Source organism: Mycobacterium sp. Root265, assembly GCF_001428895.1.
Lineage (GTDB): Bacteria > Actinomycetota > Actinomycetes > Mycobacteriales > Mycobacteriaceae > Mycobacterium.
The window spans coordinates 56174-170078 of sequence record NZ_LMJA01000008.1 but is presented as its reverse complement, the minus strand read 5'-3'; the positions used below and the strand labels follow the sequence as shown (position 1 = coordinate 170078).

The following is a 113905-nucleotide window of genomic DNA, read 5'->3' as shown; positions in this document are numbered from 1 at the left end:
GGGCAACATTGCAAGCAATTCGGGCAAAAACGGGCAGCCAATTCTGTGGTTTTGTGACCGTATTGGCGTTACAGTTCGGACAGCGAGGTCGGGCGACAGCTCCCGGGAACCGGCCGACGACCGAAAGGACCGCCCATGAAAGCCCTGCGTTTCTACGCCCCCGAGGATGTCCGGCTGGAGGATGTCCCGGAGCCACAATGCGGCCCCGACGAGGTGAAACTGCGGGTGCGCAACTGCTCCACCTGCGGCACCGACGTCAAGATCTTCCACAACGGGCATCAGAACCTGACCCCTCCGCGCACCATCGGCCACGAGATCGCGGGTGAGGTCGTCGAGGTGGGTGCGGACGTCAACGCCACCTACGGCAGTGACTGGTCGGTGGGCGACCGCGTCCAGGTGATCGCGGCGGTGCCGTGCGGCGAGTGTCATGAGTGCCGGAAGGGTTGGATGGCGGTCTGCCAGAACCAGACCTCGATGGGCTACCAGTACGACGGTGGCTTCGCGGAGTTCATGATCGTGCCCAAGCAGGTGCTCAAGGTCGACGGCCTGAACAAGATTCCGGACAACGTCGGTTTCGACGAGGCCTCGGCCGCGGAACCGTTCGCCTGCGCGATCAACGCCCAGGAACTGCTGGGCATCGAGGAGGGCGACACCGTCGTGGTCTTCGGTGCCGGCCCCATCGGCTGCATGCACATCCGCATCGCGCGTGGTGTGCACAAGTGTGGCCCGATCTACCTCGTCGACGTCAATGACGCCCGGCTCAAGATGTCCGCCGACGCCGTCAACCCCGACGGCGTCATCAACGCCGCCGATGTGGACGTGGTGGAGAAGGTCATGGAACTCACCGGCGGCCGGGGCGCGGATATCGTCATCACCGCCACCGCGGCCAACATCGCCCAGGAGCAGGCCATCGCGATGGCCGCCCGCAACGGGCGGATCTCCTTCTTCGGCGGGCTGCCCAAGACCGACCCGACGATCACCTGCGACTCCAACGTGGTGCACTACCGCCAGCTGCACATCCACGGTGCCAACGGATCTGCGCCCGAGCACAACAAGCGTGCCCTGCAGTACATCTCCACCGGGCAGGTTCCGGTCAATGACCTCATCACCCGCCGTATCCCGCTGGAGAACGTGCTCGACGCCTTCGACATCGTCAAGAAGGGCGAGGCCATCAAGGTCACCGTCGAGCCCTGACGCCTGCCGGCGCACTAGCCTGGCCGGTATCGAACTCGTCGCACCCGCAGTGAACATCGCGTCCCGGCAACGCATCGGACATTTCGTCAGCCGGGACGCTTTCACGCGCTACCTGAACGCGTATCGCGCCGCCGCACCCGCGTTCGACGCCCAGCTCGATGTGCCCACCAGCCTCGGCACCGTCCGCGTCTACCGCTACGACGGCCCGGGTGGCGCGACCCCGGCGCTGTTGCTGCCCGGCCGCAGCTCGGGCAGCCCGATGTGGCGCACCAATCTCGCCGCACTGGTCGCGCAGCGAACCGTGTTCAGCCTCGACCTGCTCGGCGATGCCGGGCTCTCGGTGCAGTCCGCGACCATCGCCGATGCCGGAGACCAGGCCCGCTGGCTGGATGAGGCGATCACGGGACTGGATCTGGCGCGGGTCCATCTGCTCGGGGTGTCGATGGGCGGGTGGCTGGCCACCAATGCCGCGATACGCAGGCCGGACCGAATTGCCTCGATCATGCTGTTGGACCCCGCGATGACCTTCGGGCGCATCCCCGCGAAAGCGATGGCCGCGTCGATCGCACTCGTGGTGCCGAGGTTTCCGGCCGGTTTGCGCCGCCGCGTGATGAGCTGGCTGGCGGGCGGCGCCCCGGTCGACGAGACGCTGCCCGAGGCCGAACTGTTGGACGCCGCGTCAACGGGATTCGTCGTACGCCAGCCGGCGCCGCGGATATTCGGCGATGACGAACTGCGCTCGCTGCCGGTGCCGGTGCTGGCGATCATCGCCGGCCGCAGCGTGATTCACCACCCCGCACGGGCGGCCGCCCGGGCCCGCCGGCTGCTGACCACGGGTGAGGTCGAACTCTGGCCGGACGCATCGCATGCGGTCAGTGGCGAATTCCCGGAACGGATCGCCGAGCGCTCACACCGGTTCTTCGGCGACGTGGACCGCTGACAGGTGCCGCTCTAGGAACGGCCGGATCAGTGCCACGACGTCGTCCAGGCGGCTCTCCAGGAGGAAGTGGCCGCCGTCGAGCAGGTTGATATCGGCCCTGGGCAGGTCGCGACCGAACGCGAGCGCGCCGGCGGGACCGAAGATCTGGTCGTTGCGGCCCCAGACGGCCAGCAGCGGCACCCCGCTGGCCCGGAAATACTCGTGCACGGTGGGATACAGCTCGACATTGCTCAGGTAGTCGGCGAACAACTCCAACTGGGCGGCGATGCGGTCTTCGGATGAGGCCACCGCGGTGTGCGCGTTCACCCAGGCATCGGGATCGACCACGCTCGGGTCCGAAACCCCGTGGGTGTACTGCCATTTGAGTCCGTCGAGGGTGAGTAGTTCACGGAGCACGGCCGCGTTGGCCTCCGAACGGTCCCGGCCGTAGGCGAACAGCGGTTCCATCGCGTCGCCCACGAAACCCTCGACGTAGGCGTTGCCGTTCTGGGTGATGACCGCAGCGACCCGCTCCGGATGGCGTAAGGCGAGCCGCCAGCCCACCGGGGCGCCGTAGTCCTGGACGTAGATGGCGTAGCGGTCCACGCCGAGATGGTCGAGCAGGGCGTCGACGTGGTCGGCGAGCGTGTCGAAGGTGTAATCGAACGCGCTGACCGCGGGCACCTCGGAGTGGCCGAAGCCGGGATAGTCGGGGGCGATGACGCGGTAGCGGTCGGCGAGCGCCGGGATGAGATTGCGGTACATGTGCGAACTGGCCGGGGTGCCGTGCAACAGCACCACGGCCGGAGCGTCGGATTGTCCGGCTTCGCGGTAGAACAGCTGTCGTCCGGCGATCTCGGCGTAGCGGTGGTGCGTGACCATGTCTAACCTCTCTTGACCTGTTCGGCAGTTAGGGGGAGTAAACTCCCGAAAGGCTAACCTGTCAAGCCGTCTAGAGCGGTTAGTTGGATACTGTCACCAGCGATCGACCCCATGGATCTGCGGGAACGCGTAACCTGTTGGCGCGCGCGCACATCGAATCGGAACGGGAGCTCATGCGGCACTACCACACCGCCGACGCGATCCGTGCCGCCGAAGCCCCCCTGCTGGCGTCACAACCAGAAGGGGCGCTGATGCGCCGGGCCGCCTACGGCCTCGCCACCGTCATCGCCCGCGAACTCGGCGCCGTCGCCGGACGGCGTATCTGCGCGGTGGTCGGCTCCGGAGACAACGGCGGTGACGCCCTGTGGGCGGCGACCTTTCTGCGCCGGCGCGGCGTGCACGCCACCGCGGTGCTGCTCGCACCGGAGCGCACCCATGCCGCGGCGCTGGCCGCGTTCGGAAAAGCCGGTGGCCGGGTCGTGCAGAACGTGCCGGCGGCAACGGATCTGGTCATCGACGGTGTCGTCGGCATCTCCGGCCGGGGCGGGCTGCGTCCCGATGCCGCGGCGGTCTTCGAAGGAAACACCGCACCCGTCGTCGCCGTCGACATTCCCAGCGGCATCGACGTCCACACCGGTGCCCAGAACGGCCCGCATGTGCGGGCGGCCGTCACCGTCACCTTCGGCGGGCTGAAACCCGTACACGCACTGGCCGATTGCGGGCGGGTCGAACTCATCGACATCGGGCTGGACCTGCCGCCGGCCGGCCTCCTGGGGTTCGAGGCCGCCGATGTCGCGGCCCACTGGCCCATCCCCGGACCGCACGACGACAAGTACACCCAGGGGGTCACCGGGGTGCTGGCCGGATCGGCGACCTATCCCGGGGCCGCCATCCTCAGCACCGGAGCGGCGGTGGCCGCCACCTCGGGCATGGTCCGCTACGCCGGCAGCGCCGCACATGACGTGGTGAACCACTGGCCCGAAGTCATCGCCACCCCGGACACCGAATCGGTGGGCCGGGTGCAGGCCTGGGTGGTCGGACCAGGCCTCGGGACCGACGAGAATGCCGCTGCCACACTGCGGTTCGCGCTGTCCTCGGATCTCCCGGTGATCGTCGACGCCGACGCCCTGACACTGCTGGCCGCCGCGCCCGACCTGGTCGCCGGCCGGTCCGCGCCGACGGTGCTGACCCCGCACGCGGGGGAGTACAAACGGCTGGCCGGCGCCGACGTGGGCCCCGACCGGGTCGGTGCCGCCCGCACCCTGGCCCGAACCCTCGGTGCCACCGTGCTGCTCAAGGGCAACGTCACCGTCGTTGCCGGACCCGAAGCCACCTATCTCAACCCCGCCGGGCAATCCTGGGCCGCCACTGCCGGATCCGGTGACATTTTGTCCGGTGTCATCGGGTCTCTGCTGGCGGCCGGCATCCCCGCCGCCGAGGCCGCCGCGATGGCTGCCTTCGTGCATGCCCGGGCGGCCGCACTGGCCGCCGCCGACCCCGGTCCGCATGCCGCCCCGACTTCAGCAGGAGGCATCCTCGCCCACCTGCGCGCCGCCATCGCATCGACGAACGAAAAGGGATAACCACATGAGCCGCAGGCACCATCCCCGTCCGCCGCACATCGCCCCCGCCTACACCGGACGCCTGTCGACGGACCCGGTGCCGGCGCTGCGGTTGCCGGGCGAATCGATGGACCCGCAGGCGGCCTACCGCTACATCCACGACGAGCTGATGCTCGACGGCAGCTCACGGCTGAACCTCGCCACCTTCGTCACGACGTGGATGGACCCCGAGGCCGAGAAGCTGATGGCCGAGACCTTCGACAAGAACATGATCGACAAGGACGAATACCCAGCCACCGCGGCCATCGAGGCGCGCTGCGTGGCCATGGTGGCCGACCTGTTCCACGCCGAGAACCTGCTCGATGATGACGCCGCCACCGCCATCGGGGTGTCCACCATCGGATCCAGCGAGGCGGTCATGCTGGCCGGGCTGGCGCTGAAATGGCGGTGGCGTGCCAAGGTGGGCAAAGACTGGCGCCAGCGCACCCCCAACCTCGTGATGGGTTCCAACGTCCAGGTGGTGTGGGAGAAGTTCTGCCGCTACTTCGACGTCGAACCGAAGTACCTGCCGATGGCCGAGGGCCGCTACGTCATCACCCCCGATCAGGTGCTCGACGCCGTCGACGAGGACACCATCGGCGTCGTCGGCATCCTGGGCACCACCTTCACCGGGGAACTGGAACCGATCGCGGAGATCTGCGCCGCCCTGGACAAGCTCGCGGCCGACGGCGGCGTCGATGTCCCGGTGCATGTGGACGCGGCCAGCGGCGGATTCGTCGTCCCGTTCCTGCATCCGGACCTGCAGTGGGATTTCCGGCTGCCGCGGGTGGTGTCCATCAACGTCAGCGGCCACAAATACGGGTTGACCTACCCGGGCATCGGGTTCGTGGTGTGGCGCAGCGCCGAGCACCTGCCCGAGGACCTGGTGTTCCGGGTCAACTACCTCGGCGGCGACATGCCGACCTTCACGCTCAACTTCTCCCGGCCGGGCAACCAGGTCATCGGGCAGTACTACAACTTCCTGCGACTAGGCCGGGCCGGGTACTCCCAGGTCATGCACTGTCTGTCCGATACCGCGCGGTGGTTCGGCGACCAGCTGCGCGACAGCGAACACTTCGAGCTGATCTCCGATGGCTCCGCCATCCCGGTGGTCAGCTTCCGGCTCAAGGGTGATCCCGGCTACACCGAATTCGACGTTTCCCAGGCCCTGCGCGCCTCCGGCTGGCAGGTACCCGCCTACACGATGCCCGAGGGCGCCGAGGACGTGACGGTGCTGCGGGTGGTGGTCCGGGAAGGATTCTCGGCCGATCTGGCCCGGGCCTTACGGGATGACACCGTCACCGCGCTCGAGCATCTCGACCAGCTCAAACCGGGCGGCCACTTCGACTCGGTGCAGCCCTTCGCGCACTGATCGACGACTCGTCGGGGACGGGTCCGTGGCACCGGCATGACAAAATCGAGTCAATGCACCCCACCGACCTGACCGCGCCGCCCGGCCCCACGGCCGAGGTGGATCTCGACGCCATCGCGCACAACGTGCGCGTCCTGCGCGAACACGCGGGCTCCGCGGCGGTCATGGTGGTGGTCAAGGCCGACGGGTACGGCCACGGCGCCACCCCGGTCGCGCGCACCGCGCTGGCCGCCGGCGCCGCCGAACTGGGTGTGGCCACCCTGGATGAGGCACTGGCCCTGCGCAGGGACGGCATCACCGCCCCGGTGCTGGCGTGGCTGCACACGCCGGGCACCGACTTCGGGCCGGCGCTGACCGCCGACGTGCAGATCGCGGTGTCCTCGCTGGCGCAGCTCAACGACCTGATCGATGCGGCCCGGCGCACCGGGACCACGGCCGTCACGACCCTGAAGGTCGACACCGGGATGAGCCGCAACGGGGTGGCCGCCGCCGATCTGGCCGAGGTGCTCACCGCCCTGGCGCACGCGGTCACCGAGGGCACGGTCCGCACCCGCGGGATCATGAGCCACCTCGCCAACAGCGATGACCCGGCCAACCCGGCCGCCACCGATCTGCAGGCGCAGCGCTTCGATGCCATGCGCGCCCAGGCCGACGCCGCCGGCGTGCAGTTCGAGATCGCGCACCTGTGCAGCTCACCCGGTGCCATGACCCGGCCCGACCTCGTCTACGACCTGATCCGTCCCGGTATCGCGATCTACGGCCAGACCCCGATTCCCGCGCTCGGAAACATGGGCCTGCGCCCGGCGATGACGCTCAAGGCGCCGGTGTCGATGGTGCGCTCGATCAAGGCCGGCGACGGAGTGTCCTACGGGCACACCTGGATCGCCGACCGCGACACCACACTGGCGCTCATACCGGTCGGCTACGCGGACGGGATCTTCCGCACGCTGAGCAACCGCCTCGAGGTGTCCGTCAACGGCCGCCGCCGCCCCGGAGTCGGCCGCGTCTGCATGGACCAGTTCGTGGTCGACCTCGGGCCCGGGCCGGCCGACGTCAGCGTCGGCGACGAGGCAATCCTGTTCGGCCCCGGCGATTCCGGCGAACCGACCACCCAGGACTGGGCCGACCTGATCGGCACGATCAACTACGAGGTGGTCACCGCCCCGCGGGGCCGGATCACCCGCGTCTACCGCGGCGAGACGGGCTGAGAACGGTGGCAATAGACGATTGGGCCGTGGCCCGCTGGCTGGCCGGGGTGGCCGGGCTGACCGCCGTCGGGTCGGTGGCCGGGGTCTCGGTCGCGCGGTCACTCGCCCGCCGGGTCAGCACGGACGATCCGTACGCGGGTGAGGATTTCGAGCTGCTGCACGATGACCGCAGCGTGGTCGTCACCGCCAACGACGGGGTGCCTCTGGCGGTCCGCGAGTGCGGGCCGGAGAACGCCCCGCTGACGGTGGTCTTCGCGCACGGGTTCTGTCTGCGGATGGGCGCCTTCTACTTTCAGCGTGACCGGCTGGCCCAGCAGTGGGGCGATCAGGTCCGGATGGTGTTCTACGACCAGCGCGGGCACGGCCTGTCCGGGGACGCGTCACCGGACACCTTCACCGTGCCCCAACTCGGCCAGGACCTGGAGTCGGTGCTCGCGGTGATGGCGCCGCGCGGCCCGGTGGTGCTGGTCGGACACTCCATGGGCGGGATGACGGTCTTGTCGCACGCCCGGCAGTACCCGCAGCGCTATCCCACCCGGATCGTCGGTGCCGCGCTGGTCTCCTCTGCCGCTGAGGGTATTTCACGCTCCCCGCTGGGCGAGATCCTGCGAAACCCGGCGCTGGAGGCGGCCCGGTTCGTGGTCCGGTATGCGCCCGGGCTGGTGCACCGCGGCCGTGGGGTGGCCCGCTCGATCATCGGGCCGGTGCTGCGCGCAGCGTCCTACGGCGACGAGAGCATCAGCCCCAGCGTGGTCGCCTTCAGCGAGAGCATGATGCACGACACCAAGGTGCACACCCTGGTCGGTTTCCTGCATGCGCTGGAGGTGCACGACGAAACCGAGGGGCTCACCGCCCTTGCCAAGGTGCCGACGCTGATCGCCTGCGGTGACCGTGACCTGCTCACGCCGCTCGAGTACTCGCAGGACATGGCGGTGGCGTTGCCGAAGTCCGAGTTGGTGATCGCCGAGGGGGCAGGCCATCTCGTCCAGTTGGAGCAGCCGGACCTGATCGACGACGCGCTGGTGCGACTGGTCGAACGGGCCACGCCATCCAAGCTGGTCGCGCTCACCCGGAGGCTCAAGGAACGCGCGCGCATCCATGGCTGAGCGCACCGGTGGCTCCGCACAGCTGCCCACCCCGCAGGACACCGTCGCGCTCGGTGCCCGCCTCGGTGGCGAGCTGCGCGCCGGTGACGTGGTGGTGCTGTCCGGCCCGCTCGGCGCAGGTAAGACCATGTTCACCAAGGGGATCGCGGTGGCCATGGACGTCGATGGGCCGATCACCTCGCCCACCTACGTGTTGGCGCGGGTGCATCCTGCCCGCCGCGCCGGCGCACCGGCCCTGGTGCACGTGGACATCTACCGGCTGCTCGATCACGGCGGCGACCTGCTCGGCGAACTCGACTCGCTGGACCTCGACACCGACCTCGATGACGCCGTCGTCGTCGTGGAGTGGGGTGAGGGCCTTGCCGAGCGGCTCTCGGAGCACCATCTGGACATTCACCTCGACCGCGACGCCGACTCCGAGATGCGCACCGCGACATGGCAATGGAGCAGTTCATGATTGTGTTGGCCCTCGACACCGCCACCCCGGCGGTCACCGCCGGGATCGTCGAGATCGATGATGCGATCTCCACCCTCGCCGAGCGGACCATCGTCGACGCCCGCGCCCACGCCGAGCGCCTGACGCCGAATGTGGTTGCCGCACTTGCTGACTGTGGGAAGACAATGACAGACCTGAATGCCGTCGTGGTGGGCTGCGGGCCCGGCCCGTTCACCGGGCTGCGGGTCGGGATGGCGACCGCCGCCGCCTACGGGCAGGCGCTGGGCATCCCGGTGCACGGGGTGTGCACGCTCGACGCGATCGGCGGCGCCACGCGTGGTGAGGTCCTCGTGGTCACCGATGCGCGCCGTCGCGAGGTGTACTGGGCGCGCTACCGCGACGGGGTGCGGGTCGCCGGCCCGGAGGTCAACGCCCCGGCAGAGGTGAACGCAGAGGGCGTGCAATGGGTGGCCGGATCTCCCGCGCTTGCCGCCACGTTCGGTCTTCCCGTGATCGGACCGGAGTATCCGACGGCGGCAGAACTCGTTGCTGCCGTGCCGGATTGGACTGCAGAGCCGGATCCTCTGGTGCCGCTGTATCTGCGCCGCCCGGATGCCAAGACACTGGCCGAACGAGGTCTGGCGTGACCGGTCCTGACCAAACGCCCATCGACGCGCTGACCCGGGCTGACGCGGCCCGTTGCGCCGAGTTGGAATCCCAGTTGTTCGCCGGCGACGACCCCTGGCCGCCGGCGGCGTTCCTGCACGCCCTGGACGGCAAGCACAACCACTATGTGGCGGCCCGCGATGAGGGCCGGCTGATCGGCTACGCCGGCATCTCGCGGCTGGGCCGGATCCCACCGTACGAGTACGAGGTGCACACCATCGGCGTCGACCCGGCCTACCAGGGCCGCGGTATCGGGCGCCGGCTACTCGATGACCTGCTGAGTTTCGCCGCCCGCGGTGAGGTGTTCCTGGAGGTCCGCACCGACAACGAGGCGGCCATCAACCTGTACAAGAGCGTCGGCTTCGCCACGGTGGGCGTGCGCAAGCGGTATTACAAGGTCAGCGGCGCCGACGCCTACACCATGAAGCGAGACCCGGCATGATCATCCTGGCCATCGAAAGTTCCTGTGACGAAACCGGAGTCGGTATCGCACGGCTCGACGACGACGGGACCGTCACCCTGCTGGCCGACGAGGTGGCCTCCAGCGTCGATGAGCATGCGCGCTTCGGTGGCGTGGTGCCCGAGATCGCGTCCCGCGCCCACCTGGAGGCACTCGGCCCTACCATGCGCCGCGCCCTGGACATCGCCGGCATCGCGCGGCCCGATGTCGTCGCCGCCACCATCGGCCCGGGGCTGGCCGGTGCCCTGCTGGTGGGAGTCGCTGCCGCCAAGGCGTATTCGGCCGCCTGGGAGGTGCCGTTCTACGCGGTCAACCATCTCGGCGGGCACCTGGCCGCCGATGTGTACGACCACGGCCCGCTGCCCGAATGTGTCGGGCTGCTCGTCTCGGGCGGGCACACCAACCTGCTGCACGTGCGCTCACTCGGCGAACCGATCATCGAACTGGGCAGCACCGTCGATGACGCGGCGGGGGAGGCCTATGACAAGGTCGCCCGGCTCCTCGGCCTCGGCTACCCCGGCGGTAAGCCGCTGGACGACCTGGCCCGCACCGGGAACCGCGACGCGATCGTGTTCCCGCGTGGGATGACCGGGCCCCGCGATGCGCCGTATGTCTTCAGCTTCTCCGGCCTCAAGACCGCCGTCGCCCGTCATCTGGAGAAACACCCGGACGCACCGCGCGCCGATGTGGCCGCCGGGTTCCAGGAGGCCGTCGCCGACGTGCTGACCGCCAAGGCGGTGCGCGCCGCGACCGATCTCGGGGTGTCGACCCTGCTGATCGCCGGCGGGGTGGCCGCCAACTCGCGGGTGCGGGAACTCGCCGAGCAGCGTTGCGCGGCGGCCGGGTTGACGCTGCGGGTGCCTCGGCCCCGGCTGTGTACCGACAACGGCGCGATGATCGCGTCGTTCGCGGCGCACCTCATCGCCGCGGGGGCGCCGGCATCGGGGCTGGATGCGGCCAGTGATCCGGGGCTGCCGGTGGTCAAGGGACAGGTGGCGTGACGTACGACGTTCTCGGATTGCTTTGCCGGGACGCCGAACTCATCGACGCCGGTGACCTCGACGGTGTCGGCGCCGTGCTGGGTCGCCAGGCCGACACGTTCGCCCGCGAGGAGCAGGGCTCACTGCGGTAGCGCGCAGTCGTTGCGCGCCTCGTTGATCTGGTGCACGCGCACACTGACCTCCAGCTGGAAGCGGTCGGCGGGGTTCTTCAGCGACAGCCCGGTGAACTCCTCGATCAGCTTGATCCGGTACAGCAACGAATGCCGATTGAGGTACAGCGCTCGCGCGGCCGCGCTGGTGTTGGTGGCCTCGTTGAGCAGGATCTCCAGGGTGTGCACCAGCTGGCCGCGGCGAGTCTTGTCGTAATCCACCAGTGGCTGCAGCGTTTTCAGGATGGTCGCCATGCTCCGGGGGTGCTGGCGCAGCACCTCGGCGAACTGCCGGGGACCGACGGGGCCGTCGGGTACCGCGGCTGCGGCCACGGTGACGGAGTGGCCGTGCCCCGGCGGCAGCAGCACCCAGCTGATGAGGCTTTCCGGGAGACCGCTGGACTGCCAGGCCGATTCGACCAGTTCGGAGCCGGCCGACGCGGACAGCGGCGCCGAGAAGTGACTCATCACCAGGTCTTCGGTGATCGATATCTTCGGGGTGATACCAGCGCCGAGTGCCAACCGTGCCAACCTCGCGGCAAACGCGTGCGCGTGCTCGGCCCAGTGCGGGTCGTCGTCCTCTCGCCTGCCGATGACCATCTGGATCGGCGGGTCGTCGGGGGCGGCGCTGACCAGTGGGAGCAGCTGGCGCTGGATATCGGCAAAGGGCACCTCCCACGGCAGCATCACCAGCGGGAATTCATGCCGATCGGCCAGCGGGACCAGCGTCGACAGCAGTTCGCGGGTGTCGATATCGGGTGGCCCACCCAGCGCCACCCCGGCCGCGGGCGACGACATCAGGAAGGTGAGGAACTCGCGGACGCCGGGCTGGCGGATGTCGGTACCGGTGGTCAGGACGAAGTCACCGGGCCGGACGAAGTCTTCGGCGGGCGCGTGCATGATGTCCACCCACAGCACCTCGCGGTTCAGCCCGCGGTGCCCGCCGAGCACCGACCCCTGATCCAGCGGCGGGACCGTCAGGGCCGTCGCCACCGTCAGTGGCGCGCGCTGAGACATGTCGCCCGTTTCCTCTCGAACCCGGCGGGTCGCCGACACCGCCGCAATGCGACGGTATCAGCGACCCGCGAGGTGCCGAGGGCGCTCTTCGCGATCAGGGTGCGGGGGCCGACAGGTCGTCCGGTGCCCGGCCGCTCAAGGCGGCGCCGATCGCCAGGAACACCACCGGCGCGATGCCGAAGATGATGGCCAGCGTGGTGGAGCCGCCGACGACCAGCGTCAGGTTCGCGATGATCAACGCCACCGCCAGCGCCAGGACGATCGTCGCCACGACGGCCAGCACGATGATGTTGGCCGGCCCGCCGCGCCGCTTGAAGAAGAGCCCGACCGAGATCGTGGTCAGCAGCCACAGGATCGACAGCCCCCAGATACCCAGCCCGCCCAGCGGACCGAAGATCTGCAGCACCGGGTCGAGGCCGATCGCGGCGAACGTCCCCATGAGCACGATCGACAGCACGGTGATCAGGACCGAGGCGTTGGCCGGCGAACCCAGTTTGGGGTGCACCTCGCCCAACTTCTTCGGCAGCACGTTGTCCCGGCCCAGCACGAAGGTGTACCGCGCGCAGATGTTGTGGAAGGCGAGCGCGCACGCGAACACGCTGACGAACCAGAACAGGGTGGTGAGGTCCTTGCCGAGGATGCCGAGGTACTTCTCGGCGGTGTTGACCATGAAGTTGTCCGGGTCGTCCTTGGCGACCTGGATGGCGTCGTTGCCGCCGTTGCCCTCGACGAGAGCCCAGCTGGAGAAGGCGTAGAAGCTGGCCACGATGCCCACTGCCCAGTACGTGGCGCGCGGGACGGTCCGGTCGGGATCCCTTGCCTCGTCCCGGAACACGGCCGTGGCCTCCACGCCGACGAAACCCCACAGGGCGTAGAGCAGCGCGATGCCGAAGGCGCCCGAGATGCCGGACGGGGTGAATGAGTCGCCGGTGATGCCCTTGTCGCCGCCCTGCACCACGATGACGAAGTCGAGCACCACGAGGATGGCGACCTCCGAAACCAGGAAGACGCCCAGCACCTTCGCGCTGAGATCGATGTCGCGGTAGCCGAGGAACGCGATGATCAGCAGCACCAGACCGGTCAGCACCCACCACGGCACGGCCGGACCGCCGACGATCTCCAGCAGACTGGACAGGATGACGCCGTCGTAGGCGGCGACCGCCAGCAGCGTCGCCATGTAGGCGGGCAGCGCCAGCACCGCCGCACCGGTACCGACGGCTTTGCCGAGGCCCTTCTGGATGTAGGCGTAGAAGGCGCCGGTGTCGCTCACGTACTTCGACATGGCCACGAAGCTCGCGGCGAACAGCAGGAAGATCACGCCGGCCACCAGGAACGCCACCGGGATGCCGGTGGAGTCGCCGAGCGCCATGGCGATCGGGACGTTGCCGCCGACGGTCGACAGCGGTGCCGCCGCGGCCACCACCATCAGCACGATCGCCGGCACGCCCAGGTTGCCGCGCAGGTGGCCGCGGGTACCCGGTGGCTTTGCGCCGCTGCGCGTGTCGCCCGTGTTGACAGTTTCGGACATGGTGAACCTCCTCTGGGCGCGGAGCCACGGTTCGTCGGCTCCGAGTTCGGGGAAAGTCTGCGAGACGGTCGGGACGTCTGCCAGAGGTCTGCGTCACTTTCCAACATCTTGTTGTAATCGGCTCACACCATCGGCGGGTGAAGATGTGTCGTTCTCACACATGTTGTTGGAAGGTCGCGGCATACCGTTGTCCGTTGCACCGCCCGGGCTGATGCTGTGTCCACGCGACGAGATGTCCACCAGCGATGTAGAGAGGCCACCCGTGAACAGCCCCGAACCCGAACCGGATCGCCGGCTCGGCCGCATTCGTCTGCTCGACGAGCAACGCGTCAACCTCGACGGCTTCGCCGAACCGAACCCCGCGCTGGGCATGATCTCTCATCTCTCCCCGCACGACCCGGAACCGTCCTGGGTGGTGGACGACGACGGCACGGTGCTGGAGATGGACTCCACCCCGGCCGCGGATTTCGACACCATCGACGAGTTCGTGGTGCGTTACGCCGTCGATCACACCCAGGCGCGTGAGTCGATGGCGATGTCGGAGGTCGACGTGGCTCGGCTCATCGTCGACTCGAACGTGCCGCGCGCGGACGTGCTGAAGGTGTGCTCGGGGCTGACCCCGGCCAAGATGGCCCGGGTGGTGGCGGGCCTGCACCCCGTCGAGATCCAGATGGCGATGATGAAGATGCGGGCGCGGCGCACCCCGGCCAACCAGGCGCACGTCACCAACCGCCTCGACGACCCGCTGCTCATCGCGGCCGACGCCGCCACCGCCGTCGTGTACGGCTTCCGGGAGCTCGAGGCGACCGTGCCGGTGCTCGACGACGCGCCCGCGGTGGCGATCGGGTTGCTGATCGGTTCGCAGGTGCCGGCGCCGGGGGCGTTGACGCAGTGCTCGGTCGAGGAAGCGCGCGAGCTGGAACTCGGTGTGCGCGGGCTGGTCTCGTACGCCGAGACGGTATCGGTCTACGGCACCGAGCAGGTCTTCACCGACGGCGACGACACCCCGTGGTCCAAGGCGTTCCTGACATCGTCCTATGCGTCGCGCGGCATCAAGATGCGGCTGTCCAGCGGCGCCGGGTCGGAGGTGCTGATGGGCGCCGCCGAGGGCAAGTCGATGAACTACCTGGAGGCCCGCTGTGTCGCGCTGGCCAAGGGCATCGGCGCCCAGGGGGTGCAGAATGGCGGGGTCGACGGGGCGGCGATCACCGCCTCGGTGCCCGGCGGCGTCAAGGAACTCCATGCCGAGAACCTGATGGTCATGTTGCGTGGGCTCGAATCCTGCAGCGGGAACGACTCGTTGATGAGCGAGTCGACCATGCGCCGCACCAGTCGCACGCTGCCGACGTTGCTGTCGGGATCGGACTTCATCTTCTCCGGCTTCGGTTCGGTGGTCTCCTACGACAACATGTTCGGGCCGTCCAACTTCAATGCCGACGACCTGGACGACTACCTGGTGATGCAGCGGGACTGGGGGGTCGACGGCGGGCTGCGGTCCTGTGATCCGACGACGCTGGAGGCGATGCGCCGACAGGCCGCCGAGGCCACCCGTGCGGTGTTCGAGTACCTGGGGTTGGCCGACTTCGACGACGACCACGTGGAAGCCGTTGTCGGGGCGGCGGGTTCGAAGGATCTGCCCGAGAACGACGGCGTGAAGATCCTCAGCGCCGCCCGAATGATCGACCAGTCGGGGCTGACGGTACTCGACGTCGTCACCGCGCTCGCCGAGACCGGATTCACCGACCTGGCCGACCGGGTGCTGGGCATGTCGCGGGCCCGCGTGATCGGCGACTACCTGCAGACGGCCGCCATCTTCGACGAGGAGATGAACGTGCTGTCCGCGCTGGAGGATCCGAATGACTATCGCGGTCCCGGAACCGGGTACCGGCCCACCCCCGAGCGGCAGGCCCAGATCGACGCGGTGCGACAGGCCCGTTCGGTGACCGACCTCGTCCGCGAGCAGGCGAGGTTCGCCGAGCCGGAACGGCTGCGGGTACTCGGTCCGTCCCACGTGGGCACGGACCCGCGCGAGGTCGTCGTCGGGCTGTCACCCGCGTTCGGCGCCAGCCTGTTTCGCACGCTGTCGGGGATGACGGTCTATGACGCCCTCGAGCAGATCCTGGCCGGCCTGGAGGAGGAGAAGTGTGTGCCACGGCTGGTCCGGATCGCCGACAGCATCGATCTCGGCGCGATCGGCAAATCGGCCGCCGGGCTGTCCGGGTCCGGCATCGGGGTGGGCCTACAGGCCAAGGGCACCACGTTGATCCACCGACGTGACCTGCCGCCGTTGGCCAACCTGGAACTGCTCAGTGTGGCACCGCTCATCACCCCGGAGATGTACCGCATCATCGGGATCAACGCCGGCCGGCACGCCAAGGGCACCACACCATCGCCCATGCGCAACGCCTACAGCGACGAGGCGATCACGGCGCGCTATCACACACGGGTCGTGTCGATGGTTGCCATCGAGCGGGCCGAATGCCAGTCCCTGCATGGCAACGAACGCCCCCAGCACATGGACATGGAGTTCACGCGATGAGCACGCTTTCGCACTCGGGACGCAGCGTCACCGAGGTCACCGTCGAGGCCGCCTGTAACGGCGACCTCGTCCTGGACGACATCCGCATCAGTCGCGAGACCCTGCTGAAGCAGGCGGAGAACGCCGAGCGCAGCGGGTCGCTCCAGCTGGGCCTGAACCTGCGTCGCGCCGCCGAGATGACGGCGCTGAGCGCCGAGGACATGCTGGCGGCCTACGAAGCGCTGCGTCCCGGTCGTTCGACGTTCGACGACCTGGAGGAGTTGGCCGGGCGTCTCGACGCGCACGAGGCACCCACCTGCGCCGCGCTGGTACGCGAGGCTGCGGTCGTGTATCGGCGGCGCGGCCTGCTGCGATGACCGTGTGGGCCGGTGTGGACATCGGCAATGCGACCACCGAGGTGGTGTTGTGCCGTGATCTGGAAGTCCTGGCGAATGCGCGCACCCCGACGCGGGGCGGCAAGGGCTCCGTGCGGGCGGTCCATGGGGCCGCGCAACTGGTCCGGCGGCTGGCGGACAAGCACGGACTGACCATCGAGCGGGCGGCTTTCGCGCCGACCCGTCCCGTGCACTCCAGCGTCGAGCGTGTCCAGGTGCAGGCGCAGCGCACCGGCCGACTCGCCATCGTCACCCGGTCGGCGGCGACCACGGCCGGTGACGCCGCGGGATTCGGCGTTCCGGTGCCGGTCGAACGTCTCGGCGGAGCGGACCCGGACCGCCCCGTCATCGCCTGCGCGGGAACCGAACACGGCTACGCCGCGGTGGCCGAGATGGTGAACGCCGCTGTCGCGGCAGGCCGCACCGTCGCTGCTGTCCTCACCGCCAATGACGAGGCCGTGCTGGTGTCCAACCGGCTGGCGACCGCCGTGCCGGTCGTCGATGACGTCGATGTGGAGGTGGTGCTGTCGGCCGAGCTGGTGGCCGTCGAAGTGCGGGAGGGTGTGTCGCCGCTGCATCAGCTCACCGATGCGTTCTGGCTGGCTGATGTGTTCGGTCTGGGCGACGACGAGCGCACCGACGCCCGTGTCGTCGCCGATCAGTTGTTCGACAGTGTGTGTGCCGTGGTGATACTGCGCAGCTCGCCCACCGCGGCCGAGCCGGCGCCGGCACCCGAACTGCCTTCCGGGACAGCACATGTAGTCAACTTGGCTGAAATTGCCGCACAAGCGAATTCGCGCCGCGGAGCGGTTTCCGTCGACAGTCTGGTGATGGCGGTGATGGGCGGCGACGGCGGACCGCCCGCGGATGCCGACGTGCTCGCCGAGGCACTGGGCGTGCCCGTCACGCGCATCGACTCCGAGGCCGAGGCGGCGCGGGCAGGTGCACTCACCACCCCGGGTCTGCCGGCGGATGTCGTGGTCGTGGACGTCGGAGGCGGCACCGTCGACGTCGTGGTCGACCGTGACCGGGTGGTGCTGCCGGGCGCCGGGCAACTTCTCACGACGGCGACGGCGGCGGCGCTGGACATCTCGACGAGCGCCGCTGAGTACGCCAAACGCACGGAAGCGGTCACCGCGGTCACGGTGCAACTGGTCGAGGACGAACACGGCCGGCGCCGGTTCCTGGACACCCCGATCGACGGCCGCTGCACGGGCTGGCTGCTGACGACCGCGCCCAGCGGGCTGCTGCCGTTCACGTCCGCGCTCACCGGTGCGGAGTGGCGTAGCTGGCGGCTGGCGGCCAAGCGCCTGGTGATCGGCGGCAATGTGACCCGCGGTGTGCAGCAGGTGGCCCCCGGTGCGACCGCGGTGCTGCTCGTCGGCGGGGGAGCGGGCGATGACGAACTCGTCCGGGCACTGGCCGAGCGGTTCGGTCGCGACGTCACGGTGGGACGCGGGAACGTCGGCGGTGGGTTGGGTCACCGCTTCGCCGTGGCATACGGGCTCGTCGTGCTGGCAGCCGCGGACGATCCTCCTGCACAACCCAACCTTGAGTGCTAGCACTCTCATGTATAGAGTGCTAGGTGGCAAGCGACCAACCGCAGCACCGGCACCCGCGACGACGGAGCGTAGGTACGGACGCATGCCGAACACCTGAAAACCATTGAGGACCCGGATCCGATCCGGATTCCTATACCCAACAAAGTGGAGGGCTCCCATCGTGGCAGTCAACATCAAGCCACTCGAGGACAAGATCCTCGTACAGGCCAACGAGGCCGAGACCACGACCGCATCCGGTCTGGTCATCCCCGACACCGCCAAGGAAAAGCCGCAGGAAGGCACCGTCGTCGCAGTTGGCCCCGGCCGCTGGGACGAGGATGGCGAGAAGCGGATCCCCCTGGACGTTGCCGAAGGTGACACCGTCATCTACAGCAAGTACGGCGGCACCGAGATCAAGTACGGCGGCGAGGAGTACCTGATCCTCTCCGCGCGTGACGTGCTGGCTGTCGTCAACAAGTAAGCACCCGTGTACCGCCCCGGATGTCCCCGCGTTTGAGCGGGTGACGTCCGGGGCGGTATGCATTGCCCCCGGTGCACCGGGGGTTCGGCACATCAAAGGACATTTATGAGCAAGCAGATCGAATTCAATGAAACTGCGCGTCGCGCCCTGGAGGCCGGCGTCGACAAGCTCGCCGATGCCGTCCGCGTCACGCTCGGCCCGCGTGGCCGCCACGTGGTGCTGGCCAAGGCCTTCGGCGGACCCGTGGTGACCAATGACGGTGTCACCATCGCCCGCGAGATCGACCTGGAAGACCCGTTCGAGAACCTGGGTGCCCAGCTGGTCAAGTCGGTGGCCACCAAGACCAACGACGTTGCCGGTGACGGCACCACCACTGCCACCGTGCTCGCCCAGGCCATCGTGAAGGCCGGCCTGCGCAACGTTGCGGCCGGTGCCAACCCGATCGCCCTGGGCGCGGGCATCAGCAAGGCCGCCGACACCGTGTCGGAGGCGCTGCTGGCCGCCGCCACGCCGGTCAGCGACAAGAAGGCCATCGCTCAGGTTGCCACCGTGTCCTCTCGCGACGAGGTCGTCGGCGATCTGGTCGGCGAGGCCATGACCCAGGTCGGCGCAGACGGCGTCGTCACGGTCGAGGAGTCCTCGACGCTGGAGACCGCGCTCGAGGTCACCGAGGGTGTCGGCTTCGACAAGGGCTTCACCTCGGCGTACTTCATCACCGACTTCGATTCGCAGGAAGCGGTGCTCGAGGACGCCCTGGTGCTGCTGCACCGCGACAAGATCAGCTCCCTGCCGGACCTGCTGCCGCTGCTGGAGAAGGTCGCCGAGTCGGGCAAGCCGCTGCTGATCATCGCCGAGGACGTCGAGGGTGAAGCGCTGTCGACGCTGGTCGTCAACGCCATCCGCAAGACGCTCAAGGCCGTCGCCGTGAAGGCGCCGTTCTTCGGTGATCGTCGCAAAGCGTTCCTGGACGACCTGGCGGTTGTCACCGCCGCACAGGTGGTGAACCCGGATGTGGGTCTGGTGCTGCGCGAGGCCGGACTCGACGTGCTGGGCTCGGCGCGACGGGTGGTGGTGTCCAAGGACAGCACCGTCATCGTCGACGGCGCGGGCACCCAGGAGGCCATCGAAGGCCGCAAGTCGCAGCTGCGCTCGGAGATCGAGGCCACCGATTCGGATTGGGACCGCGAGAAGCTCGAAGAGCGCCTCGCCAAGCTGTCCGGCGGCGTCGCGGTCATCAAGGTCGGCGCGGCCACCGAGACTGACCTGAAGAAGCGCAAGGAAGCCGTCGAGGACGCCGTCGCGGCGGCGAAGGCTGCGGTCGAAGAGGGCATCGTCACCGGTGGTGGCGCGGCACTCGTGCAGGCCCGCAAGGAACTGGACGCGCTGCGCGGATCGCTGACCGGCGACGAGCTGCTCGGCCTCGAGGTGTTCTCCTCGGCGCTGTCGGCACCGCTGTTCTGGATCGCCACCAACGCCGGGCTCGACGGCGCTGTCGTGGTGAACAAGGTCGGCGAGCTGCCCAACGGGCAGGGCTTCAACGCCGCCACCCTGACCTACGGCGATCTGCTCGCCGAGGGCATCGTGGACCCGGTCAAGGTCACCCGCTCGGCGGTTCTGAACGCCGCGTCGGTGGCGCGCATGATTCTCACCACCGAGACGGCTGTCGTCGAGAAGCCGGTCGAGGAAGAGGATCACGGCCACGGCCATCACGGCCACGCTCACTAGGTAGTAGCTACGAGACACCCCCGGTCCTGTTGGGCCGGGGGTGTTTTCGTTCACCGGACTGGGTCAGGAGACGAGTTTGAGGTGCTGACCCCAGCGCGGATGGTCGCCGGGAGCGGAACGCGAGTGGAGGGAAACCGAAGCGCCCTCACGTACGATCCCGATCGGTCCGGCGCGGACGAATTGCGCCAATGCCGTTGTGCGCAAGGCCATCCGCGCATGTGCCTGGCGGTAGCCGATCCGCATGCCGGTCGCTGCGAATGCCAAAAGGCCGCCGAGCCCGGGCATCGCGGCAGCGAGCAGCGCCCACAGCGATATCGCTGCCATGGCAGTGATCACTCCCCGAATCGGGCCGGGCTGCGCGCAGTCGGACCGCGGGTCGGTGAATGCCGCGGTGGCGGGTTGCAACAGCGTCATCCATGACATCAGCCCGACACCGGCCGCGAGGGCACGGTCCAGAGCCGAAGATGCCATCGTCGGCGACCACGAATGCGACAGGATCTTCTTCAGGAGTACCGCTATCGAATCGTGCAGCAGGACTGCGTTCGACGGGTAGGCGTGGCCCTGCTGCCCTTGGCCCGTCGATGGGATGCCCAGCGTGGCACGCAGGTCCGCGACCAGTTGGAAGATGGCGTTGACGACGTCGAGTGCCGCGGTCGCCAGCGTCTGCACGAGATAGGCGACGGCTTCGCCGATGTTCATGGCCGCGATCGATGGAACCGGGGCCGGCGGCGCCGCGGCCGCGGCTGCCGGCGGCGCTGGGGCGGCCACGGCGTCGGGAGGCGGCGTCGGATCGGCCTGTATCGCGGGGTCCGGCTCGCTGCCGATCGAGACGTGCGACGTCGATTCGCTCGCGTTCTGCGAAGTCGCTGATGATGCGGGTTCGGCGGACTCCGAGCTGTGGGTCTCGGCCACGGTCGTCTCCTGGCCGCTCCCGAAGTCGGCGGCAGCTGGGATATCGACGACCGGATCGGCGCTCGCGTTCTCTGTTGTCTCGGCGGGTTCTGTGTCAGCGGCTGTCGCGCCATCCGATAGATCGGCGAAAGCGGAGATGAGTGAGCGAGTCCGACCATCCTCGTGATCGTCAGCCGATGGGGTGGAAGCGTCATCGTTCGGGTCGTCGGTGCCGGCGCCGTCGGCAGACTGCGACTCGGTCTGTGCATCGGTCGATGGGGTCTGGTCGGCCTCGCCGTCGCGGCTGGTGCTCTGGCCCGCATCCGACGGAGACGGGTCGCCGGACTCCGCCAGTGCGACCGCACCGTTGATGCTGCCCAGCACGAGTCCGGCGGACAGAAGGCAGGCACCCGCAGCCAGGTGGATACGCGTAACCATCCCAGTCTCCTCGCGGTAACGCCGTCTGCCCGCTGCCATCGACGAAGATCAACGGCGCCTACCTCACAGCAGGGCTCAATCTTGCGGCCGGTTTACGGATCCGTCAATGGATCTAAGGGATCGATCGTGTGTCCACGGCGTTGCAGTACCGATTGGGGGCTGCGCTGGCGGCGTCGAGGTCACTGACCTGCCCGTTGATGGTGTCCCAGTTCCGGACCGTCGCCGGGGCGGAGGTGCCGAATCACATCAACGCGGTGGCCAGCCGGCAGCCCGCGTGCACATCACGCCAGGCGGCCGTCACCGGGTCTGACGCATCGAGAGCGTGTCGGCTGCTCGCCATCAGGCGGTCCGCCGCGGCACGCGCTCTGGCGATGGCCTGTGCGTACGGCGCCACCCCGGACAAACCCGCGGTCGAAATCTGCAGTCGCGACGCATCGAGGTCTGATGCGGTACGGGCGATCTGGGCGGCGGCCTCATCGGTGATCTCGTCACCGCCGTAGGAGATCGCCAGCCGGGCGCGCACCTGCTCGACGTGCCGGCGCCATCCGCCCAGAGCGGAACCGACCACGACCGAGGCGGCCGTTGCCGCGGCCATCACAGGGTCGGCCACGGCGGTGTCGCGGTCGTCGATCGCGAAGTCGCTGACCGTCACGTCGCCGATCCCCGCACCGGAAAGGTCGGCGGGTCGGAGGTGGGCGTCGACGTCGACGTGGATCCTCGGAACCAACAGCAGCCGGCCGTCGCAGCTGAGGAGAAACCAATCGGCGCGTTCCGCGCCGACGACGGACCCCCAGCGCCCGGTCAGCCGGCCCCTCTCCACCATGGCCGACCCGTGGTGGGCGATGGCCACCAGCGCGTCCGGACGGGTACCCCACACCCTGTCAACCGCCTCGGGCGCCAGCGCCACCGCGGCGACGCCGTAACTGCCTGCCAGCCAGCCGAGCGATCCATCGGTGGCCGCGATGTCACCTACCGCCCCGATGAATTCGTCTCGGGAAAGCCCGAGGCCGTCGTGCGCCGGCGGCTGCATCAAGCGGTATGCGTGCGAACCGTCGACGCCGTCGTGGACGGCCGATTGCGGCATATCCACCTCCAGCGCTGTCGGGGACTGATATACACACGATCGTTGCACGCCGAACCCGAGGGCGAGGGAGAGTACGTCGCAGTCTGTCCTCAGTTCGGTCCGTGACCTGCTGCCCGAGGTCGCCGCGGCCGCCGCCGATGTCGACCGCACGGGTGCGGTCGACCGTGTGGTGATCGCCAGGCTGCACGACGCCGGATACTTTGCACTGCTGCAACCCCCGGACTTCGGTGGCCTGGATGCCGACCCCGACATCTACCTGACGGCCACCCGCGAGCTGTCCTCGGCGTGCATGTCGACGGGCTGGCTGGCGGGCTGGTTGGCGGTGAACAACTGGGGATTGTCGGTCCGCGACGCGCGGGTGCTGCAAGAGCTCTGGGATGACGATCCGCGGACCCTGCTGTGCTCGTCCTATGCACCCACCGGACGGCTGGAACGGGTACCCGGCGGCTACCGGCTCAGCGGCCGCTGGGCCCGGTGCACGGGAGCGCCCTACGCGTCCTGGCTGAGTGTGGCCGCGCTGAAGGTGGGCGCCGACGGCGCGGCGCAGGACTTCATGGCGGTACTGGTCCCGCGCAGCGACTACACGGTACAACCGACGTGGAATGGATTGGGGCTGCGCGGAATCGGCGCCGACGACGTCATCGTCACCGATGTCTTCGTCCCGGAGTACCGGGCGTTCAGCTGGCTCGACATGGTGGCCGATCCTGCAGTGCCCGCATTACAGCGGCTGCCCCAGCCGACGCTCTATACCCTGGCCGGGACGATGCCGTTGCTCGGTGCGGCCCAACGCATACTCGACAGTGAGGGGACACCCGCCACGCCGGGTCGTGCGGACATCGAACTGTCGATGATGCAGATCCGGCGCAATGTGGCCGAGCAGCTCGATTGCGTTCGCGCCGAACGATATCCGGATGCCGAGTTGATGCTGCGGACCAGGCGCGATCAGGTGATGGCATCCGATCGTGCGCTGCGCGCCGTCGGTGCGGTCATCGACGACCCCGGCCCCGGCGCGGATGAGTCACTGCTGGAGAGGATCTGGCGGGACGTCCAGACCGCGCGCATGCACGTGGCCAGCAATGTCGAGCAGGTGCTGACGGTGGTGGGCCGGCACTCGGTGGGCATCGCCGTCGACGATCTGATGTGGTGAGCGCCGCTCAGACCCACGCGTCGGAGGCCAGCGTGCGCAGCACCCGCGACAACATGTCGTCGGTGACGGCCTCCATATCGCTGTGCTCGGTGGCGGCGCTGCCCAGCCGCTCGGAGATGCCGTTGGCGGAACGGGACAGAAACGGCGCGACCCGGGCCAGATGCTGCGCGGGCACCGCCCCGGTGAGCGACAGTCCGGCGACCTCGGTGCCCGACATGGTGATCGGGGCGGCGACGCTGGACAGGCCGACCGCGAGTTCCTGGTCGTCGTAGGCGATTCCACGCCTGGACCGGATCCTGGCCAGTTCCTGGTGCAGGGTGGGCAGGTCGGCGATCGTCGACGGGGTGCACTTGCGCAGCTGCTTGTCCAGGGTCTTGTCGACGTCTTCGGCGCGCAGGCGCGCGAGCATCGTCTTGCCCAGTGCGCTGGCGTGCGCGGGGGTCCGGCCACCCACCCGGGTGGGCACCGCGGCACCACCGCCACCGGCCACCTTGTCGAGATAGACCACGTCGGCGGCGGCCAGCACTCCGAGGTGCACGACGAGCGCGGTGTCGGCGTGCAGCCGTTCCAGCACCGGAGAGGCGATGCTGCGGAGCTGCGAATGGTCGATGGCGCCCGCAGCCGGCAGCGCGGATGCGGCCAAGGAGTATCCGTCCGGGGTGTGCTGCAACAGGCCGGCATCGTGCAGCTGGTTGAGGATGCGGTGCGTCGAGGAGCGCGGAAGTCCGGTGCGGTCGACGACCTGGTCCAGACGGAGCACCGTGCCGGCCCGGTCGAACGCGTTCACGATCAGCGCCACCCGCGCGACCATCGATGCCGGAGGGCTGGTCGTACTGTCACCCCGCGGCACGGTCTCACTGTATCGAGGCGTGTCCTTGCCTCACAGAGATTCCCTGCCATCGAAGTCGATGACAGGGAATCTCTTCTCGGGTTGGTCAGCCGGCGCTGCTCGCGCCTGCCTTGGCCCGCGGGCTACCCGCGGAAGCCTTCTTGGCGGTGGTCGCACCGCTCAATGCCGACTTGGCCGTCCGCGGGGCCTTGGCCGGCTTGGCCGTCGTGGGCACCTCGACCGCTTCGGCCTCCGAGGCCTCCGGGGTCTCCGAAGCGGCGGTCTCGGTGGGGGTCTCCGACTCGACGACGGGCGCGGCCTCCTCGGTCACCGTCTCCGCGATGGCGACCGCTGCCTTGGGGGCGGAACCTTCGGTGACGGAGTTGCTCACCACAGCAGTCGTTTTCGGTGCCTGACGTGCTGCGGTGGTTGTCTCGTCCTCCACCGTAGGGGCGCTTTCCTCGATGGACGCCGTCGCGACGCTCTGCACCGTGACGCTCGGCTCGGTCTTCTTGGCCCACTCGGTGGCCAGCTTGTTGTTCACCGCGCCGGCGAACTTGGCGATCGAGACCACGGTGTCCGAGAAGCTGTCGGCGATCGCGGCGAGCACCTTTGCCGGGTTCAACGTCGCGAACGACGCCATCACCTGGGTGACGGCACCGGACAGCTGGCGCTGCAGGGTGCGCAGCTGCAGACGCACCTCGGCGGCCAGCGTGGCGTCGGGGGCGAATTTCTGGCCGTTCCAGTCCACCAGCTTCCATCCGTCTACCGGATTACCTTCGATGACAACGTAATTCGTGTTGCTCAGCGGCGCGTAGCGCAGCAGGTCGAGCTTCTGTTCCATCGTGAGGTTGGTCGCGTTCATCATGGTCCAGAACATGATCGCCCCGCCGTGGGAGAACACCACGGCATTGCGGTCGCCGTTGTCGAAGATCTCCTGCAGCGAACCGTCCATGCGTGCGTCGAACTCGTTGCCGTCGATGGAACCGGGGATGCGCAGGTCGCGGTTGCCCTGCAGCGCCCATGCCAGCGGATACCGGCCGTAGCCGTTGGCGGCCTCGCTCTCCGGGGTGCCCTCGAAGATGCCGGCCTCGATCTCGTGGACGCCGGGCAGCACCCGGATCGGCAGGTGCAGGTACTTCGAGAGCGGCGTGGCGGTGAGCTGGGTGCGCTGCATGGTCGAGGCGTAGACGCCGTCGTAGTTGTTCACGCCGAGCTTGCCCACCACGGCCTCGGACTGGGTCTGTCCCGTCGGAGTCAGTACGGGGCCGGGGGTGGAGGTGTCGATCAGCCCGGAGGCGTTACCCGCGGACTGGCCGTGGCGCACGAACGTCACCCGCATCAGCTCGGCCGCCGCGGCCGGGATCGCGGCGCCGATGAGCATGGCCGACGAGAGCAGGGCGATGCCGAGCAGCGTGCCCAGGCGTGACCAATACCTGACTGGTCCGGACGCATCCTTCATGGAGTACTTCTTCCTGCCGATGGAGTAGACAGCACACGGTGGCTCTCGGGGTGGACGGCCAACAAGGTGTGATCTCACTCACTGAGACCTGTGGGAAGCGCCGGGGGAGTGCGCTGCGTCAAAACACCCTCGGCCCGGTCGCCGGGGGTGTTTCGTTGTTCGGCATGGATCGCATCTGGCGATGGACCTGGGACCGGTACGGCGCCAGGTATTCGTGGGCGTGTTGGGTGGTCACGTTGCCGCTCGCGCTGCCGGTCTATCTGGCCTGGTCGTTGTGCATCGTCGCGTTCGAACAGTCGGATCGCTACCTGGCGGCGGCGGCCCTGACCGTGGTCGCGGTACCGGTGTACCTGTTGGCCGTGATCCGTCCCGGCAACGAACCGGCACGCCTCGTCGAGCGGTGGGCCGCGGGCGCCGACGTCGATCGGGTGACCGCACTGCACGCCAGCTACCGGTACGGGCGCGGCCTGATCGCGCGGGCGGTGATCGGCACCGCCGTGTGGGCCGGGGCGCTGTTCGTCGGCGTCGCGGCGATCGCCGGAGCGAGCGAGTCGCGGCTCATCCAGTACGCGGCGCTGGGAGCCATCGCCGGCACCGCAGGCCAGCTGATCACGGTGCACAGCTACGTGGAGGGAGCGTTGCGACCGGCCCGGGTGGCCATCATCGCGGGTACCGATATCGGCGACCGGTTCCCGCGTTCCCGGGTGACCTTCGCGACGTGGACCAACGCGACCATGTTGGCGGTGGGTTTTGCGTTCGCGGTTCTCGGTGCGCTGTTGGGTGACCTCCTCGACGTCGGCACACACGGCCCGGCGCTTGCGGTCATGCTCGGCGCTGCAATGGTGCTCGTCGTCGGGCCGGCGTTGTGGGCGTCCTATTCGCCACTGCTGGAACCCATCCGCGATCTGGGGAAGGGAACCCAACGCGTCGCGTCCGGAGACTACGGTCAGCGCCTGCCGGTGGTTCAAGACGACGACCTCGGCGCGCTGGCAGCGTCATTCAATCGCATGCAGGCGGGACTGAAAGAGCGGCAACGGCTTCAGGTCGCATTCGGTACCTACGTCGATCCGGTCCTGGCCGCGCGGCTGCTGTCACAGGGCGATGACGTGTTCAGCGGTGAGCGTCGTGAAGTGACCGTGCTGTTCCTCGATATCCGTGACTTCACCCCGTTCGCCGAGGCCAACACCGCCGAAGACACGGTGGCCCGGCTCAATGCCCTGTTCGAGATCGTGGTGCCGACCGTTGTGGGCGCGGGTGGCCATGTCAACAAGTTTCTGGGCGACGGAGCGATGATCGTGTTCGGCGCCCCGAACGACCTCGACGGCCATGCGGATGCCGCGGTGAGTTGCGCGCTGAGGATTCAGGATCTGGTCGCCGCACGGTTCGATGGCGCGCTGCGGATCGGGATCGGTATCAACACCGGTGAGGTGATCGCCGGAACCGTCGGCTGTTCCGGGCATCTGGAATTCGCGTTGATCGGCGACACCGTCAACGTCGCTGCGCGCGTCGAACAGCTGACAAAAGTCACCGGCGATTCGATCCTGCTGACACAAAAGGTAATTCGCGCCATGGATACACCTGTCACCGACCTACTCGACCGGGGATCGCATGGGCTGAAAGGTAAGTCGACCGCTGTCCGTGTCTACGGACTGGGCCGGCCGTCGGGCCCCCAGGGCAGCGTCGGCTGAATGGACACCAGCTGGAACACGCCCGGTTGTGCCTCGTCGGCGGTGAACCGGACGCGCAGGCTGTCCGGCGGGAAATGGGTGGCCAGGTCGTTGAGGGTTCTCGGCAGGAACACCCTGGCCTTGGCGTTGCCGTACCAGTTGGGATCGGCGGGGGAGACGTCCAGGCCGCTCACCTGCTCGATCGTGGTGTCCCAGTTCTGGACGGCCTCCGGCGGGCTATCGCCGAATCCGTCGGACTTCAGGTACGCGACACCCTGTCCGGCGAGGGTGATCGGCTCGTCACCGCCGACCGGTGTCCCGGTGATCGTCCCGTCGACGACATCGGTTGTCACCGAGGTCAACCTCGTGCTGCAGACACCGTCGACGACAACATCCGGCCCGCAGAAGCTGGGCAGCGGCGCGGCGTGGGCCGGTGCGGCGCTCACAAGGGCGCCGGCTGCCAGCGCGGTGGCGCCCACGAGCCTGAAAGAGTTCACAAGAGTTGATCGGCGCCGGGGGTGCCGGAGTTACACGAGCGGTCACGGATGGCCCCTCCGGCGGGTGTCTGAGAGGCCATTCGCGACTGCTCGCGCAGAGTTGGAGGTCAGGCGCTGCGGCGCATCCCGCGCTTGAGCAGCAGTTCGCGTTCGGACTCGGACAGACCGCCCCAGATGCCGTAGGGCTCGCCGACCGACAGGGCGTGTGAGCGGCACTGGGTGATCACCGGGCAGGCCCGGCACAGCTCCTTGGCGCGCATCTCGCGCTGGGCCCGAGCGCGGCCGCGCTCGCCATCGGGATGGAAGAACATCGACGAATCGACTCCCCGGCAATGACCCGCCATTTGCCAATCCCAGATGTCGGCGTTGGGTCCGGGCAGTTGCTGCGGCTGTGGCATGTGAAAACCCCTCTCGTCGCACCCATTTCGCGAAACGCGTGAAGTGCGTGAGTCGCGGAACTGAACCGAGCACATGTCGCCGATGACATCTCGTGCACACAACGTAGAAGGGCTACCGAAATACCGTCAATACCCAGGCTCACCGGGAAAAGGCATATCCGCAGGGTGTGAATTTACGTCACGTTCATCGTGTTCATGTGCGGGCAACGCGACAGGTGGTTTATGTCCGGTCGCGGGTGCTCGTAGAAGTGCATTTCCCCTGCTCGCGTCAATTCGGCAACTTTGCCGATCGGCAGCCCGTTGACCTGTTGGTAACGTCCCGACCATCAATTGTTAACCAAGGTCGAATTGGTCACTTTTTTCAGGCCGACACCCCGCGATTGATAGCGTCCGGTGCGATGGCCAGCCCGAAATCCACCGTGACCGCCCTCCTGGCCGAAGCCGCATTCGGCACCCAACCGCAGCTCTGGCCCCTGCCGACCGCCGACACCCCGCGTGAGCGCTGGCTCCGGGCCGTCGCCGCCGGTGGTCAGGGGCACTACGGCAGCGCGCTGCACGAACTCGACCAGATCATCCGCGCATCGCAGCGCGGCCCGACCCTCTCGCTGGCCCACAGCACCCGGGCCTCGTTCCTGCGACAGCTCGGCGGCCACGATCTGGCGCGCGGCTGGGACGGGCGGGCCTGGGTGCTCGCCGGAGATTCCGAAGCCGGCGTCGACGCGCTCGTGGGTCTCGCCGCCGACGCCCTCGGGGTGGGGCGACTGGCGGCGTCGGGCCGGCTGCTGCAGCGGGCGGGCGAACTGCTCGACTCCGCGGCCCCGCCGCGGCTGCCGGTCCGGCTGGGCTGGGTGGCCGCGGAACTCGCGATGGCCGACGGTGACGGCGCCGCAGCCGTCGCGCACGCCGAACGTGCCGTCGAATCGGCCGACACGCTCGGCTCGGCACGCCACACCGTCAAATCTCAGGTGGTGCTGTCGGCCGCCCTGTGTTGTGCGGGTCGGCTGGCTGCTGCCCGCGAGGTCGCCGACGCGGCGTTCGCTGAGACGGAACGGTTCGGCCTGATTCCGCTGCGCTGGGCGCTGGGCTGCCTGCTCGCGGATATTGGCAGTACCACGCATTCTGCCCCGCAGGTCGCGGCGATCCGCGACGCCGCCGCCGATACAGTGCGACGCGGAGGCGGCGTGTGGTCGCGTCGCTGAGCCGATTCACCCCATCTCGATCGTTAGTGTTTATCTGACGCAAACGTCCGCGCAAGCCCCATCCGTAACGCTGGAGAGATCAACCACGATGACAATTTCGGGAGAACGTCTCGATGCTGTCGTCGCCGATGCTGTGGCGGGGGATCGCGAAGCTCTCCGGGTGGTCTTGGAGACCATCCGCCCGATCATCGTCCGGTACTGCCGGGCACGGATCGGGTCAGCTGAACGAAGTGGTCTGTCCGCAGACGACATTGCGCAGGAGGTGTGCTTGGCCGCCATCACGGCGTTGCCGCGCTACAAGGATCAGGGACGTCCGTTCCTGGCCTTCGTGTACGGCATTGCTGCGCACAAGCTTGCCGATGCCCACCGGGCGTCGGCGCGCAACCGTGCCGAGCCCACCGACAACGTGCCGGAGCGGTTCTCCGGCGAGGCCGGCCCTGAACAGCTGGCCATCGACGCCGACGCGTCGGCCCGGATGGAACGACTGCTGTCGATCCTTCCGGACAAACAGCGCGAAATTCTCATCCTGCGCGTCGTCGTCGGGATGAGTGCAGAGGAAACCGCGGAAGCGGTCGGAAGTACCCCAGGCGCGGTGCGGGTCGCCCAGCACCGAGCACTGGCTCGACTCAAGTCGGAGATCACAACGGGAGGTGAACATGCCTGATTTCGGTCGCTGGACCGCCAACGGCGGTGACCCCTCCCTCAACGACATCAACCGCGCGGACAAGTTCCTGGACGCGCTGGCCTCCGAACAGCCGGTGTTCTCCACCGACCGCGGCGACGCCGACCTCGCGTTCCTGCTCTCGGGCTGGCGCGACGAGGTCCGCCAGGTCCCGATGGAACATGTCGTCACCCCCGCGGAGGCCACCGCCGCACTGGTCGACGCCACCGCCGGGCCGTCGCGGCGGCCCAACCGGCTGTCGCTGGCGGTCGTCGGATCGGCCGCCGCGGCCGTGCTCTGCCTCGGCGGCTTCGGCACGGCGGTCTTCGCGGCCGCACCCGGTGACGGGCTCTACGGCGTACGCAGCATGCTCTTCGGCGACGAGAAGGCCACCCGCGATGACGCGGTGGTGCTGGCCGCTCAGACCGAACTCGCCCAGGTGCAGCAACTCGTGGATCAGGGTCAGTGGGGTCAGGCGCAGGACAAACTGGCCGCCCTGTCGGCGACCGTGCAGAGCGTTGATCAGGTCGAGCAGAAGCAGGACCTGATTCAGCAGTGGAATGCGTTGACCTACAAGGTCGTTGAGCAGAATCCCGCCGCGACGCTACCCCCTGCGGGTGAGCCGCTGCCGGAGCTGCCTGCCTCGCCGCTGACCCTGCTGCCGGTGCCGGTGATCGAGGACCCCGTCACGGTCACCACCACCCCGGGGCCCGAGGTGCTCTCGACGACGGGATCCTCGGAGACCACCACGTCCGAGACCACCACGACATCCGAGACCTCCGGCTCGGAGACCACCACGTCGACCAGTCCGGCCACCGAGACCTCGACATCGCCGACGTCGACATCGCCGACGTCGACATCGCCGACCTCGACCACCGAGACGACGACGACCACTGCGCCGGCGACCACCACGACGGCCCCGTCGAGCAGCACCACGACCACGGCACCGACGACCACCACCACAACGGTGACCACCACCACCGCGCCGACCACAACGACCACGACCACCACCACGACGGTGACACAGTCGACATCAGTGGCTCCGCCGCCGCGTGCCGGTGTGCCGCCGTCCTCGGCACCGGCCGCGTCGCCGAGCGTTCAGGCGCCGGTCGTGCAGGAGGCTCCGGTGGTGGAACAGCCGGCCGTCGAAGAACCGGTGCTGACCGAAGACGAGCCGGCACCGACCGTCGTCACCACGACGACACTGCCGTCAAGCGGAGAATAAACGCAGTTCAGCGGTAGCCGTCGGGCTCCGTGGCGGCCTCATTGAGCGAGGCGTCGGCGTAGCCGCGGCAGTAATCCCAGGTCACGTAGGCATCGGGCTCGGGATCGTAGGCCGGCTCATGCGGGCGGACCGTACCGTCGACCAACAGCTGCAGCAGGTTCGCGCGCAGCATGTCCCAGTCGTGATAGTGGTCCTGCTGGCATTCATCGCAGCACACCACCAGCCCGCGAATTCCCCGGTGCGCCAGCAACGCCTCGTATACCGCCAGGTCAGCCAGGTCCGCTTCCACGGCACTGCGTTCCTGCGCATCGAGTGGCAGGCCAGGCTCGATCGCGTCGAGAGCCGCCGAGGGATCGGACGGGTCATCGGCGAAGGGGTCGGGTGGCAGGCCAGGCGGGAGGTCATCTCGCACGGATCTAGCCTACGCAGCCCCGCTGGTTTCGCGCCACCGGTTCACCCCGCGTGCCGCCCGCATCTGGATAACGGGACCCCGCCCGGCGGCGTGGCGGCGAGCGTCGAGGTCAGTGCCGATAGAATGGCCTCTTAGATTCGCGACTGTTGCTAGTGGAGGCTCCACCCATGTCGATCGCTGAAAGCAGCGTCCCGCTCGCCATCCCGGTTCCCACCGGCGGTGATGATCCCACCAAGATCGCGATGCTCGGGCTGACCTTCGACGATGTCCTGCTGTTGCCGGCCGCGTCGGACGTGGTGCCCGCCAACGTCGACACGTCCAGCCAGCTCACCAAACGGATCCGGCTGCGGGTGCCGCTGGTCAGTTCGGCGATGGACACCGTCACCGAGTCGCGGATGGCCATCGCGATGGCCCGTGCCGGCGGCATGGGCGTGCTGCACCGCAACCTGTCGGTGGCCGAGCAGGCCGGTCAGGTCGAGACCGTGAAGCGGTCCGAGGCCGGGATGGTCACAGACCCGGTGACCTGCTCGCCGGAGAACACGCTGGCCGAGGTCGACGCCATGTGCGCGCGGTTCCGGATCTCCGGTCTGCCGGTGGTGGACGCGGCCGGCGCGCTGGTGGGCATCATCACCAACCGCGACATGCGCTTCGAGGTGGACCAGTCCCGGCCGGTCTCCGAGGTGATGACCAAGGCCCCGCTGATCACCGCGCAGGCCGGCGTCTCGGCCGAGGCCGCGCTGGGCCTGCTGCGCAGGCACAAGATCGAGAAGTTGCCCATCGTCGATGGTCACGGCAAGCTCACCGGGCTGATCACCGTCAAGGACTTCGTGAAGACCGAGCAGTTCCCGTTGTCCACCAAGGACAGCGACGGACGCCTGCTGGTCGGTGCCGCCGTCGGTATCGGCGATGACGCCTGGACCCGGGCGATGACGCTGGCGGACGCCGGAGTCGACGTCCTCATCGTCGACACCGCACATGCCCACAACCGGCTGGTGCTCGACATGGTGAGCCGCCTGAAGGCGGCCGTCGGCGATCGCGTCGACGTGGTCGGCGGCAACGTCGCCACCCGGGCGGCCGCCGCAGCGCTGGTCGACGCCGGGGCCGACGCCGTCAAGGTCGGTGTGGGCCCCGGTTCCATCTGCACCACCCGCGTGGTCGCCGGTGTCGGCGCCCCGCAGATCACCGCCATCCTGGAGGCCGTCGCCGCCTGTTCGCGCAAGGGCGTCCCGGTGATCGCCGATGGTGGTCTGCAGTACTCCGGCGATATCGCCAAGGCGCTGGCCGCCGGCGCCTCGACCGCCATGCTCGGCTCGCTGCTGGCAGGCACCGCCGAGTCGCCCGGCGAGCTGATCTTCGTCAACGGCAAGCAGTTCAAGAGCTACCGCGGGATGGGATCGCTGGGTGCCATGCAGGGCCGCGGCGCCGCCAAGAGCTACTCCAAGGACCGCTACTTCCAGGACGATGTGCTCTCCGAGGACAAGCTGGTGCCCGAGGGCATCGAGGGCCGGGTGCCGTTCCGCGGGCCGCTGTCCACGGTGATCCACCAGCTGACCGGCGGTCTGCGCGCGGCCATGGGGTACACCGGCTCGGACACCATCGAGCATCTGCAGCAGGCGCAGTTCGTGCAGATCACCGCCGCGGGCCTGAAGGAAAGCCACCCGCACGACGTCGCGATGACCGTCGAAGCCCCGAACTACTACGCCCGTTAAAGCCCGAAAGGGGCTGCATCACACATGCGTGACATGGTTGAAATCGGCATGGGCAGAACAGCTCGCCGGACCTATGAGCTCGATGACATCAACATCGTCCCGGCCCGCCGGACCCGGTCGTCGAAGGACGTCTCGACGGCCTGGCAGCTGGACGCCTACCGCTTCGAGATCCCGGTGCTCGCGCATCCGACCGACGCGCTGGTGTCGGTGGAGTTCGCCATCGAGATGGGCAGGCTGGGCGGACTCGGTGTGCTCAACGGTGAGGGACTGATCGGCAGGCACGCCGACGTCGAAGCCAGGATCGCCCAGGTCATCGATACCGCGGCCACCTCGGAGGACGAGTCGGCGCCGATCCGGCTGCTGCAGCAGCTGCACGCCGCGCCGCTGGACCCCGAACTGCTGGGTGCCGCCGTCGCGCGCATCCGGGAAGCCGGCGTCACCACCGCGGTGCGGGTCAGCCCGCAGAACGCCGCCGCGCTCACCCCGGCACTGGTGGCAGCCGGGATCGACCTGCTGGTCATCCAGGGCACGCTGATCTCCGCTGAGCGGGTCGCCAACGACGGTGAACCGCTGAACCTGAAGACCTTCATCTCCGAGTTGGACGTGCCCGTGGTGGCCGGCGGTGTGCTCGATCACCGCACCGCCCTGCACCTGATGCGCACCGGGGCGGCCGGCGTCATCGTCGGCTACGGCTCCACCTCCGGGGTGACGACCTCCGATGAGGTGCTGGGCATCAGCGTCCCGATGGCCACCGCCATCGCCGACGCGGCCGCGGCCCGGCGCGAATACCTCGACGAAACCGGCGGCCGGTACGTGCACGTGCTCGCCGACGGCGACATCCAGACCTCCGGCGACCTGGCCAAGGCGATCGCCTGCGGCGCCGACGCCGTGGTGCTCGGCCCCCCGCTGTCGGTGGCCGCCGAGGCCCAGGGCGATGGCTGGTTCTGGCCCTCGGCTGCGGCGCACCCGTCGTTGCCGCGCGGCGCCCTGCTGCAGGTGGCGCTCGGGGAACGCCCGGCGCTGGAGCAGGTGCTCAACGGCCCGTCGGACGACCCGTTCGGCTCGCTGAACCTGGTGGGTGGCCTGCGCCGTTCGATGGCCAAGGCCGGCTACTGCGACCTCAAGGAATTCCAGAAGGTCGGCCTGACCGTCGGGTCGTGATCAGCTGATCTTTACAAGTTAGGCCCTCCTGTCTAGAAAGTTACCTGCCGGTAGGGCCATACTGTTCTGATGCAGCCTGACTATGACGTCTTGATCATCGGCTCGGGATTCGGCGGCAGCGTCAGCGCCCTGCGGCTCACCGAAAAGGGCTACCGCGTAGGGGTGCTGGAGGCCGGCCGAAGGTTTGCCGACGAGGACTTCGCGAAGACCTCCTGGAACCTGCGCAAGTTCCTCTGGGCCCCGCAGTTCGGGATGTACGGCATCCAGCGCATCCATCTGCTGCGCAACTGCATGATCCTGGCCGGCGCCGGGGTCGGCGGCGGCTCGCTGAACTACGCCAACACCCTCTACGTGCCGCCGGAGCCGTTCTTCGCCGACGCGCAGTGGAAGGACATCACCGACTGGCGCGAAGAGCTCATGCCGCACTACGACCAGGCCAAGCGCATGCTCGGTGTCGTCACCAACCCCACGTTCACCGATGCCGACCGGATCATGAAAGAGGTCGCCGACGACATGGGCGTGGGGCACACCTTCGTGCCCACACCGGTCGGCGTGTTCTTCGGCGAAGACGGCCAGAAGACGCCCGGCAAGACCGTCCCCGATCCGTACTTCGGCGGGGCGGGCCCGGCGCGCACCGGCTGCATCGAATGCGGCGAGTGCATGACGGGCTGCCGGCACGGCGCCAAGAACACCCTGTTGAAGAACTACCTCGGTCTCGCGGAATCAGCTGGTGCACACGTGCATCCGCTCACCTCGGTCCGGGAGTTCGCGCAGCGTCCCGACGGTGTGTGGGAAGTGCACACGGTGCGCACCGGCGGGAAACTGCGCCGCCGCAAGAAGACCTTCACGGCCAACCACCTGATCCTGGCCGCCGGCACCTACGGGACCCAGAAGCTGCTGTTCCGGATGCGGGACAAGGGCAAGCTGCCCGGTCTGTCCGACCGCCTCGGCGTGTTGACCCGCACCAACTCCGAGTCCATCGTCGGCGCGGGACGGCTCACCGTCGGGGATGACCTCAACCTCACCCAGGGCGTCGCGATCACCTCGTCGATCCACCCGACCAGCGACACCCACGTCGAACCGTGCCGCTACGGCAAGGGATCCAACGCGATGGGTCTGCTGCAGACCCTGATGACCGACGGCACCGGGCCGGAAGGCACCGACGTGCCGCGCTGGAAGCAACTCATCCAGACCGCCAAGGCCGACCGGCGCGGAACGCTACGACTGCTCAACCCGCGCCGGTGGAGTGAGCGGACGATGATCGCGCTCGTCATGCAGCACCTGGACAACTCGATCACCACCTTCACCCGCAAGACCTGGTTCGGCTACCGGATGCTGGACAGCAAGCAGGGCCACGGCCTGCCCAACCCGTCCTGGATCCCGGCCGGCAACGAGGTCACCCGCCGCATCGCCGAGAAGATCGACGGCGTGGCCGGCGGCACCTGGGGCGAACTGTTCAACATCCCGCTCACCGCGCACTTCCTGGGTGGCGCGGCCATCGGGGACAGCGTGCAGACCGGCGTCATCGACGCCTACCAGCGGGTGTACCGCTACCCGACGCTGTATGTGGCTGACGGAGCGGCGATTTCGGCCAACCTCGGGGTGAACCCGTCGCTGTCGATCACGGCGCAGGCGGAGCGGGCCGCGGCGCTGTGGCCGAACAAGGGAGAGGCGGACCTGCGTCCGGCCCAGGGCGAGCCCTACCGCCGGCTGGACCCGATCGCGCCGGTACGCCCGGTGGTGCCCGCCGAAGCGCCCGCCGCACTGCGCAGGCTGCCCATCGAACCGGTCAATTCGGGGCTGTCCCGCTCGCCGCAGGCGGGCTGAACTCGGTAGCGCGCCGACGGCGCGCCCGGATCGCGAAAACGGCAGAAACCGCGATCCGGGCGCACCGTCGCGTCGCTAGGTGACCTCGGCTTCAATCCTGTCGCCGAGCTCCTTGTCCACATTGCGCCAGTATTCGAAGGCCCGCTGCAGCACGGCATCGGACACCCCCTTGGAGAGGTGGCCGGCGATGTTGGTGACCAGCCGGTCGCGCGCCGCGTCATCGAGCACCTCGCGTACCAACGTGCCCGCCTGACCCCAGTCGTCGTCCTCGGCGTGCAGCGAATACGCCGACCGCACCATGTCCCCGTCGGCGTGCCACAGCGGCTCACCGGTGCGCGCCGGGTCGGCCTTCGGCCCGCCGTAGGAGTTCGGTGCGTACACCGGATCCGAGACGTTGTTGACCCGCATCGCCCCGTCCTTCGAGTAGCTGTTCACCTCGGTCTTCGGGGTGTTCACCGGGATCTGGCGGTAGTTCACCCCGAGCCGGGCGCGGTGCGCGTCGGAGTAGGAGAAGTCCCGTGCCAGCAGCATTTTGTCCGGGCTCAACCCGGTACCCGGGACCGCATTGTTCGGTTCGAACGCGGCCTGCTCCATCTCGGTGTGATAGTCGGTGACGTTGCGGTCGAGGGTCAGCCTGCCGACATCGATGAGCGGGTAGTCGCCGTGCGGCCACACCTTCGTCAGGTCGAACGGGTTGAACCGGTAATTCTTGGCGTCCTCGAACGGCATGATCTGCATCTTCAACGTCCAGCTCGGGAACTCGCCGCGCTCGATGCTGTCGAACAGGTCGCGCTGGTGCGCGTCACCGTCGGTGCCCGCCATCTCATCGCCCTCGTCCTGGGTGAGGAATTCGATGCCCTGGTCGGACTTGAAGTGGTACTTCACCCAGAAGATGTCGCCGGCGGCGTTGATCCAGCTGTAGGTATGGCTGGAGTAGCCGTTCATGTGGCGCCAGGTGCGCGGTATTCCCCGATCACCCATCAGCCAGGTCACCTGGTGAGCGGACTCCGGGGACAACGTCCAGAAATCCCACTGCATATCGTGATCGCGCAGGTTGTTCGCGGACCGGCGTTTCTGGGACCGGATGAAATGCTGGAACTTCATCGGGTCGCGGATGAAGAACACCGGGGTGTTGTTGCCGACCATGTCGAAGTTGCCGTCGGCGGTATAGAACTTGGTGGCGAACCCCCGCGGATCGCGCCAGGTGTCTGGACTGCCGCGCTCACCGGCCACGGTCGAGAACCGGGTGAGCGTCTCGGTTTTGGCTCCGGGCTGCAGGAAGGCGGCCTTGGTGTAGGCGCTGACATCGTGGGTCACCTCGAAATGACCGAACGCGCCGCCGCCCTTGGCGTGCGGTTGCCGCTCCGGGATCCGCTCCCGGTTGAAGTTGGCCATCTGCTCGATCAGGTAGTGATCCTGCAGCAGGATGGGGCCGTCGGGGCCGATGGTCAGGGAATGCTCGTCGCTGTAGACCGGGATACCGGCATCGGTGGTGGTCGGTTTGGGCTGTGTGTTCGTCACGCTGTGCTCCTTTCGAGCCTGCGGGCAGGCTGCAGCGCGCGTATACCCCGGGTCGCCAGTTTCGACACCTGTGGACGAATAATGTTCTGAGACTGCGACATTCGTATGCCCGGTGGGGCACCGGCGGCGCTGATACGATGCAGGTGACAAAGCTGTCGCCTGAGTTGTTGCGCGTTCGTCCCGAGAGGAGTCGACGTGGGAACTGGCACGGATCGCACCGGCGCACGTCATATCCGGCTGACATCGCACAGCGCGGGAGCCACGGCGCCTGCCATCCGGTGGGGTGCGCCGACTCCGGCGGAGCGGGCCCCGGTGGTGGGGACCACCGGCACGCGGGCGCATCGCAACGTCATCGGCACCCACAGCGGCTCCTACGGCGTCTACCGGGCGCTGGCAGTGGCAGCCGGCGCCCTGTCCCCGCAGCATCGCGCCGATCTGACCAACACCGCCCCGACCGATGTGATCGGACCGTACCCGCAGTGGCGGGATCCGGCGGCCATCGTCAGCCTCGACCCGTGGGGTGCCGCCGTCGCCGACGTCTTCGCCGCCGAACTCGAGGCCGGCCAGGACATCCGGCCCACCATCGCCATCACCAAGGCGCACGTCATGCTGCCGGAAGTCATGGTGGCGATGCAGCAGGGCCGGCTGCGGCCCGACGGCCAGGTGTTGACAGCGGGCGGCGCCGCGGTGGTGACCAAGGTGGCCGTCGAACCGGTCTGGCACCTGCCCGGCGTCGCCGCACGGTTCGGCTGCACCGAGTCGGCTCTGCGCCGGGCTCTGTTCGAGGAGACCGGCGGCATGTACCCCGAACTCGTCACCCGCGGCGATCTGGAGGTGTTCCTGCCGCCGATCGGCGGTCAGACCGTCTACATCTTCGGCAACCCAAGCGATCTCGCCGATCCGGACGTGGAGTTGACCGCCCGCGTGCACGACGAGTGCAACGGCTCGGATGTGTTCGGCTCCGACATCTGCACCTGCCGGCCCTATCTGACCCACGCGATCGAGGAATGCATCGCCGGAACCCAGCGCGGCGGTGTGGGTTTGGTGGCCTACTCCCGCAAGGAAGGCCGCGCGCTCGGCGAGGTCACCAAGTTCCTGGTCTACAACGCCCGCAAGCGCCAAATCGGCGGTGACACCGCCGACCAGTACTTCGCGCGCACCGAATGTGTTGCCGGCGTGCAGGATATGCGCTTCCAGGAATTGATGCCCGATGTGCTGCACTGGCTGGGCATCACCCGTATCCACCGGTTGGTGTCGATGAGCAACATGAAGTACGACGCCATCACCGGATCGGGTATCACGGTGGGCGAGCGGGTCAACATCCCGGATGACCTCATTCCCGCGGACGCCCGGGTGGAGATCGACGCCAAGATGGCCGCGGGGTACTTCACGCCGGGGCCGGTCCCCGATGCCGAGGCCCTGAAGAACACGGTGGGCCGGGGATTGGTGTGACCCCCGCGGCGACGCTGCGGAGCACAGCCGAGATCCGGGCCCGTTCGCAACACCTGCTGACCCGGGCGCGTGCCGGCGACTCGGACTGGTTCACCGTCCACGATGGCGCCATGGCGGCCGCGGCCGCCGAGGTCGCGGCCCTGACCGCGGCCCGGTTTCCCGATCTGGTCATCCCGTTCCACAGCCGGTGGCGGCATTTCGAGGCCGGCGGCGTGGACCGCAAATCCGCACTCGACGGCCTGCTCGGAGACCTCGACGGTGCGGGCCGTGCCCGCGCGATGATCGACCTGACGGTGGTCAGCGTGCTGCTCGACGCCGGCGCCGGCCCCGACTGGAGCTACCGCGAAGCCGATACCGGCCTGGCATTCACCCGCTCCGAGGGGCTGGGGGTGGCCAGCTGGCATGCCTTCACGGCGGGCACCTTCTCCTCGGATCCGGGGCATCCGCTGCAGGCCGACGCCGCCGGCCTGACCGGGCTGGATGCCGGCGCATTGGGGGCGGCATTCCAGCTGGGGCCGGACAATCCACTGGTCGGCTTCGAGGGCCGGGTCGACCTGCTGCGCCGGCTCGGCGCCGCCCTGGCCGATCAGCCGACGGTCTTCGGCACCCCGGGCCGCCCGGGCGGATTGTTCGATCTGCTGGTCACCGATCCGTCCGCACCGGCGGTGGCCGCCCACGACATCCTGTCCGCACTGCTGTCGAGCATGTCGCGAATCTGGCTGGCCGACAACGCCATCGACGGTGAGCCGCTCGGTGACTGCTGGCGTCACGACGCGGTGCCCGGCGCCGGTGCCACCGCGGGCTGGGTGCCCTTCCACAAGCTCTCGCAGTGGCTGACCTATTCGCTGCTGGAGCCCTTCGGCTGGTCCGGCGTGCAGGTGACCGGGCTCGACGCGCTGACCGGCCTGCCCGAATACCGCAACGGCGGGCTGTTCCTGGACACCGGTGTGCTGCGCCTGCGCGATCCCGGCTGGACCCGACGCGGCTGGACACCCGCCGACGAGCTGGTGGTGGAGTGGCGCGCGCTCACTGTCGCCCTGCTCGACGAGCTCGCCGTCCTGGTGCGGGAGCGACTCGGGGTCACCGATGAGCAGCTGCCACTGGCCTGCGTCCTCGAAGGCGGCAGCTGGGCGGCCGGCCGGGCGTTCGCCCAGCGGTTGCGCGGCGGACTGCCACCGCTCACCGTCATCAGCGACGGCACCGTCTTCTGAGGAAAGGACTTTCGATGACCCCACCGTCTGCGGTGCACCTGATCGAGCACCCGCTGGTCACCCACAAGCTGAACACATTGCGCCGCAAAGACGTGTCCACCAACAGTTTCCGGCGTCTGGTCAGTGAGGTGTCGGCGTTGATGGCCTACGAGGTGCTGCGCGACATCCCACTGCACGAAGAGCAGATCGAGACGCCGCTGGAAACCATGACCGCCAAGGTGATCGACGGCAAGAAGCTGGTTTTCGTGTCCATCCTGCGGGCCGGCGGCGGCATCCTCGACGGCATGCTGAGCCTGGTGCCCAGCGCGCGGGTCGGACACATCGGGCTCTACCGCGACCCGAAGACCCATATCGCGGTCGAGTACTACTTCAAGGTCCCCAATGATCTGCACGAACGCGATGTGGTGGTGGTCGACCCGATGCTGGCCACCGGCCACACCGCGGTCGCCGCCATCGACCGGCTCAAGGAGCACCAACCCCGCTCCATCAAGTTCGTCTGCCTGCTGAGCTGCCCGGAAGGGCTGGCCGCCCTACACGAGGCGCACCCCGACATCCCGGTGTACACCGCGGCCATCGACCGCCAGCTCGACGAGCACGGCTATATCGTCCCCGGCCTCGGCGACGCCGGGGACCGGCTGTTCGGCACCTGACGACTAGACTGTCCGGGTGGAAGCAGCCCCTACCCGCCCCGTTCTCGTCATCGATTTCGGCGCGCAGTACGCCCAGCTGATCGCGCGCCGCGTCCGCGAGGCGCGGGTGTTCTCCGAGGTGATCCCGCACACCGCGACGGTCGAGGAGATCAAGGCCCGCGATCCCCAGGCCATCGTGCTCTCCGGCGGCCCGGCCAGCGTGTACGCCGACGGGGCACCGCGGCTGGATCCGGCGCTGTTCGACCTGGACGTCCCGGTGTTCGGTATCTGCTACGGGTTCCAGGCCATGGCGCAGGCGCTGGGCGGCACCGTCGCCCGTACCGGCACCAGCGAGTACGGCCGCACCGAAATGAATGTCACTGGCGGACAGCTGCATTCGGATCTTCCCGACAACCAGCCGGTGTGGATGAGCCACGGCGACGCGGTCACCGAAGCCCCTGAGGGCTTCGACGTGGTCGCCGTCAGCTCCGGTGCGCCGGTGGCGGCCTTCGAGAACCGGGCCCGTCGCCTCGCCGGGGTGCAGTACCACCCCGAGGTCCTGCACTCCCCGCACGGCCAGCAGGTGCTGAGCCGCTTCCTGCACGAGTTCGCCGGCATCGGGCCGGCCTGGACGCCCGCCAACATCGCCGAGCAGTTGATCGCGCAGGTGCGCGAGCAGATCGGCGACGGCCAGGCGATCTGCGGGCTGTCCGGAGGAGTGGACTCCGCGGTCGCCGCGGCGCTGGTGCAACGCGCCATCGGCGACCGGCTGACCTGTGTGTTCGTCGATCACGGCCTGCTACGCGCCGGCGAACGTGCCCAGGTGCAGCGCGACTTCGTCGCGGCCACCGGCGCCAAGCTGATCACCGTCGATGTGGCCGACCGCTTCCTGGAGGCGCTGTCCGGCGTCACCAACCCCGAGGGCAAACGCAAGATCATCGGACGGGAATTCATCCGTGCCTTCGAGGGTGCGGTCCGCGATGTCGTGGAGGGTGGCGGCCCCGAGGTCGACTTCCTGGTGCAGGGCACCCTGTACCCGGACGTCGTGGAGTCCGGTGGCGGTGCGGGCACCGCGAACATCAAGAGCCACCACAATGTCGGCGGCCTGCCCGACGACCTCAAGTTCAAGCTCGTCGAACCGCTGCGCCTGCTGTTCAAGGACGAGGTGCGCGCCGTCGGCCGCGAGCTCGGCCTGCCCGAGGAAATCGTTGGCCGCCAACCCTTCCCGGGGCCCGGACTGGGCATCCGCATCGTCGGCGAGGTTACTGCGTCGCGGCTGGACACGCTGCGCCGCGCCGATTCGATCGCGCGTGAGGAACTCACGTCGGCGGGGCTGGATCAGCAGATCTGGCAGTGCCCGGTGGTGTTGCTGGCCGATGTGCGCTCGGTGGGCGTGCAGGGCGACGGACGTACCTATGGTCACCCGATCGTGCTGCGTCCGGTGTCCAGTGAGGACGCCATGACCGCCGACTGGACCCGGGTGCCCTATGAGGTTCTGGAACGGATCTCGACACGCATCACCAATGAGGTGCCCGAGGTCAACCGGGTCGTGCTGGACGTGACCAGTAAGCCGCCCGGCACCATCGAGTGGGAGTGACGCCGGTCAGTCAGGCGTCGGGTTCGGTTTCCTTGTCGATGAGTTCGCCGAGGATCTGACCGACCGCCGACTCGATGGTCGTCTCGATGGAGAACGCCAGCGTCGACGAGACCGCCGAGACGGCCTGGGTGCGGAAGCGCACCAGCATCGTGAGCAGTTCGGCGATCTCGGTATCGGGTGGCAGCGCCGCACCGGGGTTGATGCGGTGCAGCGCCTCCTCGATCCCCGCCTGCACCAGCAGTCCGCTGATCTGGTCGACCAACGGCGCGATCTGCTCGTGCAGACCGATGAGCTTGTCGGTGGCCACCCCGTACTGGCGGATCTCGTTGAACGCCTCGATCAGCTTGGGGCGCACCACGATCGCTTCGTCATCTTCGAGCTTGATGACACCGAGGCCGAGCATGCGCTCGAACCCCGGATCATCGTCGATGAGCCGCTTGGCGTCGGCGACGCTCATCCGTTCGGGCTTCTCGGTGGCCCAGCTGCCCGCGATCGCGGATTCCAGTCCGAGTAGGTCGCCCACCCCCTTGCCCTGCTCCCACGCCGAGAGCATCTCGTGCACGTGGGCGATGTTGTAGCCGCGATCCAGCAGTGAGGTGATCAGCCGCAACCGGGTCAGGTGGGTGTCGTTGAACAGGGCGATGCGGCCCACCCGCAGCGGGGGATGCAGCAGACCGCGATCGCGGTAGACCCGGATGTTGCGGGTGGTGGTGCCGGCCAGCTGCGCCAGCTCGTCGATCCGGTACTCGCCGGAGGCGGCGGCGCCGTGCGGTTGCACCGCCGCATCGAAGAGCTGGGTGACCGCGTTCTCGACGACGTCCCGGGAACTGCGCCGGATCTGGCGGGGCGCCCGGCGCAGTCCGGTCAGGATCGTCGAGATCGCGCCGGCCGACTGCCGGGGCTGCTTGGGCGTTCCCATCTAGATCTCAGCCATCAGTTCGTCGCCATCAGGCCGACGACAGCGCCGTCACACGTGCGTCGTGCGCCACCGCCGTGTAGTCACCGAACCGGAACTCCCGCATCTGTCGAAGATACTGGGTGGCGAACCCGGGGTACATCGACGCGTTGAATCCGTCCGCGGTCAGGTACCAGCTGCTGCACCCGCTCATCCAGGTGGTCCTGCGCAGCCGGCGCTGCAACGCGGCATTGTGGCGTTGCTGGACGTCGGCACGTACATCGAGATATCGCAGGTCATCGCGCAGGATCGTGCCGATCGCGTTCACCGCGTAGTCGATCTGCCCCTCGGAGTAGACCAGCAGCGAGTTGTGGCCGGGCCCGGAGTTGGGGCCGGTCATCAGGAACAGGTTCGGGTAGCCGTGAGCCTGGATGCTCTTGTAGGCCTGGGCGCCCCCGGACCATTCATCGGCCAGCACCCGGCCGTCCAGGCCGGTGACCGGGAATGGCGGACCGGACAGGTGCACGTCATAGCCGGTGGCGAACACGATGGCGTCCAGGTGGTGCTCGATACCGTCGCTGGTGCGGATACCGACCGGGCTGATGGTGGCGATGGGCCAGTCGATGAGCTTGCAGTTGTCCTTCTGCAGGGCGGGGTAGTAGTCGCTGGAGATCAGCATGCGCTTGCAGCCCGGCGTGAAATCGGGGGTGAGCTGGCGGCGCATCCACGGATCCTTGACCTGCCGGCGCAGATGGGCCTTTCCGAGCCGCGACACCAGTCCGGTCAGTGGGGTGTCCCAGACCAGCGCGGTGGCGGTGACCTCGTGGCCCCAGTACAGCACCTGCCGAACCAGTTCCTGAGCGGCGGGGACCTTGGCGAACAGGGTCTTGGCCGCCTCCGGGGTGGCGATGTCCACCCGCGGCACCACCCAGCCCGGGGTGCGCTGGAAGACCTTGACGAACTCGGCCTGCTTGACCAGTTCGGGCACGATCTGCACGGCGCTGGCGCCGGTGCCGATGACGGCCACCCGCTTGCCGGTGAAGTCGTAGTCGTGATCCCAACGGGCACTGTGGATCTTGTGCCCCTGGTAGGTGTCCAACCCGCGGATGTCGGGGAACTTGTGGTCGGTCAGCGGACCGGAGGCCAGCACCACGGTGCGGGCCCGCAGCGGTGTGCGGCCGGTGGTCTTGACGTTCCAGATGCCGGCCGCCTCGTCGAAGGACAGACCGTTGACCTCGACGCCGAACCGGATCCGGCGGCGCAGGTCGAAGTCGTCGACCATCTCCTCGATGTGTGCGCAGATCTCGCTCGCCGGCGAGTAGGCCCGCGACCAGTCCGGGTTCTTGGCGAACGAGTAGGAGTAGAGCAGCGACGGGATATCGCACGCCGCACCGGGATAGGTGTTGTCGCGCCAGGTGCCGCCGACCCGGTCGCCGCGTTCGACGATGACGAAGTCCTCGACGCCGGATTCGGCGAGCTTGATCGCGGTGCCGATTCCGCTGAAACCGGCGCCGACGATGATGGTGTCGTGAATGCGCGCTGCCATGTCAGGCCGCCGGCTTGTAGGTGAGTTCCTTGAACCAGGACGGGATCGGCTTGAGAATCGCCTTCGGCAGATAGTCCGACGCGGTCACCATCGGATTCGCGATCCAGTGATAGGGGTTGCGGTCATTGACCACCATGCGGGCATGCAGCTTGAGGATCTGGTAGGTCGGTACCCGCCAGGTGTTCTCGGCACGTCCACCGATGTCCTTGAACCGCATCATCGCCTTGTAGAGGCGCTCGGGCTCCAGGCCCATATCGACGATGTTGTTGCGCATCCGGTTGAGCAACGGGACGTAGATGATCATCCCGATGATCAGGCCGGGCGAGGCGACGCTGCCCACGAAGTCGATCGCGAGCTTGCGTGCCTTCGAGTGCCCGATCATGTTGAGCACCTCGAAATCGACGGCAATATGCCGCGATTCGTCGCTGTTGATCTTCTCGAAGACCTGATGGCAGACCGGGTCGTCGACCTCGTCGAGCAAGAACTTCAGCAGCGCGCCGTCCAGCGCTACCTCCAGCATCGGGATGACGGTGCCCAGCACCGACAGCGACATGTCGTCGGCGTAGGTGTCCAACCAGTCGATGGCAAGCCGGATGTTGACGTTGGGCTCGGGCATCTCACCGTCTTCGAGCATGCCCCACCGCTTCATCAGCGCCAGTTCGGCATTGGCGTGCCGCTGCTCCTCGGCGTGGAAGTAGCGGTAGATCTCGGCCAGTGTCGGGGTGGGGGCCTTCTTGGCCAGGGCGGCGAACCCGCGCGCGCCGACGTTTTCGATCCAGCACAGATCGGCCATGAAAGCCTTGAGCTTGGGCCGGAACTCGTCGCTGATGGTTTCAGCTCCCGGAGCGTCCCAGTCGATATCGGCCAGTGCCCATTGCCGATCCTTGATCTTCGCGAGCATGACGTCCATGTCGACAGCCATTGTCCAGACCTCCTACGGTGCGGTGATGCGAGTGGTGAGACCGACGGCACGGGTGTAGACCGTCGGTGTGAAACGTTTGATGCCCCAGCCGATCCGGGCGTCAGGCTGTGGCATGCAGTACAGGCCGCCGCGATCGTTGGTGTCCAGGCACATCCGCGCGACCTTCTGCGGGGAGAACCCGGTCCAGCGCATCAGGGTGTCGGCCAGCTGGCTGGATCCGGCGGTGATGCGGTCGGTATCGAGGATGTTGGTCTTGACGAAGGTGGGGCACAGCGCGGTGACGTTGATGCCGGTGCCGGCCAGCTCTGCGGCCAACGTCTCCGAAAGCGACAGCGTGCCGGCCTTGCTCACGTTGTAGGCGGCCATACCGGGTGCGGCGCCGAATGCCGCGGCCGAAGCGACGTTGATGATGCCGCGCGGCTGATCGGTCTCGGCGGCCCGCAGGATGGGGGTGAACACGTGGCAACCGTGGATCGGTCCCCACAGGTTCACGCCGAGCACCCAATTCCAGTCGTCCAGGCTGACCTCGCCGATCGGGGTGCCGCCGGCGCCGACCCCGGCGTTGTTGATCACCAGGGTGGGAGCACCGGCGAACCAGGCCTGCGCGGCGTCGGCCAGGGCCTGCACATCCTCGATCTTGGAGACATCGCAACGCAGGGCCGTCGCCTCGCCGCCCGCGGCGGTGATCTCCGCGGCGGTGGCCTGCGCGGCGTTCTCGTTGATATCGCTGCAGACCACCCGGCCGCCGCGCGCGGCGAGTTCCTGGGCGAAGGCGGCGCCGATACCGCTGCCGGCGCCGGTCACGACGGCGTCGGCATTGCGGCTGCGTTTGGCACCACCGAGGATTCCGAAGAGGTTCATCCGGCAACCCGGCCGATCTCGTTGATGTGCAGGGACTCATTGACGAAGGCAGTGACCTTGCGCATGGCCGGCACGGCCTCGGGGGTGAGCCGGGGCAGTGCCTGGAAGACGTGCACCTGATCCGGCCAGACCTGCAACTCGCTGGTGCCGCCGGCGGCACGGATGTCCGCGTCCAGGGTGCGGGCGTCGGCCTGCAGCATCTCCGCGCCGCCGGCCTGGATCAGGGTGGGCGGCATGCGCCGGCCGCCTGCGACGTCGAGGGTGAGTCGTTGGTGACGCGGATCGGTTCCGGCGCAATACAACCCGATCAGGCGGGCGGCGTCCGAGGCGCGGATCGCCGGATCGTCGCGCAGCGCTTCGCGGGCGCGGGCCAGCCCGAAGGTGAGATCGACCAGCGGGGAGAACAGGGCCATCGCGGCGGGATGCGGGACGCCGGGCTGCAGCAGCATGTCGACCGTGAGGTGGCCTCCCGCGGAATCCCCGGCGATGACCATGCTCTCTGGGTGGTAGCCGCGTTCGGTGCGCAGATAATCCCAGCCCGCGCGCACATCGTCGGCAGCGGTGGGGAAGCGGTACTTCGGTGCCAGCCGGTAGTCGACGCAGAACACCGGCAGACCGGTCAGCCGGGACAGCCAGGCGGTCAGCCTGCGGTGGGTGCGTGGCGAACAGAGTGCATATCCGCTGCCGTGGACGTAGTAGATGGCCTGGGTCTGATCGGTCACCCGGCGGCTGCGAACCCATTCGCCGACCACCCGGCGCCCGTCGGCCAGACGGATGTCCACCTGCTCGACGTCGGTGCCCGCCAGGGACGGCCCGAAGGTATCCATGACCCGCGCGATGATCTGCCGGGACGCCCACAGACCCCAGGCCCGTTCGGGCGGCAGGACCGCGCTGATCTGCCGCAACGTCACGCTGCTGACCGTGGCGGCGCCGCGGGACCGCAACGATCCGCGGGTGGGAAGGGACTGCTCGGGCATTCGGACCTCCGTCAATCGAGCGTCCGACGAGTACACCTTCAATTGGTGACATTTGTCAATGTCAACATTCGTTGTTGTGTGACCCAGGTCCCTGGCGAGCAGACGCAAAAGGCCGCTGAAACCGGAGTTTCAGCGGCCTTTTGCGTCTGCTCGCGCCGGGCTAGCGGGGTGGGTCGCCGCGCCAACTGAAACTGTTGACGTACTTACCCATGTCCAGCGCCAGCTGCAGGTTGGCCGCTGACGGTTTACCGGAACCGAAGTCGGGCCCGAACGCACGGTACGGCCCGACGGCGCCGGCGATCAGGGCCAGATCGTTCTTGACGGCGACCATCACGATGACGCGCATCCGGGACGAACTGCTCATCGCGCCCTGCGGCCACATATCTGCGGCCATCCCGTATCCGTGTTGGTAACCGACCATGGTGTTCGGGATCTCGTAGGCCGTCTTGGTGTCCGGGAACGTCTCGTTGACCAGCCCGACGGCGATCTCCTCCGGGGTGCGCCCGGCCGCAGGCCGGCTGAACAGCTGCATCGTGCCGCCGTCACCGGCCTGCAGCACCGCGGTGATCCCGTTGTCGCGCTTGGAGATCTGGTACGCCGCATTCTCGACCGGGTAGGACACCGAGAACGAGCCGTCCGGGGCGGTGAACCGGGGATTGATCTCCACCGCGCGATTCATCGGCGGGCTCCCGCAATCCGGCGGGCAGATGTACTTGGGAGCGGGTTTGGAGATCAGCCCGGACAGCCCGACCAGTCCGCCGGCCACCACGACGACCGCGATGCCCAGCACCAGCGCCACGGTGCGGAAGGACGTCTTCGGCGGCTGAAGGGCCTCGAAGGTACCGGAGTGCAGCGAGTACCCGGGCTTCAGGCCGACGACCAGTTCCCCGGCCGCGGGTTCCTCGGCGAGCCGGATCGGGCGATCGTCGCGCCGGGTCCGGCGCGACCGGCGCGAGGATGCGTGCATGGCCGCACCGCAATTCGCGCAGAACGGCGCATCGGGCACGACGTGATCGCATTCCACGCACAGGATCGGCTCGTCGGTGCGGATCTCGTCCTGCGCCTCGTGCAGCAGGGCCAGGTGCAGGCCGACACGCAGCGCGAACAATGCCAGTGCGGTCAGGGTCAGATGCCCGGCCAATTGCAGCCACTGCGGGAAGCGGGCCACATCGAGCAGGCCCAGTCCGGCATAGACGACCATCACCACCAATGCGATGGCGAGGAGCGTGCCGCGGACGAAGCCGCGATTCTTGGTGACCTTGGTGGGGGGCCGGGTGAACCACAGTGCGGTGCCGATCAGGCCGCCGACGGCGGCGGCGGTCAGTGGGACGGCGATTCCGCGGATGCCCGCCTCGACGAGCAACCCGTCCAGCGGGCGGACCCGGTTGATCATCCCGGTGGTGAATTGCGGTGCCAGCCGGGTGAGGGTGGCCGCCGCGGTGAACGTCAGGGCGCCCAGTGCACCGATGGCGTAACCGTCCAAGGATTCCCGGTTACCGCGCCACCCGAACCGCGCCACCAGCGCGGGCACCTGCATGAGCAGCATGCTGCCGACCGGTATCGCAATACCGTCACGCAGAATCCGTTCGCCGGCGATGCCTGCCCCCAGCGGGACGCCGTAGGCGCGGGCCAGGGCCACTCCGGTCAACAGCACCCAACCGACGCCGAGCACCACTCCGAGGGTCGCGGTCAATATCAGCGTGCTGCGCGGGATATCCCGGGACACACCTGATTCGCGGAGATAGAGGGCGAACAGCAGGGGAATGCCCAGGGAGGCGACGGCGATGAGCGCGGCGGGCATGCGCAGCACGGTGCCGACGGTCAGCGCCACCGCCAGCAGCACCAGACCCATCAGGAACACCTTGCGTGACCGCGGCGACAGGTGGGGGAACAGCGAACTGGTCAGCGACGGCGAGAGCAGACGCTGACCGGGAGCGGCGCTGAACGCACGGGCGCGCAGCCAGTGCGGGCCGTCACCGCGTTTGTGCTCGGCCAGGGGGACGCCGCAGAGCCCGCAGTATTCGCCTGCGGGAACGTCGATCTGGCAGACCTGGCATTCGACCATGCCGGGAGCGCTCATCAGGCACCCACTCTCTGCGCGATCTGCAGGTTGCGCACCAGGTTGTCGATATCGGGCGTGCCCAGTCCGGTGACCAGGTCATAGCCGGGCCCTGCGTTGTCGACGGCGTTGCCGCCCAATGTCACATCGCGGAAGGCAGGCCGCGGGGCGCCCTGGGCGATGCGGTACAGCAACGGGTTGATATCGCCGATGAGGGAGCCGTTGTTCTCCAGCAACCACTGGTTCATCACCGCGGTGAGGCCGGCCCAGATGGGGGCGGACTGTGAGGTGCCGCCGCCGACGACCATCTGATCGTTGAGCACGATCTTCACGCCGGTGAACGGATCGGCGACTGCGGCGATATCCGGTGTCATGCGCTTGCCGTTGTGACGGTCCGGGGCAACCGCGGCCGCCGCGGTGCGCTGCCAGGGCGGCATGTCGAAGAGCGCCGATATGCCGCCGCCGGTGCCCTGCGACAGTGGGACGTCGAACCAGGTCTGCTCGGACACCCACCTGCCGTCGGCGTCGGTGGACAGGGTGGTGCCGCCGACACTGGTCATCTCGGGCAGCGAGGCGATCGAGTCGAGGCCGATGTCCTGTTCACTCGGCGGGGATGACCAGTCTTGTCCGCCACGGCATTCCATGCCGGCGAGGTCGCCGCTGGCGTTGTAGGCCGTGGTGCCGTGGGACTGGGCTGTGCGCAGCGCGGACCGGACCGGAGCCAGATCGGCCGCGGTGATGAGCTTGTCGCAACCCCAGCCGATCGAGAAACTCCACACCGCTCCGGGGAACTGCCGATCGGTGTCCTCGAGCATCTCGCCGATCTTGCGGTAGCCGCCACCACCCTCGACGGTGGGGCGGGCGTTCACCACGACCTTGCGGGCATCGGGGGCAATCGCATGTGCCACTTGAAGATCCATCGACAGTTCGCCGCGCGGTTCGCCGGGCGATCCGCCGACGACCTCGGGGGTGAACTGCGGCAGGCCGAATGTGGTGCTGAACGTGTCCAGGTCGGATTGATGGAAACCGTCGAAGGCGAAGATCACGATGGTGACTCCTCTTCCGGTGAAGCCGTCCCTGTTCAGATCGTCGACGTTGTAGGTGTTCAGCAGTGCCTGGGGCGCCAGGCCCTGATCGGGCACATCGAGGGGAATGTGATCGGGGCGCGACATGTGATGTGGTGTGTAGCTGAGGATTCGGCCGATCTCGGACACTTCGCCGCGCAGCGGCTCGGGGACCGCAGGCTGATGCGGTGAGGCATAGAAGAGCTGTCCTCTCCTGCCGCGGTAGTCGCGCACCGAGACGTCGAACGCCTGCTCGACGGCGGCCGGGGGTCCCTCGACGATCACCCAGTCATCGCCTGGGCGCCACTGCACCGACAGTGATTGGTCGCGGGCCCAGTCCATCAGCGCGGTGGGCTGGGATTCGTCGGTGAGGGTGGCGGTGAGCTCGATGCTCTCCTCGCGGGCCGGCCCGAGGTCGATCGACGCATCCAGCAGGGACGCGTAAGGGCCCTCGATGAGCCTGTCATCGGGGCGTTGCCTGTCGACGTACAGATCGACGGCGAGCACCAATGCTCCGATGAGGAGCAGGGCGGTCAGTGAGCGGGCGAGCACCGTTCTCATGGTTCCAGAAGAACTGAGGGCGGGTCCGAAAAATTCGGACCCGCCCCGTTCAGAGTTGTCGCTCAGTCGTTCTGCTGGGGGTCGAAGGTCGGCTGCGGGGCCGTCACCGGAGGAGTGAACACGCCGCCGCCGGGGTTCAGCGACTTCTCGGTCGGGGTCACCGAGACCTCGGTCGTGGTCGTGGTCGTGGTGGGCGACTCTTCGGGCTTGTCGCTGTCACTGCTGCACGCCGCGGTGAAGCCGATCATCGCGATGATGGCGGCACCGCCAACCGCTGCCGAAATCCGACGACGAGCCAGACGATTTGATGCCATGTTCGATCCTTTACTGGGGTCTCTGTGTGGTGAAACTTCGGCCGCCGCGGTGGCCCGCGAAAACCTTGTGCAGCAGTCCCATTTGAAGGCCGGGATCTGGTGTCAGAAACTGTAACGCAGCGCCTGTATCAGTGCATTCCCTTACTCAAGCATTGTTGAGAGATGCCCTGTGCCGCCGATCCGGCCCTGCGATCCACCGCTTGACTGTCGGACCCGGCGAGTGTTTACTCGAGATATCGAACATGTGTTCGAACAACGCCCGTTTCGGATGATGCTGGAGGTGCTGCTGTGACGGTGGCAATGGACCTGGAGCAGCACCGAAAAGAGCGCGCTGAACAGGTAGAACAGTTACGCCGCAGGATAGCCGAAGTCTCCGGGAGGATGGAAATCCCGGGTGCGCGGAAGGCTGCCGACGATGACCTGAGTTCGGCCGCGAAAACTTTGCTGAAAGCCCCGGATCCGCCGATCGCACCGCCTGACGATGCGTTGCCGGAGCCGTCGGTGCCCGGGCCTCTTTCTCAGCTGCTGCCCAGGGGGACAGTGGCGGTGCTGTCGGGGGCCAGATCACTGGCCCTGCGGATGGTGGCCGCCGCCACCGCAGAAGGCGGGCACGCGGCCATCGTCGGGCAGCCCGATGTGGGTCTGCTGGCGGCGGTGGAGATGGGTGCCGACCTGAGCCGGGTCGCGGTGATTCCTTATCCCGGCACCGATCCGGTGGAGGTGGCCGCGGTCCTGCTGGATGGTCTGGATCTGGTGGTGCTGGCGCTGGGTGGGCGATCGGTACCGATGAGCAGAGCGCGGGCCGTGACCGCGCGGGCCCGGCAGAAGGGGTGCACGCTGCTGGTCACCGGCGGCGATTGGCACGGTGCCTCGGCTCGGCTGGATGCCAGGGTCTGCGGCTACGAGATGGTCGGTTCCGGCGGCGCCGCGGTTCCCGGCCGGGGGCGGATCGGGCGGGTGCGGGTGGACATCAGGACCAGGAGCCGGATTCCCGGCCAGCCGCGTATCGCAGTCGGGAGCTAGCGTGCCGCGGGTTCTTGCGCTCTGGTGCATGGATTGGCCTGCGGTGGCCGCCGCCGCCGCGGCCGGACTGCCCGCCACCGACCCGGTGGCGGTCACCCTGGCCAACCGGGTCATCGCCTGCTCGGCGGCGGCCAGGGCGGTGGGGGTGCGGCGCGGACTGCGCCGCCGGGAAGCACAGTCCCGGTGCCCGCAGCTGCATGTCGTCACTGCCGACCCGGCGCGCGATGCCCGTCACTTCGAGGGCGTGACGGCGGCGGTCGACGAGGTGGTGCCCCGGGCCGAGGTGCTGCGGCCCGGTCTGCTGGTGATGTCGGTTCGGGGAGCGTCCCGTTATTTCGGATCGGAGCAGGAGGCCGCCGAACGTCTGGTCGACGCGGTGGCCGCGGCGGGTGCGGAATGTCAGACGGGTATCGCCGATCAGTTGTCCACCGCGGTGTTCGCGGCCAGGGCGGGGCGCATCGTCGAGCCGGGCCGGGACGCGGCGTTCCTGTCCGGGCTGTCCATCCGTCAGTTGGCCACCGAACCCAGCCTTTCCGGGGCAGGTCGGGAGGATCTGGCAGACCTGCTGTGGCGGATGGGAATCCGCACCATCGGTCAGTTCGCCGAGTTGTCGCGCACCGATGTGGCTTCCCGGTTCGGTGCCGACGCGATCAGCGCTCACCGATTCGCCTGCGGGGAGTCCGACCGCGGACCGTCCGGGCGTGATCTTCCCGCGGAGCTCGACGCGGTGATGAACTGCGATCCCCCCATCGACCGGGTGGACGCCGCGGCCTTCGCCGGACGGTCACTGGCCGGCGAACTGCACCGCAGCTTGGAAGGCGCCGGGGTGGGCTGCACCCGGCTGGCCATCCAGGCCGTCACCGCCAATGGCGAAGAGCTGAACAGGGTTTGGCGTTGTGCCGAACCGCTGACCGAGGATGCCACCGCTGATCGGGTGCGTTGGCAACTGGACGGCTGGCTGACCCGGCGGGCCACCGGGGGAGCGGGCCCCACTGCGGCGATCGTCACCCTGCGATTGCACCCGGTGGAGGTGGTGTCGGCCGGGGCGCTGCAGCTCCCGCTGTGGGGGTCATCCGGTGACGACGACCGGTTACGGGCCCGGCGGGCGCTGGTGCGGGTGCAGGGTCTGCTGGGCCTCGAAGCGGTTCAGGTGCCGGTGCTCAGCGGGGGGCGTGGGCCGTCCGAGCGCATCACCTTCACCCCGCTGGGCGACGAGCCGGTTCCGCAGGCCGACCCGACCCAGCCCTGGCCGGGCCAGTTACCCGAGCCATCGCCGGCGGTGTTGGCCGATGACCCGGTGGAAGTGCTTGATGCAGAAGGTAAACCGGTGCGGGTGACGAGTCGGGGGTTGTTCTCTTCGGATCCGGTGCGGCTGGAGTCCCCGGGCCGCGGGGGAGGCATCAGGGGCGAGCGAAGCGACGGGAGAGACATCAGGGGCGAGCGAAGCGACGGGAGAGACATCAGCTGGTGGACCGGGCCGTGGCCGGTCGACGAACGCTGGTGGGATCCCGAGCGCAAGCCGGTGGGCCGGACCGCGCGTGCCCAGGTGGTGGTGTCCGGTCGCGGTGGACAGAATGATGCCGGCGTCGGTGTGGCGATGCTGCTGTGCTACCGCCAGCGGCAGTGGCATGTGGAGGGCATCTACGAATGACCGAGCCGGCGGGCGAACGGGCCGACCCGCTCGATGAAACGGTCGAAGAACGCGGCGGGGTCCACCTCGACGCCGATCTGCGCGTTGGGCTCCCGGCCCCAATGACCGCGCCAGTCGGCCACGGTCATCCCGCGGGTCAGGGTCCCGGTCAGTTCGACGTCGACGGTCGCCTGCTGGTAGCGCACCAGGTCGGGGTCCAGTGCGACCGCGGCGGCCAGTGGATCGTGCAGGTGCGCCAGGTAGCCCTCGCCCTGATCGAAGTGGAACTCGAAGTAGAAGCGCATGGCATCTTCGAGCACCCGGATCAGCGGGTTGGCCGCCGTCGACCGGGTGCCCCGATCGTCGAGCACACTCAGCTGCGCCGACGGGGAACCGGCGGCGGCGGCCAGCCGGCCCAGAATCGACGGCGTCATCGCCGCGTTCTCGGTGAGGTTGAGTCCCAACACAATCGGCAGATGCGTGGGCGTGCTCAGGCCCCACGCCGCGCCCCACACCGCGAACACCTCGGCGGCGGCCTCCGGGTCGACGCTGACATTCCACTCCGAGACCGGCGTGGTGTTGCCGCGGTAGTCGAACGCGCCACCCATGATCACCAGCCGGCGCAGCAGCCGGGGCAGCGCGGGTTCCAGGCGCAGCGCCAGCGCGAAGTTGGTCAGCGGCCCGGTGACCAATCCGATGAGTTCCCCGGGATATTCGCGGGCCGCGGCCACCCAGGCCTGGGCGGCGTCGTACGGGGTCAGCGACCGGTCCGTCTCCGGCAGGTGCGCGTAGCCGAGCCCTTCGGGGCCGTGGGTGTCCTCGGCGGTGCGCAGCGGAATGCTCAGCGGGACCGGGACGCCCTCGGAGACGGGAACATCGTCGATCCCGAACAGTTCGAGCAGCCCCAGATTGTTGATCGACACCTGCGCGACGGGCACATTGCCCGCCGTCGATGCGATGCCCACCACATGGGCGTCCGGGCTGGCGAACAGATAGGCCAACGCCATCGCATCGTCCACCCCGGTGTCGACGTCGGCGAACACCGGTAGTGGCGCATCGGTTTCAGGCCCGGTCACGCTCCCACGATAGGCGGGGGCCGCTACCAGTGCACACCCGGAATCGCCCGCACCGCACGCTTGACCGGGCGGGGCACCCGCACGCTCCGGGTGGCGCGGGACGGCTTGCGGGGCCTGCGCTCCGGGGTGGGCTGCTCGCCGGCCTGCCCACGCGCGGCAGCGGAGTCCGGATAGCCCAGGTAGAGCTGGTGCAGTACCCGCCGCGACAGTCGGGGCGTGAAGTAGGTGCCCAGATCGGCCAGCGTGCCCAGTGGGGTGTCTATCCGCGCCGGCTTCTCGATCAGCCCGCGCACCACCATCGCGGCGGCATGCTCGGCGGTGATCGGGGGCACCGGATTCAGGCGCCGTGACGGCGCGATCATGGGGGTGCTCACCAGCGGCATATGGATGTTGGTGAAGGTGATGTGGTCCGACAGGGTCTCGGTGCCCACCACCTCGGAGAACGCGTCCAGCGCCGCCTTGGTGGGCAGGTACGCGCTGTACTTGGGGCTGTTGGCCTGCACGCCGGCACTCGACACGTTCACCACGTGACCGAACCGGCGCTCGCGCCAGTGCGGCAGCAACGCCAGCACCATGCGCACCGCACCGAAGTAGTTGACGGCCATCACCCGTTCGTAGTCGTGCAGCCGATCGGTGGAGGCGGACACCGATCGGCGGATGGACCGGCCGGCATTGTTGACCAGATAGTCGACGTGGCCGAAGCGGCCCAGGATGTCCTTCACCGTGTGGTCGACGGAGCTGGAATCGGTGACGTCGCAGGTGAATGCGTACGCGTCGCCACCGTCGGCGCGGATCTCGGCGATCAGATCATCGAGTGCGTCGGCATTGCGGGCCAACGCGAACACCGTGGCCCCACGGTGGGCGGCGGCGATCGCCGAGGCGCGTCCGATACCGCTGGAGGCGCCGGTGATGATGACGTGCCTGCCCACCAGTGCGCCGGACGGGTCATCGCGGCGGGCCCGGTCGGGGTCCAGGTTTTCGGCCCAGTACCGCCACAGTTTCCCTGCGTAGGAACCAAATTCGGGTACCTCGATCCCGGTACCGGCCAGCGCGGCGGTGGTCCGGTCGGCGGTGAACGTCGGCGCCAGGTCGACGACGTCGAGGATCTCGGCGGGCATGCCCAGCTGGGTGGCGGCCATGTTGCGCAGCACCCTGGCCCGTCCGGTGGCCTTCAGTACCGGTGCGACGGCGCCGCCGGGCAACGCGAAGCGCAGCGCCGGAAGCCCTGCCTCCTTCGCGACACCGCGGTAAATACTGCGCAGGCCAATGGTTTTCGGTGCGGTCAGATGGAAGGTCTGTCCGTCGGCGTCGGCGATGTGCATCAGGTGCACCAACGCGTCGACCACGAAGTCGACCGGCACGATGTTGGTGCGGCCGGCATCGGGCACCGCCATGGGCGTGATACTGGGCAGCACCGCCAGCTTGGCCAGGATGCCGAAGAAGTAATAGGGACCGTCGACCTTGTCCATCTCGCCGGTGCGCGAATCCCCGACGACGACCGCGGGCCGGTAAATCCGGTACCGCGGCCCTGCGTCGGAGCGCACCAGTTGTTCGGCCTCGAACTTGGTGCGGTGATAGGGGGTCGGCAGGTTCTGCGCGACGTCGAAATCGTCCTCGGTGTACTCGCCGTGGAAGTCCCCGGCCACCGCGATCGAGGACAGGTGGTGCAGGGTCGCGCCCAGGCGCCGGGTCAGGCCGATGACGGTGCGGGTGCCCTCGACATTGGCGGCGCGCTGGACGTCCTCGGCGGCGGTCATGTCGTAGATGGCGGCGCTGTGCACCACGTGATCGACGGTGCCCAGTTCGGCGATCACATCGTCGCTCAACCCGAGATGCTCGGCGGTCAGATCGCCTACCAGGGGTTTCGCGCGCGGACCCCAGGCGGCGGCCAGTCGCTCGAAGCGCTCCAGCGACCCGCCCCGCACCAGCACGGACACCTGCGCGTCCGGGTCGCGAGCCAGCAGTCGGGCCACCACGCGGCTGCCGATAAACCCAGTACCGCCGGTAACGACATAATGCATGCGGCCATGGTCGTCCTCGAGCCTGGAAAGGTCAACTATGGTCCCGGTCACACTCCGCAGTCCGCCACGAAGGGATACTCACCCATGCCGATCGATCCGAACGCCGTCGGTGCCACAACCGAATCCCAGACCTTCAGCTGGACCGACCGCGAGACGCTGCTCTACGCGCTCGGTGTCGGCGCCGGCACCGACGACCTGGCCTTCACCACCGAGAACAGTCACGACATCGAGCAGCAGGTGCTGCCCACCTTCGCCGTCATCGCCTGTTCGCCGTTCGCGGCCGCACTGCAGATCGGTTCGTTCAACTTCAGTCTGTTGCTGCACGGCTCGCAGGCGATCCGGTTGTTCAAGCCGCTGCCGCCCGCGGGCGCGCTTACCGTGCACTCCGAGGTCGCCGACATCCAGGACAAGGGTGAGGGCAAGAACGCGGTGGTGATGCTCAAGGGCGTGGGCGCCGACCCGGACAGCGGTGAGGTGCTGGTGGAAACCCTGACCACTGTGGTGATCCGGGGTGAGGGCGGATTCGGTGGGCAGCCCGGCCAGCGTCCGGCGGCGCCCGAGTTCCCCGACCGCGCGCCCGATGCGCAGGTCGCCCTGCCCACCCGCGCCGATCAGGCGCTGCTGTACCGGCTTTCCGGTGACCGCAATCCGTTGCACAGCGACCCGTGGTTCGCCCAGACCCTGGCCGGTTTTCCCAAGCCGATCCTGCACGGCCTGTGCACCTATGGTGTGGCTGGCCGGGCCCTGGTCGCCGAACTCGGCGGCGGCGACGCCACGAAGGTCACCGCGGTGGCATCCCGGTTCAGCTCACCGGTCTTCCCCGGCGAGACGCTGACCACCTCGATCTGGCGTACCGAAGCGGGTCGCGCGGTGTTCCGTACCGAGGCTGCCCGGCCGGACGGGTCCGATGCTCGGGTCGTGCTCGATGACGGGACCGCCGAATACAACTGATTTCGTAGGGTCAATCGCCAGTGCGTACCGTCGCGCGTTGACAGGATGGCCCGATGAGACTGGCTGTCGGATATCTCGCCACCCCGGGTGGAGCGGACGCTGTCGCACTCGGCGTCCGCCTCGCCCGGAGCCTGGGCGCCGAGCTCGACGTGTGCATGGTGCTGCCCCCGGACCGCGGGGTGCCCGCGATGGTTCCCACGGGCGGCTATGACGAACTGCTCGCCGAACAGGCCGGCGAATGGCTGAACGAGGCACTGGCCGGGGTGCCCGATGATGTGGTGGCGCACCCGCACGTCAGTGTCAGCGACTCCACCGCGGACGGACTCATCAACGAGGTGCAGCGCCTTGGAGCCCAGGCCGTCATCGTCGGCGGATCGGGCGGCGGTCTGGCCGGAAGTTATTCACTGGGATCGGTGGTCAACGAGCTGCTGCACTCCGCGCATGTTCCGGTGGCGGTGGCGCCGAAAGGAACTCGGCTGTCCGCGGTGCCGCGGGTGCGTGAGGTGACGTGCGCAATCGGCGAACGCGCCGGTGCGCGCACCCTGCTGGACGCGGCGGTGCGGGCCTGTAAGGCCGCCGACGTGCCGCTGCGCCTGGTGTCGCTGGTGGCCCTCGATCCGATGTTCGGTGCGCTTCGTGGCGACGCCGATGCGCTACGGGAGCGCGCGCTGGGACACGCGCGGCGCTCCCTGGAGGAGGCACAAGAGTCACTGCCCGAAGGGTTCTCGGTCACGGCCACCGTCGCGGATGGAACCTCGGTGGAGGACGCGGTGAGCAGGTTGCCCTGGCACGACGGTGATCTGATCATGGTGGGCTCCAGCCGGCTCGCCGCGCCGCGCAAGTTGTTCCTCGGGTCCACCGCGGCCAAGATGCTGCGCGCGCTCGACGTCCCGATGGTCGTGGTACCCAGAACCGCCGACGAGGAGACAGCATGACTGCGAACAAGGCGGAGACGGCCACGGGCACTGTCTCGAAGGGTCTGGCCGAAGGCAAGGTCGGCACCCTGTCGGGCGCCATGCTCGGGATCTCCTGCGTGGCACCCGGGTACACGCTCACCGCGAGTATCGGCGTGATCGTGGCGGCGGTCGGGTTGAAGATGCCGGCGATCTTCATCGCGGGTTTCATCCCGATGTTCCTCACCGCGTACGCCTATCGCGAACTGAACTCCCGCACCCCGGACTGTGGCGCGTCATTCACGTGGTCCACCAAGGCATTCGGCCCCAACGTGGGCTGGATGTGCGGGTGGGGGATGGTGGTCGCGTCCATCATCGTGCTGTCCAACCTGGCCGCGATCGCGGTCGAGTTCTTCTATCTGCTCATCGCCCGGATACTCAACCAGCCCGGGATCGCTGATCTGGCGGGCAACAAACCCGTCAACATCATCACCACGCTGGTGTTCATCGCGTTGGCCACCCTGATCGCCAGCCGGGGCATCACCACCAGCGAGCGGGTGCAGTACGTGCTGGTGGCTTTTCAGCTGGTGGTGCTGGTGGCCTTCGCCATCACCGCGTTCGTCCGCGTGGGGCGTGGGGACGCACCGGCCGGGCTGAGTTTCGACCTGGACTGGTTCAATCCGTTCACCGGATTGACGATGGCGGTGTTCGCCATCGGGCTGACCGGTTCCATCTTCGCGTTCTGGGGCTGGGATACCTGCCTGACGCTCGGCGAGGAGTCCAAGGACCCGACCAAGGTGCCTGGCCGGGCCGGGTTGCTCTGTGTGACATCGATTCTGATCACCTACCTGCTGATCGCCGTCGCCGTGATGATGTACGCCGGCGTCGGTGAAGAGGGTCTGGGGCTGGGCAATCCGGAGAACTCGGAGAACGTGTTCGGGGCGCTGGCCGACCCGGTGCTGGGGCACTGGTTCGGGCCGCTGCTGTACGTGGCGGTGTTCGCCTCGTCGGTCGCCAGCCTGCAGACCACCTTCCTGCCGGCGGCTCGGGCGATGCTCGCGATGGGCGCCTACAAGGCATTTCCCACCCGCTTCGCCGAGGTGAGTCCACGCTTCCTGACGCCGGTCTATTCGACGGTGATGGCCGGGGTGGTCACCGGTGCCTTCTACACCGTGGTGACCCTGCTGTCCGACAATGCATTGTGGGACACCATTGCCGCCCTCGGCATCATGATCTGTTGGTACTACGGCATCACCGCATTCGCCTGCGTCTGGTTCTTCCGCCGGGAGCTGTTCAGCAATGTGCACAACATCGTGTTCAAGTTCCTGTTCCCACTCCTGGGCGGGTTGATACTGGCGGCCGTCTTTGCCATCTCGATCGGCGAGAGCATGAATCCGGAGAACGGCAGCGGCGCGGAGATCGGCGGCATCGGGTTGGTGTTCTTCATCGGGTTCGGGATCCTGGTGCTCGGCGCGGTGCTGATGCTGGTGATGCGCGCACAGCGACCCGACTTCTTCACCGGCCAGACACTGCGCCGCGATACCCCGGCGCTGAAGGAATAGCGCAGCGCTAGTTGGCTTCTGGCGGTGGTGGTTCGTATGGGGTGTACCACCACCATTGAGCGCGTTCCCCGGTCGGGCCTGTGCACGGTGGCACATCCGGTGGCGGCTTGGTGGGTGGTCGGGCCAGTGATCCGTTGGTGAGTGGTTCACCTTCGCTGTCGGTGACTCGTAGTGTCTCGGCGGGCCCGGTGATCGTGATGCCGCCTTTGTGGTGCATGCGGTGGTGGAACGGGCACAGTAAGACCAGGTTGGATAGCTCGGTGGGCCCGCCGTTTTCCCAGTGCACCAGGTGATGGGCGTGCAGGCCTTGGGTGGCGCCGCAGCCGGGGACGACGCAGGTGTGGTCGCGGTGCTCCAGGGCGCGTCGGAGCCGGCGGCTGATGGTGCGGGTGGCCCGCCCGACCCCGATGGGTCGGCCGTGGCGTTCGAACCACACCTCACACGTCGCATCGCAGAGCAGATATCGCCGGTCGTCTGCTGTCAGCGCAGGACCCAGATGCAGTGACGCCACAGGCTTCTCGACATCGACATGCACCACCACGGTGGTGTGCTGCCCGTGCGGGCGGGCCGCCACTTCGGTGTTCCAGCCGGCCTCGATGAGGCTCATGAACGCATCCACCCCGTCCGGGAACGGCGGTGCCTGCTCGGACACCGTGGTTTCAGCCTCGCCGTCGCGGGCCCAGCCGTCCTCGGGGTCGATGCTGTCGTGCGTGTCGTGGTCGCGTTTCCAGTCCGCGACCAACGCATCGCGGTGTGACTGCAGGCCGGCCTCGAATTTCGCGGCCTCCACCTTGGGCAGGGTGATCCGCCACGTCGTGGAATCGTCGCCCTCGATCATGGTGATCTTGCGTTTCGGTTCGGGCTTGGACTCTGGCCACCTTGGGCAGGGTGATCCGCCACGTCGTGGAATCGTCGCCCTCGATCATGGTGATCTTGCGTTTCGGTTCGGGCTTGGACTCTGGTTCGGGGCGGGGTTCCTGTTTGACCGCGGTGCGCAACTGGGTCACGGTGGCGTACTGCACCAGGTTTGCGTAGTGCTCATCGCAGCCCTGGCCGCCGTGTTCGGCGATGACCCCGAGCTGATCGAGCGACACCCGTCCTTCCTGTAACCCTGTGACGCAGCGTTCAAGTTCGTCGATGCGGTGGGCGATGGCGACCNTGTTCGGCGATGACCCCGAGCTGATCGAGCGACACCCGTCCTTCCTGTAACCCTGTGACGCAGCGTTCAAGTTCGTCGATGCGGTGGGCGATGGCGACCATGGTGTCGGCGTTGCGGGGGGAGACACCGGTCTTCCAGGCGACCAACGCTTGCAGGGAGCGGCACCCTGTGGCACCCCACAGTGCGTTGCCGTCGGCGGCGCCTCTGCCGTCGATCTCGGCGATGATCTCCACCAGCCGGCCATCGAGGGCGTTGCGCTGCCCGATCAGCTCACCCATCTCCTCGAACAACACCTCGATACGCCGCACCGGAGGCACGTGTTCGGCGTAAGCGGTTGTGGGAGGCGGCATATCGCGATTCTAGAAGAGGGGTACGACAAGTAGGCCGGCCTAAACCCAGGTGCCGCCATCCACCCGCAGCGTCGCACCGGTGACGAAGGAGGCGCGGTCGCTGAGCAACCACGCGGCGGCCTGCGCGATCTCGTCGGGGCGTCCCGCCCGTCGCAGGGGAGTGTCGGCGACCAGCTGGGCGAGTACGCCGGGGCTGGCGTCCTCCCACTGCTGGATCATCTCGGTGAGGGTCGGCCCAGGCGCGATCGCGTTGACCCGGATGCCTTCCGGGCCATAGGTGACCGCGGCCGATTCGGTGAGGCTGTTGACGCTGCGCTTCAGGGCACCATATGCGGGTAGCTCCGGATTGCTGTGCAGGGCACCGATACTGGAGGTGTTCACGATGGCGCCGGTCTTCGAGGTGGCCCGGATCTCGGCGACCTGCGCAGCCACCGACAGCCATACTCCCTTGAGGTTGACGGTGTAGGTGTGGTCGAGATCGGCTTCGGTGACCTCGTCGAGCGGGCCGGGCGGGATGAGCGTGGCGGCATTGTTGAACGCGATGTCGAGCCGGCCCCAGAGTTCGACGGTGCGGTGCACGGCGGCCCGCACACTGTCGCCGTCGGCCAGATCACACACGATGTACTCGGCGGTGCCGCCGGCCTCTCGGATGTCCTCGGTGACGCTCTTGAGCTGGTTCTCGGTGCGGGCCGCGAGCAACACACAGGCGCCCTCCGCCGCGAACAGGCGGGCCGCCGCGGCACCGATCCCACGCCCGGCACCGGAGATGAATGCAACCTTGTCGGCCAGCAGGCCCGTTGTCGTCGTCATGCCGACGAGCCTGCGTCGGAATCGAGTTCGGATCCAGGTATCACCGATACCTGGATGTTCGACGGTAGGAGCGGAGAATGGTGGCCGTGGACAAGGGTGAGTTGGGCGCCTTCCTGCGCAGCAGACGGGAGCGGATCGGTCCCGCCGACGTCGGCCTGCCCGCGGGAACCCGCCGCCGCACGCCGGGTCTGCGTCGTGACGAGGTGGCCCATCTGGCGTTCATCTCGACCGAGTACTACACCCGGCTGGAGCAGGCCCGGGCTCCACATCCGTCCCGGGAGGTGCTGCTGGGCCTGGGCCGCGCCCTTCGTCTCTCCGAGGCAGAACTGGCCTATCTGCACCGGCTGGCCGGGGTCGAACTGCTCGGGCCGAACGGGCCGCCGCTGGTGGTCCGGCCGAGCATCCTGGACCTGATCCAGCGGCTGCCGCAGGCCGCGGCGATCGTGGTGTCCGCAACGTATGAGGTGCTGGCCTGGAACGAGCTGGCCTGCGCGCTGATGGAGGACTTCTCCGCGTTGTCGCGCCGGGACCGCAATCTTTTGCGGCGGGCCTTCCTGCGCCCCGGTGAGATGCGGCTCTACGGCGTGACAGGCTCCGATTTCGCACGCACCGGCGCCCAGCATCTGCGTGCGACCGCGGCGCGTTATCCCGACGACCCGGAGACCGTCACGCTGATCGCCGAACTACGCGCCGGTAGCGCTGAGTTCGCCGAGCTGTGGGAATCGCGCGATGTGCTGGACCGGCCGAAACTGTGCCAGACCTTCGACAATCCGGTGGTCGGACCGGTCGCGGTGAACTGCGATGTGCTCGATATCGCGGACCGGGACCAGCGGGTGATCATCTACGCCGCGGAGCCGGGCACGCCGTCGGAGGACGCGATGCGGTTGCTCGGGGTGGTGGGGACGCAACGGATGGACCTCTCCGGCTGATAATCGAATGTTTGTTCGATAGACTGGCGGGGTGGGTTGGCACAACGGACCGCCGAGTTGGGGCGAGATGGAGCGTGTCCTCACCTCCAAGCCGCGGCGGGCCGGGCTGCCCATCGCCGAACCGCTCGGCGACGGCGGGGACAGTCCGGCCTGGTCACGCAAGCGCGGTGCCTACGAGGTCGAGGGGGTGCGGCGTTCTGGCTCATCGGTGCCCTATGCCGAGCTGCACGCACACTCGGCCTACAGCTTCCTCGACGGTGCCAGCACCCCGGAAGAACTGGTGGAGGAGGCGGCCCGGTTGGACCTGCGGGCCATCGCGCTGACCGACCACGACGGCCTCTACGGGGTGGTGCGGTTCGCCGAGGCCGCCCGTGAACTCGACATGTCCACCGTGTTCGGTGCCGAACTGTCGCTGGGTAACGTGCCGCGCACCGAACAGCCCGACCCACCCGGACCGCATCTGCTGGTACTGGCCCGCGGCCCGGAGGGTTATCGGCGGCTGTCGCGCGAGATCTCGGCGGCACACTTGGCCGGCGGCGAGAAGGGTAAGCCGCGGTATGACTTCGACACGCTGACCGAGGCCGCCGGCGGACACTGGCACATCCTCACCGGCTGCCGCAAAGGCCATGTCCAACAGGCTTATACAGTCGGCGGACCGGAGGCCGCCGCGCTCGCGCTGGCCGATCTGGTGGACCGGTTCGGGGCCGACCGGATCAGTATCGAGCTCACCCACCACGGACACCCGCTCGATGACGAACGCAATGCCGTCCTGGCCGCGCTGGCGCCGCGATTCGGCGTGGACGTGGTCGCCACCACCGGTGCCCACTTCGCGGTGCCGTCGCGGGGCCGGCTGGCCATGGCGATGGCGGCCATCCGGGCCCGCAACTCGATGGACGACGCGGCCGGATACCTGGCGCCGCTGGGCGGTGCGCACCTGCGGTCGGGGGAGGAGATGGCCCAGTTGTTCGGCACCGAGATCGTCACGGCGGCAGCAGACCTGGGTGAACAGTGCGCGTTCGGACTGGCGCTGATCGCCCCGCAACTCCCGCCCTTCGACGTGCCGGACGGGCACACCGAATCCAGTTGGCTGCGCAAACTGGTGCGCGATGGCGCCCGGGATCGCTATGGCCCGCCGGACCGGGCTCCCAAGGCCTACGCGCAGATCGAACATGAACTGGCCATCATCGACAAGCTGGACTTCCCGGGCTACTTCCTGGTGGTGCACGACATCACCCGGTTCTGCCGGGAGCGCGACATCCTGTGTCAAGGAAGGGGTTCGGCGGCCAACTCGGCGGTCTGTTACGCGCTCAAGGTCACCAACGTCGACCCGATCGCCAACGAGTTGCTGTTCGAACGCTTCCTGTCCCCGGCGCGGGACGGCCCACCCGATATCGACATCGACATCGAATCGGACCTGCGCGAGAACGTCATCCAGTACGTCTATGACAAGTACGGCCGGGACTACGCCGCCCAGGTCGCCAATGTCATCACCTACCGGGGGCGCAGCGCCATCCGGGACATGGCGCGTGCGCTGGGCTTCTCGCAGGGCCAGCAGGATGCCTGGAGCAAGCAGATCAGCCGGTGGAACGGACTGGCCGACTCGCCCGATGTCGAGGACATCCCGGAACAGGTGGTCGACCTGGCCACCCAGATCTCCAACCTGCCCCGGCACATGGGCATCCACTCCGGGGGCATGGTGATCTGTGATCGTCCGATCGCCGATGTCTGCCCGGTGGAATGGGCCCGCATGGAAAACCGCAGTGTGCTGCAGTGGGACAAAGATGACTGTGCGGCAATTGGTTTGGTCAAGTTCGATCTGCTCGGACTGGGCATGCTATCGGCTCTGCACTATGCCATCGACCTGGCGCGCGAGCACAAGGGCCTCGAGGTGGATCTGTCCCGGCTGGATCTGTCCGAACCCGCGGTCTACGAGATGCTGCAGCGCGCCGACTCGGTCGGGGTGTTCCAGGTCGAGTCCCGTGCGCAGATGGCCACTCTGCCCCGGCTCAAGCCGCGGATGTTCTACGACCTGGTGGTCGAGGTCGCGTTGATCCGGCCCGGGCCCATCCAGGGTGGATCGGTGCATCCATATATCAAGCGGCGCAACGGCGAAGAGGAGGTCGTCTACGACCATCCCTCGATGGAACCGGCGCTGCGGAAGACTCTCGGCGTGCCGTTGTTCCAGGAGCAGTTGATGCAGCTGGCGGTGGACTGTGCCGGTTTCAGCCCGGCCGAGGCCGACCAGCTGCGCCGGGCGATGGGCTCGAAACGGTCCACCGAGAAGATGCGGCGGCTGCGTGACCGGTTCTATGACGGGATGCGAGAACGTCACGGCATCACCGGGGCGGTGGCCGAGAGAATCTACGAGAAGTTGGAGGCATTCGCCAATTTCGGTTTCCCGGAAAGTCATTCGCTGAGCTTCGCGTCGCTGGTGTTCTACTCGTCCTGGTTCAAGTTGCACCACCCTGCGGTGTTCTGCGCGGCGCTGCTGCGCGCCCAGCCGATGGGTTTCTACTCGCCACAGTCGCTGGTCGCCGATGCGCGCAGGCACGGCGTGATGGTGCACGGCCCGGACGTCAACGCCGGCCTGGCGCACGCCACCTGTGAGAACCGTGGCCTGGACGTGCGGATGGGGATGGGCAGTGTCCGTCACATCGGCGATGAGCTGGCACAACGGATCGTCGACGAGCGGACGGCCCACGGTCCGTTCGCGACGCTGCTGGATCTGACCGCCAGAGTGCAACTTTCGGTCTCGCAGACCGAGGCGCTGGCCACCGCGGGTGCACTCGGATGTTTCGGGATCACCCGCCGCGAAGGGTTGTGGGCGGCGGGTGCGGCCGCCGCCGAACGGCCGGACCGGTTGCCGGGGGTGGGGTCGTCCTCGCATATCCCGCCGCTGCCCGGGATGAGCGCGCTGGAACTGGCCGCCGCCGACGTGTGGGCCACCGGTGTGTCCCCGGACAGCTATCCCACCCAGTTCCTGCGCGAGACGCTCGATGAGATGGGCATCGTGCCTGCCGATCAGCTGCTGCAGGTGCCCGACGGGACCCGGGTGCTGGTGGCGGGAGCGGTGACGCACCGCCAGCGGCCCGCGACGGCTCAGGGCGTGACGTTCATGAACCTGGAGGACGAGACGGGCATGGTGAACGTGATGTGCTCCCGCGGGGTGTGGGCGCGTCACCGCAAGCTGGCACAGACGGCGTCGGCGCTGGTCATCCGGGGCATCGTGCAGAACGCCACCGGTGCGGTGACGGTGGCCGCGGACAGGATGAGCCCCATCGATCTGAAGGTCCGCTCGCGGTCGCGGGACTTCCAGTGACTACCAGCTAGCGTCCATCGCAGAGTGCGGACCACCGCAGGGGTGTCTGGTGGCGAGCAGTGATGTTCGAACCGCGCAACAGGACCACAGTCATCATCAGTGCTTATCTGCAACCGCCGGTAAGCCGAGTTCATTCCCCGATGAAAGCTGGTGAGTCCGATGGCCGATGAAAAGACGATACATGACGTCACGTACGATCTCCTTCGAAAGCTGGGTGTGACAACAGTTTTCGGAAACCCCGGATCGACGGAGCAGACGTTCCTGCAAGACTTCCCCGAAGATTTCACCTATGTGCTGGCGCTGCAGGAAGCCTCCGCGCTGGCGATGGCCGACGGTTTCTCCCAGTCCACCGGCAAGCCGGCCCTGGTCAACCTGCACACCGCCGCAGGCACCGGCAACGCCCTGGGCAGCCTGGTGGCCGCCTACCGGGCCAACACCCCACTGATCATCACCGCGGGCCAGCAGACCCGTGAGATGTCGATGATCGATCCGTATCTGAACAACCCGGGCGCCACCGAATTCCCCAAACCGTGGGTCAAGTGGTCCTACGAGCCTGCCCGCGCCGAAGACGTGCCGGGAGCCTTCATGCAGGCCTATGCGGTCGCCATGCAGGAGCCCAAGGGTCCGGTGTTCCTGTCGATCCCGCTCGACGACTGGCAGAAGCCCGCCCTCGGTCCTGCAGTCGTCAGGACGGTCAGCGAACGCACCGCGCCCGACGCCGCGCGGCTTCGTGAGTTCGCCGACCGGATCAACCGCGCGCAGCGGCCGCTGCTGGTGCTGGGGCCGGAGGTCGACCGGGCCGGCGGCTGGGATGCCGGCATCGCCTTCGCCGAGAAGCTGGGCGCCCCCGTCCGGGGCAGTGCGCTGGCCGACCGTGCCTCGTTCCCCGAGGATCACCCGCTCTACACCGGGCCGATGCCGATGACGATCGCCGAGGTCAATCAGGTGCTGGACGGTCACGATCTCGCCATCGTGATCGGCGCACAGGTTTTCCGTTACTACCCGTATGTGGCCGGCGACTATCTGCCGGAGGGCACCGAGCTGATCCAGCTCACCGTCGATCCGCACCTGGCATCTGCGGCACCGGTGGGCGACAGCCTGCTCGGCGATGTCCGGATCGGGCTGGAACAACTCGTCGACCTGATCAACGCGCCCGTCGGGCGGCCCGCGCCGACCCCGCTGAACCGCAACCGCGCGGTGCGGACCTCGGCGCCCGGCGAGCGGCTGACGGCCGACGAGGTGTACGCCACCCTGGCCACCGTCAAACCCGAGGACTCGGCGGTGGTGATGGAGTCCACGTCCACGATGGCCGAACTGGTGCAGTGGCTTCCCACGACACGGTCGGGCAGCTACTTCGCGACCGGCAGCGGCGGTATCGGCTGGGGTGTCCCGGGAGCCGTCGGCGTTGCGCTGGGGGACCGGGAGCGCGGGGCGCACCGCCACATCGTCGCCACCATCGGCGACGGATCGTTCCAGTACTCCATCCAGTCGATCTGGACTGCGGCACAGCACAAGTTGCCCATCGTGTACGTGGTGCTGCGCAACGAGGCCTATGAGGTGCTCAAGTCCTTCGCGCTGCTGGAGCAGACGCCTCATGTCCCTGCGCTGGATCTTCCGGGTCTCGATATCGCCTCGCTGGCAACCGGTTTCGGTTGCCGTACAGCAGAAGTCAACACCACCGACGAACTCGCAGGCGAGTTCAAGCTGGCGCTGGATGCCGACGGACCCACCGTCATCGTGGTCCACACCCAACCGGAACTCCCACACCGGCGGGATCACCGATCCCGCCGGGCCTCGTTCAATCGACATACTTACCAGGAGAACGACATGCCCATCTACACCTGCACCACTGCGCAGTCGACGCTCACCCACGACGGGAGGGCCGAACTCGCCGCGGAGATCACCCGCATCCACGCCGAGAACAATCACGTGCCGAGCACCTACGTCAACGTCGTCTTCCACGAGCTGCCCGCCGACAACGTCTACACCGACGGTGTGCCGGCTCAGCCGTTGCTGGTCACCGGCTGGGTCCGCGACGGTCACCCCGAAGGCGAAACCACCAGACTCGCCACCGAAATCGCGGCAGCAGCCACGCGGACCACCGGCATCCCTGCCGACCGTGTGCTGGTGGTGTTCCAAAGCAGCCCCGCTCATTACGCCGTCGAAGGCGGCCGCGTGCTGCCCGAACCCGGTGAAGAGGCGGCGTGGATCGCCGCCGCCGCAGGATAGGAAGCACGCCATGCCCGGGTGGTCGGATTTCACCGTCGTCTCCGGTGGTGCCGCCGCGGCACTCATGGGTCTGCTCTTCGTCGCGGTGACGCTGCGCATCGACGCGATCTCGCGCGCGCCGGACCTGCGCAGCCGCGCGGCGCAGACCCTGACGCTGTTCTCGGTGGCTCTTGTTGCGGCGCTCCTGCTGGCCGTGCCGAGTCAGCCACGTCAGGTCTTCGGCACGGAGCTGATTGCGCTCGCGGTGCTCGGCGGCGTCGCGATGATCGCCCTGAACAAGCGGGCGAAACGCGTCCCTCGCCAGGACCCGATCGCCCGCGTCCTTGACCGCGTCGGACCGAACATCACCACGATCGTGCTGATCGGCGCCGCGGGAGTGTGCACCGCGGTCAACGTGACATGGGGGATCTATCTGCTGGTCCCGGCAGCACTCGCGGCATTGATCGGCGGCGTACTGAGCGCCTGGGTGTTCCTGACCAGCATGGCCGGCTGATCAGCCTTCGGTGGGTGTCGTCCACACCTTCTCGATGGTGATCCGCAGCCGAGTGCTGTAGTTGCCCATCGTGTCGGTCAGCCCGAACTGATCGGAGGCCGCCTGGTACTTCGCCCAGTACGGCGCGTCCTTGCGCGGGTCGGCGCCCTCGGCGTCCACCCGGGCCGGACCACCGATCACGATGATTCCACCACCGTTGCCGTCGGAATCCAGGTTCAGGCTCACGTGGGCGTGGTTGCGGACATGGCGCACCTTGGCCGCGCCGGGCTCGGTGTACACCACGATGTCGGTGCCGTCGTAGAAGAACCACACCAGCTTGGGCACCGGCTGCCCGGACTTCGCGACCGTGGTCAGCCAGCCGTACTCGTCGGATTTCAGGCGCTCGATGATCTCCGGTGTCAGGTCAGCAGTCATGTACGCGAATGTAGTCTCGCGGTATGACACTCAACCTGACCGCGGATGAAGTTCTGACCACCACGCGTTCGGTGCGCAAGCGGCTCGATTTCGACAAGCCGGTGCCGCGCGAAGTGCTCCTGGAATGTCTGGACCTGGCGCTGCAGGCCCCGACGGGCTCCAATACTCAAGGCTGGCAATGGGTTTTCGTCGAGGACGAAGCCAAGAAGAAGGCCATCGCCGATATTTACCGAACCAACGCCACGCCGTACCTGGCATCGCCCAAGGATTCCTACGGTGACGCCCGCGATGAGCAGATCGATGCGGTGCGCTCCTCGGCGAGCTATCTCAGCGAGAACATGGAGAAGGCCCCCGTCCTGCTCATCCCGGTGCTGGAAGGTCGCCCGGACGGTGCCCCGGCCGGGCTGAGTGCCTCCTTCTGGGGATCCCTGCTGCCGGCGGTATGGAGCTACATGCTGGCGCTGCGCGCCCGTGGACTGGGCTCGGCGTGGACCACGCTGCACCTGCTCGGCGACGGTGAGAAGCAGGCCGCCGAGGTGCTCGGTATCCCGTTCGAGAAATACTCGCAGGCCGGGCTGTTCCCGATCGCCTACACCAAAGGCACCGAATTCAAGAAGGCCAAGCGACTTCCCGCCGAGAACTTCGCGCACTGGGACACCTGGTAGGCCTGCCGCTCACACCGCGCCGGTGAACCCCTGCTGGCGCCACGCCTCATAGGCCGCGACGGCCGCGGCGTTGGACAGGTTCAACGACCGCCGACCGGCCAGCATCGGGATCCGCACCCGCGCGGTGATGTGCGGATCGGCCAGCGTCTGCTCGTCCAGGCCGGTCGGCTCCGGGCCGAACATCAGCACATCGCCAGGCTGGTACGCGACCTCGGCAAACGACCGGTCCGCGTGCGCGGTGAACGCGTACACCCGTGTCGGGCCGATCGCGGCCCAGGCCGCCGGCAGATCCGCATGCACCGTCACCGACGCCAGGTCGTGGTAATCCAGGCCGGCCCGCCGCAGCTTGGGCTCGGACAGGTCGAAGCCGAGCGGTTCGACCAGGTGCAGTTCGCACCCGGTCGCGGCCACCATCCGGATCGCGTTGCCGGTATTGGGCGCGATGCGCGGGGAGAAGAACATCACCTTGAACACCCGGTCATCTTGCCCTGCGGATAATGGGGTCATGGTCGAGCAGAGCATCTGGATGCAGAAGGTCGCGGCCAACCCGGGCCATTCACAGTGGTACATCGACCGCTTCCGGTCCATGGAACGCGCGGGCAAAGATCTCGCGGGCGAGGCTCGCCTCATCGACGCGATGGCCGAGCGTGGCGCCCGCATCCTGGACGCGGGCTGCGGTCCGGGCCGGGTGGGCGGCTACCTGGCCGCCGCCGGACATGACGTCGTCGGCGTCGATGTCGACCCGGCGCTCATCGCCGCCGCCGAACAGGACCACCCCGGCCCCCGCTGGCTCGTCGGTGACCTCGCCGAACTGGACCTGCCGGCCCGCGGAATCACCGAACCGTTCGATCTCATCGTGTCGGCAGGCAATGTGATGACCTTCCTCGCGCCGAGCACCCGCACTCCGGTGCTGAGCCGGTTGCGCGCCCACCTCGGCTCCGGTGGCCGGGCGGTCATCGGGTTCGGCGCCGGCCGCGAGTACGAGCACACCGAGTTTCTCGGCGACGCCGCGCGGGCCGGGTTGGTCCCGGATCTGTTGCTGTCCAGTTGGGACGTGCGGCCGTTCACCGAAGGCGCCGACTTTCTGGTCGCGATCCTGCGGGCGGCCTAGACATTCCGCGGGATCGAACTGACGTGCACGTCAGAGCCGTTCGTACGCATCACCACGACTGCGCAACGTAACGGTCACGAACTGTGTCGGTTCGATATCGAGGTATGGAAACCGCTGTCGGCGACTGCCATACTCGACAAATTGCCAGGCGTGCCGCGCCGGCCCCGATGGCGGGCACAAGCAGGAAGCATATGAACGTAACGATTTGCGGATTCTGATGACGGCCCATGCCGCGCCGCCGGTTACGTCTGCGCGCGACGAATTCGACAGCGCGGCAGCGCAAGCCGTCAAGAAGCCGTCGCGCTGGGCGTTGAGCAACTGGCCCGTCGGCTGGAAAGTGTTTGCCATCGCGCTGGTTCCGCTGGCACTGGCCGCGACCTTCGGTGGGCTGCGCATCTACTCCGGATTCACCGACGCCACCGATCTGCGGCTGGCCGCCGACCGTGCCGACATGGTGCCCGCCGTCGTCGAGTACATGGCCGCACTGGATGCAGCCATTCTCGCCGGCAGCAGCGGCGGTGATGCTCAGGCCGCGTTGAGCGAATTCGACACCACCCGCCAGGCGCTGCAGCGTCAACTCGACGAGACGGACGTGCTGCCCGACGTGGACAGCGGCGTCACCGCGATTCTGCAGGACGGCCAGGACCTGGTGAACCAGGTCAGCTCCAACTCGATCGGCCTGCGTGACCGGGTCACCACCTATGCGCCCATCCTGCTGACCGCCGAGGACGCCATCAACGGATCGGTGCGTGTCGACGACGCCCAGATCCGCACCGACACCCTCGGCCTGTCCCGGGCCGTCGGGGCCCGCGGGCAGATGATGATGCAGCAGCTGCTGGTCAACCTCGGTGGCGAGGTCCCCGAACCCGAGCTGCGCACCTCGATGAACACCGTCGCCGGTACCGAACCGTCCACCCTGTTCGGCATGAGTCAGATCCTCGGCGTCGGCTCGGCCGAGGCCAAGGAGCTGCAGGAGCAGTTCATCCGCAGGATGGCGATCATGGCCAACCCGACTGCCGTCCTGGTGAACAACCCGGAACTCAGCCAGTCCATCGCTGCCACCAACGACATCGCCGACGCCGTCATCTCCGAGACCACGACGTCGGTGACCACGACGGTGGGGCAACAGGCCGAGGCGCAACGCAGCACCGCCATCCGGGATGCCGTGGTCGTCATCGCGGCGATCCTGTTCGCACTGCTGATCGTCGCGCTGGTCGCCAGGTCACTGGTCCGGCCGCTGCGCCGGCTGCGTGACAGCGCGCTGAAAGTCGCGCACACCGAACTCGCCCGCGAACTCGACCAGGTCCGCAACGGGGGAGACCCGGGCCCGGTCCGTCCGATTCCGGTGCACACCACCGAAGAGATCGGGCAGGTCGCGCACGCGGTCGACGAACTGCACGAACAGGCCGTGCTGCTCGCCGGTGAGCAGGCCCGGCTGCAGGTGCAGGTCAGCGACATGTTCGAGACCCTGTCGCGGCGCAGCCGATCGCTGGTGGACCAGCAGCTGTCGCTGATCGACCGGCTCGAACGCGACGAGGAAGATCCGCAACGCCTGGACAGCCTCTTCCGGCTGGACCACCTGGCCGCCCGAATGCGCCGCAACGGCGCCAACCTGCTCGTGCTGGCCGGCACCAAGGTCACCCGCGAGCACACGGAACCCGTGCCGGTCGCCGCGGTGGTCAATGCCGCGGCGTCCGAGGTCGAGGAGTACACCCGGGTGATCACCGACGTCGTCCCGGACTGCGATATCAGCGGCACGGTGGCCGCCGACCTGGTGCACGTGCTGGCCGAGTTGATGGACAACGCGCTGCGCTACTCGCCGCCGGACTCGCAGGTGCGAGTGTCGGCCGTGCGAACCGGTAACGGCGCACTCGTCATCGAGGTCGCCGACCTGGGACTGGGCATGGCCGAACCCGATCTGCGGGTGGCCAACACCCGCCTGCAGTCCGGTGGCGAGGTGACCCCCTACACCGCGCGGCACATGGGTCTGTTCGTCGTCGGCAGGCTGGCCGCCCAGCACGGATTCGTGGTCCGGTTGCGCAGCACCGTTCCCGGAGAAGCGCATTCGGGTACCACCGCCGGTGTGTACGTGCCCGAGGAGCTGCTTGCCGGGGTGCTGCCGACTCCGATCGTCACCGGCTTCCAACCGGCCCCGGTGGCCGAGGTGTCGCAGTTCGCGCCGGCGCAGCCCGAGCCGGCCTACGTCACGCCCGATTTCGTCGAGCAGAGCCCGATATCCGGTTTGCCACAACGCAATCCGGGGGCCAGCGGGTTCCGCTCCGAACAGCCCGAAACGGAATCGGAGCATTGGCCCACCGAGCCGACACCGGTGCAGATACCCACCGAGTTGCCGACCCGGACCTCCGCGCCGGCGGACACCTCGGCGTTCTTCGGCGCACGCAGCCAGGCGCCCGCCGAACCCGCCCCGGCGGACACGGGCTCCTCCGATGACGCCATCTACCAGAAGATGCTCTCGGAATGGCTCGTCGACCCGACCGATCTCGGCGCCAGTACCGATCTGGACTGGAAGTCGGTGTGGGATCACGGCTGGTCCGCGGCGGCCTCGGCCGAGGACGCGCCGGTCACCGAACACACCGCGGAGGGCCTGCCGGTACGCAAACCCGGCGAACGGCTGGTGCCCGGGGCGGGCGATATCGGCGACGACGTCGCCCCGGTAACATCTGAGCCCGCCGACCCCGGCCCGTTGCCGGATCCCGCCGCCGTACGAGCCAGCCTCAGCAGCCACTTCGGTGGGGTGCATGCCGGTCGGTCGCACACCCGCGACACCGGAGGATCATGAGCGACACGACGGGCAGGAGCGCAGCGACCGGGGGATCGACGCAGCGCGAATCACTCGACTGGCTGGTCTCCAAGTTCGCTCGCGAGGTCTCCGGTGTTTCGCACGCCGTGCTGGTCTCCGCCGACGGCCTGCTGATGGCCGCCAGCGAGCACATGCCCACCGAGCGCGCCGACCAGCTGGCGGCGGTCGCGTCGGGGTTGGCGAGTCTGTCCATGGGGGCGGCCCAGTTGTTCGCGGGCGGCCACGTCATGCAGTCCATCGTCGAGATGGAGAACGGCTATCTGTTGTTGATGCGCGTCGGTGACGGATCCAATCTCGCCACCCTGGCAACCCGGTCCTGCGATATCGGCCAGATCGGCTATGAGATGGCCATTCTGGTGGAGCGTGTGGGCAATGTCATCCAGTCGGCACGGCGTAGTCGCCAACACACCTGAGGCCGCTGTGCAGCCGCCACCGGATGCCTGGGAGTCCGCCGATCCGGTGGATGTGCCGAGCATGGTGCGGCCCTACCGGCTGACCGCCGGACGCACCGATCCCGGGGTGCACCTGCCGCTGGAGGCGCCGATCAGGACGCTGGACATCGCGCCGGCGCCGAGGTGGCCGGGTAGTGATGTGCGGGCCCGGATACTGCTCCTGGGCAAGGACAGTCCGTCGGTCGCCGAGATCGCGGCGCATTTGTCCTTGCCGCTCGGTGTGGCGCGTGTGCTGATCGGTGACCTCGTTTCCGAGGGGTATCTTCGGGTACACACGACGCTGGGCGATACAGCCTCCGCCGACGAACGTCGTGAACTGATCGGGAGGACTCTGCGTGGCCTACGGGCACTCTGAGACGCCTTCGGCGTCGGCTGGGCGCTCCGAACGGCCAGGGGCGACGAAAATCGTCATCTCCGGCGGGTTCGGCTCCGGCAAGACCACATTCGTCGGCGCGGTCTCGGAGATCATGCCGCTGCGCACCGAGGCGTTGGTGACCACCGCGTCGGTCGGCGTCGACGGACTCGACGCCACCCCGCACAAGAACACCACCACCGTGGCGATGGACTTCGGACGCATCACGCTGGCCGAGGATCTGGTGCTGTACCTGTTCGGCACTCCCGGTCAGCGCCGTTTCTGGTTCATGTGGGACGACCTGATCCGCGGCGCGATCGGGGCCGTCATCCTCGTCGACATCCGGCGCCTGCAGGACAGTTTCGCCGCCGTCGACTTCTTCGAGGCCCGCAAACTCCCGTTCCTCATCGCGATCAACGAGTTCGACGGGGCGCCAAGACATCCGGAGGCCGCGGTGCGGCAGGCGCTGGCACTGCGCGCGGACATCCCGATCGTCACCGTCGACGCCCGCGACCGGAACTCCGCCCGCGCCGCGCTGATCGCGGTGGCCGAATACGCACTGGCCGCGGTGTGAGCGATGACCAGGTCTGGGCGGACCGCGAGTTCACCGGACACGACTTCCGCGATGACGACCTCAGCCGGCTGCGCACCGAGCGGGTGGTGTTCGACGAATGCGATTTCAGCGGTGTGAACCTGACCGAGTCCGTGCATCTGGGATCGGCCTTCCGTAACTGCAACTTCCGGCGGGCATCGCTGTTGCACAGCGTGTTCCGGCAGTGCAGCCTGCTGGGGTCGGTGTTCACCGACGCCCGGTTGCGGCCCATCACCCTGACCGAGGTGGACCTGTCGCTGAGCGTGCTGGGCAATTGCGACCTGCGCACCGTCGACCTGTCGGACTGCCGGTTGCGCGAGGCCAGCCTGGTCGGGGCGGACCTGCGCAAGGCCGTCCTGCAGCGAGCGGACCTGAGTGGCGCACGGGTGCAGGACGCCAAGTTCGACGAGGCCGATCTGCGTGGTGCGCGGATCGACCCGACCTTCTGGACGACGGCGAAAATCCGCGGCGCCCGGATCAACATCGAACAGGGGCTGTCCTACGCCGCCGCGCACGGGCTGGACGTCCACGGCGAGTAACCGCGCGATTTGCGGAGTTCTGGTCGGAATGATTCCGACCAGAACTCCACAAGTCGCGACGTACTAGCCCGCCTTGAGGCGAATCTTGAAGCGCACGAACGTCAGGTAGCCCACGCTCAGCAGCGCCAGCATGCCCATGTCGAACCACCAGGCCGACGCGGTGTGCTCCCAATGCGAATCCTTGGGGGTCAGCGGTCCGGGCACCAGGTGGGTGATGTCCACCGTGGACGCCGACGCCGCATAACCCCAGCGCGCCGGGGTGAACCAGGACAACTGATCGAGCACCAGCCGGTCGGTCACCGGGATCATGCCGCCGGAGAACACCAGCTGGCTCATCACGGCCACCACCAGCAGCGGCATGATCTGCTCACTGGACTTGGCCAGAGCCGACAGCAGCAGACCGAGCATCGCGGAGGCGACGGTGGTCGCAGCCATCACCAGGAACAGCTCGGCCGTCGGCGGGAGGAACGACACCGCCCCCTGGGTGGGGCCACCCTTGCCCAGTACGGCGATCGTCGTGACGATCGCAGATTGAACGATCGCGAATGCGGCGTAGATGCAGACCTTGGCCAGCAGATAAGCCGTCGTCGACAACCCGACGGCCTGCTCACGCCGGAAGATGGCACGCTCGCCGATCAGGTCGCGGACCGTCAACGCGGTGCCCATGAAGATGGCGCCCACGTTGAGCAGCACCAGCATCTGGCCCGGCTCGTTGGGGGCATCGCCCATCGGGTTGGGAATGCCGAAGCCGACGTCGCCGGGCACCGAGAGCGACAGCACGCCCATGATGAACGGCAGCATCGCCAGGAATGCGAAGTAACCGCGATCGGAGATGATCAGCCGCATCTGGCGGCGCGCGATGGTGGAGAACTGCCGTCGCACACTCGTTTTCGCGGGCTTGCCGAGGTCGGCCGGCTCCTCGGAGGCCTCGGCCTGCGGTGGCGGGCCACTGCGCGACAGGTAGCGCTGATGCGAGGCGTCGGGGTCGCCGGCGACCGAGGAGAAGATGTCGGCCCAGTTGGTGGTGCCCAGTTCCGGACCGATCTGGCTCGGCGGCCCGTAGAACGCGGTCTTGCCGCCCGGCGCCAGCAGCAGCACCTGATCGCAGACATCCAGGTAGGTCAGTGAGTGCGTCACCACCAGCACCACACGGCCGGCGTCGGCCAGCTGGCGCAGCATCGTCATCACCTGGCGGTCCAGCGCCGGGTCCAGACCCGAGGTCGGCTCGTCCAGGATCAGCAGCGACGGGCCGGTCAGCAGCTCGAGGGCCACCGAGGCCCGCTTGCGCTGACCGCCGGACAGCTTGTCCACCCGGGTCTCCAGGTGCTTGGTCATCTCGAGTTCCTCGAGGACCTGCAGGACCACCCGCTCGCGGTCCTCGTTGGTGGTATCCGGCGGCAGCCGCAGCTCCGCGGCGTACATCAGCGCCTGCTTGACCGTCAGCTGGCCGTGCACCACATCGTCCTGGGGGACCATGCCGATTCGGGAACGCAGCGAGGCGTACTCGGCGTGGATGTCGTGGCCCTCGAAGGACACCCGGCCGTCGGTCGGATGCGTCAGGCCGGCGACCTGCTTGGCGAACGTCGACTTGCCGGCGCCCGAGGGGCCGATGACCGCGGTCAGGGTGCCCGGCCGCGCGTCGATCGAGATGTTGTTCAGCAGCGTCTTGTTGCCCTCGATGGTCCACGTCAGACCGCGGACCTCCAGGCCACCGGTGCGGGTGGCCGCCTGGGTCTCCGAACCGCGGACCAGCGTCCCGCCGGTGAACACCAGGTCGACGTTGCCGATGGTGACCACATCGCCCTCGCGCAGCAGCGCGTCGTCGACGCGGGCACCGTTGACGAAGGTGCCGTTGATGCTGCGGTTGTCCAGGATCTCGGTGCCACCCGGCCCCGAAACCAGGGTGGCGTGGTGCCGTGAGGCCAGGACGTCGGGGATGACGATGTCGTTGTCGGTGGCGCGACCGATCTTGATCCCGCCCGGGGGCACCTCGGGTGCTTTCCCGGGACGCAGGATCTTGAGCATGCTGGTCGCGAGATTGTTCTCCGACGGCCGTGGCACGGCGGTCGGCCCCATGGCGGTCTGCGACGGATCGGCCGGCGGGATGTAGGCGGGCTGGGGACGCGCGGCCGGCGGCGGGGCGTAAGACTGCGGCGCGCTGGGCTGATATCGCGCGCTTGGTTGAGAGTCTTGCCCGGTCGGCTGATACTGCTGCGGGCCGGACGGGTAACGCGGCTGGGCGGGGGCCCCACCGGTAGGCCAGGCGGGCGGGGCGGGCGGCATGGGCGCCTGGGTCGGCCAGGACGCGCTGGGCCGGGGACCGGTGGGTGTCGGCATGGCGGCCGCGGGCGGGGGACTGCCCACCGAGCCCTGATGGCGACCCACCTCGAAGGCGAGTTGCGGGCCGTCCGGGTTACCGATGTTGAGGAGCTGGCCGTCCAGGATGTCGAGCGTCGGAACCCGCTGGCCATTGAGGTACATGCCGTTGAGGCTGCCGTTGTCGATGGCGATCCATCGCCCCTGATCGAAGCGCAACACCAGGTGCGCGCGGGAGATCAGCGGGTGGGCGATACGGACATCGGCACGTAGATCGCGGCCGACGACGACGTCGTTGCCTGCGGAGAAGGTGCGTGAGGACCCTTCGTATCGAACGGTCAGCGCGGGCGTTCCGGGGCGGCTCATCGGGAACAACTGTATCGGTTGGGTGCGATGGCGTGCTGCGCTGCGGTGGCCGTCGTGTCACTCGCCCTCGGTGACGACCGCATCGGCGAGTGCAGGCACGCTGTCTTCGGGGTAGCGGTCGTGCAGTTCCCACACATCCCAGGTCTGCACACCCCAGAAGATCGCGAACAGCGCAATCAGCGCGATCTCGACACCCACGACGACGTACGGGAAACCGGCCAACCAGAAGCCGATCGCAAGCAGCACGGCGAGCAGCATCAGGGTGGCGACCGTGGCGTAGAACTGCGCGCGGTGCGGGCGTTCCGCGGCCTTCGCGTAGCAGGCGTGGTAGACCGCGACCAGGATGATGGCCAGGAACATCGCGACGGCGGCGGTGATATGTGCGTACTCACGGGCCGGTGGCCAGAACAACAGCAGGCCACCGCCGACCACCGCCGCAAAAAGGACTTTTGGGAGTCCGGTCTCGATGGTGAGCAGCACGTTGGCCATCACCTTCCAGATGCCGCGGACGCCGGATAGATCCGGGGTGGTGGCGGTCGGTGCGGACTGGGGCGGTCGCCACTTCTGCAGACCCAGGTAGAGCCCGGTCCCGACGGTCGCGCCGACGACCAAGGCGAAAATGTTGTTCGGGATGGCGTCCAAAGGGTGTTCGACGGTCGGCAACCAGGCTTCGCAGACACCCTCGCTGCCGGTCGGGGCCAGCGCGACCACGAACGCCAGGAAGCCGGCGAAGTTGAGGAGGGCGTCCTCGCCGAGGCGGGTGCCCTTGTAGGCGATCAGGCAGATGCCCACCGCGCACAGCGCGGCGATGAACACCGCATGGGTGCGGGTGTAGAAGTATGCGCTGATCGAACCCTGCGGACAGCTGTGCTCCCAGGTCAGCACCAGCGATACCAGCAAGAAGACCACCAGAGCCACCAGGCCGACCCGGACGTAGCGGTAGGTGACCGCAGCGTCTTCCCTGGTGACTTGGGGGTCCATTCAGATAGTCAATACGTCCGGAGCGCCGGTGACCACGCAATGGGTATGGCTGTAGATCGTCGGCATGCATTTGTTGCAGTGCGTACACAGGGCCTTGACCGTGTGGGCGTCCCCGTCGGCCTTGATGCGGTTGATCAGGTCGGGTTCGGCCAGCAGCGCGCGGCCCATCGCGACGAAGTCGAACCCCTCGGCCATCGCCAGATCCATGGTCTCGCGGTTGGTGATGCCGCCCAGCAGGATCAGCGGCAGCGACAGCTCGGCCCGGAACTGCCGCGCGTGCCGCAACAGGTAGGCCTCCCGGTAGGGGTACTCACGCAGGAACTTCTTGCCGGTCAGCCGCATGCCCCAGCTGATCGGCGGGGTGAACGCGCCGGCGAACTCCTTGAGCGGTGCGTCGCCGTGGAACAGGTACATCGGGTTGACCAGGGAGCTACCGGCCGTCAGCTCGATGGCGTCCAGCCCGCCGTCCTCCTCCAGCCATTTGGCGGTCTGCAGGGCCTCGTCGATCGGGATACCGCCACGCACCCCGTCGGTCATCGTCAGTTTCGCGGTGACCGCGATCTGCTTGGCGCCGTAGGTGTCGACGGCGTCACGCACCGCCCGCACCAGCCCACGCGCGACCTTCGCCCGGTTCTCCAGCGAGCCACCGAATTCGTCGGTGCGCCGGTTGAGCATCGGGCTGAGGAACGAACTGGCCAGATAGTTGTGCCCGAGGTGGATTTCGACGGCGTCGAAGCCGGCGTCGATGGCCAGCCGTGCGGCATTCGCGTGCGCCGCGGTGACCGCGCGGATGTCGTCGAGACCGGCCTTGCGGGCGAACCGCATCGACAGCGGATTGAAGAACCGCACCGGCGCCAGGGCCGGGGCCTTGTTGGTCTTGGCGTTGGCGACCGGGCCGGCGTGACCGATCTGCGCGCTGATGGCCGCACCCTCGGCATGCACCGCGTCGGTCAGTCTGCGCAGTCCGGGCACCGCCTCCGGTCGCATCCACAGTTGCCAGCCGTCTGTGCGCCCACCCGGGGTGACCGCACAGTACGCGACGGTCGTCATGCCGACCCCGCCCGCGGCGGGAAGTTGGTGGAACTTGATCAGATCGTCGGTGACCAGCGCATTCGGCGTGGACGCCTCGAAGGTGGCGGCCTTGATGATGCGGTTGCGCAGCGTCACCGGACCGAGCTTGGCCGCGCCAAACACGTCGGTGAACACTTCTGCCTGCGTGTTCATACCGGGCGAGCCTGCCACAATGACCTACGTGGCAGCGACGACTTTGGATGGCAAATCCACCCGCGACGAAATTCTCGATGACCTCAAGGGACGGGTGGCCACGCTGACGGCGGCCGGCCGCACCCCCGGACTGGGCACCATCCTGATCGGCGACGACCCGGGATCGCAGGCCTACGTGCGCGGCAAGCATGCCGACTGCGCGAAGGTGGGCATCAACTCGATCCGCCGCGACCTGCCCGCCGATATCAGCCAGGCCACCCTGGACGAGACGATCGACGAGCTCAACGCCAACCCCGAATGCACCGGCTACATCGTGCAGTTGCCGCTGCCCAAGCACCTGGACGAGAACGCCGCCCTGGAACGCATCGACCCGGACAAGGACGCCGACGGTCTGCACCCCACCAACCTGGGCCGGTTGGTGCTCGGCAAAGAAGCTCCGCTGCCCTGCACTCCGCGCGGCATCGTGCACCTGCTGCGTCGTTTCGAGGTCCCGATCGCCGGTGCGCACGTGGTCGTGATAGGCCGCGGAGTCACGGTTGGCCGCCCGCTCGGCCTGCTGCTGACCCGACGTTCGGAGAACGCGACAGTGACGTTGTGCCACACCGGAACCCGGGACCTTCCTGAGCTGACCCGGCAGGCCGACATCATCATCGCCGCCGTCGGCGTGCCGTACATGGTCACCGCAGACATGGTGAAACCCGGCGCTGCCGTCGTCGACGTGGGCGTCAGCCGGGTCGAGGGCAAGCTCACCGGCGATGTGGCGCCTGACGTGTGGGATGTCGCCGGACACGTGTCGCCGAACCCCGGCGGGGTGGGCCCGCTGACGCGGGCGTTCCTGCTGACCAACGTGGTGGAGCGTGCGGAGCGGTGATGGGCGCGAAGAGCCAATGGCGCTGAAGGAGTTCGCCCGCAAGGTCTTCGGCGGTCAATGGCCGATCCTGGTGGTCGGCGTGATCCTGCTCGCCGCGCTGGGTCTGGTGATCACCGGCTACTGGCGTCGCGGCGCGCTCGTCATCGGAATCGCCGTCGGTGTGGCGGCGGCGCTGCGGTTGGCGCTCTCCGACGATCGCGCGGGTCTGCTGGTGATTCGTTCCCGCACAATAGACTTCGCGACAACCGCGACCGTCAGTGCGACGATGCTCTATATCGCGTGGACCATCGACCCGTTGGGCACGTCCTGAATCAGGATTGATCGGGCTGTATCGCCAGGCGTCCCAGCAGCACGCCAGAGGCGATCATGGTGACGGCCAAGCCGAGATGCAGCCAGTTGTCGGCGGCATTGACCGGCACGAAGTTCAACGGACCGTGGTGATCGATCGCCATTCCGTAGAGCCACAGCACCGCGTACACCGCGCCGCCCCAGAGCAGATACGCCTTGGCGGTGGCCGCGGAGCGGGCGAGCACCAGCCCGGCGACCCCGAACGCCAGATGGACCAGGTTGTGCAGGATCGACACGGCGAACACTCCGAGCAGCAGCGCGCCGGAGTGGTGCCCGGCCCAGCTCAGTTCGTCGAAGTCACTGGTGATACCGGGGATGAAGCCCGCGACCCCGAACACCAGGAACACCGCCCCGACCACCATCGCGGCGATCTGCACCACGGGAGCCGTGCCCCCCGCCGCGGCGAGACGGTCTTGGTCACGCTTGGACATCGCGGGCCTCTCGTCGTTCACCGTCTACTACCCATTCGGCGGAACGAATATTCCGGTGCCGGCATCATGGCCGCCGGATCAGGACAGCGTCGCCCGGATGCCCACGGTGATGTAGGGCAGCGCCAGACCGGTGCTGTTGACCAGCGCGGGATGGGTGGCCAGCAGTTCGCGGACCTTCTCCAGGGTGCGGGCACGGACCTCGGTGGGTGAGGTGATGCAGTAGCTGCGGGAGGCCACCAGGTCGAGCAACGCCTTCGGGGTCAGGTAGCTCGTCCACTCCACCTGATGGCGTTCGACATCGGTGAACGGAGCGCTCAGTGTCACCTCATCGCCCAGCGGGTCGTGCTCCTGGCCGATGATGGTGCCCAGATCCTTGACCCAGCCCGACCGTTCGTCGCGGGTGTTCCACACCAGCCCGAGCCGCCCGCCCGGCCGCAGCACCCGGGCGATTTCCTGCGTGGCGCGCTGCGGGTCGAACCAGTGCCAGGCCTGGGCCACCAGCACGGAGTCAACACTGTTGTCCGGCAACGGAATGTCCTCGGCTGTGCCCAGCAGTGCGGGGGTCTCCGGCAGGGAGTCGCTCAGGACTTCGAGCATCTCCGGGATGGGGTCCACCGCCACCACGTCCAGGCCGCGCTCGACGAGCCGGACGGTCAGCTTGCCGGTCCCCGCTCCCAGGTCCAGCACCCGTTGCGCGTCGGTCGGCAACAGCCAGTCGATGGCCTCCGGCGGGTAGGACGGGCGCCCGCGTTCGTAGGCGGCGGCCTCCTCGCCGAAGGACAGCGATCCCTGCTTGTTCGACGCGCTCACCGGGACGCGATCTCCAGCGTCTGCCGGATCAGCGGAGCCACCGCCTCGGTCTCCACCAGGAACCCGTCGTGACCGTAGATCGAGTCGACCACCCGCAGGCCGTCACATCCGGGGAGCAGGTCGGCCAGTTCCTGCTGCTGGCGCAGCGGGTACAGCCGGTCGGAGGTGATGCCCCCGACGAGCACCGGCACCGGGCAGCCGGCCAGCGCGGCCTCCACGCCACCGCGATCACGGCCGACGTCGTGGCTGCTCAGTGCGTCGGTGAGCGCGACGTAGGTGCCGGCGTCGAACCGGGACACCAGCTTGCCGCCCTGGTGTTCCAGGTAGCTCTGCACGGCGTAGCGGCCACCGTTGGTGGGGTCCTCGTCGCCCTGGGCGAGGTTGGCGAAGCGGGAGTCCAGCTCGGCCTCGCCGCGGTAGGTGAGGTGCGCCACGCGGCGCGCGATCTCCAGACCGGCGGCTGGGCCGCGACCGGTGTCGTAGTAGTCGCCGCCGTTCCAGTCGGGGTCGGCCTTGATCGCGGCGACCTGGGTGCTCTGGGTGCCGATCTGATCGGCGGTGGCACGCGCGCCGACCGCCAGGATCAGCCCGGCGCGGACGGTGTCGGGGTGCCCGACGATCCACTCCAGTGCCCGCGCGCCACCCATCGAACCGCCGATCACCGCCGCCACCTGGGTGACCCCGAGGGCGGCCAGGGCGGCCAGATCGGCATTGACCTGATCGCGGATGGTGATCGCCGGGAACCTTGAGCCCCAAGGCTTTCCGTCCGGTGCGATCGAGCTGGGCCCGGTGGACCCACGGCACCCGCCCAAGGCGTTGGTGGCGACGGCGCACCAGCGGTCGGTGTCGATCGTCGCGCCGGGTCCGGCGACGCCGTCCCACCAGCCCGGTGTCGGATGGTCGGGGCCGGCCGGGCCGGTGATGTGCGAATCGCCGGTCAGTGCGTGCAGCACCATGACGACGTTGTCGCGTTCGGGGTTCAGTTCGCCCCAGCGTTGCACCGCGATCGATACCTCGTCGAGGACGACGCCGCTTTCCAGGGTCAGGGCGCCGATCTGGACGACCCCGATCTCACCTTCCGCGGGCAGAGTCGACGGCACGTCGCTCAGTATGTCGAAGATGGTCATGAGGCTGCGCTCACACCGACGCGACACTCTGGCCGGTACCGGCGAAGGCTTTCGCCGCGGCGAAACCCTGGTCCAGGTCCGCCAGGATGTCGTCGATCCCTTCGATCCCGACCGCGAGGCGCACCAGGCCGGGGGTGACCCCGGTGGTCGCCTGCTCCTCGGGCGTCAGCTGGGCGTGGGTGGTCGAGGCGGGGTGGATGACCAGCGAACGCACGTCCCCGATGTTGGCCACATGGCTGTGCAGGGTCAGCGCGTTGACGAAGGCCTTGCCGGCCTCGATGCCACCGGCCAGTTCGAAGGCCAGCACCGCGCCGGTGCCCTTGGGGGCGATCTTGCGGCCCAGTTCGTACCACGGTGAGGTGGGCAGTCCGGCGTAGTTCACCGAGGTCACCTCGTCGCGGCCGGTGAGGTACTCGGCGACCTTTACCGCGTTGGACACGTGCCGTTCAACGCGCAGGGACAGCGTCTCTAATCCCTGGGCGATGAGGAAGGCGTTGAACGGGGCGAGCGAGCTGCCCAGGTCACGCAGGAGCTGGACCCGGGCCTTGAGGGCGTAGGCGGGCGGGCCGAGCGCGGAGAACACCACACCGTGATAGCTCGGGTCCGGCTCGGTGAAACCGGGGTGACGGCCCTGGGTCCAGTCGAAGTTGCCGCTGTCGACGATGACGCCGGCGATGGCCGAGCCGTGCCCGCCCAGGTATTTGGTGGCCGAGTGCACCACGATGTCGGCGCCGTGCGCGATCGGCTGGATCAGGTACGGGGTCGCGATGGTGTTGTCGACGATCAGCGGGATGCCCTGTTCATGGGCGACGCCCGAGACGCCGGGGATGTCGAGGATGTCGATCTGGGGGTTCGAGATGGTCTCGGCGAAGAACGCCTTGGTGTTCGGCTGGATCGCTGACCGCCAGGACTCCAGGTCATCGGGGTTCTCGACGAAGCTGACCTCGATACCGAGCTTGGGCAGCGTGTAGTGGAACAGGTTGTAGGTGCCGCCGTAGAGTCGCGGGCTGGACACGATGTGGTCCCCGGCAGCGGCCAGGTTGAGGATCGCGAAGGTCTCGGCGGCCTGCCCGGAGGACAGGAACAGCGCCGCGACACCACCTTCGAGCGCGGCCAGGCGCTGCTCGATGACATCGGTGGTCGGGTTACCGATGCGGGTGTAGATGTTGCCGGTCTCCTCCAGGCCGAACAGCGCCGCTGCGTGCGCGGTGTTGTCGAACGTGTAGGACGTGGTCTGGTAGATCGGCAGTGCCCGGGCGTTGGTCGCCGTGTCCGGGGTCTGGCCGGCGTGCACCTGCTTGGTCTCGAAGGACCAACGGGCGGTGATGTCTTCTTCGGGGGTGCTCACGAGAAACGAACCTCCATCTGTGTCTGGGGGCCCGTCAACACGGACCCGCGCTTGCCGGCAGTCGCCATTCGACTGCTCAACCTGGTCTTCACCCGGAGCACCCCACCGCGGTTGGAGGGTTGCCGGCCAGCAAGCCGGGGCTTGATGCTGGCGCTCATGACCGATACAAAGCCTAGCTCACGACGTTGACCCGATGCCACCTGGTTGTCGGAGGTGTCGCGCCGCCACAAAAAAGCTACTGGCCAGTAGTCAAAGCTGACCCGTCGCCGGTTCGTCGGCCCTTGTAGTGTTGCCGGTGAGGGCAGCCGGGAACCGTCGTGACAGCGGTTGCGGGCGGCCCGCTGGTGCGAGAGCGCCTCTGCTCAATCAATCACGGCAGAAACGACTTTCGCTGCATCTGATCCGACAGTGACGCCGGGAGTACACATGAGCGCCGAGCAGCCGACCATCATCTACACGTTGACCGACGAAGCACCGCTGTTGGCCACCTACGCCTTCCTGCCGATCATCCGGACCTTCGCCGACGCCGCCGGGATCGATGTCAAGACCAGTGACATCTCCGTGGCGGCGCGCATCCTCGCCGAGTTCAGTGACCGACTGACCGACGAGCAGAAGGTGCCGGACAACCTCGCCGCCCTCGGCGAGCTGACCCAGGACCCGGCCGCCAACATCATCAAGCTGCCCAACATCAGTGCCTCGGTGCCCCAGTTGCTGGCGGCCATCAAGGAACTCAAGGAAAAGGGTTACGACCTCCCGGACTTCCCCGGCGACCCGAAGTCCGACGAAGAGAAGAAGATCAAGGAGCGGTACTCCAAGATCCTGGGTAGCGCGGTCAACCCGGTGCTGCGCGAGGGCAACTCCGACCGGCGCGCCCCCAATGCGGTCAAGGAGTACGCCCGCAAGCACCCGCACAGCATGGGCAAGTGGTCGCAGGCGTCGCGCACCCACGTGGCGACCATGAAGACCGGCGATTTTTACCACGGCGAGAAGTCGCTGACGGTGGACAAGGACCGCAGGGTCAAGCTGGTGCTGGAGACCTCGGCGGGCGAGACCGTGCTCAAGCCCGAGGTGAAGCTCGACGCCGGCGATGTCATCGACAGCATGTACATGAGCCGCAAGGCCCTCATCGAGTTCTACGAGGAGCAGATCGAGGACGCCTACAAGACGGGCGTGATGTTCTCGCTGCACGTCAAGGCGACCATGATGAAGGTCAGCCACCCCATCGTGTTCGGTCACGCGGTCAAGGTGTTCTACAAGGACGCTTTTGCCAAGCACGAGAAGCTGTTCGACGAGCTGGGCGTCAACGTCAACAACGGTCTGTCGGATCTGTACAGCAAGATCGAATCGCTGCCCGCCTCACAGCGTGAAGAGATCATCAACGATCTGCACGCCTGCCACGAGCACCGGCCCGAACTCGCCATGGTCGACTCCGCGAAGGGCATCTCCAACTTCCATTCGCCGTCCGACGTCATCGTGGATGCGTCGATGCCGGCGATGATCCGCCTCGGCGGCAAGATGTACGGCGCCGACGGCCGCACCAAGGACACCAAGGCGGTCAACCCGGAGTCGACCTTCTCCCGCATCTATCAGGAGATGATCAACTTCTGTAAGACGCACGGGAACTTCGATCCCACCACCATGGGCACCGTGCCGAACGTCGGTCTGATGGCGCAGAAGGCCGAGGAGTACGGCAGCCACGACAAGACCTTTGAGATCGCCGAGGCGGGTGTGGCCAAGATCGTCGACGCCGATTCCGGTGAGGTTCTGCTCTCGCAGGAGGTCGAAGAGGGCGATATCTGGCGCATGCCGATCGTCAAGGACGCCGCGATCCGCGACTGGGTGAAGCTTGCGGTCAACCGCGCCCGGCTGTCCGGTATGACGACGGTGTTCTGGCTCGACGACGAGCGTCCGCACGAGAACGAGCTGCGCAAGAAGGTCAAGGAGTACCTCAAGGACGAGGACACCGAGGGCCTGGACATCACCATCCTTCCGCAGGTATGGGCCATGCGCTACACGCTGGAGCGGGTGATCCGCGGGCAGGACACCATCGCGGCGACCGGCAACATCCTGCGCGATTACCTCACCGACCTGTTCCCGATCCTGGAGTTGGGCACCAGCGCGAAGATGCTGTCGGTGGTGCCGCTGATGGCCGGTGGCGGACTGTACGAGACCGGTGCCGGTGGCTCGGCGCCCAAGCACGTCAGCCAGCTGGTCGAAGAGAACCACCTGCGCTGGGATTCGCTCGGTGAGTTCCTCGCCATCGGCGCCAGCCTGGAGGATATGGGCAACAAGACCGACAACGCCAAGGCCAAGCTGCTCGGCGAGACGCTGGACACCGCCGTCGGAAAGCTGTTGGACGAGAACAAGTCTCCGTCGCGCAAGGCCGGCGAGCTGGACAACCGCGGCAGCCAGTTCTACCTGTCGCTGTACTGGGCGCAGGCGCTCGCCGAGCAGACCGAGGACAAGGAACTCGCCGAGCACTTCGCCCCGCTGGCCAAGACGCTCGGTGAGAGCGAGGACGCCATCATCTCCGAGCTCAACGAGGTGCAGGGTGGGCACGCCGACATCGGTGGCTACTACTACCCGGACCCGGAGAAGACCGCCGCGGTGATGCGGCCGTCCAAGACGTTCAACGCCGTGCTGGAGTCCGCCAAGAGCTAGAACTGGCGTCAGCCCGCCGGCGGTGCCTCGCGCTTGCGCTCGGTGTGCTGGTCGACGAAATCGGCGATCAGCTCGGTGATCTGGCCGGGTGCTTCCAGCATCGGGATGTGGCCCAGTCCCGGCAGGCGGGTCACTTTGGCATCGGTCGGCAGGTTCTCGATGAAGTACTTGGTGCCGCGCGGGCTGGGGAACACCCGGTCCTTCTCGCACAGCACCAGGTGTGTCGGCACAGCGACCTGAGCCAGTTCCAGCAGACCCGGCAGACGCAGTGTCTTGATGAGCAATTGGACGTAGGCCGTGCAGTGCGTGGCGTCCTCGACGAGGGCGACCAGGTCCGGCCGGCTGGGTCCGTCGGCGGGTCCGCTCACCGGCAGGGTGGCGATCCGGGTGCCGAACGGCAGGTCCAGGATGCGTGGCCCGAGCAGGCGTGCGGCGATCAGGGCCGGGCCGCCGGCCAGGAACTTCAGCACGGTCTCGTACTTGGTGGGGGAGTGCTGGCTCCATCCGCCGGCCGGCGCGATGGCGGTCAGGGTGCGTGCCCGGCCACGGCGCTCCAGTTCGAAGGCCACCCAGCCGCCCAGCGAATTGCCGACGATATGGGCTGTGTCCCAGCCGATCTGGTCCATCCGACGCTCGACGTCGTCGACGAGGGCGGCGGTGTCCAACAGCCACGTGCCGGCGCGGGAGCCCCCGTTGTGGCCGATCATGGTGGGTGCCAGCACCTCGAAGCGGCCGGTGTCGGCGAGCTGATCGGCTACCGTGCGCCACACGTTCTGCGAGCACAGGAACGGGTGCAGCATGAGGATCGGTTCACCCGTTCCGTGGTGGATGGGTGCGCGTTGGGTCATAGCGCCCGACAGTATGGCGGTACCGCCGGTACCGCAAGGCTCGGCGGGCAGGGGGACCTCCCGCTTGCGGGGGAGAGCGCAGCGACCGGGGGATATGTGCTGCTGTCGGAGGCGTCCATTAGGGTCGTCCACCGTGATCGTCACCACCGTCAACGTCAACGGCATCCGCGCAGCGGTCAAACAGCGATCCACGGAGAACCTCGGCCTGCTGCCGTGGCTGAAGGACAGCACCGCCGACGTCGTCTGCCTACAGGAGACCCGCGCCGACGACGAACAACTCGCCGAGGCACTGGCGCCGGCCCTGGCCGACGGCTGGCATCTCGCCGCAGCCGAGCCGCATGTCAAGGGCCGCAACGGTGTTGCCGTGCTGTCTCGCACCCCGTTCGACGCGGTGCGCATCGGTTCGGGCTCCGAGGAGTTCGCCGAGCACGGCCGCTACATCGAGGTCGACACCGCCGGCGCCACGGTGGCCAGCGTGTACCTGCCCACCGGTGAGGCCGAGACCGAGCGCCAGCTGGAAAAGGAACGCTTCATGTCCGCGGTCGAGGCCCGGATGGCCGCCCTGCTCGCCGACGGCCGCGACGCCGTGCTGTGCGGCGACTGGAACATCGCGCACACCGAGAGCGATATCAAGGCCTGGAAGGCCAATGTCAAGAAGGCGGGCTTCCTGCCCGCCGAGCGGCAGTGGCTGACCGAGCTGATGTCCACCGGCTGGGTGGACGTGGTGCGCCGGCTGCATCCGGATGTCGCGGGTCCGTACAGCTGGTGGTCATGGCGCGGCAAGGCCTTCGACAACGACGCTGGCTGGCGTATCGATTACCACCTGGCCAGCCCGGGCCTCGCCGCCCGTGCGGTGTCGGCGCGGGTGGAGCGGGCCGAACTGTACGCGTTGCGCTGGTCCGATCACGCCCCGGTGACCGTCGAGTTCTCCTGAGTCGACCAGTCCGGCCGCCTGCCCAGGTGCGCCAGTAGCCGGCCGAGATCCGTTGTGCCGGTGGCCCCGACGGCGTGCCCGAACGGTGCGTTCGCGGCCTCTCGGGACCCGTCGTCGGGGATGCCCAGCACGATCGGCAGCGCCGCGGCGACCACCTCGTCGGGTAGCTGGAACGGCAGCCCCAGGGCGGCGGCGACGTCCCAGCCGTGCACGACATAGTCCACGAAATGCATGGCCATCGCGATCGAGCCGGGAACCGTTGCGTCCGGACCGAATTCGGGCAGGGCGCACACGGCGTCATCGATTCCGTCCGCGCTGAAGGCCTCGAGCACATCGCGGGCGGCGGCAGCGTAACTGCCCGCCGGATCGGCCCGCACCTGCGCGCTGACCGTCTCGGGATCCCAGATCCGTACGTCGGCGCCGTCGCCCCGCACCGACGCGGCGAACCCGCGGTGCTGGACGGTCATGTGGGCAACCAGGTCGGCCAGCGTCCACCCCGCGCACGGTGTCGGCCGATCCAGGTCGGATGAAGTGACCGCTTCGACGACGGCAACGGAGTGCAGGACGGCGGTTCGGTGGGAGGGTGCGATACCGGCAGAAGTAATATGCATGAGCTTACGATAAGCGAAAGCATATGATTGGGCAACGCTTAGCATGTGGCGGTGCCGCGTCGTCCCGATCTCGCGGCCATGCTCGCCCCGTTGCTGCGCGACATGGCCGCCGCCGAGCTGCCCGTGCTGGAGGCGCACGACCTCACCATGTGGGGCTACGTCGTGCTGTGCGCGCTGGACGGCGGGCCGGTGCGCTCCCAGGCCGCCCTGGCCGAAGCGATCGGCGCCGACAAGACACGCATCATCCGCACCCTCGATGACCTGCAGGACCGCGGTCATATCGAGCGTCAGGTCGATCCCGAGGACCGTCGGGTCCGCCTGCTGGCGATCACCGCTGCCGGGCAGCGGGTGAAAGACGCCGCGCAAGCCGAGATCCAGCGTGGCGAGGAACGCTGGCTGGGCCTGCTGAGCGCCGACGAGCGGCGCACCTTCCTCCGGGTGCTCGAGCTGCTGACCCGCGCGGAAACCGAATGACGGCAGTGCGAAAATCGAAGGATCATGAGCGTCCCCTCCAAGAGCGTCGTGTTCTCCGGCGCACAGCCCACCTCGGATTCCCTGCACCTCGGTAACGCGCTCGGTGCCGTCAACCAGTGGGTTAGCCTGCAGAACGACTACGACGCGTACTTCTGCGTCGTGGACCTGCACGCCATCACCGTCCCGCAGGAACCGGAGGTGCTGCGCAAGCGCACCCTGGTGACCGCCGCGCAGTATCTCGCGCTGGGTGTCGACCCGGCGAAGGCGACGGTGTTCGTCCAGAGCCACGTGCCTGCCCACACCCAACTGGCTTGGGTGCTGGGGTGTTTCACCGGTTTCGGGCAGGCGTCGCGGATGACGCAGTTCAAGGACAAGTCGCAGAAGCAGGGGGCCGAGGCGACCACCGTCGGGCTGTTCACCTATCCGGTGCTGATGGCGGCCGATGTGCTGCTCTACGACACCGCGCTGGTGCCGGTCGGCGAGGACCAGCGCCAGCACCTGGAGCTGGCCCGCGACATCGCCGAACGGATCAACGTCCGGCTTCCGGGGACCTTCGTGATCCCCGAGGCGATCATCCCCAAGGCGACCGCCAAGATCTACGACCTGCAGGACCCGACGGCGAAGATGAGCAAGTCCGCCGCCACCGATGCCGGATTGATCAGCCTGCTCGACGACCCGAAGAAGACGGCCAAGAAGATCCGGTCGGCGGTCACCGACAGCGAGCGTGAGATCCGCTTCGACCGCGATGCCAAGCCCGGCGTGTCCAACCTGCTCACCATCCAGTCCGCGGTGACCGGCACCGATATCGACACCCTGGTGGCCGGCTACGCCGGACGCGGCTACGGCGATCTCAAGACCGAAACCGCGGACGCGGTGGTTGAATTCGTCACCCCCATCAAGGCACGCGTCGACGAACTGCTCGATGACCCGGCCGAACTGCAGGCGGTGCTGGCCAAGGGGGCCGCCCGCGCCGACGAGGTCGCTTCGGCAACGCTGCAACGGGTATATGACCGGATGGGATTCTTGGCGCCCACGAGCTGACCACCCTGGGAAGGGATTACCGATGGCCTACCGCGAAGCGGTACCGACAGCCCCGTCCGACCAGGACAAACCAGGTGTGATGGACCGGTTGCGGGAGCGCTTCTTCTGGTTCAACCGCATCATGGTGGCTCAGGACCGCTACAACGAGTGCAAGGGCGACTTCTACGCCGCGGGCATCACGTACTTCACCATCTTCGCGTTGTTCCCGCTGCTCATGGTCGGTTTCTCCATCGGCGGGTTCGTGCTGGCCAACCAGCCCGACCTGATGATGGAGGTCGAGGAACGGATCAGGTCCAGCGTCTCGGGTGACCTCGGGTCCCAACTCGTGGAGTTGATGGATTCGGCGATCGACTCGCGCGGCACCGTCGGTGTCATCGGTCTGGCCACCGCCGCATGGGCCGGCCTGGGCTGGATGGCCAACCTGCGGGAAGCGCTGAGCCAGATGTGGGAGCAGCGGCACGAACCCGCCGGGTTCGTGGCCACCAAGCTGTCGGACCTGCTGGCACTGGTTTCGGCGTTCGTGGCGCTGGCGCTCACCATCGGCCTGACCGCGCTGAGCAAAGAGTCAGCGATGACGACGGTGCTGGGCTGGTTCGGGCTGCAGGATGTGCCGGGTCTGAGCGTCGGGCTGCAGGTGGCGTCCTGGGTGATCTCCATCGGGATCTCCTGGTTGCTGTTCACCTGGATCATCGCCCGGCTTCCGCGCGAGTCGGTCAGCTTCCGCAGCTCGCTGCGGGCCGGTCTGATCGCCGCGGTGGCGTTCGAGGTGTTCAAGCAGGTGGCTTCGATCTACCTGCGCTCGGTGGTGACCGGGCCCGCCGGGGCCACCTTCGGTCCGGTGCTGGGCCTGATGGTGTTCGCCTACATCACCGCCAGGCTGATCCTGTTCGCGACGGCGTGGGCCGCGACGGCCCCCGAGAACCTGGAGGCGGTGCCGATCGAACCGCCCGGCCCGGTCCGGATCAGCCCGCGGATCGAGGTGCGTGAAGGCGTCGGGATGTCCGGTGCCGCCGCGAGTTTCGCGGCCGGCGCGATCGGCGGACTCGGACTGTCCCGACTGTTGCGCTCACGTCGTTAGTGCCCGATCACCTTGAGGCCGACGACGCAGCCGATGATGCCGAGGATCAGCGCCACCTTGATCAGTGAGGCGCCCTCGGAACCGGTGAACATCGCGTAGCCCACGGTCAGCGCGGCGCCGATACCCACCCAGATCGCGTAGCTGGTGCCGATCGGGAGTGAGCGCATCGCGAAGGCCAGGCCCGCCATCGAGAACACCAGCGCCACACCGAATACCACCGACGGGCCCATTCTCGTGAAGCCCTCGGACCTGCCGAGCGCGGTGGCCCAGACGGCCTCCAGCACACCCGAGATCACCAGAATCAACCAAGCCATGACACACCCTCCGTGGCTCCGTCTTGTCGCTGGCCGGGTACGGTGCCGCCTCGTCCGGTGTCACATGGTGACATCGTCAACGGTAGCAAACCGGGTAGCGTGCGGGTGGTGTCTTTGGTCACCACCTGGTCTGCCGCAATGGGTCTCACGTTCCCCGTGGTGAATGCGCCCATGGGCGGCGCCGCCGGTGGACGGCTGGCCGCCGCGGTCTCGCGGGCCGGTGGACTGGGCATGATCGGAATGGGCAGTGCGGCGACCCCGGATCTGCTGCGCCGCGAACTTGCCGAACTCGGTGATGTGAGCGGGCCGTTCGGCATCGGGCTGGTGCACTGGGTCATGAGCGAGCAGCCGGACTTGCTGGACGTGGCGCTGTCCGCCCGGCCGGCGCTGTTGAGCGTCAGCTTCGGTGATGACTGGAGCTGGGTGCGGGAAGCCCATGACGCCGGGGTGACCGTCGCAGCGCAGGTCGCCACCGTCGACGACGCGATCGGCGCGGTGGAGTCCGGCGTGGACGTGCTGGTGGCCCGTGGTGCCGAAGGCGGCGGGCACGGGAAACCGGTGATGGGCACCCTGCCGCTGCTCACCGGGGTGCTGGACGCCGTCGACGTCCCGGTGCTGGCCGCCGGTGGCATCGCCTCGCCACGGGGCGTGGCTGCGGTGCTGGCGGCCGGCGCGTCGGCCGCCTGGGTGGGTACGGTCTTCGCGGCGTGCACCCAGGCGTTGATGCCCGACGATGCCCGCGCCGAATTGCTGGCCGGTTCGCAGACCGAGCTGACCTCTGAGCATGACATCGCGGCCGGATACCGGTGGCCGGCAGGCATTCCGGAACGGGTGCTGCGCGGGTCGGCGGTCAATGCAGGGCAGGGCGTGGGGCAGGTGCGGAGCCAGGTCGACGCCGGCGACGTCGTCGTGCAGCTGGGTGAGGGCGCGGCAGCGTTGTTGGAGCGCTGGGGTTCTCAGGCGCGCTGACGGTTCATCGACCGCGCCGCCATGATGAGGGCGAAGACGATGATGACGCCGACGAATCCGACGCCGACCCGCACGGGCAGCGCGTCGGCACTCGGCAGCGCGGTCGCGGCGACCGCGGTGGGGTCGGGAGCCTTCTCGGGCTCCGGGGCGGCCAGGGATGGGTCGGGCTCGATCAGCGAGCCGATCGAGGTGCCCGGCGGTGTCGCGAACCCGTAGTCGAGCAGGCGGGCTGCCTGCTCCCACGGGGCGATGGGTACCCGGGTGCCCTTGAGCATGATCGCCACCAGCCGGCGGCCGTCGCGTTCGGCGGCGCCGACGAACGTCTGCCCGGCGTCATCGGTGTAGCCGGTCTTACCGCCCAGTGCGCCCGGGTAGTTGGCGAGCAGCTTGTTGTCGTTCTCCAGCTCGTAGGTCGGCCACTGGTACTGCTGGGAGCCGACGATCTTCGCGAAAGTGTCGTTCTGCCAGGCGTATCGGTAGAACAGGCCGAGGTCGTAGGCAGAGGTGCTCATGCCCGGACCGTCCAGACCTGACGGTGTGGCGGCGCGGGTGTCGCGGGCGCCGAGCTTGCGGGCCAGGTTGTTGATCTTCTGCAGCGCGGTGTCCATCCCGCCGAGCTGGGCGGCCAGCGCGTGGGCGGCGTCGTTGCCCGACACCATGAGCAGGCCGTGCAGCAGATCGCTGACGGTATAGCGCTCACCGTTCTTCACGCCGACGCTACTGCCCTCGGCGTGCTCGTCACCCTCGCTGCCGGTGATCATCCGGTTGATCGGCAGCTCCTGGATCGACTGCATGGCGACCAGCACCTTGATCACACTGGCCGGGCGATGCCGCCCGTGCGGATCCTTGGCGGCGATGATCTCGCCGGTGTCGAGGTCGGCGACCAGCCACGCCTCGGCCGACACGTCACCGGGCACCGGCGGGGTGTCGGGTGCGGTGATCAGCCCGCAACCGCTGAGTGCGTCACCACCGAGCGGGGTGGCGGGCACCGGCAGCGGCTGCGGCGGCGGACCGGCCTTGGGGACCTCGGAGTCGTCGACCGCGGGCGGCGTCGTCACCTTGTAGGGGCACGGGTCGGGGCCCGGGTCTGCGCCGACCAGCGGCGCTCCGACCAGTGCGGAACCGGTCAGCATCAAGGTCGCCGTGACCGCACAAGCCACTCGGCGCAGCGAAACTTTGGAAGCCATCGTCTGTGCAGACTAGGAGATTCCGGACAGATTTCTGGGCCGCCACGCTGTGGCTGATGTGACTTGTGTGGTTTATGTGGCGAACCGGATCACATCCGGCGCGACGCCTCCGACAGCACGTTGTGCAGGATGTCGTAGATCGCGTCGAACTCGGCCTGCCCACTGATCAGCGGGGGAGCCAGCTGCACGACTGGGTCGCCACGGTCGTCGGCGCGGCAGTAGAGGCCGGCCTCCCACAGTGCGGGCGTCAGGTATCCGCGCAGCAGCCGCTCGGATTCCTCGTCGTTGAAGGTCTCCTTGGTCGCCTTGTCCTTGACCAGTTCGATGCCGTAGAAGAAGCCCTCACCGCGGACGTCACCGACGATCGGCAGGTCGTAGAGCTTCTCCAGGGTGGCGCGGAAGGCCGGGGCGCTTTCCTTGACGTGGGCGTTGATGCCCTCGCGCTCGAAGATGTCGAGGTTGGCCAGTGCGACCGCGGAGGACACCGGGTGCCCGCCGAAGGTGTAGCCGTGGCCGAACACCGTCTGCCCGTCGTTGAAGGGTTCGAACAGCCGGTCACTGGCGATCATCGCGCCCAGCGGGGAGTAGCCCGAGGTCAAACCCTTTGCGCTGGTGATGATGTCGGGGATGTATCCGAAATCATCACAGGCGAACATCGATCCGATCCGGCCGTAGGCGCAGATCACCTCGTCGGAGACCAGCAGCACGTCGTACTCGTCGCAGATCTCGCGGACCCGCTCGAAGTACCCGGGCGGCGGCGGGAAGCAGCCGCCGGCGTTCTGCACCGGCTCCAGGAAGACGGCGGCGACGGTGTCGGGGCCCTCGAACTCGATGGCCTCGGCGATCCGGTCGGCGCAGTAGCGGCCCCAGGCCTTGGGGTCGGAGCTGAACTGCTCGGGAGCGCGGTAGAAGTTGGTGTTGGGCACCCGGAAACCGCCGGGGGTCGGCGGATCGAACGGCGCCTTGAACGCCGGGATGCCGGTGATGGCCAGCGCTCCCTGCGGCGTGCCGTGATAGGCGATGGACCGCGATATCACCTTGTACTTGCCCGGCTTACCGGTCAGCTTGAAGAACTGCTTGGCCAGCTTCCAGGCGCTCTCCACGGCCTCGCCGCCACCGGTGGTGAAGAAGACCCGGTTCAGGTCGCCCGGCGCGTAATTGGCTACCCGCTCGGCCAATTCGATCGCCGACGGGGTGGCATAGGACCACAGCGGGAAGAAGGCCAGCTGCTCGGCCTGCTTGGCGGCCGCGGCAGCCAGTTCCTCGCGGCCGTGCCCGACCTGGACCACGAACAGCCCGCTCAGGCCGTCGATGTAGCTGTTGCCCTTGTCGTCGAAGATCCGGGTGCCCTCGCCGCGGGTGATGATCGGCGGGGTGATGCCCTCGCCGTGACGGGCGAAGTGCCCCCACAGGTGGCGGTTGGCCTTGGCGGCCAGATCGGTTGTCGCGCTTGTGTTTGTTTCGGTAATTGTCATCTCGTGCCCCAGTTGTATTGCTGTTTGACTAGTTTCAGGTAAACCAACGTTTCGGTGGCTATCACTCCTGGGACGGCGCGGATTTTGGTGTTGAGCAGGTCGAGCAGGTCACCGTCGTCCTCGCAGACGACCTCGACGATGGCGTCGAATGTTCCCGCGGTGAGCACCACGTAGTCGACGGACTCGAGTGCGGCCAGCTTCTCGGCGACCTTGGTGGTGTCACCGGTGCACCGGATGCCGATCATGGCCTGCCGGGCGAAACCGAGCTGCATGGGATCGGTGACGGCCACGATCTGCATGACACCCGCATCGACCATCCGCTGCACTCGTTGACGCACGGCGGCCTCGGACAGGCCGACGGCCTTGCCGATGCCGGCGTAGGAACGTCTGCCGTCCTGCTGGAGCTTCTCGATGATGGCCTTCGAGAGCTCGTCCAGCTGGAAAGCGGCGCCGGGACGGGAATGGTTGATTCGCAGGGACACGGCGGACGCGCCGGGCTGGGAATCCGGGTTCGACATGTGACGATTGTGCACGGAATCCGTCGTTACAAGCAACTAATTCCATGAAATCAGCCGTACGACGTGCCACAGATTGCCGGAATGCGTAGGCTTGAGCTCTGTGAGTGCAACGCAAATCCCGGGCAGTTGGATCAACGGAGTAGTGGCGCAGACCGGCGGCGCGCCCTTCGAGGTCATCAATCCCGCCACCGGTGCGGTGGCCGCAACCTATGCGCTGGCCACCCCTGCCGACGTCGACGCCGCCGTCGCTGCCGCACGTGCGGCCCAGCCGGGATGGGCCGGCGCGACACCGGCCGAGCGGGCCGGCGTGCTGTTCAAGCTGGCCGAGTTGATGGAAGCGGAAGCCGACACCTTCATCGCCGAGGAAGTGGCCCAGTGCGGTAAGCCGGTGCGGCTGGCCACCGAGTTCGACGTCCCGGGCAGCATCGACAACGTGTCCTTCTTCGCCGGTGCGGCACGACATCTGGAAGGCAAGGCCACCGCCGAGTACTCGGGTGACCACACCTCCAGCATCCGGCGTGAGGCCGTCGGTGTCGTCGCGACCATCACGCCGTGGAACTATCCGCTGCAGATGGCGGTCTGGAAGGTCATCCCGGCGCTGGCCGCCGGGTGCGCCGTCGTCATCAAACCGGCCGAGATCACCCCGCTGACCACGCTGACCCTGGCACGGGTGGCCAAGGCGGCCGGGTTGCCTGACGGTGTGCTCAACGTGGTGACCGGGTCCGGTGCCGATGTGGGTACCGCGCTGGCCGGCCATCGCGATGTCGACGTGGTCACCTTCACCGGGTCGACCGGGGTGGGCCGCAAGGTGATGGCCGCGGCCGCGGTGCACGGTCACCGCACCCAGCTGGAACTCGGCGGCAAGGCGCCGTTCGTGGTGTTCGACGATGCCGATCTCGACGCAGCCATCCAGGGCGCCGTCGCGGGTGCGCTGATCAACTCCGGGCAGGACTGCACGGCGGCAACCCGGGCGATCGTGTCACGCGATCTGTACGACGATTTCGTCGCCGGGGTCGGCGAGGTGATGAGCAAGATCGTCGTCGGCGACCCGAACGATCCGGATACCGATCTGGGACCGCTCATCTCGTTCGCGCACCGGGACAAGGTGGCGGCCATGGTGTCCCGTGCTCCCGATCAGGGCGCCCGGATCGTGACCGGCGGTGTCAGCCCGGACCTGCCGGGCGCGTTCTACCGGCCCACGCTGATCGCCGATGTGGCTGAGGATTCCGAGATCTACCGCGACGAGGTCTTCGGCCCGGTGCTCACCGTGCGCGCGTTCACCGACGATGACGACGCACTGCGCCAGGCCAATGACACCGTCTACGGTCTGGCCGCCTCGGCGTGGACCCGCGATGTCTACCGGGCGCAGCGGGCCTCCCGCGAGATCCACGCGGGCTGCGTGTGGATCAACGACCACATCCCGATCATCTCGGAGATGCCGCACGGCGGTGTCGGGGCATCCGGGTTCGGTAAGGACATGAGCGACTACTCCTTCGAGGAGTACCTCACCATCAAGCACGTGATGAGCGATATCACCGGTGCGGCCGAAAAGGACTGGCACCGCACCATCTTCACGAAACGTTAGATTGCGATTTGTGGAGTTTTCGTCGGAACCATTCCGACGAAAACTCCACAAACCGCTACTCCTCGCCGCGCGGGATCACGATAACCGGTGCATCGGTGCCGGCCAGGATGCGTGATGCGGTGGAGCCCAGGAAGATGCGTTTGGGCGCGGCGAACCGGCTGGAGCCGACCACCAGCACGTCGGTGTCATCCCAGTTGAGCTTCTTGAGCGCGGACTCCAGCGTCATCCCCTCGGCCACCAGGGATTCGATATCGGGTGAATCGGGCAGGGCGCGGGCGGCCACGGTCAGGTTCTGCCGGGCGGCGCTGATCTGCATTGCCCGCAGATCCTCGAGATCGGCGGCCTCGGCGAGGTTTTCGGCCGACACCAGCGAGACCATCCGGATGGGAAGATTGGCCGCACTAGCCAGAGTGATGGCAAAGGGCAACGGATTGTCGTCGCCGACCTTGCTGGGCACCGCGGCGGTGATGGCTTCGATACGTTCGGGCGCGTCGTCGGCATAGCCGCGCGGAGCCAGCGCGACGGGGATCGTCGAACTGTGCAGCAGCGCACTCGACACCGGGCCGATCACATGCCCGCCGAAGAATCCGTCGCGGGCGCCGCCGACCACGATGAGGTCGGATTCGTGTGTCTCGGCGAATTGCAGCAATGTCTCGGCGAACGATTCGCCCACCAGGACATTGGCTTTGACCGACTTCGCCACACCGGTGAGGTTCGACACCGCCTTGGCGATCCACTCCTGCCCGCGTTCGAGCAGGAACTCCTGATACTGACCGCGTCCGGGATGGCCGTCGGGAAACTCTTCGCGCACCACCAGGACGACGTCCACGTCGGCGCCGAAGGTACGGGCCAGCGCGGCAGCCAGGGCGACACCGTCGTCGCCGGTCGGTGTCGCCAGATATCCGACAGTCAGATGCATTGTGCAGCCTGTTCTTTCGTATCAGTACACATCGGGGACTTTGACTTCGGTACCGGCGTTGAGTGTCTCGCCGCGGAAGAAGCGCTTGGTGCCGACGGCGAAGCACGCCAGCATCAGCGGAATGCCGAGCACCAGCATGCCGACGCCGAGCACGAACACGCCGCCGATGGGTCCGAAGGCGGTGTAGCCGTAGTCCGGCGCCATCATGTCCTTGGCGCTGATGCCGAAGGCCACCGCCATCGCCAGCCCGCCCAGCAGCGGGAAGATGCCCCGGAAGAACAGGTTTCGGGCCGAAGAGAACAGTGTCCTGCGGAAGTACCAGACGCAGGCGAAAGCGGTGATGCCGTAGTAGAACGCCACCGCCAGGCCCAGCGAGGCCACCGAGTCGGCGAGTGCGTTCTCGGAGAGGAACGTCAGCACCAGGTAGAAGAACAGCGCCATGCAACCCATCACGATGGTGCCGAACGCGGGCGTCATGTACTTGGGGTGGACGCTGGCGAAGCGCTTGGGCAGCGCCTCGTACACCGCCATCGACAGCGTGCCGCGGGCGGTCGGCAGGATGGTGGTCTGGGTGGACGACAGCGCCGACACCGACACGGTGAGCAGCAGCAGCGACGCCAGGATCGGTCCGCCCACCGGCCCGCCGAGCACCGTCAGCACGTCATCGGTGTTGTTGGGGTTGTTGAGGCCGATCCCCACCACGCTGAAACCGGAGAACGACTGCACCGCGTAGGCCACCAACACATACGTGCAGACCAGGATCAGCGTCGTGATGACCGCGGCGATGCCGGGCGTCTTGCCGGGGTTCTTGGTCTCTTCGCCGACGGCGAGGCAGGCGTCCCAGCCCCAGTAGATGAAGACGCAGAGGATGATCGCCGCCGCGATCGACGACACATCCAGGCCGGACGGCCAGAGCCAGGACAGTTGCGGGCTGACGGCCTGGGCGCCCGCGGTGCCGCTGAACACCCGGATCAACGCCCAGATGCTGGCGATGACCAACACGCCGAACTGGATGGCGATCAGGACGTTCTGCATCTTCTCCGACACCGAGACCCCGCGCGCGCTCACCAAGGTCATCGAGATGATGAAGAACGAACCGAGAGCCACCTTGGCCCAGAGGTTCTCGGCCAGTGCGTCCTGGCCGAGGAACTTGAAGAGATACACCGCGGCGATCTCGGCGACGTTGGCCAGCACGATGATCGCCGATACCGCCAGGCCCCACCCGCCGATCCAGCCGATCCAGGGTCCGAATGCCTTGGTGGCCCAGGTGAATGTCGTTCCGCAGTCCGGGGTGTCCTGGGACAACTCCTTGTAGGCGAACGCGACCAGCAGCATCGGGATGAAGGCCAGCACGAACATCGCCGGTGCCTTGTCTCCGACGTTGAGCACCACATAGCCCAACGTGGCGGCCAGGCTGTACGCCGGCGCCACCGCGGCGAGTCCGATCACCACATTGCCGACCAGACCGAGCGCGCCGGCTTGCAGACCCTTGTCGGTGGTCACTGGTGCCGGCTGTTCCGCAATTGCCATTTGCAGAAATATACGGTTTCCGTCGTTGGTGCGTGCAGATACGACGAAAAGGTTTTCTTTGAGGTAACACGACGACGGAATCGCTTCTTTGGGCCCGTCCGCGGCGGTCCTAGACTCGGCGTATGACCGCGAGCGCCCGGACCGGAGAATTCGAGGAGCTGCGACCGCATCTGCTGGCCGTCGGCTATCGGCTCACCGGGACCTACGCCGATGCCGAAGACATCGTGCAGGATGCCTGGCTGCGGTGGCGCGGCGCCGGCGACGACATCGTCGATCTGCGTGCCTGGCTGACCACGGTGGTGAGCCGGCTGGGACTGGACCGGCTGCGTTCGGCCAGCCACCGGCGCGAGACCTATGTGGGGGAGTGGCTGCCCGAGCCGGTGGTGACCGGCTTCGAGCGTGACGATCCGCTGGCGGCCGTCGTGGCGGGCGAGGACGCCCGGTTCGCGGCGATGGTGGTGCTGGAAAGGCTGACCCCGGATCAGCGGGTGGCCTTCGTGCTCCACGACGGTTTCGGCGTCCCGTTCGGTGACATCGCCGACGTGCTCGACGTCAGCGCCGCCGCCGCTCGCCAGCTGGCATCGCGGGCGCGCCGCGCCGTGGAGCACGCCGCGCCCTCGGCCTCCGATGACACCCACAACGAGGCGGCCGGCTTGTTGATGGCCGCACTGGCGGAAGGGAACCTGGATGCCGTCGTCCGGCTGCTGCATCCGGATGTGACGTTCACCGGCGACTCCAATCGCCGGGCGCCCACGGCGGCGCGCGTCATCCACGGCCCGGACAAGGTGGCGCGGTTCCTGTTCGGGCTGGCCGCCCGGTACGGGCCGAACTGGCTCGCGGGCAATCAGCTCGCCCTGATCAACGGCCAGCTCGGCGCCTACACGCCGGGGGCCGCCGCCGTCGACGGTTACCCCGAGCTGATGCCGCGGATCACCGCGATGACAATCCGGGACGGAAAAGTCTGCGCGGTATGGGATATCGCGAACCCGGACAAGTTCACCGCGTCTCCGCTGCGCAGTTAGTCAGTCGCCCACGGCACCCGGCAGGCGTCCCCGGAGCTGAAGCCCTGCTCGGTGATGCCCAGCGCCGAGTACATCCGGGCCCGCATGTTCTCCACCCCGATCTGATACGTCAGCTCGATCACGCCGTCATCACCGAACCGCCGCCGCAGATCGGCCACCTGCTCGTCGGTCACGGCGTGCGGGTCGGTGGTCATGGCGTCGGCGTAGCCGATCGCGGCGCGCTCGTCATCGCTGAACGACGCCGACGTCGCGTAGTCGTCGATGTGTTTGAGCCGGTCGACGTCGAGGCCGTCGAGCCGCTGCAGCATGGCGCCGAAGTCCACGCACCAGGAGCAGCCGACGGTGCGGGCGGTCCAGAACACGGCGAGCTCGCGGACGCTGGTCGGCAGTTTCTTCGATCCGGCCTGCAGCAGCGTCTCGTGCACACCGTTGGCGATCAGCAGGCGCGGGTGATGGGCCGCGACGGCGAACGGCTCGGGCACCTCACCGAACCGCCGCTTGGCGTAGCGGTACATCATCCGGGTCAACAGGCCGGCATCGTTGGGGGCTAGCGGAGCGATTCTCGTGGTCATACCGGTGAGACGAGGCAGCCTGCGAGATTGTGACACCAGAAGTCGTTCGAACCGGCCGTCGGCGGGTAGAGAGGGAAGCGTGACTGACATAGCGCCGAGCCGTGGCTCGGTATTCGGGACGCATCTTCGATCCGCCGCCACGGTCTCGGTGCAGATCGTCGCGGTGTCCGCGCTGCTGTGGATTCTCGCCTGGGTCGTCGGCGAGACATGGGTGATCATCCTGCCCGTCGCACTGGCGGTGGTGCTGTGCACGGTGCTGTGGCCGCCGGTGCGGTGGATGCGGTCCAAGGGGTTGCCGCCGGCCGCGGCGGCGCTGATCATGCTGCTGGTCGGCTTGGCCGTGATCGGCGGCCTGATCGCCGCGGTGGCGCCTGCCATCGTGGAGCAGTCCACCGAACTGGCCGAGCAGGCGACCGCCGGTGTGGTGCAAGTCCGCGACTGGCTGGGCGGGCCGCCGCTGAACATCAGTCAGGCGCAGCTCGATTCGGCCGTCACCGCGATCAACGACCAACTGAACTCGAGCAGCTCCCAGATCGCCTCGGGCGTGTTCACCGGGGTGGGCGCGGCAACATCGGCGCTGGTGACGGTCTTCACGACCATCGTCGTGGTGTTCTTTCTGCTCAAGGACGGGCCGCAGTTCATCCCGTGGTTGCGGCGCTCCGTCGGGCACCCTTCCGCACCGCACCTGGCCGAGGTGCTGCAACGCATCTGGTCGACGCTCGGCGGCTTCATCCGCACCCAGGCGCTGGTCAGTTTCGTCGACGCCGTGCTCATCGGGATCGGGCTGGTGGTCCTCGGGGTGCCGCTGGCCTACGCGTTGGCCATCGTCACCTTCATCGGTGGTTTCGTCCCGATCGTCGGTGCGTTCGTCGCCGGCGGTCTTGCGGTGTTGATCGCGCTGGTCGCCAACGGCCCCATCGTCGCCCTGATCGTGCTGGGCATCATCGTCGCGGTGCAGCAGCTGGAGGGCAACGTGCTGCAGCCCTGGCTGCAGTCCAAGTCGATGAACCTGCACGCGGTGATCGTGCTGCTGGCCGTCACGCTGGGCGCGTCCACGTTCGGTGTGATCGGCGCTTTCCTGGCCGTCCCGGTGGCCGCGGCGGTGGCGGTCATCATCCGCTACTACGACGAGCAGGTCGCCGAGCGGACCCGGGAGAACGAACCCGAACCCCAACCCGAGCTTGATCTGCAATTCGAATCAGAACCCGAAGCGGACGCCGCACCCGCCGAGGATGCGTCGAACGTGAAGTAGATCGGGCACTTTGACCGGAATCTCGCGAACGACTTCACGTTCGACGCAGGTGGAACCGCGTGCCGCTGCGCTGCGTCCAACTCCACATGCTCCTTTTGGGAAGCGCGGCGCTGGCCGCGGGTACTGTCACCCGCCATCAACTGAACACCTGCTACGACATGCTGCACCGCGATGTCTACGCCCCGCGGGGCTCGGTGCTGACCCCGACCGATAAAGCGAAAGCCGCATGGCTGTGGTCAGGCGGGCGCGGTGTCGTGGCCGGACTTTCGGCAGCTGCGCTCCACGGCGCGAAATGGATCGACCCGGCATTGCCCGCCGAGATCAACCAAGACAGCCGGCACAAGGCTGCCGGAATTCTTCTGCACAGTGACGTGCTGGTCGACGCCGAGATCTGCGTGGTCGATGGGATCCGGACGACTACACCGGCCCGGACCGCCTTCGACCTGGGGCGCCGGCGCGGAATCGTACTGGCCGTGATGCGGGTGGACGCGCTGCTGGAGGCGACGGACCTGACGTTGGCCGACGTGACGACGCTGGTCGATGGCCACCGCGGTATGCGTGGGCTGGTGCAGTTGCGTCAGGTATTGGACCTGGCCGACGAGGGCGCCGAATCACCCCAGGAGACGCGGCTTCGCCTGGTACTGACGAGTGCACATATGCGGCCGTCGCAGACCCAGATCAAGGTCATCGATCACGGGTGCATCGTCGGCCGCCTCGACATGGGCTGGCCCGAATGGAAGGTCGGGGTGCAGTACGACGGCTTCCAGCACTGGACCGATCCGCGACAGCGCACCCTCGACATCGAACAGGATGCGACGTATCGCGAACTGGGCTGGCGCATCGTCCGGGTCGGCGCTGACCTGTTGAGATACCGGCAGCCGACGATCATCCGGCGAGTCCGCGCGGAACTGGACGCGGCAGGCGCACCCGAACCCCTGCCCAACGTGAAGAAGATCGCGAGAAATCTACGAAATCTCGCGATCTAGTTCACGTTCGGCGGAAGGGAATCAGCGCGCGAACATCAAGGCGCGTTTGACCTCTTGGATCGCCTGGGTCACCTGGATGCCACGCGGGCAGGCCTCGGTGCAGTTGAACGTGGTGCGGCAACGCCACACCCCGTCGACCTCGTTGAGGATGTCGAGGCGCTCGGCGGCGCCCTCGTCGCGCGAATCGAAGATGAACCGGTGCGCGTTGACGATCGCGGCGGGCCCGAAGTACGACCCTTCACTCCAGTAGACAGGGCACGACGTGGTGCAGCAGGCGCACAGGATGCACTTGGTGGTGTCGTCGTAGCGGGCCCGGTCGGTGGCGCTCTGGATGCGCTCCTTGGTGGGAGCGTTGCCGCTGGCGATCAGGAACGGCTTGACCGCGCGGTAGGCGTCGAAGAACGGCTCCATGTTCACCACGAGGTCCTTCTCCACGGGCAGGCCGCGGATCGGTTCGATCGTGATGGTCAGCGGCTTGGAGGCCTTCTTGGGCAGCAGGTCGCGCATCAGCACCTTGCACGCCAGCCGGTTCACCCCGTTGATGCGCATGGCATCGGATCCGCACACGCCGTGCGCGCAGGAACGGCGGAAGGTCAGCGTGCCGTCCAGGTACCACTTCGCGTAGTGCAGCAGGTTGAGCAGACGGTCCGAGGGCAGACACGGGACCCGGTAGCTCTGGTAGCCGGCGTCGTCGGGACTGTCCGGGTTGAACCGGGCGATCTTGAGGGTGACCATGACCGCGCCGTCGGGCACGGGCGGAAGGTCCGGGCCGCCGGTTTCGGGCTTTTCGATGACCGAAGCAGTCATGTCAGTACTTCCGTTCCATCGGCTCGTAGCGGGTCTGCACCACCGGCTTGTAGTCCAACCGGATGTCCGAGATCAGATCCGGTCCGTCCTTGTAGGCCATGGTGTGGCGCATGTAGTTGGTGTCGTCGCGGTTGGGGTAGTCCTCCCGGGCGTGCCCGCCGCGGGATTCCTTGCGGTTCAGCGCGCCGACGACGGTGACCTCGGCCAGTTCCAGCAGGAAGCCGAGCTCGATGGCCTCCAGCAGGTCACTGTTGTAGCGCTTGCCCTTGTCCTGCACGGTGATCCGTGCGTACCGCTCCTTGAGGGCGTGGATGTCGGTGAGCGCCTGCTTCAGCGTCTCCTCGGTGCGGAACACCGCGGCGTTGTTGTCCATCGACTGCTGCAACGACGTGCGGATGTCGGCGACGCGTTCGTTGCCGTGCTCGGAGAGGATGTCGCCGACCCACTCGACGACCATGCCGGCCGGGTTCTCCGGCAGGTCGACGTGGTTGTGGTTCAGCGCGTACTCGGCGGCGGCGATACCTGCCCGGCGGCCGAAGACGTTGATGTCCAGCAGCGAGTTGGTGCCCAACCGGTTGGAGCCGTGCACCGACACACACGCACATTCGCCGGCGGCGTACAGGCCCGGGATGATGTTGTTGTTGTCGCGCAGCACCTGACCGTTGACGTTGGTCGGGATGCCGCCCATCACGTAGTGGCACGTCGGGTAGACGGGCACCAGTTCGGTGACGGGGTCCACGCCCAGGTAGGTCCGGGCGAACTCGGTGATGTCGGGCAGCTTGGCTTCCAGGACGTCGGCACCGAGGTGACGCACGTCGATGTAGACGTAGTCCTTGTTGGGTCCGGCGCCGCGGCCTTCGAGCACCTCGAGCACCATCGAGCGGGCCACGATGTCACGCGGGGCCAGGTCGACGATCGTCGGCGCGTAACGCTCCATGAAGCGCTCACCCTCGCCGTTGAGCAGCCGGCCGCCCTCACCGCGCACCGCCTCGGAGATCAGGATCCCCAGCCCGGCCAGACCTGTCGGGTGGAACTGGTGGAATTCCATGTCCTCCAAGGGAAGTCCCTTGCGGAAGATGATGCCCAGGCCGTCGCCGGTCAGGGTGTGCGCATTGGAAGTGGTCTTGTACATCCGGCCCGAACCGCCGGTGGCGAAGACGATCGACTTGGCGTGGAAGATGTGGATGTCACCGGTGGCGAGCTCGTAGGCGATGACGCCGGTCGCCACCGGGCCGCCGGGGGTGTCGGTCAGCGAGATGTCGAGGGCGTAGAACTCGTTGAAGAACTCCACGTCGTGCTTGACGCAGTTTTGGTACAGCGTCTGCAGGATCATGTGACCGGTGCGGTCGGCGGCGTAGCAGGCCCGGCGCACCGGGGCCTTCCCGTGGTCGCGGGTGTGCCCGCCGAAGCGGCGCTGGTCGATACGGCCCTCGGGGGTGCGGTTGAACGGCATCCCCATCTTCTCCAGGTCGTAGACCGCGTCGATGGCTTCCTTGCACATGATCTCGACCGCGTCCTGGTCGGCGAGATAGTCGCCGCCCTTGACGGTGTCGAAGGTGTGCCACTCCCAGTTGTCCTCTTCGACGTTGGCCAGTGCGGCGCACATGCCGCCCTGGGCCGCGCCGGTATGGCTACGGGTCGGGTACAGCTTGGTCAGTACGGCGGTGCGTGCCCGCGGTCCGGCCTCGACGGCTGCGCGCATACCCGCGCCGCCGGCGCCGACGATGACGACGTCGTAACGATGTTCCTGAATCATGCTGCGTCCTTACTCTTTCCCGTCGCTTCGCTCGCCCGCATCAGATGTTCGCGTCGAACGAGACCAGCACGTAGCTGCCCAGCACGAGGGTGAACCCGGTCGCCAGCAGCAACAGCGAGTTCAGCCAGAACTTGGTGGTGTTCTTGCGGGCGTAGTCGCCGATGATCGTGCGCATGCCGTTGGCGCCGTGCAGCATCGCCAACCACAGCAGCGCCATGTCCCAGATCTGCCAGAACGGTGAGGCCCACCGCTCGGCCACATAGTTGAAGTCGATGCGGTACACGCCGTCTTCCCACATCAGCATGATGAAGAGGTGGCCGAGCGCCAGGAAGACCAGCGCGACACCGGAGAACCGCATGAACAGCCACGCGTATTTCTCGAAGTACGGGATGCCGCGCGGCTTGCGGGGGGCCCGGGGGTGATCCAGGCTCGCCGGGCGGTCGTGTTCCTTCTCCTGCACCGGGGCGATGCGCCCCTCCTTGTGGTGCGGAGTCCAGGCCTCGGTCACAGGAAACGCTCCGCCATGTGCATGCCGATCACTCCTAGTGAGGGGATCATGACGGCCAGCCAGACGCCGGCGATGACCCACAGCATCTTGCGCTGATACTTGGGACCCTTCTGCCAGAAGTCGATCAGGATGACCCGGATGCCGTTGAGTGCGTGATACAGCACCGCGGCGACCAGGCCGACCTCCATCAGACCGATGATCGGGGTCTTGTACGTCTCGATGATCGAGTTGTAGGCCTCGGGACTCACCCGGACCAGTGCCGTGTCGAGCACGTGCACCAAGAGAAAGAAAAAGATCGTCGCACCGGTGATCCGGTGCAATACCCAGGACCACATGCCTGGGTCGCCGCGGTACAAACTGCGGCGACGCGCAGGCTTTGATCGCGGTGCCGGTATCGCGGAATCCGCGGCCGTGGCTGTGCTCATCGAGTCCTCCAACGCCTTCGGTGGACGGCGGGGACAAGGCTGAATCCGTCCCCAAACCTCGGGGGCGACTCTAATCCCAAAACGGGTGCTTGAAGAACTAGCGTTGTGGTGAAAGCGGGCCCCCTACCACAAAGTTAGGGTCCCCTATGTTGGTTCCCCGCTTCGGGAGTGGGGTTTTCGGAATGCATTCAGATGGCGGTGAACGGGGCCCCAATGGTAGTTGAAATTGATTGGAAGTCGTTGCGGGACAGCGCAATCAGTGTCACAAGGCAGGCTTATGCGCCGTATTCGGGCTTCCCGGTCGGTGCCGCTGCGATTGTCGACGATGGCCGAATCATCCTCGGATGCAATGTGGAGAATGTCTCATATGGCCTAGGTCTCTGTGCCGAGTGCGCTGTGGTCTGCGCCCTGCATTCCAGCGGTGGCGGGCGGCTGGTGGCGCTCAGTTGTGTGGCCGCCGACGGCGCCCCCCTGATGCCCTGTGGGCGGTGCCGGCAGGTGCTGCTGGAGCACGGCGGACCCGCGCTGTTGATCGATCATCCAGACGGACCCCGCACCCTCGCCGACCTGCTGCCCGACGCCTTCGGACCGGCTGATCTGGGGCGGGGGCCGGCGTCATGAGCTTCGATGCGCCCTCGGTGATCAGGACCAAACGCGATGGCGGTGTGCTCTCCGATGCCGCCATCGACTGGGTGATCGCCGCCTACACCGACGGCCGCGTCGCCGATGAGCAGATGTCGGCCCTGCTGATGGCGATCTTCCTGCGCGGTATGACCGGTGCGGAGATCACCCGCTGGACGACGGCCATGATCGCCTCGGGGGAGCGGTTCGACTTCGGCGACCTGGGGCGCCCGTTGGTGGACAAGCACTCCACCGGCGGTGTCGGAGACAAGATCACGATCCCACTGGTACCGGTGGTACTGGCTTGTGGCGCTGCGGTTCCCCAAGCCGCCGGTCGCGGCCTCGGCCACACCGGCGGCACGCTCGACAAGCTGGAGGCGATCCCCGGATTCACCGCCGAACTGTCCAAAAACCGCATCCGGCAACAACTGTCCGAGATCGGTGCCGCCATCTTCGCCGCCGGGGACCTGGCGCCCGCCGACCGCAAGATCTATGCGCTGCGCGATGTCACCGCGACCACCGAATCGCTGCCGCTGATTGCGAGTTCGGTGATGAGCAAGAAGCTGGCCGAGGGTGCGCAGTCTCTGGTGCTCGACGTGAAGGTCGGTAAGGGTGCGTTCCTGAAGACCGAGGCCGAGTCACGGGAGCTGGCCGCGACCATGGTGGCGCTCGGCAACGACTCCGGGGTACCGACGCGAGCGTTGCTCACCGACATGAACCGGCCGCTGGGCCGTGCCGTCGGCAACGCCGTGGAGGTCGCGGAGTCCCTGGAGGTGCTGGCCGGTGGCGGCCCGGATGACGTCGTGGAGCTGACGCTGGCGCTCGCCACCGAGATGCTGGACGCGGCGGGCCTCGACGGGGTGGACCCGGCACAGACGCTGCGGGACGGCACCGCAATGGACCGGTTCCGCGCGCTGGTCGCCGCGCAGGGCGGCGATCTGTCCGCGCCACTGCCCGTCGGCGCGCACGCGGAGACCGTGGTGGCCGCCGCCGGTGGCGTGATGGGCGATATCGATGCGATGGCCGTCGCCATGGCGGCCTGGCGCCTCGGGGCCGGCCGGGCCGCGCCGGGACACCCCGTGCAATTCGGCGCCGGCGTGCAGATCCACCGTCGCCCCGGTGAACCCGTGGCCGCCGGGGACACCCTGTTCACGTTGCACACCGACACCCCCGAGCGGCTGGCCCCCGCACTCGCCGAACTCGACGGCGGGTGGACGGTCGGGGCGGCGGCGCCGGTACTCGGCCCGTTGATCATCGACCGCATCGGTTAGCGGTCGGGTCGGCGACGGTTGGGTGAACTGGCCTGCCGAATGGCGCCGCCGCGAGCAAGATGGATAGATGAGTACGCCGTTGACGCTGGACCTCATCCAACAAGCCCCCAAGGCGCTGCTGCACGACCACCTCGACGGCGGCCTGCGGCCGGCCACCGTCCTGGAGTTGGCCGAACAGGTCGGCTATGACGACCTGCCCGCCGGCGACGTCGACGGGCTGGCGACCTTCTTCCGCACCGCCGCGCACAGCGGCTCGCTGGTCCGCTATCTCGAACCGTTCGCCCACACCGTCGGGGTGATGCAGACCCCCGACGCGCTGCACCGGGTGGCGTTCGAATGCGTGGAGGACCTGGCCGCCGACAACGTCGTGTACGCCGAGATCCGGTTCGCCCCGGAACTGCACATCGACGGTGGGCTGTCGTTGGACGCGGTCGTCGATGCGGTGCTGGACGGTTTCGCGGCGGGGGAGAAGGCGGCGGCCGGCGCAGGCCGCGCCATCGTGGTCCGCTGCCTGGTGACCGCGATGCGGCACGCCGCCCGGTCCCGGGAGATCGCCGAGCTGGCGGTGCGGTTCCGGGATCGCGGGGTGGTCGGCTTCGACATCGCCGGAGCCGAAGCCGGATACCCGCCGAGCCGGCACCTCGACGCGTTCGAGTACATGCGAGGCAACAACGCGCGCTTCACCATTCACGCGGGCGAGGCGTTCGGGTTACCGTCCATCCACGAGGCCATTGCGTTCTGCGGGGCGGATCGGCTGGGCCACGGTGTGCGTATCGCCGATGACATCTCGGTGGCCGAGGACGGCAGTTTCGAGCTGGGCCGGCTGGCGGCACTGTTGCGGGACAAGCGCATTCCGCTGGAGCTGTGCCCGAGTTCGAATGTGCAGACCGGCGCGGTCGACAGCATCGCCGAG

The 113905-nt window shown here is 67.9% G+C and carries 103 protein-coding genes, 4 pseudogenes and 2 riboswitches (1 of these 109 only partly in view); of the genes and pseudogenes, 61 read left to right on the top strand and 46 right to left on the bottom strand.

The genetic code is table 11. The features are described 5' to 3' along the window. Positions 1–135 precede the first annotated feature (135 nt). Complete coding sequence (locus ASE48_RS10175; RefSeq protein ID WP_057166943.1) at positions 136–1194, top strand: zinc-dependent dehydrogenase; 1059 nt, start codon at positions 136–138, stop codon at positions 1192–1194. A gap of 49 nt (positions 1195–1243) precedes the next feature. After that, positions 1244–2134, top strand: coding sequence for an alpha/beta fold hydrolase (locus ASE48_RS10170; RefSeq protein WP_235570992.1), 891 nt, complete (start codon positions 1244–1246; stop codon positions 2132–2134). Here ASE48_RS10170 and ASE48_RS10165 read toward each other — a convergent pair. Beyond that, positions 2102–2995 carry an alpha/beta fold hydrolase gene (locus tag ASE48_RS10165; RefSeq protein WP_057166942.1) on the bottom strand — a complete coding sequence of 298 codons (894 nt, stop codon included), beginning with the start codon at positions 2993–2995 and terminating at the stop codon, positions 2102–2104. The two genes, ASE48_RS10170 and ASE48_RS10165, sit on opposite strands and share 33 nt — an antisense overlap. Before the next feature lie 173 nt (positions 2996–3168). Here ASE48_RS10165 and ASE48_RS10160 point away from each other — a divergent pair, with 173 nt between their 5' ends. From ASE48_RS10160 to ASE48_RS33680, 9 genes are read left to right on the top strand one after another with little or no spacing between them, the layout of a single operon-like run. Next, the gene (locus ASE48_RS10160; RefSeq protein ID WP_057166967.1) at positions 3169–4578 is read left to right on the top strand and encodes an NAD(P)H-hydrate dehydratase; all 1410 of its coding nucleotides are present in this window, start codon (positions 3169–3171) and stop codon (positions 4576–4578) included. 4 nt (positions 4579–4582) lie between these two features. Next, a complete protein-coding gene (locus ASE48_RS10155; RefSeq protein WP_057166941.1) occupies positions 4583–5968 on the top strand; it encodes a glutamate decarboxylase in 1386 nt (461 codons plus the stop codon). 53 nt (positions 5969–6021) lie between these two features. Further along, positions 6022–7176, top strand: coding sequence for an alanine racemase (gene alr, locus ASE48_RS10150; RefSeq protein WP_057166940.1), 1155 nt, complete (start codon positions 6022–6024; stop codon positions 7174–7176). A gap of 5 nt (positions 7177–7181) precedes the next feature. Beyond that, the gene (locus ASE48_RS10145; protein ID WP_235570990.1) at positions 7182–8282 is read left to right on the top strand and encodes an alpha/beta fold hydrolase; all 1101 of its coding nucleotides are present in this window, start codon (positions 7182–7184) and stop codon (positions 8280–8282) included. Further along, a complete protein-coding gene (gene tsaE, locus ASE48_RS10140; protein WP_057166938.1) occupies positions 8275–8739 on the top strand; it encodes a tRNA (adenosine(37)-N6)-threonylcarbamoyltransferase complex ATPase subunit type 1 TsaE in 465 nt (154 codons plus the stop codon). The genes ASE48_RS10145 and tsaE overlap by 8 nt, the downstream gene beginning before the upstream one ends. Continuing rightward, a complete protein-coding gene (gene tsaB / locus ASE48_RS10135) occupies positions 8736–9365 on the top strand; it encodes a tRNA (adenosine(37)-N6)-threonylcarbamoyltransferase complex dimerization subunit type 1 TsaB (RefSeq protein ID WP_057166966.1) in 630 nt (209 codons plus the stop codon). The genes tsaE and tsaB overlap by 4 nt, the downstream gene beginning before the upstream one ends. Next, positions 9362–9826, top strand: a complete 465-nt coding sequence (rimI, locus tag ASE48_RS10130) for a ribosomal protein S18-alanine N-acetyltransferase (protein WP_057166937.1) — start codon at positions 9362–9364, stop codon at positions 9824–9826. Before tsaB ends, rimI begins: the two co-directional genes overlap by 4 nt. Next, positions 9823–10845: a tRNA (adenosine(37)-N6)-threonylcarbamoyltransferase complex transferase subunit TsaD gene (gene tsaD / locus ASE48_RS10125; protein WP_057166936.1), complete on the top strand. Its 1023-nt coding sequence runs from the start codon at positions 9823–9825 to the stop codon at positions 10843–10845. Before rimI ends, tsaD begins: the two co-directional genes overlap by 4 nt. Further along, complete coding sequence (locus tag ASE48_RS33680; protein WP_268766287.1) at positions 10842–10976, top strand: hypothetical protein; 135 nt, start codon at positions 10842–10844, stop codon at positions 10974–10976. Before tsaD ends, ASE48_RS33680 begins: the two co-directional genes overlap by 4 nt. On the opposite strand, the gene ASE48_RS10120 is transcribed toward ASE48_RS33680, so the two are convergent. Next, complete coding sequence (locus ASE48_RS10120) at positions 10965–12011, bottom strand: PucR family transcriptional regulator (RefSeq protein ID WP_057166935.1); 1047 nt, start codon at positions 12009–12011, stop codon at positions 10965–10967. The genes ASE48_RS33680 and ASE48_RS10120 overlap by 12 nt on opposite strands. Before the next feature lie 94 nt (positions 12012–12105). Further along, the gene (locus tag ASE48_RS10115; protein ID WP_057166934.1) at positions 12106–13539 is read right to left on the bottom strand and encodes an APC family permease; all 1434 of its coding nucleotides are present in this window, start codon (positions 13537–13539) and stop codon (positions 12106–12108) included. A 262-nt stretch (positions 13540–13801) separates the two neighbouring features. On the opposite strand from ASE48_RS10115, the gene ASE48_RS10110 reads away from it, so the two are divergent. The 5 genes from ASE48_RS10110 to groL all read left to right on the top strand — a co-directional run bounded on the left by ASE48_RS10110 (position 13802) and on the right by groL (position 20199). Continuing rightward, the gene (locus ASE48_RS10110; protein ID WP_200962124.1) at positions 13802–16078 is read left to right on the top strand and encodes a propanediol/glycerol family dehydratase large subunit; all 2277 of its coding nucleotides are present in this window, start codon (positions 13802–13804) and stop codon (positions 16076–16078) included. Next, complete coding sequence (locus ASE48_RS10105) at positions 16075–16434, top strand: diol dehydratase small subunit (protein ID WP_057166933.1); 360 nt, start codon at positions 16075–16077, stop codon at positions 16432–16434. Before ASE48_RS10110 ends, ASE48_RS10105 begins: the two co-directional genes overlap by 4 nt. Further along, positions 16431–18014 (top strand): diol dehydratase reactivase ATPase-like domain-containing protein, encoded by a 1584-nt coding sequence (locus ASE48_RS10100; RefSeq protein ID WP_057166932.1) that lies wholly within the window; start codon positions 16431–16433, stop codon positions 18012–18014. The genes ASE48_RS10105 and ASE48_RS10100 overlap by 4 nt, the downstream gene beginning before the upstream one ends. Positions 18015–18171: 157 nt before the next feature. Next, on the top strand, positions 18172–18474 hold the full coding sequence (groES, locus tag ASE48_RS10095; protein WP_036421278.1) for a co-chaperone GroES: 303 nt from the start codon (positions 18172–18174) through the stop codon (positions 18472–18474). Positions 18475–18579: 105 nt separating this feature from the next. Then, positions 18580–20199 (top strand): chaperonin GroEL, encoded by a 1620-nt coding sequence (groL, locus tag ASE48_RS10090; protein WP_057166931.1) that lies wholly within the window; start codon positions 18580–18582, stop codon positions 20197–20199. A gap of 63 nt (positions 20200–20262) precedes the next feature. Here groL and ASE48_RS10085 read toward each other — a convergent pair whose 3' ends face one another. Together ASE48_RS10085 and ASE48_RS10080 are read right to left on the bottom strand one after the other, a co-directional pair. Continuing rightward, on the bottom strand, positions 20263–21528 hold the full coding sequence (locus ASE48_RS10085; protein WP_156409131.1) for a hypothetical protein: 1266 nt from the start codon (positions 21526–21528) through the stop codon (positions 20263–20265). Positions 21529–21769: 241 nt separating this feature from the next. After that, on the bottom strand, positions 21770–22612 hold the full coding sequence (locus tag ASE48_RS10080; RefSeq protein WP_156409130.1) for a hypothetical protein: 843 nt from the start codon (positions 22610–22612) through the stop codon (positions 21770–21772). Between the two features lie 91 nt (positions 22613–22703). Between ASE48_RS10080 and ASE48_RS33675 the strand changes: the two are divergent. Beyond that, a pseudogene (locus ASE48_RS33675) lies at positions 22704–22910 on the top strand (acyl-CoA dehydrogenase family protein); the annotation flags it as partial. Continuing rightward, complete coding sequence (locus tag ASE48_RS33755) at positions 22902–23759, top strand: acyl-CoA dehydrogenase (protein ID WP_327049646.1); 858 nt, start codon at positions 22902–22904, stop codon at positions 23757–23759. The pseudogene ASE48_RS33675 and the gene ASE48_RS33755, both read left to right, overlap by 9 nt. A 7-nt stretch (positions 23760–23766) precedes the next feature. On the opposite strand, the gene ASE48_RS10070 is transcribed toward ASE48_RS33755, so the two are convergent. Further along, complete coding sequence (locus ASE48_RS10070) at positions 23767–24609, bottom strand: IclR family transcriptional regulator (protein WP_235570988.1); 843 nt, start codon at positions 24607–24609, stop codon at positions 23767–23769. 85 nt (positions 24610–24694) lie between these two features. Next, positions 24695–26050: a histidine phosphatase family protein gene (locus ASE48_RS33105; RefSeq protein WP_200962123.1), complete on the bottom strand. Its 1356-nt coding sequence runs from the start codon at positions 26048–26050 to the stop codon at positions 24695–24697. A 164-nt stretch (positions 26051–26214) separates the two neighbouring features. Between ASE48_RS33105 and ASE48_RS10060 the strand changes: the two genes are divergently transcribed. Then, positions 26215–27738, top strand: coding sequence for an adenylate/guanylate cyclase domain-containing protein (locus ASE48_RS10060; protein ID WP_057166926.1), 1524 nt, complete (start codon positions 26215–26217; stop codon positions 27736–27738). On the opposite strand, the gene ASE48_RS10055 is transcribed toward ASE48_RS10060, so the two are convergent. Continuing rightward, positions 27693–28196, bottom strand: a complete 504-nt coding sequence (locus ASE48_RS10055; protein ID WP_235570986.1) for a hypothetical protein — start codon at positions 28194–28196, stop codon at positions 27693–27695. The two genes, ASE48_RS10060 and ASE48_RS10055, sit on opposite strands and share 46 nt — an antisense overlap. 125 nt (positions 28197–28321) lie before the next feature. Next, complete coding sequence (locus ASE48_RS10050; RefSeq protein WP_057166924.1) at positions 28322–28612, bottom strand: WhiB family transcriptional regulator; 291 nt, start codon at positions 28610–28612, stop codon at positions 28322–28324. Positions 28613–29010: 398 nt separating this feature from the next. Between ASE48_RS10050 and ASE48_RS10045 the strand changes: the two genes are divergently transcribed. The 3 genes from ASE48_RS10045 (at position 29011) to ASE48_RS10035 (ending at position 31697) form a co-directional block, all read left to right on the top strand. After that, positions 29011–29811, top strand: coding sequence for a hypothetical protein (locus ASE48_RS10045; protein WP_057166923.1), 801 nt, complete (start codon positions 29011–29013; stop codon positions 29809–29811). An 88-nt stretch (positions 29812–29899) separates the two neighbouring features. Further along, a complete protein-coding gene (locus tag ASE48_RS10040; protein ID WP_057166922.1) occupies positions 29900–30475 on the top strand; it encodes a sigma-70 family RNA polymerase sigma factor in 576 nt (191 codons plus the stop codon). Next, complete coding sequence (locus ASE48_RS10035) at positions 30468–31697, top strand: anti-sigma-D factor RsdA (RefSeq protein WP_057166921.1); 1230 nt, start codon at positions 30468–30470, stop codon at positions 31695–31697. The genes ASE48_RS10040 and ASE48_RS10035 overlap by 8 nt, the downstream gene beginning before the upstream one ends. A gap of 7 nt (positions 31698–31704) precedes the next feature. On the opposite strand, the gene ASE48_RS10030 is transcribed toward ASE48_RS10035, so the two are convergent. Then, positions 31705–32109 carry a DUF5319 domain-containing protein gene (locus tag ASE48_RS10030; protein ID WP_057166920.1) on the bottom strand — a complete coding sequence of 135 codons (405 nt, stop codon included), beginning with the start codon at positions 32107–32109 and terminating at the stop codon, positions 31705–31707. Between the two features lie 167 nt (positions 32110–32276). On the opposite strand from ASE48_RS10030, the gene guaB reads away from it, so the two are divergent. From guaB to ASE48_RS10015, 3 genes are all read left to right on the top strand, one after another. Continuing rightward, positions 32277–33818 carry an IMP dehydrogenase gene (guaB, locus tag ASE48_RS10025; RefSeq protein WP_057166919.1) on the top strand — a complete coding sequence of 514 codons (1542 nt, stop codon included), beginning with the start codon at positions 32277–32279 and terminating at the stop codon, positions 33816–33818. 33 nt (positions 33819–33851) lie between these two features. Then, positions 33852–34979, top strand: a complete 1128-nt coding sequence (locus ASE48_RS10020) for a GuaB3 family IMP dehydrogenase-related protein (protein WP_200962126.1) — start codon at positions 33852–33854, stop codon at positions 34977–34979. Positions 34980–35048: 69 nt separating this feature from the next. Beyond that, positions 35049–36806, top strand: a complete 1758-nt coding sequence (locus ASE48_RS10015; protein ID WP_057166917.1) for an FAD-dependent oxidoreductase — start codon at positions 35049–35051, stop codon at positions 36804–36806. Between the two features lie 75 nt (positions 36807–36881). Here the strand turns inward: ASE48_RS10015 and ASE48_RS10010 are convergent, their stop codons facing one another. Continuing rightward, the gene (locus tag ASE48_RS10010; RefSeq protein WP_057166916.1) at positions 36882–38327 is read right to left on the bottom strand and encodes a catalase; all 1446 of its coding nucleotides are present in this window, start codon (positions 38325–38327) and stop codon (positions 36882–36884) included. A gap of 195 nt (positions 38328–38522) precedes the next feature. Between ASE48_RS10010 and ASE48_RS10005 the strand changes: the two genes are divergently transcribed. Genes ASE48_RS10005 through guaA form a run of 4 tightly spaced genes read left to right on the top strand, consistent with a single transcriptional unit; the run spans position 38523 to position 43216 of the window. Then, the gene (locus ASE48_RS10005; RefSeq protein ID WP_057166915.1) at positions 38523–39779 is read left to right on the top strand and encodes a GTP cyclohydrolase II; all 1257 of its coding nucleotides are present in this window, start codon (positions 38523–38525) and stop codon (positions 39777–39779) included. Further along, entirely contained in the window at positions 39776–40990 is a 1215-nt protein-coding gene (locus ASE48_RS10000) for a URC4/urg3 family protein (protein ID WP_082614093.1), read from the top strand. Before ASE48_RS10005 ends, ASE48_RS10000 begins: the two co-directional genes overlap by 4 nt. 14 nt (positions 40991–41004) lie before the next feature. Continuing rightward, on the top strand, positions 41005–41640 hold the full coding sequence (upp, locus tag ASE48_RS09995) for a uracil phosphoribosyltransferase (RefSeq protein WP_057166913.1): 636 nt from the start codon (positions 41005–41007) through the stop codon (positions 41638–41640). A gap of 16 nt (positions 41641–41656) precedes the next feature. Beyond that, entirely contained in the window at positions 41657–43216 is a 1560-nt protein-coding gene (guaA, locus tag ASE48_RS09990; RefSeq protein ID WP_057166912.1) for a glutamine-hydrolyzing GMP synthase, read from the top strand. A gap of 10 nt (positions 43217–43226) precedes the next feature. Here the strand turns inward: guaA and ASE48_RS09985 are convergent, their stop codons facing one another. The 8 genes from ASE48_RS09985 to ASE48_RS09950 form a co-directional block, all read right to left on the bottom strand. Next, entirely contained in the window at positions 43227–44135 is a 909-nt protein-coding gene (locus tag ASE48_RS09985; protein WP_057166911.1) for a MerR family transcriptional regulator, read from the bottom strand. Between the two features lie 28 nt (positions 44136–44163). After that, entirely contained in the window at positions 44164–45657 is a 1494-nt protein-coding gene (locus tag ASE48_RS09980) for a flavin-containing monooxygenase (protein ID WP_057166910.1), read from the bottom strand. Position 45658: 1 nt separating this feature from the next. Further along, positions 45659–46579: a hypothetical protein gene (locus ASE48_RS09975; RefSeq protein WP_057166909.1), complete on the bottom strand. Its 921-nt coding sequence runs from the start codon at positions 46577–46579 to the stop codon at positions 45659–45661. 12 nt (positions 46580–46591) lie between these two features. Then, positions 46592–47440 carry an SDR family NAD(P)-dependent oxidoreductase gene (locus tag ASE48_RS09970; protein ID WP_057166908.1) on the bottom strand — a complete coding sequence of 283 codons (849 nt, stop codon included), beginning with the start codon at positions 47438–47440 and terminating at the stop codon, positions 46592–46594. Next, positions 47437–48417, bottom strand: a complete 981-nt coding sequence (locus ASE48_RS09965; RefSeq protein WP_082614092.1) for an alpha/beta hydrolase — start codon at positions 48415–48417, stop codon at positions 47437–47439. Before ASE48_RS09965 ends, ASE48_RS09970 begins: the two co-directional genes overlap by 4 nt. Positions 48418–48577: 160 nt before the next feature. Next, positions 48578–50497, bottom strand: coding sequence for a hypothetical protein (locus ASE48_RS09960; protein ID WP_057166907.1), 1920 nt, complete (start codon positions 50495–50497; stop codon positions 48578–48580). Then, positions 50497–52101, bottom strand: a complete 1605-nt coding sequence (locus ASE48_RS09955; RefSeq protein ID WP_057166906.1) for a S53 family peptidase — start codon at positions 52099–52101, stop codon at positions 50497–50499. The genes ASE48_RS09960 and ASE48_RS09955 overlap by 1 nt, the downstream gene beginning before the upstream one ends. A 62-nt stretch (positions 52102–52163) precedes the next feature. Beyond that, positions 52164–52415, bottom strand: a complete 252-nt coding sequence (locus ASE48_RS09950) for a hypothetical protein (RefSeq protein ID WP_057166905.1) — start codon at positions 52413–52415, stop codon at positions 52164–52166. A 288-nt stretch (positions 52416–52703) separates the two neighbouring features. On the opposite strand from ASE48_RS09950, the gene ASE48_RS09945 reads away from it, so the two are divergent. Together ASE48_RS09945 and ASE48_RS09940 are read left to right on the top strand one after the other, a co-directional pair. Continuing rightward, positions 52704–53438 (top strand): hypothetical protein, encoded by a 735-nt coding sequence (locus tag ASE48_RS09945; RefSeq protein ID WP_057166904.1) that lies wholly within the window; start codon positions 52704–52706, stop codon positions 53436–53438. A gap of 28 nt (positions 53439–53466) precedes the next feature. Continuing rightward, positions 53467–55089: a DNA polymerase Y family protein gene (locus tag ASE48_RS09940; RefSeq protein ID WP_057166903.1), complete on the top strand. Its 1623-nt coding sequence runs from the start codon at positions 53467–53469 to the stop codon at positions 55087–55089. On the opposite strand, the gene ASE48_RS09935 is transcribed toward ASE48_RS09940, so the two are convergent. Together ASE48_RS09935 and ASE48_RS09930 are read right to left on the bottom strand one after the other, a co-directional pair. After that, entirely contained in the window at positions 55080–56144 is a 1065-nt protein-coding gene (locus tag ASE48_RS09935) for a nucleoside hydrolase (protein ID WP_268766286.1), read from the bottom strand. The genes ASE48_RS09940 and ASE48_RS09935 overlap by 10 nt on opposite strands. A gap of 23 nt (positions 56145–56167) precedes the next feature. Then, positions 56168–58165 (bottom strand): SDR family oxidoreductase, encoded by a 1998-nt coding sequence (locus ASE48_RS09930; protein ID WP_057166902.1) that lies wholly within the window; start codon positions 58163–58165, stop codon positions 56168–56170. An 84-nt stretch (positions 58166–58249) separates the two neighbouring features. Here ASE48_RS09930 and ASE48_RS09925 point away from each other — a divergent pair, with 84 nt between their 5' ends. Genes ASE48_RS09925 through ASE48_RS09915 form a run of 3 tightly spaced genes read left to right on the top strand, consistent with a single transcriptional unit; the run spans position 58250 to position 61571 of the window. Next, positions 58250–59116, top strand: coding sequence for a MaoC/PaaZ C-terminal domain-containing protein (locus tag ASE48_RS09925; RefSeq protein ID WP_057166962.1), 867 nt, complete (start codon positions 58250–58252; stop codon positions 59114–59116). A 53-nt stretch (positions 59117–59169) separates the two neighbouring features. Beyond that, the gene (locus ASE48_RS09920) at positions 59170–60051 is read left to right on the top strand and encodes a universal stress protein (protein ID WP_057166901.1); all 882 of its coding nucleotides are present in this window, start codon (positions 59170–59172) and stop codon (positions 60049–60051) included. Beyond that, positions 60048–61571, top strand: coding sequence for an APC family permease (locus tag ASE48_RS09915; RefSeq protein WP_057166900.1), 1524 nt, complete (start codon positions 60048–60050; stop codon positions 61569–61571). The genes ASE48_RS09920 and ASE48_RS09915 overlap by 4 nt, the downstream gene beginning before the upstream one ends. Positions 61572–61578: 7 nt before the next feature. On the opposite strand, the pseudogene ASE48_RS09910 reads toward ASE48_RS09915, so the two are convergent. The 3 genes and pseudogenes from ASE48_RS09910 to ASE48_RS09905 all read right to left on the bottom strand — a co-directional run. Next, positions 61579–62729, bottom strand: a pseudogene (locus ASE48_RS09910) (DUF222 domain-containing protein); the annotation flags it as partial. Position 62730: 1 nt separating this feature from the next. Next, positions 62731–63008: DUF222 domain-containing protein (locus ASE48_RS33395; protein ID WP_442928716.1), on the bottom strand; the 278-nt coding region annotated here is incomplete at its 3' end. A gap of 111 nt (positions 63009–63119) precedes the next feature. After that, positions 63120–63890: an SDR family NAD(P)-dependent oxidoreductase gene (locus ASE48_RS09905; RefSeq protein WP_057166899.1), complete on the bottom strand. Its 771-nt coding sequence runs from the start codon at positions 63888–63890 to the stop codon at positions 63120–63122. An 86-nt stretch (positions 63891–63976) separates the two neighbouring features. Between ASE48_RS09905 and ASE48_RS09900 the strand changes: the two genes are divergently transcribed. The 5 genes and pseudogenes from ASE48_RS09900 (at position 63977) to ASE48_RS09885 (ending at position 70860) form a co-directional block, all read left to right on the top strand. Further along, a complete protein-coding gene (locus ASE48_RS09900; protein WP_057166961.1) occupies positions 63977–64819 on the top strand; it encodes a helix-turn-helix transcriptional regulator in 843 nt (280 codons plus the stop codon). Between the two features lie 31 nt (positions 64820–64850). Then, on the top strand, positions 64851–68138 hold the full coding sequence (locus ASE48_RS09895) for an error-prone DNA polymerase (protein ID WP_057166898.1): 3288 nt from the start codon (positions 64851–64853) through the stop codon (positions 68136–68138). A gap of 159 nt (positions 68139–68297) precedes the next feature. After that, positions 68298–69902: pseudogene (mdlC, locus tag ASE48_RS09890) on the top strand (benzoylformate decarboxylase); the annotation flags it as partial. Between the two features lie 63 nt (positions 69903–69965). Beyond that, on the top strand, positions 69966–70367 hold the full coding sequence (locus ASE48_RS33100; RefSeq protein ID WP_200962125.1) for a tautomerase family protein: 402 nt from the start codon (positions 69966–69968) through the stop codon (positions 70365–70367). A gap of 10 nt (positions 70368–70377) precedes the next feature. Next, positions 70378–70860, top strand: coding sequence for a hypothetical protein (locus ASE48_RS09885; protein ID WP_057166897.1), 483 nt, complete (start codon positions 70378–70380; stop codon positions 70858–70860). Here the strand turns inward: ASE48_RS09885 and ASE48_RS09880 are convergent, their stop codons facing one another. Then, complete coding sequence (locus ASE48_RS09880; protein ID WP_057166896.1) at positions 70861–71274, bottom strand: TIGR03667 family PPOX class F420-dependent oxidoreductase; 414 nt, start codon at positions 71272–71274, stop codon at positions 70861–70863. A 23-nt stretch (positions 71275–71297) separates the two neighbouring features. Here ASE48_RS09880 and ASE48_RS09875 point away from each other — a divergent pair, with 23 nt between their 5' ends. Continuing rightward, entirely contained in the window at positions 71298–71939 is a 642-nt protein-coding gene (locus tag ASE48_RS09875; RefSeq protein WP_057166895.1) for a nitroreductase family protein, read from the top strand. Between the two features lie 9 nt (positions 71940–71948). Here the strand turns inward: ASE48_RS09875 and ASE48_RS09870 are convergent, their stop codons facing one another. After that, positions 71949–72401, bottom strand: a complete 453-nt coding sequence (locus ASE48_RS09870) for a tRNA (cytidine(34)-2'-O)-methyltransferase (RefSeq protein ID WP_442928715.1) — start codon at positions 72399–72401, stop codon at positions 71949–71951. 43 nt (positions 72402–72444) lie between these two features. Between ASE48_RS09870 and ASE48_RS09865 the strand changes: the two genes are divergently transcribed. From ASE48_RS09865 to ASE48_RS09840, 6 genes are all read left to right on the top strand, one after another. Next, the gene (locus ASE48_RS09865; protein WP_057166893.1) at positions 72445–73050 is read left to right on the top strand and encodes a class I SAM-dependent methyltransferase; all 606 of its coding nucleotides are present in this window, start codon (positions 72445–72447) and stop codon (positions 73048–73050) included. 217 nt (positions 73051–73267) lie between these two features. Continuing rightward, positions 73268–75850, top strand: a complete 2583-nt coding sequence (locus ASE48_RS09860) for an ATP-binding protein (protein ID WP_057166892.1) — start codon at positions 73268–73270, stop codon at positions 75848–75850. Beyond that, a complete protein-coding gene (locus tag ASE48_RS09855) occupies positions 75847–76284 on the top strand; it encodes a roadblock/LC7 domain-containing protein (protein ID WP_057166891.1) in 438 nt (145 codons plus the stop codon). Before ASE48_RS09860 ends, ASE48_RS09855 begins: the two co-directional genes overlap by 4 nt. A gap of 61 nt (positions 76285–76345) precedes the next feature. Beyond that, positions 76346–76678, top strand: coding sequence for a DUF742 domain-containing protein (locus ASE48_RS09850; RefSeq protein WP_057166960.1), 333 nt, complete (start codon positions 76346–76348; stop codon positions 76676–76678). Further along, complete coding sequence (locus ASE48_RS09845; RefSeq protein WP_057166890.1) at positions 76659–77249, top strand: GTP-binding protein; 591 nt, start codon at positions 76659–76661, stop codon at positions 77247–77249. The genes ASE48_RS09850 and ASE48_RS09845 overlap by 20 nt, the downstream gene beginning before the upstream one ends. Then, positions 77246–77806: a pentapeptide repeat-containing protein gene (locus tag ASE48_RS09840; RefSeq protein ID WP_057166889.1), complete on the top strand. Its 561-nt coding sequence runs from the start codon at positions 77246–77248 to the stop codon at positions 77804–77806. The genes ASE48_RS09845 and ASE48_RS09840 overlap by 4 nt, the downstream gene beginning before the upstream one ends. 63 nt (positions 77807–77869) lie before the next feature. On the opposite strand, the gene ASE48_RS09835 is transcribed toward ASE48_RS09840, so the two are convergent. Genes ASE48_RS09835 through ASE48_RS09825 form a run of 3 tightly spaced genes read right to left on the bottom strand, consistent with a single transcriptional unit; the run spans position 77870 to position 82693 of the window. Then, on the bottom strand, positions 77870–80488 hold the full coding sequence (locus tag ASE48_RS09835; RefSeq protein WP_057166888.1) for an FHA domain-containing protein: 2619 nt from the start codon (positions 80486–80488) through the stop codon (positions 77870–77872). Between the two features lie 57 nt (positions 80489–80545). Next, complete coding sequence (locus ASE48_RS09830) at positions 80546–81469, bottom strand: hypothetical protein (protein WP_057166887.1); 924 nt, start codon at positions 81467–81469, stop codon at positions 80546–80548. Further along, a complete protein-coding gene (locus tag ASE48_RS09825; RefSeq protein WP_057166886.1) occupies positions 81470–82693 on the bottom strand; it encodes an NADH:flavin oxidoreductase in 1224 nt (407 codons plus the stop codon). A gap of 28 nt (positions 82694–82721) precedes the next feature. Between ASE48_RS09825 and ASE48_RS09820 the strand changes: the two genes are divergently transcribed. Then, complete coding sequence (locus ASE48_RS09820; RefSeq protein WP_057166959.1) at positions 82722–83564, top strand: bifunctional methylenetetrahydrofolate dehydrogenase/methenyltetrahydrofolate cyclohydrolase; 843 nt, start codon at positions 82722–82724, stop codon at positions 83562–83564. 16 nt (positions 83565–83580) lie between these two features. Further along, complete coding sequence (locus ASE48_RS09815; protein WP_057166885.1) at positions 83581–83874, top strand: DUF3017 domain-containing protein; 294 nt, start codon at positions 83581–83583, stop codon at positions 83872–83874. A gap of 1 nt (position 83875) precedes the next feature. Here the strand turns inward: ASE48_RS09815 and ASE48_RS09810 are convergent, their stop codons facing one another. The 4 genes from ASE48_RS09810 to ASE48_RS09795 form a co-directional block, all read right to left on the bottom strand. Next, complete coding sequence (locus tag ASE48_RS09810; protein ID WP_442928714.1) at positions 83876–84274, bottom strand: DUF4383 domain-containing protein; 399 nt, start codon at positions 84272–84274, stop codon at positions 83876–83878. Between the two features lie 147 nt (positions 84275–84421). Beyond that, positions 84422–85153 (bottom strand): class I SAM-dependent methyltransferase, encoded by a 732-nt coding sequence (locus tag ASE48_RS09805; protein WP_057166883.1) that lies wholly within the window; start codon positions 85151–85153, stop codon positions 84422–84424. Further along, positions 85150–86280, bottom strand: a complete 1131-nt coding sequence (gene metX, locus ASE48_RS09800) for a homoserine O-acetyltransferase MetX (RefSeq protein WP_057166882.1) — start codon at positions 86278–86280, stop codon at positions 85150–85152. The genes ASE48_RS09805 and metX overlap by 4 nt, the downstream gene beginning before the upstream one ends. Before the next feature lie 10 nt (positions 86281–86290). After that, entirely contained in the window at positions 86291–87628 is a 1338-nt protein-coding gene (locus ASE48_RS09795) for a bifunctional o-acetylhomoserine/o-acetylserine sulfhydrylase (RefSeq protein ID WP_082614088.1), read from the bottom strand. A gap of 42 nt (positions 87629–87670) precedes the next feature. Next, positions 87671–87790, bottom strand: a riboswitch (SAM riboswitch). A 264-nt stretch (positions 87791–88054) separates the two neighbouring features. Here ASE48_RS09795 and ASE48_RS09785 point away from each other — a divergent pair. Further along, on the top strand, positions 88055–90289 hold the full coding sequence (locus tag ASE48_RS09785) for an NADP-dependent isocitrate dehydrogenase (protein ID WP_057166880.1): 2235 nt from the start codon (positions 88055–88057) through the stop codon (positions 90287–90289). Positions 90290–90297: 8 nt separating this feature from the next. Here the strand turns inward: ASE48_RS09785 and ASE48_RS09780 are convergent, their stop codons facing one another. Continuing rightward, positions 90298–91137 carry an alpha/beta fold hydrolase gene (locus ASE48_RS09780; RefSeq protein ID WP_057166879.1) on the bottom strand — a complete coding sequence of 280 codons (840 nt, stop codon included), beginning with the start codon at positions 91135–91137 and terminating at the stop codon, positions 90298–90300. 133 nt (positions 91138–91270) lie between these two features. Here ASE48_RS09780 and ASE48_RS09775 point away from each other — a divergent pair, with 133 nt between their 5' ends. Beyond that, positions 91271–92071: an exodeoxyribonuclease III gene (locus tag ASE48_RS09775; RefSeq protein ID WP_057166878.1), complete on the top strand. Its 801-nt coding sequence runs from the start codon at positions 91271–91273 to the stop codon at positions 92069–92071. Here ASE48_RS09775 and ASE48_RS09770 read toward each other — a convergent pair. Next, positions 92041–92682, bottom strand: a complete 642-nt coding sequence (locus ASE48_RS09770) for a TIGR03086 family metal-binding protein (RefSeq protein ID WP_057166877.1) — start codon at positions 92680–92682, stop codon at positions 92041–92043. The genes ASE48_RS09775 and ASE48_RS09770 overlap by 31 nt on opposite strands. A 78-nt stretch (positions 92683–92760) precedes the next feature. Between ASE48_RS09770 and ASE48_RS09765 the strand changes: the two genes are divergently transcribed. Genes ASE48_RS09765 through yhjD form a run of 3 tightly spaced genes read left to right on the top strand, consistent with a single transcriptional unit; the run spans position 92761 to position 95275 of the window. Then, positions 92761–93156, top strand: coding sequence for a MarR family winged helix-turn-helix transcriptional regulator (locus ASE48_RS09765; RefSeq protein ID WP_057166957.1), 396 nt, complete (start codon positions 92761–92763; stop codon positions 93154–93156). Positions 93157–93180: 24 nt separating this feature from the next. Beyond that, on the top strand, positions 93181–94197 hold the full coding sequence (trpS, locus tag ASE48_RS09760) for a tryptophan--tRNA ligase (RefSeq protein WP_057166876.1): 1017 nt from the start codon (positions 93181–93183) through the stop codon (positions 94195–94197). 22 nt (positions 94198–94219) lie between these two features. Beyond that, positions 94220–95275 carry an inner membrane protein YhjD gene (yhjD, locus tag ASE48_RS09755; protein WP_057166875.1) on the top strand — a complete coding sequence of 352 codons (1056 nt, stop codon included), beginning with the start codon at positions 94220–94222 and terminating at the stop codon, positions 95273–95275. Here yhjD and ASE48_RS09750 read toward each other — a convergent pair. Continuing rightward, a complete protein-coding gene (locus tag ASE48_RS09750) occupies positions 95272–95589 on the bottom strand; it encodes a DMT family transporter (protein ID WP_057166874.1) in 318 nt (105 codons plus the stop codon). The two genes, yhjD and ASE48_RS09750, sit on opposite strands and share 4 nt — an antisense overlap. A gap of 12 nt (positions 95590–95601) precedes the next feature. Beyond that, positions 95602–95666: riboswitch (guanidine-III (ykkC-III) riboswitch) on the bottom strand. Between the two features lie 61 nt (positions 95667–95727). Between ASE48_RS09750 and ASE48_RS09745 the strand changes: the two genes are divergently transcribed. Then, a complete protein-coding gene (locus ASE48_RS09745) occupies positions 95728–96558 on the top strand; it encodes a nitronate monooxygenase (protein ID WP_082614095.1) in 831 nt (276 codons plus the stop codon). Here the strand turns inward: ASE48_RS09745 and ASE48_RS09740 are convergent. The 3 genes from ASE48_RS09740 to ASE48_RS09730 form a co-directional block, all read right to left on the bottom strand. Beyond that, entirely contained in the window at positions 96546–97745 is a 1200-nt protein-coding gene (locus tag ASE48_RS09740; protein ID WP_057166873.1) for a D-alanyl-D-alanine carboxypeptidase family protein, read from the bottom strand. The genes ASE48_RS09745 and ASE48_RS09740 overlap by 13 nt on opposite strands. Before the next feature lie 89 nt (positions 97746–97834). Further along, entirely contained in the window at positions 97835–99220 is a 1386-nt protein-coding gene (locus tag ASE48_RS09735; RefSeq protein ID WP_057166872.1) for an aspartate aminotransferase family protein, read from the bottom strand. Next, positions 99217–99738 carry an Lrp/AsnC family transcriptional regulator gene (locus tag ASE48_RS09730; RefSeq protein WP_057166871.1) on the bottom strand — a complete coding sequence of 174 codons (522 nt, stop codon included), beginning with the start codon at positions 99736–99738 and terminating at the stop codon, positions 99217–99219. Before ASE48_RS09730 ends, ASE48_RS09735 begins: the two co-directional genes overlap by 4 nt. Before the next feature lie 100 nt (positions 99739–99838). On the opposite strand from ASE48_RS09730, the gene ASE48_RS09725 reads away from it, so the two are divergent. Beyond that, positions 99839–101323, top strand: a complete 1485-nt coding sequence (locus ASE48_RS09725) for a gamma-aminobutyraldehyde dehydrogenase (protein WP_442928713.1) — start codon at positions 99839–99841, stop codon at positions 101321–101323. 55 nt (positions 101324–101378) lie between these two features. On the opposite strand, the gene ASE48_RS09720 is transcribed toward ASE48_RS09725, so the two are convergent. Beyond that, on the bottom strand, positions 101379–102242 hold the full coding sequence (locus ASE48_RS09720) for a universal stress protein (protein WP_057166869.1): 864 nt from the start codon (positions 102240–102242) through the stop codon (positions 101379–101381). Between the two features lie 21 nt (positions 102243–102263). Beyond that, a complete protein-coding gene (locus tag ASE48_RS09715; RefSeq protein ID WP_057166868.1) occupies positions 102264–103772 on the bottom strand; it encodes an APC family permease in 1509 nt (502 codons plus the stop codon). 122 nt (positions 103773–103894) lie between these two features. Here ASE48_RS09715 and ASE48_RS09710 point away from each other — a divergent pair, with 122 nt between their 5' ends. Beyond that, the gene (locus tag ASE48_RS09710) at positions 103895–104794 is read left to right on the top strand and encodes a sigma-70 family RNA polymerase sigma factor (protein WP_057166867.1); all 900 of its coding nucleotides are present in this window, start codon (positions 103895–103897) and stop codon (positions 104792–104794) included. Here ASE48_RS09710 and ASE48_RS09705 read toward each other — a convergent pair. Further along, a pseudogene (locus ASE48_RS09705) lies at positions 104791–105381 on the bottom strand (carboxymuconolactone decarboxylase family protein); the annotation flags it as partial. The gene ASE48_RS09710 and the pseudogene ASE48_RS09705 sit on opposite strands and share 4 nt — an antisense overlap. 64 nt (positions 105382–105445) lie before the next feature. Between ASE48_RS09705 and ASE48_RS09700 the strand changes: the two are divergent. Then, on the top strand, positions 105446–106618 hold the full coding sequence (locus ASE48_RS09700; RefSeq protein WP_057166865.1) for an AI-2E family transporter: 1173 nt from the start codon (positions 105446–105448) through the stop codon (positions 106616–106618). Positions 106619–106704: 86 nt separating this feature from the next. Then, on the top strand, positions 106705–107604 hold the full coding sequence (locus ASE48_RS09695; RefSeq protein WP_057166955.1) for a hypothetical protein: 900 nt from the start codon (positions 106705–106707) through the stop codon (positions 107602–107604). Between the two features lie 21 nt (positions 107605–107625). On the opposite strand, the gene ASE48_RS09690 is transcribed toward ASE48_RS09695, so the two are convergent. From ASE48_RS09690 to sdhC, 4 genes are read right to left on the bottom strand one after another with little or no spacing between them, the layout of a single operon-like run. Then, positions 107626–108411 carry a succinate dehydrogenase iron-sulfur subunit gene (locus ASE48_RS09690; protein WP_057166864.1) on the bottom strand — a complete coding sequence of 262 codons (786 nt, stop codon included), beginning with the start codon at positions 108409–108411 and terminating at the stop codon, positions 107626–107628. Position 108412: 1 nt separating this feature from the next. Then, positions 108413–110167, bottom strand: coding sequence for a succinate dehydrogenase flavoprotein subunit (sdhA, locus tag ASE48_RS09685; protein ID WP_057166863.1), 1755 nt, complete (start codon positions 110165–110167; stop codon positions 108413–108415). A gap of 40 nt (positions 110168–110207) precedes the next feature. After that, entirely contained in the window at positions 110208–110675 is a 468-nt protein-coding gene (locus ASE48_RS09680; protein ID WP_057166862.1) for a succinate dehydrogenase hydrophobic membrane anchor subunit, read from the bottom strand. Continuing rightward, a complete protein-coding gene (gene sdhC / locus ASE48_RS09675) occupies positions 110672–111100 on the bottom strand; it encodes a succinate dehydrogenase, cytochrome b556 subunit (protein WP_082614087.1) in 429 nt (142 codons plus the stop codon). Before sdhC ends, ASE48_RS09680 begins: the two co-directional genes overlap by 4 nt. A gap of 213 nt (positions 111101–111313) precedes the next feature. Between sdhC and ASE48_RS09670 the strand changes: the two genes are divergently transcribed. The 3 genes from ASE48_RS09670 to ASE48_RS09660 form a co-directional block, all read left to right on the top strand. Beyond that, complete coding sequence (locus ASE48_RS09670; protein ID WP_057166954.1) at positions 111314–111721, top strand: cytidine deaminase; 408 nt, start codon at positions 111314–111316, stop codon at positions 111719–111721. After that, on the top strand, positions 111718–112992 hold the full coding sequence (locus ASE48_RS09665) for a thymidine phosphorylase (RefSeq protein ID WP_082614086.1): 1275 nt from the start codon (positions 111718–111720) through the stop codon (positions 112990–112992). Before ASE48_RS09670 ends, ASE48_RS09665 begins: the two co-directional genes overlap by 4 nt. Before the next feature lie 67 nt (positions 112993–113059). Beyond that, positions 113060–113905 carry the 5' portion of an adenosine deaminase gene (locus tag ASE48_RS09660; RefSeq protein WP_057166860.1) on the top strand. The gene runs 243 nt beyond the window's last position, so 846 of the gene's 1089 nt are visible here — the first part of the coding sequence; its start codon is at positions 113060–113062; its stop codon lies beyond the right edge, outside the window.

What these genes read in the sequence shown, in the direction of transcription:
- ASE48_RS10085 (WP_156409131.1), bottom strand. Translation starts at nt 21,528, where the DNA reads ATGGTTACGCGTATCCACCTGGCTGCGGGTGCCTGCCTTCTGTCCGCC.
- ASE48_RS09925 (WP_057166962.1), top strand. Translation starts at nt 58,250, where the DNA reads ATGCCGATCGATCCGAACGCCGTCGGTGCCACAACCGAATCCCAGACC.
- ASE48_RS09665 (WP_082614086.1), top strand. Translation starts at nt 111,718, where the DNA reads ATGAGCTTCGATGCGCCCTCGGTGATCAGGACCAAACGCGATGGCGGT.
- ASE48_RS09885 (WP_057166897.1), top strand. Translation starts at nt 70,378, where the DNA reads ATGCCCGGGTGGTCGGATTTCACCGTCGTCTCCGGTGGTGCCGCCGCG.
- ASE48_RS10105 (WP_057166933.1), top strand. Translation starts at nt 16,075, where the DNA reads ATGAGCACGCTTTCGCACTCGGGACGCAGCGTCACCGAGGTCACCGTC.
- metX (WP_057166882.1), bottom strand. Translation starts at nt 86,280, where the DNA reads ATGACCATCTTCGACATACTGAGCGACGTGCCGTCGACTCTGCCCGCG.
- ASE48_RS09865 (WP_057166893.1), top strand. Translation starts at nt 72,445, where the DNA reads ATGGTCGAGCAGAGCATCTGGATGCAGAAGGTCGCGGCCAACCCGGGC.
- ASE48_RS09860 (WP_057166892.1), top strand. Translation starts at nt 73,268, where the DNA reads ATGACGGCCCATGCCGCGCCGCCGGTTACGTCTGCGCGCGACGAATTC.
- ASE48_RS09960 (WP_057166907.1), bottom strand. Translation starts at nt 50,497, where the DNA reads ATGAGCGCTCCCGGCATGGTCGAATGCCAGGTCTGCCAGATCGACGTT.
- ASE48_RS09965 (WP_082614092.1), bottom strand. Translation starts at nt 48,417, where the DNA reads ATGCCCGAGCAGTCCCTTCCCACCCGCGGATCGTTGCGGTCCCGCGGC.
- ASE48_RS10020 (WP_200962126.1), top strand. Translation starts at nt 33,852, where the DNA reads ATGGTTGAAATCGGCATGGGCAGAACAGCTCGCCGGACCTATGAGCTC.
- guaB (WP_057166919.1), top strand. Translation starts at nt 32,277, where the DNA reads ATGTCGATCGCTGAAAGCAGCGTCCCGCTCGCCATCCCGGTTCCCACC.
- ASE48_RS09690 (WP_057166864.1), bottom strand. Translation starts at nt 108,411, where the DNA reads ATGACTGCTTCGGTCATCGAAAAGCCCGAAACCGGCGGCCCGGACCTT.
- ASE48_RS10120 (WP_057166935.1), bottom strand. Translation starts at nt 12,011, where the DNA reads ATGTCTCAGCGCGCGCCACTGACGGTGGCGACGGCCCTGACGGTCCCG.
- ASE48_RS10100 (WP_057166932.1), top strand. Translation starts at nt 16,431, where the DNA reads ATGACCGTGTGGGCCGGTGTGGACATCGGCAATGCGACCACCGAGGTG.
- yhjD (WP_057166875.1), top strand. Translation starts at nt 94,220, where the DNA reads ATGGCCTACCGCGAAGCGGTACCGACAGCCCCGTCCGACCAGGACAAA.
- ASE48_RS09735 (WP_057166872.1), bottom strand. Translation starts at nt 99,220, where the DNA reads ATGACAATTACCGAAACAAACACAAGCGCGACAACCGATCTGGCCGCC.
- ASE48_RS10160 (WP_057166967.1), top strand. Translation starts at nt 3,169, where the DNA reads ATGCGGCACTACCACACCGCCGACGCGATCCGTGCCGCCGAAGCCCCC.
- ASE48_RS10045 (WP_057166923.1), top strand. Translation starts at nt 29,011, where the DNA reads ATGGCCAGCCCGAAATCCACCGTGACCGCCCTCCTGGCCGAAGCCGCA.
- alr (WP_057166940.1), top strand. Translation starts at nt 6,022, where the DNA reads ATGCACCCCACCGACCTGACCGCGCCGCCCGGCCCCACGGCCGAGGTG.
- ASE48_RS10115 (WP_057166934.1), bottom strand. Translation starts at nt 13,539, where the DNA reads ATGTCCGAAACTGTCAACACGGGCGACACGCGCAGCGGCGCAAAGCCA.
- ASE48_RS33105 (WP_200962123.1), bottom strand. Translation starts at nt 26,050, where the DNA reads ATGAAGGATGCGTCCGGACCAGTCAGGTATTGGTCACGCCTGGGCACG.
- ASE48_RS09875 (WP_057166895.1), top strand. Translation starts at nt 71,298, where the DNA reads ATGACACTCAACCTGACCGCGGATGAAGTTCTGACCACCACGCGTTCG.
- ASE48_RS09765 (WP_057166957.1), top strand. Translation starts at nt 92,761, where the DNA reads ATGCTCGCCCCGTTGCTGCGCGACATGGCCGCCGCCGAGCTGCCCGTG.
- sdhA (WP_057166863.1), bottom strand. Translation starts at nt 110,167, where the DNA reads ATGATTCAGGAACATCGTTACGACGTCGTCATCGTCGGCGCCGGCGGC.
- ASE48_RS33100 (WP_200962125.1), top strand. Translation starts at nt 69,966, where the DNA reads ATGCCCATCTACACCTGCACCACTGCGCAGTCGACGCTCACCCACGAC.
- ASE48_RS09770 (WP_057166877.1), bottom strand. Translation starts at nt 92,682, where the DNA reads ATGCATATTACTTCTGCCGGTATCGCACCCTCCCACCGAACCGCCGTC.
- ASE48_RS33755 (WP_327049646.1), top strand. Translation starts at nt 22,902, where the DNA reads ATGTCGACGGGCTGGCTGGCGGGCTGGTTGGCGGTGAACAACTGGGGA.
- sdhC (WP_082614087.1), bottom strand. Translation starts at nt 111,100, where the DNA reads ATGAGCACAGCCACGGCCGCGGATTCCGCGATACCGGCACCGCGATCA.
- ASE48_RS10040 (WP_057166922.1), top strand. Translation starts at nt 29,900, where the DNA reads ATGACAATTTCGGGAGAACGTCTCGATGCTGTCGTCGCCGATGCTGTG.
- ASE48_RS10165 (WP_057166942.1), bottom strand. Translation starts at nt 2,995, where the DNA reads ATGGTCACGCACCACCGCTACGCCGAGATCGCCGGACGACAGCTGTTC.
- ASE48_RS09740 (WP_057166873.1), bottom strand. Translation starts at nt 97,745, where the DNA reads ATGGCTTCCAAAGTTTCGCTGCGCCGAGTGGCTTGTGCGGTCACGGCG.
- upp (WP_057166913.1), top strand. Translation starts at nt 41,005, where the DNA reads ATGACCCCACCGTCTGCGGTGCACCTGATCGAGCACCCGCTGGTCACC.
- ASE48_RS09720 (WP_057166869.1), bottom strand. Translation starts at nt 102,242, where the DNA reads ATGCATCTGACTGTCGGATATCTGGCGACACCGACCGGCGACGACGGT.
- ASE48_RS10060 (WP_057166926.1), top strand. Translation starts at nt 26,215, where the DNA reads ATGGATCGCATCTGGCGATGGACCTGGGACCGGTACGGCGCCAGGTAT.
- ASE48_RS09920 (WP_057166901.1), top strand. Translation starts at nt 59,170, where the DNA reads ATGAGACTGGCTGTCGGATATCTCGCCACCCCGGGTGGAGCGGACGCT.
- tsaD (WP_057166936.1), top strand. Translation starts at nt 9,823, where the DNA reads ATGATCATCCTGGCCATCGAAAGTTCCTGTGACGAAACCGGAGTCGGT.
- groL (WP_057166931.1), top strand. Translation starts at nt 18,580, where the DNA reads ATGAGCAAGCAGATCGAATTCAATGAAACTGCGCGTCGCGCCCTGGAG.
- ASE48_RS09930 (WP_057166902.1), bottom strand. Translation starts at nt 58,165, where the DNA reads ATGCATTATGTCGTTACCGGCGGTACTGGGTTTATCGGCAGCCGCGTG.
- ASE48_RS09940 (WP_057166903.1), top strand. Translation starts at nt 53,467, where the DNA reads ATGGATTGGCCTGCGGTGGCCGCCGCCGCCGCGGCCGGACTGCCCGCC.
- ASE48_RS09830 (WP_057166887.1), bottom strand. Translation starts at nt 81,469, where the DNA reads ATGGACCCCCAAGTCACCAGGGAAGACGCTGCGGTCACCTACCGCTAC.
- tsaB (WP_057166966.1), top strand. Translation starts at nt 8,736, where the DNA reads ATGATTGTGTTGGCCCTCGACACCGCCACCCCGGCGGTCACCGCCGGG.
- ASE48_RS10155 (WP_057166941.1), top strand. Translation starts at nt 4,583, where the DNA reads ATGAGCCGCAGGCACCATCCCCGTCCGCCGCACATCGCCCCCGCCTAC.
- ASE48_RS09825 (WP_057166886.1), bottom strand. Translation starts at nt 82,693, where the DNA reads ATGAACACGCAGGCAGAAGTGTTCACCGACGTGTTTGGCGCGGCCAAG.
- ASE48_RS09975 (WP_057166909.1), bottom strand. Translation starts at nt 46,579, where the DNA reads ATGGCTGTCGACATGGACGTCATGCTCGCGAAGATCAAGGATCGGCAA.
- ASE48_RS10080 (WP_156409130.1), bottom strand. Translation starts at nt 22,612, where the DNA reads ATGCCGCAATCGGCCGTCCACGACGGCGTCGACGGTTCGCACGCATAC.
- ASE48_RS09780 (WP_057166879.1), bottom strand. Translation starts at nt 91,137, where the DNA reads ATGACCCAACGCGCACCCATCCACCACGGAACGGGTGAACCGATCCTC.
- ASE48_RS09745 (WP_082614095.1), top strand. Translation starts at nt 95,728, where the DNA reads ATGGGTCTCACGTTCCCCGTGGTGAATGCGCCCATGGGCGGCGCCGCC.
- ASE48_RS09730 (WP_057166871.1), bottom strand. Translation starts at nt 99,738, where the DNA reads ATGTCGAACCCGGATTCCCAGCCCGGCGCGTCCGCCGTGTCCCTGCGA.
- ASE48_RS09695 (WP_057166955.1), top strand. Translation starts at nt 106,705, where the DNA reads ATGCTCCTTTTGGGAAGCGCGGCGCTGGCCGCGGGTACTGTCACCCGC.
- ASE48_RS09715 (WP_057166868.1), bottom strand. Translation starts at nt 103,772, where the DNA reads ATGGCAATTGCGGAACAGCCGGCACCAGTGACCACCGACAAGGGTCTG.
- ASE48_RS09880 (WP_057166896.1), bottom strand. Translation starts at nt 71,274, where the DNA reads ATGACTGCTGACCTGACACCGGAGATCATCGAGCGCCTGAAATCCGAC.
- ASE48_RS09855 (WP_057166891.1), top strand. Translation starts at nt 75,847, where the DNA reads ATGAGCGACACGACGGGCAGGAGCGCAGCGACCGGGGGATCGACGCAG.
- ASE48_RS09980 (WP_057166910.1), bottom strand. Translation starts at nt 45,657, where the DNA reads ATGGCAGCGCGCATTCACGACACCATCATCGTCGGCGCCGGTTTCAGC.
- trpS (WP_057166876.1), top strand. Translation starts at nt 93,181, where the DNA reads ATGAGCGTCCCCTCCAAGAGCGTCGTGTTCTCCGGCGCACAGCCCACC.
- ASE48_RS09750 (WP_057166874.1), bottom strand. Translation starts at nt 95,589, where the DNA reads ATGGCTTGGTTGATTCTGGTGATCTCGGGTGTGCTGGAGGCCGTCTGG.
- ASE48_RS09970 (WP_057166908.1), bottom strand. Translation starts at nt 47,440, where the DNA reads ATGAACCTCTTCGGAATCCTCGGTGGTGCCAAACGCAGCCGCAATGCC.
- ASE48_RS09915 (WP_057166900.1), top strand. Translation starts at nt 60,048, where the DNA reads ATGACTGCGAACAAGGCGGAGACGGCCACGGGCACTGTCTCGAAGGGT.
- ASE48_RS09850 (WP_057166960.1), top strand. Translation starts at nt 76,346, where the DNA reads ATGGTGCGGCCCTACCGGCTGACCGCCGGACGCACCGATCCCGGGGTG.
- ASE48_RS09955 (WP_057166906.1), bottom strand. Translation starts at nt 52,101, where the DNA reads ATGAGAACGGTGCTCGCCCGCTCACTGACCGCCCTGCTCCTCATCGGA.
- ASE48_RS10015 (WP_057166917.1), top strand. Translation starts at nt 35,049, where the DNA reads ATGCAGCCTGACTATGACGTCTTGATCATCGGCTCGGGATTCGGCGGC.
- ASE48_RS09835 (WP_057166888.1), bottom strand. Translation starts at nt 80,488, where the DNA reads ATGAGCCGCCCCGGAACGCCCGCGCTGACCGTTCGATACGAAGGGTCC.
- tsaE (WP_057166938.1), top strand. Translation starts at nt 8,275, where the DNA reads ATGGCTGAGCGCACCGGTGGCTCCGCACAGCTGCCCACCCCGCAGGAC.
- ASE48_RS09710 (WP_057166867.1), top strand. Translation starts at nt 103,895, where the DNA reads ATGACCGCGAGCGCCCGGACCGGAGAATTCGAGGAGCTGCGACCGCAT.
- ASE48_RS09815 (WP_057166885.1), top strand. Translation starts at nt 83,581, where the DNA reads ATGGCGCTGAAGGAGTTCGCCCGCAAGGTCTTCGGCGGTCAATGGCCG.
- ASE48_RS10175 (WP_057166943.1), top strand. Translation starts at nt 136, where the DNA reads ATGAAAGCCCTGCGTTTCTACGCCCCCGAGGATGTCCGGCTGGAGGAT.
- ASE48_RS09870 (WP_442928715.1), bottom strand. Translation starts at nt 72,401, where the DNA reads ATGTTCTTCTCCCCGCGCATCGCGCCCAATACCGGCAACGCGATCCGG.
- ASE48_RS09985 (WP_057166911.1), bottom strand. Translation starts at nt 44,135, where the DNA reads ATGGGAACGCCCAAGCAGCCCCGGCAGTCGGCCGGCGCGATCTCGACG.
- ASE48_RS09950 (WP_057166905.1), bottom strand. Translation starts at nt 52,415, where the DNA reads ATGGCATCAAATCGTCTGGCTCGTCGTCGGATTTCGGCAGCGGTTGGC.
- ASE48_RS09810 (WP_442928714.1), bottom strand. Translation starts at nt 84,274, where the DNA reads ATGGTGGTCGGGGCGGTGTTCCTGGTGTTCGGGGTCGCGGGCTTCATC.
- ASE48_RS10035 (WP_057166921.1), top strand. Translation starts at nt 30,468, where the DNA reads ATGCCTGATTTCGGTCGCTGGACCGCCAACGGCGGTGACCCCTCCCTC.
- ASE48_RS09785 (WP_057166880.1), top strand. Translation starts at nt 88,055, where the DNA reads ATGAGCGCCGAGCAGCCGACCATCATCTACACGTTGACCGACGAAGCA.
- ASE48_RS09905 (WP_057166899.1), bottom strand. Translation starts at nt 63,890, where the DNA reads ATGACGACGACAACGGGCCTGCTGGCCGACAAGGTTGCATTCATCTCC.
- ASE48_RS10050 (WP_057166924.1), bottom strand. Translation starts at nt 28,612, where the DNA reads ATGCCACAGCCGCAGCAACTGCCCGGACCCAACGCCGACATCTGGGAT.
- ASE48_RS09670 (WP_057166954.1), top strand. Translation starts at nt 111,314, where the DNA reads ATGGTAGTTGAAATTGATTGGAAGTCGTTGCGGGACAGCGCAATCAGT.